This is a genomic window from Mycobacterium avium subsp. avium, from assembly GCF_009741445.1.
Lineage (GTDB): Bacteria > Actinomycetota > Actinomycetes > Mycobacteriales > Mycobacteriaceae > Mycobacterium > Mycobacterium avium.
In genome coordinates this window covers 1-112,919 of record NZ_CP046507.1, presented here as the reverse complement: position 1 = coordinate 112,919, position 112,919 = coordinate 1, and the positions used below count along the sequence as shown (strand labels likewise).

Sequence of the window (112,919 nt, the reverse complement as noted above, 5' to 3'; positions counted from 1 at the left end):
GGACCGGAGATGTCGATCGGGATGTCCTCGCCGCGGGCGGTGAAGATCGAGTCGTTGAGCGCGGCATAGCGCGTCGATTCGCTCATCCAGTCGTGGTCCAGGTGTTCGGGCATCAGGGTGGGCAGGATGCCGATCATGACGATGTGCGCACCGCCGGCCGCGCCGGCCTTGGTCTCGGCCTCGTTCAGGCTGGCCCGCACCTCGGCCTCGAGATCCAGGCCGGTGTGCCCGGGCAGCGCGTGCGGCGGAACGTTGAACTCGATGTTGTAGGCGCCCAATTCGACCTGATATGCCGGATCGCCGATGGCGTCCAGCACGTGCCGGTTGGACATGGCCGGCTGGTAGTCGGCGTCGACCAGGTTGCACTCGATCTCCATGCCGGTCAGCGGCTGCTCGGACTCGAAGCACGACCGGGCGAGCATCGTCGCGAAGACGTCCAGACACAGCGCCACCTTGCGCCGGAATTCCCGCCGGTGTGCGCTGTCGTACGTGGTGCGCTTGACCTGTTCGCCCACACCGCAGATGCAACAGGGTTACCGACGGTAACGCAAGCTTGGTCGGTGGTGAGCGGGTAGACCATGATGGACTTCTGCCGCCGACGTGTCACCGAACAGGAGAGCTGTGGCCGAATTCGCCGAATTCATCGCCGCCATCGACCAGGGCACCACCAGCACGCGCTGCATGATCTTCGATCACCAGGGTGCCGAGGTGGCCCGCCATCAGCTCGAGCACGAGCAGATCCTGCCCCGGGCGGGCTGGGTCGAGCACGACCCGATCGAGATCTGGGAGCGCACCTCCTCGGTGTTGACGTCGGTGCTCAACCGCGCCAACCTGTCCGCGGAAAACCTTGCCGCGCTGGGCATCACGAATCAGCGCGAGACCACCCTGGTGTGGAACCGCAAGACCGGCCGGCCCTATTACAACGCGATCGTCTGGCAGGACACCCGGACCGACCGGATCGCGTCGGCGCTCGACCGCGACGGGCGCGGCCAGGTGATCCGCCGCAAGGCGGGACTGCCCCCGGCGACCTACTTCTCCGGGGCGAAGTTGCAATGGATCCTGGACAACGTCGACGGGGTGCGCGAGGCGGCCGAGCGCGGCGACGCGTTGTTCGGCACCGCCGACAGCTGGGTGTTGTGGCAGCTCACCGGGGGGCCGCGGGGCGGGGTGCACGCCACCGACGTGACCAACGCCAGCCGGACCATGCTGATGGACTTGGAGACGCTGGACTGGGACGACGAGCTGCTGTCGTTCTTCACCATCCCGCGCGCCATGCTGCCCGAGATCGGGCCGTCGTCGTCGCCGCGACCGTTCGGGGTGACCTCGGACACCGGGCCGGCCGGCGGCCGGATACCGATCACCGCCGTGCTGGGGGATCAGCACGCGGCGATGGTGGGCCAGGTCTGCCTGGCCGAGGGCGAAGCCAAAAACACCTACGGCACCGGGAATTTCCTGCTGCTCAACACCGGTGAGAGCATCGTGCGGTCCGAGCACGGATTGCTCACCACCGTGTGCTACCAGTTCGGCGACGCCAAACCCGTTTACGCACTTGAGGGTTCGATCGCGGTCACCGGCGCCGCCGTGCAGTGGCTGCGCGACCAGTTGGGCATCATCAGCGGCGCCGCGCAGAGCGAATCGCTGGCGCGGCAGGTCGACGACAACGGCGGCGTCTATTTCGTCCCCGCCTTTTCCGGGCTGTTCGCGCCCTACTGGCGTTCGGATGCGCGCGGCGCGATCGTCGGGCTGTCGCGGTTCGACACCAATGCCCACCTGGCGCGGGCGACGCTGGAGGCGATCTGCTATCAGAGTCGTGACGTGGTGGACGCGATGGCAGCGGATTCCGGTGTGCGCCTTGAAGTTTTGAAGGTCGACGGCGGCATCACCGGAAACGACCTGTGCATGCAGATCCAGGCCGATGTGTTGGGCGTGGACGTGGTGCGGCCGGTGGTGGCCGAGACCACCGCGCTGGGCGCGGCGTACGCGGCGGGCCTGGCGGTGGGGTTCTGGGCTGACCCGGGCGAGCTGCGGGCCAACTGGCGCGAAGACAAGCGCTGGACGCCGGCCTGGAGCGACGAGCAGCGCGCCGCGGGTTACGCGGGCTGGCGCAAGGCGGTGCAGCGGACCCTGGATTGGGCCGACGTCACGTGACGTGACCCGATCCAGGGCCCGCTCAAGGCAACTCAGTCCTCGCCGAGAATGCCGTAGATCTCGCGCCGCGCATTGTTGAGGATGTCGACGATGCGCTGCTGTTGCTCGGGGCTCGCGGTGTGGGCGGACTGCCCGACCGCGCCGAACAACTGACCGATGGCCGCCCGCAGGTTCATGTGACCGGGGTCGGCGCCCTCGGCGATCTCGTCCCACGGCGGGGTCTCGATTTTCTCCGCGGCCGCGCGCCCGTCGTCGGTCAGCTCGAAAAGCTTTTTGCTGCCGTCGGTTTCGGTCGCGGTGATCAGGCCCTCGTCGGCGAGCAGCTGCAGCGTCGGGTACACCGAGCCGGGGCTGGGCTTCCACAGCCCGTTGCTGCGCTCGGCGATCAGCTGGATCATCTCGTAGCCGTGCATCGGGCGCTCGGCCAGCAGTGCCAACACGGCGGCGCGCACGTCACCGCGCTTGCCGCGACCCGGGCCGCCACGGCGCCATGCGCCGCGCGGGCCGCCCGGACCGAAGCCGAAGCCCGGTCCGAACGCGGGGCCGAAGCCAGGCCCGAATCCGGGACCGAAGCCCAGCGGTCCGTCGTGGCCGCCGGCGTGCTCGCGCAGATGTTCGCGGAAATCCCGCCGGGCCTGGCGGCGCGCCTCGTGCAGGGCGCGGCGGTCAACCCGGCCGGGCCCGAAGCCGAAGCCGAAGCCGGGGCGGGCGCCGAAGGGTCCGTCGGGGGGAGTGAAGGGGTTGCTCATGGTTTTCGTCCTTACGTTCGTGGGTTTGCGCACCGGACGTGCGCTTCGAAACATCACGATATATCGCAAACTAACGCGATGCAACGGGATATGTTGGTCGAGTTTGGCTGCAGCCCTCTGACCTGCATAAACGGTCCACAATCCGGGATCTCCTCGGCCGCCCGACGCGGTTTGCACCCGGCAGACGGCGCGTAGGAACTAACAGATGGACGCAAACGACAAGCTCACGGTCGACGGCGGAACTGCGGGTGCGGTCGCGTCCGGGCGGCCCGGCCGCCCCGGGGGCCGCAACGTGTGGCCGTGGGTCAACTGGGGACTGGCGCTGGCGACGGTGCCCGCCGCCGCGATCGTGATGCTGTTCGCGCTCGGCGCGGTGATGAGCACCGACGGGTGCAGCGACCGCAGTTGCCCCAACCTGGGCCACGGCGGGATCGATTTCGGCGTCGCGTTCTACGGCGCACCGGCGGTGGCCGTCGTCGTCATCATCGTCTCGTTCTTGACCGCCAAACGCCGCGGCGGCATTGCCGTTCCGCTGTGCGGGTGGGCGTTGCTGATCGCAGACGTCGCCCTGATGGCCGCCAGCGTGTCCAGCTAGCGCGGCGGCGTGAAGCCTGCCGAAAACCCTTCCGGCGGACCGGGATTCGCTGGCCCCGGGGCCGGCCACTGCGGTGCGGGCCCGGAGCCGGGCCAGGCCGGCGGATAGCCGGGTGCGGGCCAGGGTGCGGGCGGGCGCAGCCGGGCCAGCTCGCGGCGGTGCCGTTCGGCGAGCACGGCGGCCAGCACCAATTCCGGTGGAGCGCCGGGCGGCGGCGGCGGAGCGATGCGGGCCACCACGTCGCCGGCGATCCGGTAGGCCATTTGCAGCCGCAGCCCGGGATCGAGTTGTGCTGCCCTGGAAAGGAATTGGCGGGCGACCTCGGCCTGGCCGCTGGACAGTCCGGACAGCTGCAGCGACGACGCCCACCAGGCCAGCGACGGCGGCATCGCCGGCGGGGGCCCCAGCCGGGGTCCGCGTTCGTTGACCACCACGGTGCCGGCGAAGATGTCGCCGATCCGTTTCGCCTTGGGCGACAGGATGCTGCAGATGACGGCCGGGCTGCCGAACAGCATCCAGATCTCCACCAGCGAGGCCAGCGCCCGAAACAGCGCTTGGCGGAAGCGTTCCGGGCCGCCGTCGTCGGACACCACGCGCAGCCCCAGCGCGATCTTGCCCACCGAGCGTCCGCGCGTTGCGGTTTCGAGGATCAGCGGGTAGCCGACGATCACCAGCACCGTGAAGATCAGCAGGATGGCGTTGCTCAGCGCGGTGTCGAATTGGGTCAGGGTGGCGGCCCACAGCATCAGCCCCAGCAGGTAGCCGACGACGATCACGGCGATGTCGATCAGCGCGCTGAGCGCCCGCACCGGCAGCTGGGCGATCTGCACGTCGAGCACCACGGCGTCCCCGGTCACCACCTCCGACATAACTGGAACGGTACAGGCTGGGCGGTGAGCCGGGGCCGGGCGGACTTTGCCCGGACCGCGCGACGATTAGGCTGCCCAGGGTGGACGTCGATGCCTTCGTGCTGGCCCATCGCCCGACCTGGGACCGCCTGGACCGCTTGGTCGGGCGGCGCCGGTCGCTGTCCGGCGCCGAGATCGATGAGCTGGTCGAGCTTTACCAGCGGGTGTCCACCCACCTGTCGATGCTGCGCTCGGCGTCCTCGGATTCGATGCTGGTCGGCCGGTTGTCCAGTCTGGTGGCGCGGGCCCGCTCGGCGGTGACCGCCGCCCACGCCCCGCTGAGCAGCACCTTCGTCCGGTTCTGGACGGTGTCGTTCCCCGTCGTCGCCTACCGGTCCTGGCGGTGGTGGGTGGCCACCGGGGCGGCGTTCTTCGCGGTGGTGGTGATCGTCGCGCTGTGGGTGGCCGGCAACCCCGAGGTGCAGTCGGCGCTCGGAACCCCAAGCGACATCGACCAATTGGTCAATCACGACGTCGAGTCGTATTACAGCGAGCATCCCGCCGCCGCGTTCGCGCTGCAGATCTGGGTGAACAACTCCTGGGTTTCGGCCCAGTGCATCGCGCTGTCGGTGGTGCTGGGATTGCCGATTCCTTTGGTGCTGTTCGAGAACGCCGCCAACCTGGGGGTGATCGCCGGGCTGATGTTCCCGGCCGGCAAGGGCGGGCTGCTGCTGGGTCTGCTTGCCCCGCACGGGTTGCTGGAGCTCACTGCGGTATTCCTTGCCGGGGCAACGGGAATGCGGCTGGGTTGGTCGGTGATCTCGCCGGGCGACCGTCCCCGCGGGCAGGTGCTCGCCGAACAGGGCCGCGCCGTGGTGTCGGTGGCGGTGGGCCTGGTGGCGGTGCTGCTGGTGTCCGGGTTGATCGAAGCGCTGGTGACGCCGTCGCCGCTGCCGACGTTCGTGCGGGTCGGCATCGGCGTCGTCGCCGAGGCGGCGTTCCTGTGCTACATCGGCTACTTCGGCCGCCGCGGCGTCAAAGCCGGGGAAAGCGGTGACATCGAGGAAGCGCCCGACGTCGTCCCGACCGGCTGACCGGGGCGGGCGCTACAGCCGGCCGGTCGCCTTCATCGCCAGGTAGTGATCGGCGAGCGCGGGCGCCAGTTCGGCCGGTGCGGCGTCAACCACCTCCACCCCGCCGTGGCGCAGCCGGGCGGCGATCGCGGCGCGCTCGTTGCGGGACCGCTCGGCGGCGGCCGCGTCGTACACCGCCGCCGCATCCGAGCGACCGGCGGCCATCTGGTCCACCCGCGGGTCGGCGACCGCGGCCACCAGCAGGTGATGTTTCGCCGACAGTTGCGGCAGTACCGGCAGCAGGCCCTCGTCCAGGGCCGCCGCGTTGAGGTCGGTCAGCAACACCACCAGCGCCCGCCGGCGGGCCCGCAGTGCGATCGCGGAAACCATTGCCCGCCAGTCTGTTTCGACCAGGGTAGGCTGCAGCGGGGCCATCGCGTCGACCAGCTGGGCGAGCAGCTCGGTGCGCGAGGCGCCGAAGACGCCGGCCCGGCCGACCCGGTCGTGCGCCAGGAAGTCGACGTGGTCGCCGGCTCGCGACGCCAGCGCGGCCAGCAGCAGCGCGGCGTCCATCGACCAATCCAGCCGCGGCCAGCCGGCGGGATCGGCGGCGGTCGGGTCGACACCGACCCGGCCCGCCGCGGTGCGCCCGGTGTCGAGCACGATCACCACCCGCCGGTCGCGCTCGGGTCGCCAGGTGCGCACCACCACGTCGGCGCGCCGCGCGGTGGCGCGCCAGTCGATGGAGCGCACGTCGTCGCCGACGACATACTCACGCAGCGAATCGAATTCGGTGCCCCGCCCGCGCACCAGGGTGGGCAGCAGCCCGTCGATCTCGCGCAGCCGGGCCAGCCGCGACGGCAGGTGCTTGCGGGACAGGAACGGCGGCAGCACCCGCAACTGGCCGGGCACCGATTGCGACCCCTGCCGTCCGGCCAGGCCCAGCGGCCCGATGGAGCGGGCGGTGACCACCGTGGCCCGCTGGTCGCCGCGGCGCACCGGTTCCAGCCGGGTCGCGATGTGCTGGTGTTGACCGGCGGGGATGTCCACCGGGTGCAGGCGCGGCCGGGCCCGCGCGCTGGGCGGCCAGGCGTCGCGGATCTGGCCGCGGAACCGGCGCGGGCCGTCGTTGTGGATCAACAGCGCCGCGTCGGCGTGCTGGCCGAGCCGGGCCGAGCGGTCGGGGGAGCGGATGTAGCGCAGCCGCGCGGGGCTGGCCGCCAGCGCGGCGTCGACGGCCACCGCGACCGCCAGGGCCGCCAGCAGTGTCGTGAAAACCGTTGCGGGCCAAGGGGACAGGGCGATCGGCGGGACGCAGATCAGCGCGACCAGCCCGGTGCGTCCGGTCAGGATCACCGGGGCACCGGGACCGACGCCAGAATCCCGTCGAGCACACCGTCACAGGTTGCGCCCTCGAGTTCGGCCTCCGGGCGCAGCATCACCCGGTGCCGCAGCGTCGGGCGGGCCATGGCCTTGACGTCGTCGGGCGTGACGTAATTGCGGCCCGACAGCCACGACCAGGACCGGGCGGTGGCCAGCAGTGCGGTCGCCCCGCGCGGTGACACCCCCAGCTGCAGCGCCGGCGAGGAGCGGGTGGCGCCGACGATGTCGACGATGTAGCCCAGGACCTCGTCGGCGACCCGGACCTGCTGCACCGCGTCGCGGCCGGCCGCCAGGTCCGCGGGCCCGGCCACCGGGTGGACGACGGACAGGTCGCGCGGATCGAAGCCGTGTGCGTGCCGGTGCAGGATGGCGATCTCGGCCTCCCGCGGCGGCAGCGTCACATTCAGCTTGAGCAGAAAGCGGTCCAGCTGGGCCTCGGGCAGCTGGTAGGTGCCTTCGTATTCCACCGGGTTCTGGGTCGCGGCGACGATGAACGGTTCGGGCAGCGGCTGGGCCTCGCCCTCGACGCTGACCTGACGCTCTTCCATCGCCTCCAGCAGCGCGGCCTGCGTCTTGGGTGGGGTGCGGTTGATCTCGTCGGCCAGCAGCAGGTTGGTGAACACCGGCCCGGGCCGGAACACGAACGCGGCGGTGCGCGCGTCGTACACCAACGAGCCCGTGACGTCGCCGGGCATCAGGTCCGGGGTGAACTGCACCCGCTTGAACTCCAGCTGCAGGGCCGCGGCCAGCGCCCGCACCAGCAGCGTCTTCGCCACTCCCGGAACGCCTTCCAGCAGCACGTGGCCGCGGCACAGCAGCGCGATGACCAGGCCGCTGACCACGCCCTCCTGTCCGACGACCGCCTTGGCGAGCTCGGCGCGCAACGCCAGCAGCGCCTCTCGTGCCGATTCAGCGGTGGGGCTGGCGGTGACCGGTTGCGTCGGTTGCGTCACGGGTGTGCGACCTGCCTTTCGATGTCGTCGAGCGCACGGGCAAGTTGTAACAGGTCGTGGTCGGTCGTCGGCGGCGGGCCGAACAGGTGGTAGGAGACCCAGCCCGGATCGGAGCCGGTGCGCTGGGCGGCGGTGGACACCACCGCCTCCGGGGTGGCGCCGCCGGCCAGGCCGAGCTTGGGGGTCAGCCGCTGCAGCGCGGCGGTGCGCAAGGCCGCGGCGGCGCGATCGCGCGCCCGCCGGGACCGATACAGCCGGCCGCGGCCCTCGACGGTCTCCGAGGCGCGCACCACCACCGGCAACTCCTCGGCCACCAGCGGTCCGGGCCGGCGGCCCCGCCACACCGCGACCAGCAGCACCACCACCGCCAGCTGGCCGACGACCCAGTACACGTTGGCCGGGATCAAATCCAAAATCGTTGCCTTCGAAGATGATTCACCTTCGACGAAGTGGGGCGCGTACCAGACCAGCCGGGGCCGGCCCCCGGCCAGGTTCATGGCCAGCGCGGCGTTGCCGGCCTGCAGCAGGCTGCCGTTGGTCATGAAGTCGGTGCTGCCCACCGCCGTGATGGCGCGTCCGCCGTCGCGGAACCGGATCAGCGCGCCGTCGTAGCAGCGGGTCATCGCCCGGCCGTCTTCGGATTCAAAGGTGGTGGCACGCCCGAACCGCACCGACCCGGCCCGAACCGCTTCGCGCAGAGTGCAATTCGGGTCGCTGTCGAAGCCGTTGGTCCCCGAGATCCGCACGCCGGGCAGCAGCGCCTTGCGGGCCTCGGTGGTCGGTTCCACCAGCAGCAGATCGGACCGGATCCGGGCCAGCCGGTCCAGCACCGAGTCGGCCAGGTACTGGCTCTGGGCCACCAGGATCAGGGCGTCCGGGCGCGCCGCGGATTCGACGTCGGCGATGTGGTCGGCGACCACGACGTCGACTCCGCCGTCGCGCAGCAGCGCCACCAGCGCGTGGGCGCCGTCGGGATCGGTTGACGCCGCGTCCATCCGGGTGCCGGGCCGCGGCGCGCTCAGGTAGGCGTCCACACCGGCGATGACGGCCAGCACCAGCAGCGTGGCCAGCACCCAGCGCCAGGAGCGCCGGCGCCGCGGCGCGGTGGCGGTGGCGGTGGTCGTCGCCATCAGCGCACCTGGGCCCAGGACTCGGCGACGACGGGTTGGCCGGGCGGCGGTGTGACACCCTGCCAGCGGGAACGCAGGTGCTCGTCCAGGTCGGCGATCAGCTGGTAGGCGGCCTGGGTTCCGGGCTGCTCGCCGTAGGTGACGTCGTTGAAAGCCGTTGCGGCTTGCGCTAATTCGCCGGCCAGATGCGGCAAGGCGGCGCCGGCGTCGCGGGCCAGCTCGTTGGCGGTCCGGCCCGGGGCGGCGGTGAGCACGCCGGTCTCCTCGAGCTGGCGGGCCACGGCGCGCAGCCGGTGCCGGATCGCGGCGGCCCAATCACGTTCGGCGGCGCAGCTTTCGGCCGTCGCGCGGTGCTGGGCGGCGGTCAGCGGGGCGGCTTCGAACAACAGGTGGTCACCGCCGCGGCGGGTGCGCATGGTGCGGCGCAGGATGTGCACGGCGACCACCGCCGCGATCGCGAGCAGGAGGAAAAGCACGGTGGCGGTGAGCCATCCGCCCGGAACGGTGGAGATCTTCTGCAGCATCCGGTAGATCGCGTCGTTGAGCCAGGCGACGAGCTGGCTGGGCGTGGAGCCCTTGGAGTAGATCGGCTTGTGCAGTTCGTCCGCGGCGGCGCGGTGCGCGGCATCGCGGTCGATGTCGATGGAAGGCATCCTGCGCTAGTCCTCGCTCCGCCGTTACCGGGGCCGCGTCAGCCAGAGGTTGTCGGTGGACGCGGCCGCATAGCTTCCCTGGGCGGCGCCGCTCTGCAGCAGGTCGAACGCCTCGGCGCGCATCCGGCGGTCGGTGTAGAGCAGCACGATCACCCCGGCGTTGAACGGTGCGGTGATGATCTCGCCGATCGCCGCCCCGACCGACAGGATCGCCGTGCTGATCAGGAAGGCCGTGCCGGACGAGCTGATCTGGAAGACCTGGCCGACGATGCTGAACGGCACCGCGACGGCGTTGGCGACCACCGCCGTCACCAGGAAGGCGAGCGCCCGGATGCCCAGCACCCGCCAGAAGCCGCGCCGCACCAGCCGGAACGAGCGGGTGATCGCGTCGAGGACGGGCAGCCGCTCCAGCACGATGAGCACCGGGGCGAACAGCACCACGGTGTAGAGGTACACCAGCACCGCGATGACGGTGAGCACCAGCGGAATGCCCAGCACCACGGCGGCCGCGGCGTTGCCGATCGTGGCCAGGATCGCGATGACCACCACCACCAGTCCGGCGATGGCGGCCACCCCGACGGCCTCCAGCAGCGCCAGGCCGAGCAGGGCGGGCAGCCGGCCCCGGATCTTGGTCCAGGTTTCCCCGATGGTGATCGACGACCCGAACACCGCCCGCCCGACGATGACGGTCAGCATGCCGGACAGCAGCATGCCGCCCAGCCAGCCGACCAGGACGCCGGCGCCCACCGACACCGACCAGGCGCCCAGCACGCCCGCGGTCAACTCGTCGGATCGGTCGCCGGTGAATCTGCCGTAGGCGGCCAGCGGGCCCAGCACGGCGGCCTTGGTGATGATCTGCATGGCGATGACGACGATCGCGGTCAGCCCCAGCGTCGCCTTCGGATTGGCCCGGATGTAGCCGACGGCCCCGTTGAAGATGTCGCCGAGGGTCAACGGCCGCAGCGGGATGATGCCGGGTTTGAGCACCCCGTAGCCCGGCGGCGGGCCGAACGCCGGTGCGGGGGGATAGCCGGGCGGCGGATACGTCGGGGGCGGCCCGTAGTGGGCGCCGTACTGGCCGGGGAAGTGGGCGCCGTATTGGGTGCCGTAGTGGGATTGTGGGCCGTATGCCGGTGGCGGACCAACCGGATAACCGGGCGGCGGCGCGCTCACCGAGCCCCGCGGCTCGTGCACCGGTGGTTCGTCATGGGCTCCATCCTGTCGGCGGCCGGACCATTTCACAATGTTGACCCGGGCTCCGGCGCGTAGCGTCGCACACATGGCGGAACTCAAATCCCGGCTGCGGGCCGACCTGACCGCGGCGATGAAAGCCCAGGACAAGCTGCGCACGGCCACCCTGCGCATGCTGCTGGCGGCGATCCAGACCGAGGAAGTCTCCGGTAAGCAGGCCAAGGAGCTCACCGACGAGGAAACCATCAAGGTGCTGGCCAAGGAATCCCGTAAACGCGCCGAATCGGCCGAGATCTACACCCAGAACGGGCGCGGGGACCTGGCCGCCAACGAGCACGCCGAGGCGCGGATCATCGACGAGTATCTGCCCACCCCGCTCACCGAGGCGGAGGTGGCCGACGTCGTCGACACCGCGATCGCCCAGGTCGCCGAGGAGATCGGCGAGCGGCCGTCCATGAAGCAGATGGGCATGGTGATGAAGGCCGCCACCGCGATCGCGGCCGGCAAGGCCGACGGCGCCCGGTTGTCGGCCGCCGTCAAGGAGCGGCTCTAGTCCGCGGCCTCAATCCGCGATCAGCACCCGGGTGCCGTCGCTGGCGCGGCGCGTCACCCGCCGGGCGTCGAGCTGCTCCAGCAGCGGCACCGCGACCCGTCGGGTGGTGCCCAGCGCGCGGCGCGCCTCGCTGACGGTGAACGGCTGTGGCAGCCCGGCCAGCACGCCGGCGGCGCGGGCCAGCGCGTCGGGCCCCAGCACCACCCCGTCGGCGATCCGGGTCAGCCGTCCGGCCCGCACCGCCGCGGCCAGCTCGCGCGGGCCCAGGCCCAGCCCGGCGAGTTCGTCGGCCTCCGGGGCGCGAAAGGGCTCGGCGGCCAGCCACGCCTCGACCTCGCGCACCGCCTTGTCGACGCGGGCCGGCAGCCCCGCGCCGGGGGCGCGGACCAGCCCATCGGCCACCTCGAAACCGGTGCCCTGCAACAACTTCGGCACCAGCTCGGCGGCGGGCAGGCCGACCTGCCGGCGCAGCGTCTCCAGCGGCATGCCGGCCGCGATGTCGTGCTCACCCGCCCAGCGCCGCACCTGTGCGGCGGCCTCGTCGCGCCGCTCCGCCCACCACTGCGGGTCCACCACCCAGTCGCCCACCCGCTGCCCGCGCGCCGGCACACCCATGGCGCGCAGGTCGTCGGCCCGGACGATGTGCGGCGCGGGCGCCGAGCCGGTGGCCAGCTCGGCGGCGCGCAACCGGGCGGCGCCGCGCCGGCGCAACTCCGGCGGGCGCACGTCGAGCACCTCGACCCCGGCGGCGATCCGGTGCTGCCCGGGGTCGCGCAGCAGCCCGACGTCGGCCACCCGCAGCGGCAGCGGCCGGGCCAGCCGCAGCCGCGCCGCCGCCGGGCCCAGCCGGCGCACCCGCACCGGCACCGCCGCCGACCCGACGTGCAGCACGAGTTGGCTGTGCAGCGTGTCCTCGGCCGTGCCCGGGCCGCGCAGGGCGACGTCGATCTCCGCGGTGTCGCGCCACGCGCCCGGGGTGCGAACGGTGTCGCCGCGGCCGATGTCGCGCCGGTCGACACCGCGCAGGTTCAGCGCCACCCGGGCCACCGCGCCGACCCGAATCTCGTTGCGGCCCAAGGACTGTAGCCCGCGCACCGTGACGCGTCGCCCGGCGTGTTCGAGTTCGTCGCCCACCCGCACGGTGCCGGCCGCCAGCGTGCCGGTGACCACGGTGCCCGCGCCGCGCACGGTGAAGCTGCGGTCCACCCACAGCCGGACGTCGGCGTGCGGATCGGGCGGCGGCAGCCGGTCGGTCAGCGCGACCAGTTCGGCGCGCACCCGCTCGAGGTCGGTGCCGATCGCGACGGGAGCCCCGGCCAGCGAGGTGGCGGCGAACCGTTCCGTCGCCTGCGCGACGGCCGGGCCCGGGTCGGCGAGATCGGCCTTGCTGATCACCAGCAGCCCGTGCCGCACCCGCAGCGCGTCCAACGCCGCCAGGTGCTCCTCGGATTGCGGCATCCAGCCTTCGGTGGCCGCCACGACGAACACCACGGCGGGTACCGGCCCTACGCCGGCCAGCATGTTGGCCACGAAACGCTCGTGGCCCGGGACGTCGACGAAGGCGAGCCGACGGCCGGCGAGCTCGGTCCACACGAAGCCCAAATCGATGGTCAGGCCGCGGCGCTGCTCTTCGGCCAGCCGGTCCGGCCACATGCCGGTAAGCCGGTGCAGCAGAGTCGATTTGCCGTGATCGACGTGCCCGGCGGTGGCTAGGACGAACACGCCCGTACCGCCGCGGCCAGCAGCTCGTCGTCCTCGGGGGAGACCGTGCGCAGGTCGAGCAGGCACCGGCCGCCCTCCAACCGGCCGACGACGGGCGGCCGGCCGGCGCGCAGCGCGGCGGCGTAGCGCTCGGGCAGACTCACTGCGGCGCTGGGCAATTCGACGCCGGGCGCGCCGCCGCCGCCGACCGCCGCGACGCAATCCAGCGCCACCGCGTCGGCGTCCGCAGGCAGCGCGGCGGCCAGGGACTGCGCCCGGGCCCGCAGCCGCCCGACGTCGGCGTCCAACGCGGCGGCTACCGGCGGCGGCGGACCCGTCAGGGTCGCCTCCAGCGCCGCCAGGGTCAGTTTGTCCACCCGCAGCGCGCGGGCCGCGGGATGGCGGCGCAGCCGCTCGACGAGATCGCCGCGGCCGAACAGCAGCCCGGCCTGCGGGCCGCCGAGCAGCTTGTCCCCGCTCGCGGTGACCAGGTCGGCGCCGTCGGCCAGCGTCGAGGTGGCGTCCGGCTCGTCGGGCAGCACCGGATGCGGCGCCAGCAGGCCCGAGCCGATGTCGACCACCAGCGGGATGTCGCGGGTGCGCAACTCGGCGGCCAATGCCGCCACGCCGACCGCCGAGGTGAACCCGGTGACGTGGAAATTGGACGGGTGCACCTTGAGCACGAAGCCGGTCTGCGGCCCCAGCGCCTCGGTGTAGTCGCGCAGGCCGGTGCGGTTGGTGGTGCCGACCTCGCGCAGCCGCGCACCGGTGGACTCCAGCAGCTCCGGGATGCGGAAGCCGTCGCCGATCTCGACGAGTTCGCCTCGGCTGAGCACGATTTCACGGCCCGGCGCCAGGGTCAGGGCGACCAGCAGCAGCGCGGCCGCGTTGTTGTTGACGACGTGCACGCCGCCGGCCGCGGGTACCGCGCGGGCCAGCGCGGCCAGCGCGCCCCGGCCGCGGCGGGCCCGGCGCCCGGTGGCCAGGTCGAACTCCACGTCGGTGGCCCCGCCCGCGGCGACGACCGCGTCCAGCGCCGCCCGCGACAGCGGCGCCCGGCCCAGATTGGTGTGCACCACCACGCCGGTGGCGTTGATGACCGGCCGCAGGCTCGACGCGGTGGCGGGCAGCGCGGCGAGCGCGTGCTCGGCGACCTGCTCGGGGGAGATCTCTCCGGCCCGGGCCCGCTGCTGGGCCTGCGTGATCACCGACTTCACCAGCGCGCGGCCCAGCACCCGCTGCGCGGCGGCCAGCCGCGGGTCGGCCAGCAGCGTGTCGGTGCCCGGCACCCGCCGGCGGGGATCACTCATGGCAGGCCCGACGGAGTATGGCGGAGGCGGACGGGAATCGAACCCGCCAGCGGCAGCGTCTGCCGTTCCACGGTTTTGAAGACCGCGCCGGTCACCAGACCGGACACGCCTCCCTGGACCATGGGGTCAATTATGGACGGGTGACCTACCGACTGACGCAATACGCTCACGGCGGCGGCTGCGCCTGCAAGATCCCGCCCGGTGAGCTCGAGGACGTGGTGCGCGGGCTGGGCGCGGCCAGTCCGCGCGACCCGCTGGGGGAGCTGCTGGTGGGCCTCGACAGCGGTGACGACGCGGCGGTGGTGCGCATCCAGCAGGGCACCGCGCTGATCGCGACGACGGACTTCTTCACCCCGGTGGTGGACGACGCCTACGACTGGGGCCGGATCGCGGCCACCAACGCGCTGTCCGACGTGTACGCGATGGGCGGGCGCCCGGTGGTCGCGGTGAACCTGCTGGGCTGGCCGCGCGAGGTGCTGCCGTTCGAGTTGGCCGCCGAGACGCTGCGCGGCGGGCTGGACGTGTGCGGCCTGGCCGGCTGCCATTTGGCCGGCGGGCACAGCGTCGATGACCCGGAACCCAAGTACGGGCTGGCGGTGACCGGGATCGCGGACCCGAATCGATTGCTGCGCAACGACTCCGGCAAGCCGGGCCTGCCGCTGTCGCTGACCAAGCCGCTCGGCATCGGCGTGCTCAACAACCGGCACAAGGCGACCGGGGAGCGGTTCGAGGAGGCCATCGCCGTGATGACCACGCTCAACGCCGAGGCGGCCGGCGCGGCGCTGGCCGCCGGCGTCGAATGCGCCACCGACGTCACCGGTTTCGGGTTGCTCGGCCACCTGCACAAGCTGGCCCGGGCCAGCGGGGTGACGGCGGTGCTCGACGCGGCGGCGGTGCCGTACCTGGACGGCGCCCGCGAGGCGCTGGCGGCCGGCTACCTGTCCGGGGGCACCCGGCGCAACCTCGACTGGGTGGCCCCGCACGTCGACCTGTCGGGTGTCGGCGAGGACGAGGCGCTGTTGCTGGCCGACGCGCAGACATCCGGCGGGCTGCTGATCGCCGGCGAGATCCCGGGGGCGCCCGTCATCGGTGAGCTGGTGCCGCGCGGCGAGCACACCATCGTGGTGCGCTGAGCGGGCCGATAATAGATGGCGACCCGCTGCGCCCGGCTTCGCCGCGCTTGCGATCGCCATTAGGGTGAGGGGATGGCCCCGAAAAAAGCCCTGAGCAAGGTGTTTCTGGAATGGCCCGTGCTGCGCCAGGTGCGCTCGACGGACAAACTCGGCCGCGGCTCGGCGGTGACCTCCAAACACACCCGCTCGTTGGTGCCGCGCACCGCCACGGCCGACCGGGTGGTGCAGAGCGTGTGCCCGTACTGCGCCGTCGGCTGCGGCCAGCGGGTGTACGTCAAGGATGAGCGGGTCGTGGCGATCGAGGGCGACCCCGATTCGCCGATCTCGCGAGGACGCTTGTGCCCCAAGGGATCTGCGAGCGAGCAGTTGGTGAACTCGCCGGGGCGGCAGCTGCAGGTGCTCTACCGCGCGCCGCGCGCCACCGAATGGCAGCCGCTGCAGCTGGACACCGCGATCGACATGATCGCCGACCGCTTCGTGGAATCGCGCCGCAACAGCTGGCAGGACATCGACAAGAAGGGCAACCTGCTGCGCCGCACCATGGGCATCGCCGCGCTGGGCGGCGCGACCCTGGACAACGAAGAGAACTACCTCATCAAGAAGCTCTTCACCGCCGCGGGCGCCATTCAGATCGAGAACCAAGCCCGTATTTGACACAGTGCCACGGTTCCCGGTCTGGGAGCCTCCTTCGGGCGCGGCGGCGCCACCCAATCACTGCAAGACATGGCCAATGCCGACTGCATCGTCATCCAGGGCTCCAACATGGCCGAGTGTCACCCGGTCGGCTTCCAATGGGTGGAAGAGGCCCGGGCCCGCGGCGCGCGGGTGATCCACGTCGACCCGCGATTCACCCGCACCTCGGCGGTCTCCGACCGACACATCCCGATCCGGGCCGGTTCGGATGTGGTGCTGCTCGGCGCGCTGATCAACCACGTGCTCACCAACGACCTGTGGTTCTCCGAATACGTCGTCGCGTACACCAACGCCGCCACCATCATCAACGAAAACTTCCGCGACACCGAGGATCTCGGCGGCCTGTTCTCCGGGTTCGATCCCGAGACCGGGCAGTACGACACGTCGAGTTGGGCCTACGAAGAGGAGGACGACGGCCGGTCCGGAGGCGAAATCGAGTCCCCCGGCGGCGGTCACACCCACGGCGCCACCGCCACCCACAGCGCCGCCGGTGACGAGCACGGCAGCGGCGGCCCGCCGCTGGCGCACGCCAGGGTGCGCCGCGACGAGACCCTGCAGCACCCGCGGACCGTCTTCCAGATCCTCAAGCGGCACTACGCCCGCTACACGCCGGAGATGGTCAAAGACGTGTGCGGGATCAGCCGGGAGGACTTCGACTACCTGGCCCGCTCCATCGTGGAGAACTCCGGGCGCGAGCGCACCACCTGCTTCGCCTACGCCGTCGGCTGGACGCAGCACACCCTGGGCGCCCAATTCATCCGCACCGCAACGATTTTGCAGCTGCTGATGGGAAACGTCGGGCGCCCGGGCAGCGGCATCATGGCGCTGCGCGGCCACGCCACCATCCAGGGCTCCACCGACATCCCCACGCTGTTCAACCTGCTGCCCGGCTATCTGCCGATGCCCAAGGCGGGCGTGCACGACACCCTGGCCGACTACCTGGACGCGGTGGGATCCAAGAAACAGAAGGGCTTCTGGGCCAACGCCGACGCCTACACCGTCAGCCTGCTCAAGGCGTGGTGGGGCGAGGCGGCCACCGCGGACAACGACTGGGCCTACGACTACCTGCCCCGACTGACCGGCCCGCACGGCACCTACCAGACCGTGATGGGCATGCTGGCCGACGAGGTCGAGGGCTACTTCCTGCTCGGCCAGAACCCCGCGGTCGGTTCGGCGCACGGCCGGATGCAACGGCTGGGCATGTCGCATCTCAAGTGGCTGGTGGTGCGCGACTTCAACCTGATCGAATCGGCCACCTGGTGGAAGGACGGGCCCGAAATCGCCTCCGGGGAACTGAAAACCGAGGAGATCGAGACCGAGGTGTTCTTCCTGCCCGCCGCCACGCACGTGGAGAAGGCCGGATCCTTCACGCAGACACAACGATTGGTGCAGTGGCGGCACCAGGCCGTCGAGCCGCCGGGACAGTGCCAGAGCGAACTGCAGTTCTTCTACGAACTCGGCAAGCGGATCCGGCAACGGCTGGCCGGCTCGACCGACGAGCGGGACCGGCCGCTGCTGGATCTGACCTGGGACTACCCCACCGACGAGCACGGCGACCCGGACGGGGAGACGGTGCTGGCCGAGATCAACGGATACCGGGTCGGCGAGCCCGCGGACCCGTTGGCGTCCTACACCGAGCTGCGCGCCGACGGGTCGACCGCCGCCGGCTGCTGGATCTACACCGGGGTGTACGCCAACGCCGTCAACCAGGCCGCGCGCCGGGTGCCCAACGGCGGTGCATCGCCCAGCCAATCGCAGTGGGGCTGGGCGTGGCCCGCCGACCGGCGGGTGCTCTACAACCGCGCGTCGGCCGACCCGGACGGCAAACCGTGGAGCGAACGCAAGCGCTACATCTGGTGGGATCCCGACCAGCGACGCTGGGTCGGCTACGACGTGCCGGACTTCGTGGTCGACCGGGCCCCGGGCGCCCGGCCCGACCCCGAGCTGGGCGGCCCCGACGCGCTGGCCGGCGACGACCCGTTCATCATGCAGGCCGACGGCAAGGGCTGGCTGTTCGCGCCCAAGGGTGTGGTCGACGGGCCGCTGCCCACGCACTACGAGCCGCAGGAATCGCCGGTGGCCAACGCGCTGTATCCCCAGCAGCGCAACCCGGCGCGAATCACCTTCGCGCGCAAGGACAATCTCAGCGCACCCAGCGCCGGCGAGCCCGGCTCCGACGTCTACCCGTACGTGTTCACCACCTACCGGCTCACCGAGCATCACACCGCCGGCGGCATGAGCCGGTGGCTGCCCTACCTCTCGGAGCTGCAACCGGAGATGTTCTGCGAGGTCTCACCCGAGCTGGCCGCCGAACGCGGCCTGCAGCCGTACGGGTGGGCCACCATCATCTCGCCGCGCGCCGCCATCGAGGCGCGGGTGCTGGTCACCAAACGTGTTGCGCCGCTGGTCATCAACGGCCACACCGTGCACCAGATCGGGCTGCCCTACCACTGGGGTGTGGGCGGCGACGCGGTGGTCAGCGGGGACGCGGCCAACGACCTGCTCGGTGTCACACTGGATCCCAACGTGCAGATCCAGGAATCCAAGGCCGGGTCGTGCGACATCCGCCCGGGCCGCCGCCCGCGCGGCGAGGAGCTGCTCCGGCTGATCGCCGACTACCAGTCGCGCTCGGGCGTCACCACCGAGACCGGCAACGTGCGGGTGGACGATGCCGTGTGGGAAAGGGGGAGCTGATGGGCCAGCTGACCGGACCGACCGACCCGGCCGCCGACGCCGGCTGGGCGGATCGCAAGCCGCGCAAGGGTTTTTTCACCGACACCTCGATCTGCATCGGGTGCAAGGCCTGCGAGGTCGCCTGCAAGGAATGGAACCGCAACCCGCAGGACGGCGACCTCGAGCTGCTGGGCTCGTCCTACGACAACACCGGCGCGCTGGGCGCCAGCACCTGGCGGCACGTGGCCTTCGTCGAACAGGGTCGCGAACGCATCGAGCAGGCACGCGAATCCGGCAGGGCGCTCATCGATTTGGGCATGCCGACCCTCCCCGCCGCGGCCTCCGAGCCGACCGAGCCGGCGGTGCCGCACACCCCGGAGTTCCGCTGGCTGATGTCCTCGGACGTCTGCAAGCACTGCACGCACGCCGGCTGCCTGGACGTCTGCCCGACCGGCGCGCTGTTTCGCACCGAATTCGGCACGGTGGTGGTGCAGCACGACGTCTGCAACGGCTGCGGCACCTGCGTGGCGGGCTGCCCGTTCGGGGTCGTCGAGCGGCGCAACGACGGGACCTACGCGACACCGGCGCAACGGCCGGACCGCCCCAGCGAGGAGATCGTCACCGGCGTCGCGCAGAAGTGCACGCTGTGTTACGACCGGCTGCTCGAGGACGAGATCCCGGCCTGCGCCAAGACCTGCCCCACCACCTCGATCAAGTTCGGCGACCACGACGACCTGGTGGCCATGGCGCGCCGGCGGGTGGCCGCCCTGCACGCCCAGGGGCTCACCGAGGCCCGGCTGTACGGGGCCAACGAGCACGACGGCGTCGGCGGCACCGGCTCCATCTTCTTGCTGCTCGACGAACCCGAGGTCTACGGTCTGCCGCCCGACCCGCGGGTGTGCACCGCCGACCTGATGACCATGTTCAAGCGGGCCGGGCTGGCCGCGGCCGGCATGGTCGGGGCGGCCGTGCTGGCGTTTTGGAGGAGCCGGTGAGCACCTCGGAATTCGACAGTTTCCGGCCGCCTGAACCGGCGGGCGGCAAGCGCCGCAAAGGCAAGCGCGGCGGCCGGCGCGGGGCGGGCGACGGCTCCCGCGAGATGCCGATGGTGCCCGAGGCCGAGTTCAGCTCGTACTACGGGCGCCCGGTGGTCAAGCCGGCGCCGTGGGGCCACGAGGTGGGGGCGTATCTGTTCCTGGGCGGCGTCGCCGGCGGCTCCGGGCTGCTGGCGGCCGGCGCCCAGCTGACCGGCCGGGACACGCTGCGCCGCAACACCCGGCTGACCGCCCTGGCCGCGGTGCTGCTCAGCCTGGTCGCGCTGGTGAAGGACCTGGGCCGGCCCGAGCGGTTCCTGAACATGTTGCGCACCGTCAAGCTGACCTCGCCGATGAACCTGGGCTCGTGGATTCTCAGCGCGTTCAGCGCCGGGATCTCGGTGGCCGCCGCCGCCGAGGTGGACCGGATGACGGGGCAGCGGCTCCCGCTGGGCCCGCTGCGCCCGGTGCTGCGCGCCGCCGAGGGGCCGGCCGGCCTTCAGGCGGCGGTGCTGGCGCCGCCGCTGGCCGTCTACACCGCCGTGCTGCTGGCCGACACCGCCACCCCGACCTGGAACGCGGCCCACGAGGACCTGCCGTTCGTGTTCGTCAGCTCGGCGAGCCTGGCCGCATCGGGACTGGCGATGGTGACCGCGCCCGTGCACCAGGCCGGCCCGGCCCGCACGCTGGCCGTGCTCGGTGCGCTCGGCGACCTGGCGGCCAGCAAGGTCATGGAGCGCCGGATGGACCCGGTCGCCGCCGAACCCCTGCACACCGGCGGGCCCGGCCGGATGCTGCGGGCCAGCGAACGCCTGGTGATCGCCGGCGGGCTGGGCACCCTGCTGGCCGGGCGGCACCGGGCGGTCGCGGTGGTCAGCGGCCTGGCGTTGGCGACGGCCTCGGCGCTGACCCGGTTCGGGGTGTTCGAGGCCGGGCTGGAGTCCGCCCGCCACCCCCGCTACACCATCGAGCCGCAGCAGCGCCGGCTGGCCGCCCGCCGCGCGGCCGGGATCACGTCGGACTCCATCACCACCGCGGGCTGAGCACGCCCGCGTCGTTTGCCCTCGGTGCAGCCGGGTATCCCGGTGCGCATGACGAATTTTGGCTACACTTTGATGACCGAGCAGAGTGGACCCAAAGAGCTTGTCCGGTACGCGATTTCGGCCGAAGAGCGCGGTTTCGACTTCCACGTGTGCAGTGACCACTTCTCACCGTGGCTCACCTCGCAGGGACACGCGCCCAACGCCTGGGCGGTGCTGGGCGCGGTGGCGCAGGCCACCGAGCGGGTCGACCTGTACACCTACGTGACGTGCCCGACGATGCGCTATCACCCGGCCATCGTCGCCCAGCAGGCGGCCACCGTGCAGATCCTGTCCGACGGCCGGTTCACCCTGGGCCTGGGCAGCGGCGAAAACCTCAACGAGCATGTCGTCGGCAAGGGCTGGCCGACCATCACCCGCCGGCAGGACATGCTGCGCGAGGCCATCAAGATCATCCGGGAGCTGTTCGGCGGGCAGCTGGTGGACTTCACCGGCGACTATTTCCGGGTCGACTCCGCGCGGCTGTGGGACGTGCCCGACGTGCCGGTCGGCATCGGGGTGGCCATCGGCGGCACCCGGGCGGTCGACAAGTTCGCCAAGCTGGCCGACCACCTGATCGCCACCGAACCCAACGCCGACCTGGTCGACGCCTGGCACGGCGCCCGTCAGGCCGCCAACCTCGCCGGTGGCGGACGGGTGGTCGGGCAGATCCCGGTGTCGTGGGATCCCGACCCCGACACCGCCGTCAAACGCGCGCACGACCAGTTCCGCTGGTTCGCCGGCGGATGGAAGGTGAACGCGGACCTGCCCACCCCGGCCGGGTTTGCCGGCGCCACCCAGTTCGTGCGCCCCGAGGACGTCGCCGACGCCATTCCCTGCGGTCCCGACCTGGACGCGATCGTCGAGGGGGTCCGGCCGTACTGGGAGGCCGGGTTCACCGACATCGCGCTGGTCCAGATCGGCGGGGACACCCAGGAGAGATTCCTCAAGGAAGCCGCCGAACCGCTGCTGGCGGCGCTGCGCGATGCGGCGAAGTAGCGGCGAACGAGAAAGGGGAACCGAGATGTCAAATGAGTTGCAAGGCAAGAAGATAGCGATCCTGGCGGCCGACGGGGTGGAAAAGGTGGAGCTGGAGCAGCCGGCGGCGGCGCTGCGCGAGGCCGGCGCCGGCGTCGAGGTGGTCTCGCTGCAGGACGGCGAGATCCAGGCGCGCAACCACGACCTGGAGCCGGCCGGCACCTTCACCGTCGACCGCAAGGTGGCCGACGCGTCGGTCGACGACTTCGACGGCCTGGTGCTGCCGGGCGGCACCGTCAACCCCGACAAGCTGCGCCTGGACGACACCGCGGTCTCCTTCGTGCGGGACTTCGTCGGATCCGGCAAGCCGGTGGCCGCCATCTGCCACGGACCCTGGACGCTGGTGGAAGCCGGTGTGGCAGCGGGCCGGACGCTGACCTCCTATCCCAGCATCCGCACCGATCTGCGCAACGCGGGCGCCCACGTGGTGGACGAGGAGGTGGTGGTGGACGGCAACCTGATCACCAGCCGCTCGCCGAAGGACCTGCCGGCGTTCTGCTCGACCATCCTGGCGCAATTCGCGGGCGCCACCACCGGTTAGCCGTCAACACTTTTCGGCTGGTCCGTTTGAATGCGGTGGTTTGCGGGCATTATCCACGCCAAGCCGTGAGATCAGCGGCGCTCCTTGTAAGGGTTCTCGAAAGGCCAACAGTGACAACCACCTACCCCGAGCCCGCTGTGTTGCCCGCCCACAATGTCTATCAGCCGCAAGAGGATTCCCGGTTGCTGGTGGACGTGATGCACGGCACCGGTCTGATCCCGGGACGGCGCGTGCTGGACCTGTGCACCGGCAGCGGGTTCGTCGCGATCGCCGCGGCGGAGATGGGCTGCGCCAGCGTCACGGCGTTCGACAAATGCCCGCACGCCGTGCAGTGCGCCCGGGAGAACGCCGCGCTGGCCGGGGTGGACGTCGACGTCCGGGAGGGGTCGTGGCTCGCCGCGGTGGATTGCGCGCCGTTCGACGTCGTGGTGTCCAATCCGCCCTACGTGCCCACCCCGCCCGGCGCCGTGCTGGACGAGCTCGGCCCGGTGACCGGGCCGTCGTGGGCGTGGAACGCCGGCCGGGACGGCCGGCTGGTCCTGGATCCGTTGTGCGAGTCGGCGCCGAAGCTGTTGCGCGACGGCGGATCGCTGCTGCTGGTGCACTCGGCGCTGGCCGGTGTGCAGCAGTCGCTGGATTCCCTGAAGTGGGCCGGAATGGATGCGAAAGTCATTGCCTCCAAATGGATCCCGTTCGGTCCGGTGATGTTGTCTCGGGCGCACTGGCTGGAGGACGTCGGCCTGATCCCGCGCGGGCGCCGCGAAGAGGAGCTGATCGTGATCCGGGCGGAAAAGCGATGAGCCCCACCAGGGTTCAGGTGGTGCCCAACGGACCGGTGCTGGTCTCGGGGCCGGTGCGCATCGAGATGCCCGGCGGCGAGGTGGTCGAGTCGGACCGTTTCATGGTGGCGATCTGCACCTGCCGGCGCAGCCGCCGATATCCGTTGTGCGACACCAGCCATCGCCGATGCCGCCAGCTCAAGGACTCGGCCGGTCCAGCGGCCGCCGCAACGACGACCGACCCTGCTGCCACGACGCCATGATCGTGTCCGCCAGGCGGTCCTCGACCGCCGCGTGCGCGCGGATCCCGAAGACGACGTCGCGCTGCAGCTCCGGTTCGCGCGCCACCAGATCGCCGACCACATCGAGGCGCACCACCTGCTCGTGCACCGCATCCGCTTCCACGTGCTCGCTGTAGAACGTGATGCAGGCCGGCGGCGCCTGCATGCGCTGCAGGGCGCGCACCATGCGCGCCGATCCCGGCGGGGAGGTGATCTCGGTGGCGGCGAAGTGCCCGATCGCGGCGCCGCGCAGCGCGCGGTGCAACCCGAACAGCGACATGAGGTTGACCACCGCCAGCGACTCGGCGGGCACCGCGTCGATGTAACCCCAGTAGGTGGTGTCCAGGCCGGCGGCCGCCAGCAGATCGGCGAACAGCTGCTGGTGCAGGCGCGGGCCCTGGCCGGCGCCGTACTCGTCGAACTCGACCGCCACGAACGCCGCCTTGGCGGTGCCCGTCAGCCGGGGGATGGCCCAGGCGTGCGGGTCGCCCTCCTTGAGGTGATACAGCGAGCGGTGCACGAAGTACTCGCACATCTGCTGCCAGCTGCCGCGGTCGCGCAGGTGATACGACGGGCCGGTGCCCTCGACGGGCTCGGCCGCGATCGCGTCCATCTCGTCGGCCGCCGTCCGGTCGGGGTCGATGGGTCCGACGTCGCGACGCACACCGGCCAAAAACACCCGTTCCAGCTCGGCGCGCAGCGCCAGCAGCGCCGGATTCCACTCCCATGCGGGGTCGACGCCGGTGAAGCCGCGGTAGTGCAGCTCGTAGCACATGGCCAGGGCCAGCTGCAGATCCAGCCCGTACGGGTCGGAGTCACGCACCGACGCCCCGATGCGCGCCAGGTGGTCGACGGACGGGGGCCCGGTCAGCGCGCAGCGGACGGCCGTCGACAGCGGCCCGTGCGCGGACGGCAGGACGGGTTGCGTCGGGATCGATGTGCGGGTCACGCCGGTGACTACCCGTTTCGGAAGCCGGTTAATCGAAGCCGGTCATTCGGCGGGCCGCCGGAACGTGATGTCGGCGACGGTGCCGGTGGCGCTGGTCCGCAGTTCCATGGCCTGGCTGAGCGCCTTCATCAGCGGCAACCCCCGCCCGCTGTTGACCGGATTGGCCGCCGGCGTCTTCCACGAACCGTAATCGGTGATGCGGGTGTGCACTTCGCCCTCGCCTAGGCGGGCGTCGAGCACCATGGTGCCGGCGACGAAACCCCGGTAGGCGTGCTCGACGCAGTTGGTGCAGGCCTCGTTGACCACCAGCACGATGTCGGCGGCCAACTCGCCGGTGATGCCGGCGGCGCCCAGCCAGTCCGCCAGCCGGTGCCGGATGCGGACCAATTGGTCTGCGGTGGCGGCGGTTTCGATGCGCAACGGTGACTGCTGATGCCGGTAGATCACCATCGCCACGTCGTCGTCGTAGCCAGCGGCCGGGGCCAGCTCGCGCAGCACCTCGTCGGCGACGGTGTCCAGGGGCAGCGTCATCGTCTGCGCCAAAACCTCTGCCGCACGGCCGATTCCGTCGTCGATCGGCTCGTGCTTGCGTTCCACCAGCCCGTCGGTGAACAGCATCAGGGTCGACCCGGGCGGCAGCAACCGGGTGGCCTGGGGGCGGGGGTCCTCGCGGCGCACGGCCAGCGGCACCGAGGCGGCGTCGGTCAACAGGGTCGTCGTCCCGGGCTCCGGTCCGGCCAGCACGGCCGGCATGTGCCCGGCGTTGCTGTACTGCAGCACGCCCGTCTCGGTGTCCAGGATCGCGAGAAAAACGGTGGTGCAGTAGGCATTCGGGATCAGCGACGCCGCCGAGTCGAGTTGATCGAGCAGCACCGCGGGCTCGGCGCCGTTGATCAGCAGCGCCCGCGCGGAACTGCGCAGCTGTCCCATGATCGCCGCGGCCGGCAGGCCGCGGCCCACGCAGTCGCCGACGACGATGCCGATCCGGTGGTCGCCGATCGGCAGCACGTCATACCAGTCGCCGCCGATCTCGAGCGGCGGCACCGCGGGCTCGTAGCGCACCGCGAATCCGGGTGGGGGCTGCACCGGCGGCAGCATGGCGCGCTGCAACGTCAGCGACGTCTCGCGGGCGTTCTCGAACTGGCGGACGTGCTGCAGGGCCAGGCTGAGGTGCCCGATCAGCACGGTGACCAGCAGCCGGTCCTCCCCGCTGACCCAGCGCGGGGTGCGCAACTCCAGCCACAACGCCAGGTCCCCGGCCCCGGAGAGCACCGCGACCAATCCCCGTGATTTGCCCGGATTATCCGGGTGATCAACGGTTTTCGCCGTCAACGGCAGCTGATGGCGCGCCTCGGCGAAGGTGTCGCGCAGCCACGGATCCAGCTCGCGCCACGACGACGCCGCCGGCCGGCCGGCCACCTGGACCGCCGGGTCGCCGTCGCCGCTGGGCCAGGACACCGCGACCACCCGCTGCACGTCGATGGCCGTGCTGCACTCGTCGAGGGTGATGGACAGCAGCTCGTCCACGCTCTTGGCCACCGCCACCGCGGTGGCCAGCCGCAGCACCGCGCTCTCCCGGGCGGCGAAGGCGCGCTCGGCCGTGACGTCGCGGATGGTGCCGACGTAGGCGTCGCGGTCGCTGCCGGAATCCTTGACCGCGTTGATGCTCACCTTCACCCAGGCCAGATGCCCGTCGGCATGGCGAATCGGTGTCTCGTACTCGGCGCTGCCGGTGCGCAGCACGACGCCGATCTGTTCGCTCGCGGTCTTGGGGTCGACCAGCCACGGGTGCGGCCACCGGTAGGGCAGGCCCTCGGCGGGGAACCCGAGGATCTCGATGAAGGCGTTGTTCACCTCGATCACCGAACCCTCGTGGTCGGCGACGAAGAACCCTTCCTGCAACGAATTCACCAGTGCGTTGCGGAATTTGTCGCGGTCGGCCAGCCCCTCGGCGCGGGCCCGCTGCTCGGCATAGCGCCGGTTGCCATCGATGAATCCCCGGGTCGCGACGTCCAGCGGGACCAGCAGCTGCAGCAGGAACTCCAGCGCGATCGGCGCGTCGATGCGCACGTCCTGCGAGATCTCGAAGACCAGCCGGACGTGCTGCTCGATGATCTCGAGCAGGCTGATCTGCTCCTGCAGGGCGCGGCGGCCCAGCTCGTGCCCCACCGCCAGGCTGGCCTCGTCGCGGCTCGCCAGATAGGCACGCAGCGCACGGGCGTACTGATCGTGAAAGTCGTTGTCATCACTCATGTCGAGGCTCCCCGGTGCCGGGCGGCCAGCACCATGGCGTCGTCGGTCTCCTTGGCGTCCTTGCCCAGCAGGCCTTCGGCGATGGCGAGGGCGGGGGCGGCGAAGTCGATGTGGTCAAGGTAGTCGTCGATGATCCCGTCGGTGCGCATCACCAGCAGGTCGCCGGGCCGTATCGAAACAACTTGCGCTGGGCGGATTTCCGGTATCCGGTAGCCGACGATGCCCCCGGCCAGGCGTGCGCTGGACCGGACTTCGGTGCCGGTGGGCGCCTTGGCCACCAGATGCGCGGTGACGTTGCCGACCCCGGCCCAGGTCAGCGTGTTGGCCGCAAAGTCGATCCGCGCCAACGTCATTGCCACGCCCCGGGTGCCTTCCAACGCGCGATGGCAGAGCTGGATCAAGACTTCGATGGGTTCGGCGCCCGCGGCGGTCACCGTGTCGACGGCGCGCAGCGCGGCTTCCGCCGCGGGCGGCCCGTGACCGAGACCGTCCACCAGTGCGAACAGCGCCGCCTCGCCGTCGATGTCGACGGCGATACCGCGGTCGCCCGAGGTGTATTCGCTGGGCAAAGGCCTTCCGGCCCTTGCCCATTCGATGGGTCCGAACCGGCCGCTGTCACGCACGAGGGGGGACCCATTTCCACATTTCGATGACCGTTCCCTGGCCCAGGGTGGACTCGACCACCAGCCGGTCCATCAGGCGGCGGGCGCCCGGCAGGCCCATGCCCAGCCCGCGGCCCGTCGAGTAGCCGTCCTCCATCGCGCGTTCGATGTCGGCGATGCCGGGACCCTCGTCCTCGGCGCGCACCACCAGCGCCTTGCGGCCTTCCCGGTCGGCGACGGCGACCCGGACGGCGCCGCGGCCGGCGTAACTGGTGATGTTGCGGGCGATTTCGGAGATCGCCGTGGCGATCATCGTGACGTCGGTCAGGGAGAATCCTAAGTCAAGTGCGAGCTGGTGTCCGGCTTTGCGGGCTTCGACGATGTCGTCCGGGTTGTCGATGGCGACGACGATATCAGCCGCCACCGTCGCGCCCGATCGTCGGTTTCCGTTGCGCCAGTTGGCGATTCAGTAGCGCGATGCCCTCTTCCAGGTCCAGCGCGGTGTTCATGTCGTCGAAGGCCAGGCCCAGCTGGACCATCGCGAAGGCGACCTCGGGCTGCAGCCCGACGATCACCGTGTCCGCGCCGCGCAGCCGGGTCATGTGCGCGATGGTGCGCAGCGACCGGGCCGCGAACGAATCCATCACGTCGATGGCGGTGACGTCGACGATGATGCCCTGCGCGCGGAACCGGCTGACCCGCTCCATCAGGTCATAGCGCAGCCGTTCGGCGTCGGAGTCGGACAGCGCCGCCTGCACCGAGGCGATGAGGATCGCACCCTGTTTCAGGATCGGTACGGGCATGGGGCGCTCGGGTTCCTAACCGTCACCCGGTTTGCTCGCCGGTACGAGTCACCTCGTAGCCCAGGAGCCGCTCGGCCTCCTCGATGCCGCCCTGCAGGTCACCGACGGCGTTCATCTTGGACAGATCCAGACCGATCGTCACCAGCGTCAGCGCGATCTCCGAGGACAGGCCGGTGATGATCACGCTGGCGCCCATCAGCCCCGATGCGTCCACCGTCTGCACCAGGTGGTTGGCCACCGTGGAGTCGATCGTCGGCACACCGGTGATGTCGATGACCACCACCTTGGCCCGGTTGGCGCGGATGGCCCGCAACAGCTGTTCGGTGACCTGGCGGGCGCGCTGCGAATCCAGCACGCCGATGATCGGCAGAATCAGCAGCTGCTCGCGCACCTGCAGCACCGGCGTGGACAGCTCGCGGATCGCCTCCTGCTGCTGGCGGATGATGCGCTCGCGTTCCTGCACGAACGACACGGCCACGGTGTTGGCGATCCGGTTGGCCGCCGGCTCGTAGGCGTCGAGCACCCGGTTCAGCATCTCGAACTCGGTCTGGTACTTCTCGAACAGCGAGCGGGCCAGCACGTCGCGCAGCAGCAGCACGATCCCGACCACCTCGTCGGTCTCCACGCCCCGCGGGATGATGCGTTCGGACAGGTCGCGCGCATAAGCCTGCAGCGCCTCGACGCTACCGGTCTCGAGCACCTCGACGTAGTTGTCGTAGACGGCCGTCGCCTCGGAGAAGAGCTCCTCGGGCGTCATCGCGGTGAGCAACTCGGCCTCGGTGATGCGGCGGGCCCACTCCTCGCGCAGGATGGTCCGATTCTGCCGCAGGTGTTGAACCAGCTGCGGGAGCAGCCCCTCGCTGGAGATACCGACGGTCTGCGCTGCGGTGCCGGTACTGTTGAAATCCGACGGCGAATCTGACATATGGCCGCCCAAGGCCTTCCGAGCCGAGTCGCGCCCCACGGTGCGCAGTTGCCTTTTGCGAGACTAGCCTGGCTTGTCGCGGGGCACGTGTAGAGGGCATATTCTTCTCGCAGTTCGCCAATCCAGGCTAGGGTTGAACCACGCCACGGTCCCGGGACAAAGGATTGCCATTGTCAGCTCCTGATTCGATTACCACGTTGGTTGAGGACCACGACGGGGTTTCCGTGGTCAGCGTCAGCGGAGAAATCGATTTGGTCACGGCTCCGGCCCTGGAACAGGCCATCGGCGCGGTCGTCGCGGACAGCCCCCCGGCGCTGGTCATCGACCTGTCCGCGGTGGAGTTCCTGGGCTCGGTCGGGCTGAAGATCCTGGCCGCCACCTACGAGAAGCTGGGCAAGGAAACCGGGTTCGGCGTGGTCGCCCGCGGCCCGGCCACCCGCAGGCCGATCCACTTGACCGGCCTGGACAAGACCTTCCCGCTGTATCCGACGCTCGACGACGCGTTGACCGCGGTGCGGGACGGCAAACTCAACGGCTGACCCCCCGGCGTCGGTTGGCTGCTATGGATTCGGTTGGCTGACAACGTGTCTGGCGGAGATGTCGACGATCCGCAGGAAGACCAGCGGTGGGACCGCCGCGAACGCGGCGAGACCGAAGTGCAACGGCTGGACCGCAATTGGAACAGCCTGCTGCAGGAGCTGCGGGTGGTCCAGACCGGGGTGCAGCTGCTGACCGGCTTTTTGCTGACGCTGCCGTTCCAGCAGCGTTTCGACGTGCTGGGCCCGCCGATGCGGGTCGCCTACCTGGCCACCGTGGTGTTCTCGGTGTGCGCGACCGTGTTGCTGATCGCGCCGGTGGCCATGCACCGGATCCTGTTCCGCCGCCACCGGCTGCAGGTGCTGGTCTCGGCGGCGCACCGATGCGCCTACGCCGGGCTGGGCGCGCTCGGCCTGGCGCTGATCGGCGTGACCACCATCATCTTCGCCGCGGTGGCCGGGCGGAACGTGGGCCTGGTCGCCGGGGCGTGTGCGCTGCCGCTGTTCGTGCTGTTCTGGTTCGTGCTGCCGCTGCTGCTGCGCACCCGCGGCATGTGACGGCGGGGGCTCAGCCGCAGCGCGCCAGCGCGGCGATCCGGGTGGACTTGAGGTGATCGAGCAGGTCCTGCGGGTCGGCGAAGACCGGGTCGGCGCCGGCCGCCCGCAGCTCGTCGCGGGCGATGCCGCCGCTGCACAGCCCGATGCACGCCAGCCCGGCGCCCCGCGCGGCGTGCGCGTCCCAGACGGCGTCGCCGACGAAGACGGCCTCCTCGGCGCGCGCCCCGGCGCGGTCCAGGGCGACCCGCACGATGCCCGGCTCGGGTTTGGCGGTGTCGACATCGCGGGACGACGTGGTCGCGGCGATGACGTCGTCGCAGTCGAGCACCTTGCGCAGGATCTCCAGTTCGTCCTCGGGCGCCGAGCTGGCCAGCACCACCTGCAGTCCCAGGTCGGCGACCCGGCGCAGCAGGGCCCGCGCCCCCGGTAGCGGCTTGAGCAGCGGCGTCAGCTCCCGGTAGTAGCGGCTGTGCCTGTCGCGCAGCCGCTCCCCGACGTCGTCGGGCGCGTCGCCGGACAGCGTCCGCACCAGGGTGCTGCCGTCCATGCCGATGCAGCGGTGGATTTGCCAGGACGCGACGGCGATGTCCTCGTCGTCGAACGCGCGCTGCCAGCTGTGCACGTGCAGGTAGTTGGAGTCCACCAGGCTTCCGTCCACGTCGAACAGGACGGCACCCGCCCCGGCGCTCAGCGCAGGCTCCGCGGTGTCATGCATCCGGCATACCCGGCACGGGCCCGGCTGACACGCCGGCGTTTAGCTCCCCGGACGGCGGGTACGCACTGCGGAGATCCGCCCTGATGCCCCGAGTGCCGCTGTGCCACGCGAATACCGCTGGCACACAATGATTCTCGACGAGGAATGACGTTGGACCACCGCAACAGCGACCCAGTCGATCACGCGCGCACCTTCCGCCAGCACGCCGGCGAAACCTTCACCTACGGCGCCAATGTGCCCGGATTGGCCGGTTCGGCGGTGGCGGTCGTCGCCATGACCGTCGGCGTGTTCGCCGTGGCGGCCGGACACCTGACCGGCGGCGCCATCGCCCTGATCGTGGCCGCGGTGGTGGGCGCGGTGAGCGCGGGCTGGCTGCTGCGCACCCACCGCAAGGTGCGCGACGCCGAACTGCGCTGGCACGCCGCGCATTCCGACCGGCCGCCACCGCCGCCCAGCAGCTGAGCGGCGCCGGGTGAAATTTCTGCGCCGAATCGGTGTAAGGCGTGCGCGGACGGGGTACTGCCTGCGCCACGGGTGAGGACAGCGAAAGTGCGTCAACCCGTTCCGAGCAGGAAGGAACTCCGATGGCGACCACCACTGACTACGACGCACGCCGCGTATCCGACAACGACACCCCGGACAAGTCCTCGCTGCGCGAGCTGGCACCCGCCCTGCACGGGGCCGGCACCACCGTCGTCGACGACGACCCCGACGACGTCCACTTCTTCGAACTCCCCGGCGCCGACCTGTCCGGCGAAGAGCTGTCGGTGACCGTGATCCCGCAGCGCGCCGACGAGTTCACCTGCTCGAGTTGCTTTTTGGTGCAGCACCGCAGCCGGTTGCGGCGCTCCGCCGCAGGGCTGCCGGTCTGCGCCGACTGCGCGTAACGCGCGGCGGCCCGCCGTGCCCGCCCCGGGCGGCTGCGCCGATTTGTCACACGGTTGCGCTACGTTTTCGGGCAAAGCCGGCCGCGTAGACGTTGAGGGGTCATGGACAAGGCACTCGGGGCGCTGCTCCTGTTGGGGCTGGGCGTGCCTTGGTATTTCACCCAACACACCACCGGCAGCCTGCCCGCGGGTTGTGCGGCCGGGCTGGCCGGCCTGGCCGCGGCGGTCGGCGCGCTGTGGTGGCTTTCCCTGCAGCGGGACCGGTTGCGGGCCGACGCCCACCGCCGCCGTGACGTCAAACACGCCCGCGCGGGGTTGCGTGCCATCGACCGGATGTCCGGCGCGGAGTTCGAGGACTTCGTCGCGGCCCAGCTGCGCGTCGCCGGCTACGTCGTCACCCCGACGGCGGGCACGGGCGACTTCGGGGTGGACCTCATCGCCAAGAAGGACGGCGTCCGCATGGCGGTCCAATGCAAAAGGCTGGCGAAGGCCGTCGGGGTGGCCGCCGTGCAACAGGTCGTCGCCGGGGCACGCCAGCACGGCTGCGACCGCACGGTGGTGGTGACCAATCAGACGTTCACCAAGGCGGCCCGCCGGTTGGCGATCACCCACCGCTGCCGGCTGGTGGGGCGGACCCAGCTGCGCAGCTGGACGCGGGTCGCACCCATCCCGGTGCGGGGTCCGCGGGTGTCGTGAACGCCGTTGCGCCACAAAGACTTACGCGATTTCAGGCACCCGGGCCGCCTCATCGTTGGGTGGTGTCGTCGATGACGCGGCGGGCGATGTCGCGCAGCGGGGTGTTCATGCTCTGCGAGAGTTTGATCAGCGTGTTGAACGCGGTTTCGTCGTCGAGCTCGTAGCGTTCCATCAGGATGCCCTTGGCCTGTCCGATCATGTCGCGGGTGCTCAGTGCCTCCTTGAACTGCTGGGTTCGCACCACGTTGCTCCACGCCAGCGAGCCCAGCGTGGCGAACAGGGCGGCCATCCGGCGGGAGTCGTCCGAGAAGGCGTGCGGGCGTTCGGCGTAAAAGTTCAGCGCCCCCATGCTCAGCTCGCCGGCGTACATCGGCAGCGACAGGATGCTGCGGATCGGGGTGCGCGCCAGCGCGTCGGCCTGGTACTTGGGCCAGCGTGAGTCGGTCCGCAGGTCGTCGACCACCACGACCTTGCGGGTCCAGGCGGCATGCAGGCAGGGCCCTTCCAGATACCGTTGCTGGAACTCGTCGAGCAGCCGGGCGCAATCGTCGGTGACCGAGGGCGTGCTCACCTCGTTCTGCCGGCTGGTCACCGTGATCCCGGCCTCCTGGGCGCCCGGCACCCACCGGGCCGACGCGGCGGTCAGGTCGTCGAGCACCTGCGGAAAATCCGCGGTGTCCGCCGAGTAGATGGCGCGCAGAACGTCGTTCAGCAGGGTGAGATCGTCAAAATTGGTCACTGAGTGTCGCCCTCATGAGTTCGAGACCGGTGGCAGGCAATACCCGTGCCGTTTTGAGCAGCCTGCGGTCCCGCGAGGCAATCACGTGCAGTGTTTGACGGCGACGAATGTCAATGCTGTTTGCTCAGCATTACGGTGAGATCCACTATATCGCCAGGGTTTCGGGAGTTTGCGGGGGATACCCGCAGCGCGATTCGCGGCGATGCTGTCGGTGCCGGCGCCTACGCTGCGCCTCATGACCGAACGCATTGATCTGATGGCCGACAAGGCTATCGGGCTGCTCATCGACTCCGTGCGGCAGGTCCCGCCGGCGGGTTGGGAGCGCCCGTCCAACCTCGCGGGGTGGAGCGTGCGTGATCTGGTGGGGCATGCGACCGGGAGCGCGGCCAAGATCGTCGCGCTCGTGGCGGGCGAACAGATCTGGCAGGGCCCGTCCCGGCCGTCGGAGTGGCTGCGTGACGATCCGGTGCGATATCTGCGTGAGCTGGCGGACCGACTGCGCGCCGCCCTGCCGGCGGCGGACCTCGATGCGCCGCGGACGTCCCCGCAGGGTGAGGTCCCGCTGCGCCGGGCGCTGATCTTTCCGGTGTGCGACCTGGCCCTGCACAGCTGGGACATCCACCGCTGCCTCGGCCGACAGGTCGAGCTGCCGCCCGACCTGCTCGCGCTGTGCCAGGGCCTCGTCGAGTCGCTGCCGGAGGAGATGCTGCGCCGGCCGGGGGCTTTCGGGCCGGCCCAACCCGCGCCGGAGAATTCCTCGGCGACCGCCAGGCTGATGGCCTTCCTCGGACGGTCGGTCGAACCGCCCAGCTGACCCTTGAATCACACGAGTCGGGGTGGCGGGATTTGAACCCACGGCCTCTTCGTCCCGAACGAAGCGCGCTACCAAGCTGCGCCACACCCCGCTTGAAGCTCCGACAGCCTATCGCACCGGGCTGGCGGCTGGCCAAACCGCGGTATGCCGGGTCACTGCCACGCGCAGCTGCGCTCGAATTCGGCCAGCGCCGCGGCCGGTCCGGCCGGATCCAGCCCCTGCGCCGCCACCCACTCGTCGTCGAAGTAGGTGTCGGCGTACCGGTCGCCGCTGTCGGCAAGCAGCGTGACCACCGAACCGCCGCGGCCCTGCGACACCAGCTCGGCCAGCAGGCCGAACGCCCCCCACACGTTGGTCCCCGTCGAGGGCCCCACCCGCCGGCCCAGCACGGCGCTGACGTGGCGGGCGGCGGCGACCGAGGCCGCGTCCGGCACGGCGACCATGCGGTCGACCACGCCGGGCAGAAACGACGGCTCGACCCGCGGCCGGCCGATGCCCTCGATCCGCGACGACCGGGACGCCACCACGTCGTCCCGGCCTTCGGCGTAGGCCGCGAAGAACGCCGAGTGCTCCGGGTCGACGACGCACAGCCGGGTGGCGTACCGCCGGTAGCGGATGTAGCGGCCGATGGTCGCGCTCGTCCCGCCGGTGCCCGCGCCGACCACGATCCAGGCCGGCACGGGGTGCTTCTCGTCGCGCATCTGCTCGAAGATCGACTCGGCGATGTTGTTGTTGCCGCGCCAGTCGGTGGCCCGCTCGGCGTTGGTGAACTGGTCCAGGTAGTGCCCGCCGGTCTGCCGGGCCACCCGCTCGGCCTCGGCGTACACCTGGCTGGAATCCGCGACGAAATGGCAACGGCCGCCTTGTGATTCGATCAGCGCCACCTTGGCCGCGCTGGTCGACTCCGGCATCACGGCGACGAACGGCAGCCCCAGCAGGGCCGCGAAGTAGGCCTCGGACACCGCCGTCGACCCCGACGACGCCTCGACCACCGTGGTGCCCTCGCCGATCCAGCCGTTGCACAGCGCGTACAGGAACAGCGAGCGCGCCAGCCGGTGCTTGAGGCTGCCGGTGACGTGCGTCGTCTCGTCCTTGAGGTACAGCGCGACGTCGGCGTCGCCGGCCCAGGCCGACGGCAGCGGGTAGCGCAGCAGATGGGTGTCGGCGCTGCGCCGCGCATCGGCCTGGATCAGCCGGATCGCGTTGTCCGTCCAGTCGCGTGGCAGGTTGCGGACCGCGATCCGGGTCCGCGTCACCGCACCGAAGCTGTTGGCTGCGAACGGCTCAGGTCGCTGACCGCGTCGCGGTCGCCCATCGGGGTGGCGATCAGCGTCAGCAGGGTGGCCTCCGGCCGGCAGCAGAACCGCACCGGCGCGTACGGCGAGGTGCCCATGCCCGCGGAGACGTGCAGCTGCATGTGCGCGCCCCAGCGGGACGGCCCCTTCGCGCGCGAGCGGTCCAGCCCGCAGTTGGTCACCAGCGCCCCGTAGAACGGCAGGCACACCTGGCCGCCGTGGGTGTGCCCGGCCATCACCAGTTGGTAGCCGTCGGCGGCGAACCGGTCCAGCACCCGCGGCTCCGGCGAATGCGTCAGCGCCAGCCGCAGGTTGGCCGCCGGGCTGGCCGGCCCCGCGATGGTGTCGTAGCGGTCCCGGTCGATGTGCGGGTCGCCCACGCCCGCGGCCGCGACGTGCAGGCCCGCCACCTCGAACTCGCGCCGGGTGTGGGTGAGGTCGAGCCAGCCGCGCTCGGTGAACGCGGCCCGCAGGTCCTGCCAGGGCAGCGGCTCGCCGCGGACCCGGTGCGACGGATTGGTCACGTAGTTCATCGGGTTCTTCAGGTGCGGGCCGAAGTAGTCGTTGCTGCCGAACACGAAGACGCCCGGCCGCGACAGCAGATCCCCCAGCGCCTGGATGACGGCCGGCACCGCCTTCGGGTGGGCCAGGTTGTCGCCGGTGTTGACCACCAGATCCGGTTCCCAGCCGGCCAACTCGCGCAGCCACGCCTGCTTGCGGCGCTGGCCGGGCGTCATGTGCAGGTCGCTGATGTGCAGCACCCGCAGCGGTGTCGAGCCCGGACTCAACACGGGCATGGTGATCTCGCGCAGCACGAACGCGTTGCGCTCGATGATCGCGGCGTACCCCAGGCCGGCGACCGTCGAACCGAGCGCCGCCGCGCCGGTACGCAACAGGATGGGCAGGGCTCGGCGCCGGCCGCGAGGCGGCCCGGAGCGGCGCCGGGCAATCGAGACGTGAGCATCAGCCATGAATCGCAGCCTACTGCCGGTCGCCGACTGGCCGCGTAACCCGCGCGTCATGGCCCGTTACGGCGGCGGCTGCCCGGGCGCCGGCGGCGGTGGCGCCAGCAGCGGAATGGTGATCGGCGGCAGCCCCGGAATCTCGACCACCTGCGAACCGACCGGCGGGGGCGCGCCCTCCGGCGGTGGCGGCGGGGCCGGCGGGATGCCGTTGCTGACCTGAATGGTGATGATCGACCCGGGAATCGTCGCGCCGCTCGGTGTCGTGCCGACCACCTCGCCCTGCTTGGCGCTGCTGTTGACGAAGTTGTTCTGGTCGGCGACCTGGAAACCCGCCTCCTTGATGCGCTGCCGCGCCGCGTCGATGTCCAGGCCCGCCACGCTGGGCACCCGCGACCCCGGCGCGCCGTCCACGTAGCGGGGGTCGGTGGGCGGCAACTGCACCGGACCGAAATTGGTGGCGATCGGCTTCATCGCGGTGAACCAGGTGCGGGCCGGCTCGTTACCGCCGTACAGGTCGCCCTCGCCGCAGTGGCGCAGCGGGGCCGAACACAGGTCCGTCGGATTCGGCGAGTCGTCGTAGATGTAGTTGGCCGCCGCGTAGTGGTTGGTGAAGCCGACGAAGCCCGACGACCGGTGGGCTTCGGTGGTGCCCGTCTTGCCGGACATGGGCAGGTCCCAGCCCGCCGCGCCGGCCGAACCGGCCGCCGTGCCGCCGCCCACCGCGTCCTTGCTCATCGCGTTGGCCATGGTGTTGGCCAGGCCCTCGGGCACCACCTGATCGCAGGTCTCGGTGGTCACCGCCACCTCGTTGCCCTTGCGGTCGATCAGCTTGTCGATCGGATTGGGCGGGCACCAGGTGCCGCCGGAGGCCAGCGTGGCCGCGACGTTGGACAGCTCCAGCGCGTTCACCTCGATCGGGCCCAGCGTGAACGAGCCGATGTTCTGGCGTTTGACGAAGTCGGCCAGGCTCTCGTTGCTGTCCGGGTTGTAGTCGCGGGCGGTGCCGGGGTCGGCGTAGGAGCGCAACCCCAGCTTGATCGCCATGTCCACCGTGCGCGTCACCCCGACCTGCTGGATCAGTTTCGCGAACGCGGTGTTGGGCGAGGTGGCCAGCGCCTCGGTGACGTTCATCGAGCCCTTGTAGTTGCCGGCGTTGACCACGCACCAGGTGTCCTTCGGGCAGCCCTTCGCGCCGCCGCTCCCCATGCCCTTGGCCTGGAACCGGCCCGGCACCTCCAGCGTGGCGTTGATGCCCATGCCCATGTCCAGCGCCGCGGCCGTGGTGAAGATCTTGAACACCGATCCCGCGCCGTCGCCGACCAGCGAGAACGGCTGCGGGCGCATGGTCTGCCCGGCGTCGACGTCCAGGCCGTAGGTGCGGTTGCTGGCCATCGCCATCACCTTGTGCGACGTCTTGCCGGGCTGGATCACGCTCATCACGCTCGAGATGCCGGGCAGCGTCGGGCTGGCGAACTTGTCGATGGCCGCCTTGACCGGGATCTGCACGTCGGGGTCCAGCGTCGTCTTGATCAGATAGCCGCCCCGGGCCACCTGCTCCTTGCTGATCCCGGCGCGGGACAGGTACTCCTGCACGTAGTCGCAGAAGTACGCCCGGTCACCGGCCGCGATGCAGCCGCGGGGCAGCTCGTTGGGCTGCGGCAGGATGCCCAGCGGCGCGGCCTTGGCGGCGCGCAGCGCGTCGGCCTCCTGCGGGATGTTCTCGATCATGGTGTCCAGCACCAGGTTTCGGCGGGCCAGCGCGCCTTCGGGGTTGGTGTAGGGGTTGAGCGCGCTGGTCGACTGCACCATGCCCGCCAGCAGCGCCGCCTGCTGCCAGTTCAGGTCGGAGGCGTTGATGCCGAAGTAGGTCTGGGCGGCGTCCTGCACGCCGAACGAGTTGTTGCCGAACGACACCAGGTTCAGGTACCGGGTCAGGATCTCGGGCTTGGTGAAGGTCTTGTCCAGGGTCAGCGCCATCCGGATCTCGCGCAGCTTGCGGGCCGGGGTGGTCTCCACCGCCGCCCGCTTCTCGGCGTCGGTCTTCGCGGTCACCAGCAGCTGGTAGTTCTTGATGTACTGCTGCTCGATGGTGGACCCGCCGCGGGTGTCGACGTCGCCGCGGGCGTAGCCGGCCAACCCGGTCAGGGTGCCTTTCCAGTCCACCCCATTGTGGTCGGCGAACCGCTTGTCCTCGATGGACACGATCGCCAGCTTCATCGTGTTGGCGATCTTGTCGCTGGGCACCTCGAAGCGGCGCTGCGAATACAGCCAGGCGATGGTGTTGCCCTTGGCGTCGACCATCGTCGACACCGCCGGCACCTCGCCCTCGAGCAGCTGCGCCGAGCCGTTGGCGACCACTTCCGAGGCGCGGTTGGACACCAGTCCTATTCCGCCGGCGACGGGAAACAGCAGCGCGGTGGCCACCACACTGGCCAACAAACAGAACCCCGCGAGCTTCAAAACCGTGAGCGCGGCCGGGGGGCGGTCTGACATGGCTACTACAGTAGCGGCCCGCAGTCACGCCGCCACGCTGCAAGTTCACCGATTAATCGGGCCGATCGGGGGGCCGGCGGCGCGGGCGCTGAGCAGCACGAAAATTTGCAGTTGCGTCAGCGATCCGGATCGAACATGGTGTGCAAGATCACTTCTTCGCCTATCCTTCGGAGCGAGACGGGACGCCCGTCCCAAAAAAAGCGTTATCGGACTGTTGCGCAATTGGCAGCTGACCACCTAACTTAGACACACGGTGAGATTCAGGTAACACCGAAGCACACAGTGTGGCGTAGATCGCAAGGGTTGGATCTGCACCCCAGGAGGGCGGTCGCGACGGGCGACCGGTAGGGAAGGGAACAGTTCGTGTCACCAACACGGCCGGCGGCGCGTAGGACAAACATTGCAGCCGCTCAAGGGGTACTTCGCAGTGTCGATGCCGAGGAGCGCATCGCCTGGGTCTCGAAGGCACTGTGCCGGACCACCGATCCGGATGAACTGTTTGTGCGCGGTGCCGCCCAGCGCAAGGCCGCAGTGATCTGCCGGCACTGCCCCGTCATGCAGGAATGCGGGGCGGACGCGCTGGACAACCGGGTCGAGTTCGGGGTCTGGGGCGGCATGACCGAGCGGCAGCGCCGTGCGCTGCTCAAGCAGCACCCCGAGGTGGTGTCCTGGGCGGACTTCTTCGACAAGAGGAGAAACCGCAGCGCCGGGTGACCGGCGCCGCCGACCGCCCGCTGTTCGTGATTACGGTACTGTTACGCCCGATCCCGGGCCGTTCAGCGGGCGGTTGCCCGGTTCGACGTGATCTGGTCGGCCAGCGCGCGCAGCGCTTCCAAGTCCGAAACATCAAACGGCAGTGAGGGAACGCCGATCACCGGCACGTGCGGGTTGGCGCCGGTGAAGCGGGACAGCAATCGGATTTCCCGCTTGGCGGTCTGCGCCCGATCGGCGTGAATCCTCAGCACGGCCGCGGCCAGCGAGGTGGTTTCGGGGTCGCCGTCGTGCTCGAGCATCTCGGTGCCGTCGATAGCCCGCTCTGCGGGCAGCGAGCACAGCGGCGGATGGGTGCGGTTGAGCACCAGCCCGGCCAGCGGCATCCCTTCCTGGGACAGCCGGTCGACGAAGAAGGACGCCTCGCGCAGCGCGTCGGGCTCGGCCGCCGACACCACCACGAACTGGGTGCCCCGCCGTTTCAGCAGCGCGTAGGTGCGGTCGGCCTTTTCCCGGAAGCCACCGAAGGTGGCGTCCAGCGACTGCACGAACGCCGCGGCGTCGGCGAGCATCTGTGAGCCCAGGATCGTCGACATCGCCTTCATCGCCAAACCCATTGCGCCGGTGACCAATCGGCCGATTCCGCGGCCCGGCGCCAGCAGCAGCCGCCACAGCCGGCTGTCCATGAAGCTGCCCAGCCGTTTCGGGGCGTCCAGGAAGTCCAGCGCGTTGCGCGACGGCGGCGTGTCCACCACCACCAGATCCCAGCGATCCTCGGCCAGCAGCTGCCCCAGCTTCTCCATCGCCATGTACTCCTGCGTGCCGGCGAGTGAGCTGGCGACGGTCTGATAGAACTGGTTGTCCAGAATCGCTTGTGCGCGACCGGGTCCGGAGTACTGGACCACCATCTCGTCGAAGGTCCGCCGCATGTCGAGCATCATCGCGTGCAGCTCGCCGGGAACCTCGGCGGCCAGCGGCACTCGTTGCGGCGTGTTGCCGAGGTCGTTCACGCCCAACGCCTGGGCCAGCCGCTTGGCCGGGTCGATCGTCAAAACGCAGACATTGCGCCCGTATTCGGCGGCGCGCAGCGCGATGGCGGCCGCGGTGGTGGTCTTACCCACCCCACCCGCGCCGCAGCACACCACCACCCGGTTGGTGGTGTCGGCCAGGATAGCCGCCATATCAAGCTGTTTGGGTGTGGTACTCATCGAACTCCTTGCTGGGCAAGCGATTCCGATAGCTCGTAGAGGCTGCCCAGGTCGACGCCGTCGGAGATCGCCGGGAGTTCCAGTCGGGCCACGTGCAACGCGTCGAGCTGCTGTGCGATCTCGGCGCGGGTGGCGATCACCGTCGCATGCTCGATGGTCTCCGTCAGCAGGCCGGCGAAGTCTTTGTCGTCCAACGTGATTCCGGCTTTTTGCAGCCCAGCCCGCACCGCGTCGGCGTCGATGTCGCCCTCGGCGGCCTTCGCAAGATCGGCGGGCTGCAGGTAGGCGGGAATGTTGCGGTTGACGATCACGCTGCCGATGGGCAGCTGCATCTCGGCGAGTTCCTCGATGGCTTCCAACGTCTCCTGGACGGGCAGCGCCTCCAGCAGGGTGACCAGGTGGATAGCCGTCTGCTCGGAGTGCAACAGCCTGACCACGCCGTCGGCCTGCGAGTGCACCGGACCGCCCTTGGCCAGATCGGACACCGCCTTGGTGACGTCGAGGAAGCGGGCGATCCGCCCGGTCGGCGGGGCGTCGACGACGATCGCGTCGTACACCGGCAGCCGGTTCTTGTCGACGCGGATCACCGTCTCTTTGATCTTGCCGGTGAGCAGCACGTCGCGCAGGCCGGGCGCGATCGTGGTGGCGAACTCGATGGCGCCGATGCGGCGCATGGCCCGGCCCGCGATGCCCAGGTTGTAGAACATGTCGAGGTATTCCAGGAACGCGGCCTCGATGTCGATGGCCAGCGCGTTGACCTGGCCGCCCCGCTCGGCGGTCGCGATCTTCACCTCTTGATAGGGCAGCGGCGGAACATCGAAGAGCTGCGCAATGCCTTGGCGGCCTTCGACTTCCACGAGCAGCACCTTGCGGCCCCCGGCTGCCAGCGTCAGCGCCAGCGCGGCCGCGATGGTCGATTTGCCGGTACCGCCCTTGCCCGTCACGAAATGCAAGCGGGCCTTGGTCATGCGCGCCGGCCAGCCGACGGCAGCTCCGCCGCTCGATGTGGTTGCCACCATCGCATGCTAGCCCGACCGGGCATTGGCCTGGCCGGAGCGGTTCACCTGCGACCGATAAGCTCGCGGGATGAGCCAACCGACCGCATGGGAATACGCCACCGTCCCACTGCTGACGCACGCCACCAAGCAGATCCTCGACCAGTGGGGTGCCGACGGCTGGGAGCTGGTGTCCGTGCTGCCCGGCCCCACCGGCGAGCAGCACGTCGCCTACCTCAAGCGCCCCAAGTAGATGAGCGCTGCACCGTCCTGGAAGGCCCGGCTCGCCGAGCTCGGTCTGACGCTGCCGGAAGTGGTTGCGCCGCTGGCCTCCTACGTCCCCGCGGTGCGCACCGGCAACCTGGTCTACACCGCCGGCCAGCTGCCGATGCAGGACGGCAAGCTGGCCGCCACCGGCAAGGTGGGCGCCCACATCACCCCGGACGAGGGCCGCGCGCTGGCGCGGATCTGCGCGCTCAACGCGCTGGCCGCGGTCGACGCGCTGGTGGGCATCGACGCGGTGACCCGGGTGGTCAAAGTCGTCGGGTTCGTCGCCTCCGCACCCGGGTTCAACGGCCAGCCCAGCGTCGTCAACGGCGCCTCTGACCTGCTCGCCGAGGTGTTCGGCGAACACGGCGCGCATGCGCGCTCGGCGGTCGGGGTCGGTGAGCTGCCGCTGGATGCGCCGGTGGAAGTGGAGCTGATCGTGGAGGTCGGCGCGCGGCCGTGACCGAGGTTGCCGAGTCGCCGACCCATCCCGCGTACGGCAGGTTGCGGGCGGTCACCGACACGGCCTCCGTGCTGCTGGCCGACAATCCCGGTTTGCTGACGCTGGAGGGCACCAACACCTGGGTGCTGCGCGGGCCGGGCAGCGACGAGCTGGTGATCGTGGACCCCGGGCCGGACGACGACGAGCACATCGCGCGGATCGCCGCGCTGGGCCGCATCGCGCTGGTGCTGATCAGCCACCGGCACGGCGACCACACCGACGGCATCGACAAGCTGGTCGAGCGCACCGGCGCCACCGTGCGCTCGGCGGGCAGCGGCTTTCTGCGCGGCCTGGGCGGTGAGCTCACCGACGGCGAGGTGATCGACGCGGCCGGGCTGAGGATCAAGGTGATGGCCACGCCCGGGCACACCGCCGATTCGCTGTGCTTCCTGCTCGACGACGCCGTGCTGACCGCCGACACCGTGCTGGGCCGCGGCACCACCGTCCTCGACAAGGAGGACGGCAGCCTGACGGACTACCTGGAATCGCTGCGGCGGCTGCGCGGCCTGGGCCGGCGGGCGGTGCTGCCCGGCCACGGCCCGGACCTGATCGACCTGGAAAGCGTCGCGCAGGGCTACCTGGAACACCGGCGGGAGCGGCTGGACCAGGTGCGATCGGCGGTGCGGGAGCTGGGCGAGGACGTCAGTGCCCGCCGGATCGTCGAACATGTCTACGTCGATGTCGATGAGAAGCTGTGGGACGCCGCCGAGTGGTCGGTGCAGGTGCAGTTGAATTACCTGCGCTCGGAGCCATCGGCGTAACCGCCTTGGCGTGAGTCACTCCGGCCCCATGGGTCCCGGCCCCGAAGGGACGGAGTGCGTCAGAGTTCCGCTAGCGCCGCCGCTAGCGGATGTCGAAGTCACCTGATGGGTGACGCGGCGGTGCAGCTGAGGCTGATGTGGCGAAGCTAAACGGTCCGGTCGCTCGGTTGCGCCCGGGCTTCGCCCGCGCTTACCTCGCTCGCCGCGCCAGCCGCTCGGAGTCCGAGATCAGCACGCTCTTGCCCTCCAGCCGGATCCAGCCGCGGTGGGCGAAATCGGCCAGCGCCTTGTTCACCGTCTCCCGCGACGCCCCGACCAGCTGCGCGATCTCTTCCTGGGTCAGGTCGTGGGTGACCCGCATGGCGCCGCCCTCCTGGGTGCCGAAGCGCTGCGCGAGCTGCAGCAGCTGCTTGGCCACCCGGCCGGGCACGTCGGTGAAGATGAGGTCGGCCAGGTTGTTGTTGGTGCGGCGCAACCGGCGGGCCAGCACCCGCAACAGCTGTTCGGCGATCTCGGGGCGGTCGGCGATCCACGCACGCAGCGCGTCGCGGTCCATCGACACCGCGCGCACCTCGGTGATGGTGGTGGCGCTGGACGTCCGCGGGCCCGGGTCGAAGATCGACAGCTCACCGAACATGTCCGAGGGGCCCATGATCGTCAGCAGGTTTTCCCGCCCGTCGGGCGAGCGGCGACCGATCTTCACCTTGCCCGAGACGATGATGTACAGCCGATCCCCCGGTTCCCCTTCGGCGAAGACGGTGTGTCCGCGGGGGAAGTCGACGGGTTGGAGCTGCTTGGTCAGTGCGGTGACTGCGCTGGGCTCAACCCCTTGGAAGATTCCTGCCCTTGCCAGGATCTCGTCCACGTTGCCTCTTCAACTTTCGCAAGAAATTAATGTGATACGGGCAGGCTAACCCCTTGCTCGCGTGACGAGTCTAGAGGACCGCCATTGTGTCTAACGTGCCAACGCTACACACGATTGGCGTGTCGAGGTGCCCTAAACTGCGGATTGACGTGCGAATGGCCGCCGATCCTGGTCGGCAGCGTCATCTCGTCGGGGTCGACGAAGCCGGCGGCGAAGGACGGCGCGGCGTGCCGCGGACCGCCGCTGCGCCCGCCCGGCGCCGGACCGGCGGATTGCTGGGCCTCGCGCCGGTGCAGGTATTCCAGGGCCTCGGGCATGCCCTCGGCGGCCAGCGTGTGCATGTCCACGCCGCCGGTGCGCTCGAGGAACTCGTCGACATCGGCCACCGCGGCCGGATCCCGGACGAGCTCCTTTTCCAGCCGCCCCAGGCCCAGCGCCGCCAGCATCAGCAGCACCGGTACACCGGCCACCAGCAACCACGACACACGAAGAGTAAACATGGCCTTGCATGAACACGAGGTCTCGGCCGGATCACGAAATAAGTACTCTGTCGTAGGTGACAACGGCTAAGTCGTCGGGGCGTGCGAAGTCGACCCCGGCCCCGCCCGGCGACGCCGCCGCCCGGCGCTGGTCGACCGAATCCCGAGTTGCCTTGGTGCGACGGGCGCGGCGGATGAATCGCATTCTGGCACAAGCGTTTCCGGAAGCGCACTGCGAGCTGGACTTCACCACGCCGCTGGAGCTGACGGTCGCCACCATCCTGTCGGCGCAGAGCACCGACAAACGGGTGAACCTGACGACGCGGGCCTTGTTCAAGCGCTACACCTGCGCGCTGGATTACGCCCAGGCCGACCGCGACGAGCTGGAGAACCTGATCCGCCCGACCGGCTTCTTCCGCAACAAGGCCTCCGCGCTGATCCGTCTCGGCCAGGCCCTGGTGGAACGGTTCGACGGCGAGGTGCCCGCCACCATGGCCGAGCTGGTCACCCTGCCCGGTGTGGGCCGCAAGACCGCGAACGTCATCCTGGGCAACGCCTTCGGCGTCCCCGGTATCACCGTCGACACCCATTTCGCCCGGCTGGTGCACCGCTGGCGCTGGACCGCCGAGAAGGATCCGGTCAAAATCGAGCACGCCGTAGGCGAGCTGATCGAACGCAGCGAGTGGACCATGCTCAGCCACCGGGTCATCTTCCACGGCCGCCGGGTGTGTCACTCGCGCAAACCGGCCTGCGGGGTATGCCTGCTCGCCAAGGACTGCCCCTCGTTCGGGCTGGGTCCCACCGAACCGCCGCTGGCCGCGCAGTTGGTGCGCGGGCCGGAAACCGAGCATCTGCTCGCCCTGGCCGGGCTGTAACCGCGCCGACAGCACGGGGACCGCATGCCCATCCCGAGGCCGACGCTGACCCGGAAGGTTCGCTGGCACATCGCGATTCTCGCGGTGGTGGTGGCGCTGATCGTCGCGCTGCTGGCCCAGCTGCGTGACGACGCCGCGACGCCCGGCCCGCCGGCCACCGGCCGGGCGGTGGCCGACCGCGAACACCGCGACGCCGACACCCCGGCCGCGCTGGCCGGTCCCCGACAGCGCGCCGACCTGCCGCCGTGTCCGGCCGCGGGAACCGGTCCCGGCCCGGCGGCGCTGCGCGGCGTGACGGCCGAGTGCGCCGCCGACGGTTCGGTGGTCGACGCCGGCCGCGCGGTGGCCGGGCGCCGGGTCGTGCTCAACTTCTGGGCCTATTGGTGCGCGCCGTGTGCGGCCGAACTGCCCGCGATGGCCGAGTATCAACGACGGGCCGGGGCGGAGGTGACGGTGCTGACGGTGCATCAGGACGAGAACGAGACCGCGGCCCTGCTGCGACTGGCCGAGCTCGGCGTTCGGCTGCCGACCCTGCAGGACGGTCGGCGCCGGGTCGCGGCCGCGCTGCGGGTGGTAAATGTGATGCCCGCGACGGTGGTGCTGCGGCCGGACGGTAGCGTTGCCCAGACGCTGCCGCGTGCTTTCAGCACGGCCGACGAGATCGCGGCCGCGATCGGGAACGACAGGGGATAAGCGGAAAAATTGAACCGACTGGAGGGGCCGTGAGTGCTGGGGGTTCGCCCCTGCGGAATGGGGACCCCGCCCCGGCGCGTGGGACCGTTCCGCTGACGCCTGACGCCTGCCCGTCCTGGCTGCGTCCGCTGGTCGACAACGTCGACGACGTCCCCGACGCGGCCCGGCGCCGGTTGCCGGCCGACGTGCTGGCGATGATCACCACCAAGGCCGCTTCGGCGCTGACGAGCGTGCGCGGCGCCGCGCGGGAAGCCGCGGTGCTGGTGCTGTTCTCCGGCCCCGAATCCGGGCCGCCCGGCGGGGGCCCGCCCACCGACGCCGACCTGCTGGTCACCGTGCGGGCGTCCACGCTACGCCACCACGCCGGGCAGGCGGCGTTTCCCGGCGGCGCCGCCGATCCCACCGACGACGGCCCGGTGGCCACCGCCCTGCGTGAGGCCCGCGAGGAGACCGGGATCGACGTCAGCCGGCTGCATCCGCTGGCCACGATGGAAAAGATGTTCATCGCGCCCTCGCAGTTCCACGTCGTGCCCGTGCTGGCGTATTCGCCCGACCCCGGGCCGGTGGCCGTGGTCAACGAGGCCGAGACCGCGCTGGTGGCGCGAGTTCCGTTGCGCGCCTTCATCAATCCCGCCAACCGGCTGATGGTGTACCGCGGCGACTTGGGCCGCCGGTGGGCCGGGCCGGCGTTTCTGCTCAACGAGATGCTGGTGTGGGGCTTCACCGGCCAGGTGATCTCCGCGCTGCTCGACGTCGCGGGCTGGGCCCAGCCCTGGGACACCTCCGATCAGCGGGAGTTGGACGCGGCGATGGCGCTGGTCGGCGAGCGGGGTGACGCACTCGAATGAACCTGAATTCGATGACCCCGTCGCAGTGGCTGGACGTCGCGGTGCTGGCGGTGGCCTTCATCGCGGCGATCTCGGGCTGGCGGTCCGGCGCGTTGGGGTCGCTGCTGTCGTTCGTGGGCGTGCTGCTCGGCGCGATCGCCGGGGTGCTGCTGGCGCCCCACCTCGTCAGCCACATCGCCGCGCCGCGCGCGAAACTGTTTGCGGCACTGTTCTTGATCCTGGCGCTGGTGGTCATCGGCGAGGTCGCCGGCGTGGTGTTGGGGCGCGCCGTGCGGGGCGCGATCCGCAGCCGGTCCATCCGCACCGTCGACTCGGTGATCGGTGTCGGCGTGCAGCTGGTCGTGGTGTTGACCGCGGCGTGGCTGCTGGCGACGCCGCTGACCCAGTCCAAGGATCAGCCCGAGCTGGCCGCCGCGGTGCGCGGTTCCCGAGTGTTGGCCAAGGTCAACGAGGTTGCCCCGCCGTGGCTCAAGACGGTGCCCAAGCGGCTCTCGGCGCTGCTGAACACCTCCGGGCTGCCCGCGGTGCTCGAGCCGTTCAGCCGCACCCCGGTGATCCCGGTCGCCTCACCCGATCCCGAGTTGGCCAGCAACCCGGTGGTGCAGGCCACCGCGCCCAGCGTCGTCAAGGTGCGCAGCCTGGCGCCCAGTTGCCAAAAGGTGTTGGAGGGCAGCGGATTCGTGATCGCGCCCGACCGGGTGATGACCAACGCGCACGTGGTGGCCGGTTCCAACAGCGTGCAGATCTACGCCAGCGGCAACCCGCTGGACGCCACCGTGGTGTCCTACGACCCGTCCGTCGACATCGCGATCCTCGCCGTCCCCAACCTGCCGCCGCCGCCGTTGCCGTTCGCCCAGACCGAGGCGAAAACCGGGGCCAGCGTGGTGGTGCTGGGTTATCCCGGCGGCGGCAACTTCACCGCGACGCCGGCCCGGATCCGCGAGCTGATCAAGTTGAGCGGACCCGACATCTACCGCGACCCGGCGCCGGTCACCCGCGACGTGTACACCATCAGAGCCAGTGTGGAGCAAGGTAATTCGGGTGGACCGCTGATCGACCTGAACGGCCAGGTGCTCGGCGTGGTGTTCGGCGCGGCCGTCGACGACCCCGACACCGGCTTCGTGTTGACCGCCGACGAGGTGGCCGGTCAGCTCGCCAAGATCGGCGAGACCAAGACGGTGGGCACCCGTCCTGCGTCAGTTGACGGCCGGGCCGTACACGTCCTCGAGGAAGCTCGTCAGGTGCCGGTTGACCTCCTCCGGCGCCTCTTCGTGGCTGAAATGCCCTGCGCCCGCGACGGTTACGTAGCGGCCCTGCGGCGCGTAACACCGGGTCCGGTCGACGGGGTCGGCCAGCACGTAGGGGTCTTCCTCGCCGCGCAGGTGCAGCAGCGGCACGCCGAGCTGCCGGCGCATCGACCGGAGGAACCGCCGTCCCTCGTCGCGCAGCTGGCTGCGCACCGCCCAGCGCTGGTACTCCAGGGCGCAGTGCGCTGCCGCCGGGATCTGAATGGCCGTGCGCAGATGGCCGATGGTCTCGGAAAAGTCTTCGGACGCAAGCCATTTCGCGCAGCTGCGGCTGCGGACCAGGCGCTCGATCTCCGCCCCGCCGTCGCGGGTCAACAGCCGCTCGGGCCACAGCGGCACCTGGTACTGCAGCAGTGTCGGCAGCAGCGCCCGGGCCTGGTCGCGGCGCGTCAACGTGGACTGCCGCAACGCCGCCGGGTGCGGTGAGCTGATCAGCGCGACGGCCGACACCAGCCGCGCGTGCAGCAGCGCGGTGGCCCAGCAGGCCAGGCCGCCGTCGGCGTGGCCGACCAGCGTCGCCGAGGAGTGCCCGAGCGCGCGGATCAGCCCGGCCGCGTCGCCGGACAGGGTCCAGCCGTCATAGCCGCGGGGCGGCTTGTCGCTGCCGCCGTAGCCGCGCAGGTCGACCGCGACCACCCGGGCGCCGGTCAGCCCGCGCAGCTGGTGACGCCAGGACCACCAGAACGATCCGAAGCCGTGCAGCAGCATCACCAACGGCCGCGCCGTGGCAGGCAGGCCGCGGGCGTCGCCGACGGGCAGGGCCTCGACGACGTGAAAGCGGATGCCGTTGGCGTGCACATCCAGATGGCGCCACGGCCCGTCGATGCGGGTTACCGACGGATCCGGCGGCGCCATCTACCAACCCGACGGGTCCGCGGCGGCGCCGTCGCCGGGCTTGGCGTGCTTGCCGTGGCTTTCGGTGAGCGCCCGGGCGCCGGCGGCCTTGTCGTGCCCGGGCGTGAGCGCGGTGCGGGTCTCCTTGACCGACTCGATGGTCTGGCGCGGCCCCCGGATCCGGCGCACCTTGAGGAAGCCCAGCAAAGCCAGCACCGCCCCGACCACGACCTGGACCCCGAACACGATCAGGAACGCCACCCAGCGCCACAGCCAGGTGTCGAGCAGCTCGGCGACGAAGAAGAAGAAAAAGAAGGTGGAGTAGAACAGCACCACCAGCGCGGCGATGAAGAAGACGCTGCCGGTGAGCCCCTTCTTGACGTCCCGGGTGATTTCGGCGCGAGCCAGTTCGACCTCGGCGCGCACCAGGGTGGAAACCTGGGTGGTCGCGTCCTTGATCAGGTCACCGATCGTCGGCTCGGCAGGCTTGGCATGCGGGTCGGTCAACGGGATCGTGGTCAGGGTGCTGGGCACCCCGTTCTTGCCCTCGACTTTGCTCACAGACGGTCCTCTTTCGTCGTTGCCCGGCTCGCTGTCGTCGCGGTTTATGTTGCCACGTGGCGGCCGGACAGAAGAAGCCAGACGATTCCGGCCGATCTCGTGGCACCGGGCTCGGTGCCACGAACAAGACGTCCGGGCCGATTACACTCGGCCAAGCCGGTCGCGGGATCCGGCCGACCGATAGGAGTGGGTTGTGCGGAGGGCACACCGATGCTGCCTGGTGGCGATGGTTGCCCTGCTCGTGGCGGTGACGGGTTCGCACCCCCGCGCCGCCGCGGCGGACGTCAGGATCCCGCTGGGCGGTGGGGCCGGCATCGTGGTCAACGGCGACACCATGTGCACGCTGACCACCATCGGCGGCGACGCCGCCGGCGACCTGATCGGCTTCACCTCGGCGCACTGCGGCGGCCCGGGCGCGCAGGTGGCCGCCGAGGGCGCGGAGAACGCGGGCATCCTGGGCACCATGGTCGCCGGTAACGACAACCTCGACTACGCGGTGATCAAGTTCGATCCGGCCAAGGTGACCCCGGTGGCCAACTTCAACGGGTTTTTGATCAGCGGCATCGGTCCCGACCCGGCCTTCGGCGAGATCGCCTGCAAACAGGGCCGCACCACCGGCAATTCGTGCGGCGTCACCTGGGGCATGGGTCAGACCCCGGGCACCATCGTGATGCAGGTGTGCGGCCAGCCGGGTGACTCGGGCGCGCCGGTCACCGTCAACAACCAGCTGGTCGGGATGATCCACGGGGCGTTCAGCGACAACCTGCCGACGTGCGTCATCAAGTACATCCCGCTGCACACCCCGGCGGTGGTGATGTCGTTCAACGCGATCCTGGCCGACATCAACGCCAAGCACCGGCCGGGCGCCGGGTTCGCCCCGCTGCCGGGCTGAGGAATTGGCCGAACGTCACGCCAGAGTGACGCCGGCCGTCGAGCGTCACGCCAGAGTGACGCCGGCCGTCGAGCGTCACGCCAGAGTGACGCCCGGCGAGGGGCTGGGGCGCGCGCGCCGACTACTTCGCCGCCCGGATCGCGTCGAACACCCCGGGGTCGAGCAGCGTTGAGGTGTCGCCCAATTCGCGGTTCTCGGCGATGTCGCGCAGCAGCCGGCGCATGATCTTGCCGCTGCGGGTCTTCGGCAGCTCGGGCACCACGTGCACCTCCCGCGGCTTGGCGATCGGCGAGATCTCCCGGGCCACCTCGGCGCGCAGCTCGTCGACGATCCCGTCGTGCACCTGGTAATCGGCGCACAGCACGACGAACGCGCAGATGGCCTGGCCGGTCGTGGCGTCGGTGGCGCCGACCACCGCCGCCTCGGCGACGCCGTGGTGTCCGACCAGCGCCGACTCCACCTCGGCGGTGGACAGCCGATGCCCCGACACGTTCATCACGTCGTCGATGCGGCCGACCACCCAGATGGCGCCGTCGCGGTCGTAATAGGCGCTGTCCCCGGCGAAATACCAGCCCTGCTCGGCGAACCGCGACCAGTAGGTCTCGACGTAGCGGTCGGGGTCGCCCCAGATGCCGCGCAGCATCGACGGCCACGGTTGGTCCAGCACCAGGTAGCCGGTGACGTGCTCGCCGTGGTGGATGCCCGGCACCAGCTGGTCGCCGTGGTCGTCGACGATCCTGGCCGAGATGCCCGGCAGCGGCCGCATCGCCGAACCCGGTTTGGCCGCAGCGACTCCGGGCAGCGGGGAGATCATCGTGGCGCCGGTCTCGGTCTGCCACCAGGTGTCGACGATGGGCAGCCGGTCGGCGCCGATCACACTGCGATACCAGCGCCACGCCTCGGGATTGATCGGTTCGCCGACCGAACCCAGCAGCCGCAGGCTGGACAGGTCGTGCGCGTCGGGGATTTCCCGGCCCCACTTCATGAACGTGCGGATCAGCGTGGGCGCGGTGTAATAGATTGTCACGCCGTACTTTTCGATGATCTCGAAATGCCGGTGCTGGGTCGGTGTGTCCGGGGTTCCCTCGTAGAGCACCTCGGTGACCCCGTTGGCCAGCGGGCCGTAGACGCCGTAGGTGTGTCCGGTGACCCAGCCGATGTCGGCGGTGCACCAGAACACGTCGGTGTCGGCCTTGATGTCGAAGACGTAGTAGTGCGTGTAGGCGGCCTGGGTCAAATAGCCGCCGCTGGTGTGCACGATGCCCTTGGGCTTGCCGGTGGTGCCCGAGGTGTACAGCAGAAACAACGGCTGCTCAGCGGGGAACGGCTCGGGGGTGTGTTCGGGCGCCGCGGCGTCGACGACGTCGTGCCACCACAGGTCGCGGCCGTCGGTCCAGGACACGTCAATTCCGGTGCGCCGCACCACCACAACGTGCTCGACCGGGCTGTCGGGGTCGGCGACCGCCTCGTCGGCGGCGTCCTTGAGCGGCGCGGGCTTGCCGCGGCGGAACTGCCCGTCGCTGGTGATCAGCAGCTTGGCTGCCGCGTCGGCGATGCGGGCCTGCAGCGCCTTGGCGGTGAAGCCGGCGAACACCACGCTGTGCATGACGCCCAGCCGCGCGCAGGCCAGCATCGCGATCACCGCCTCGGGGATCAGCGGCAGATAGATGGCGACGCGGTCGCCGGCGACCAGACCGAGATCGGTCAGCGCGTTGGCGGCCTTGCACACCTGCGTGTACAGCTCGGAATAGGTCAGACTGCGCTGATCGCCGGGAGATTCGCCCTCCCAGTGGATGGCGACCCGGTCGCCGTGGCCGGCCTGCACGTGGCGGTCCACGCAGTTGTAGGCGACGTTGAGCGTGCCGTCGGCGAACCACTCGGCGAACGGCGCCCGGGACCAGTCCAGCACCCTGGTGAACGGTGTGGCCCAGGACAACCGGTTGGCCTGCTCGGCCCAGAACGCCAGCCGGTCCCGCTCGGCCTCGCGGTACAACTGCTCATCCGCATTGGCCTGCTCGACGAACTGCGGCGGCGGCGGATACGACGCGGGGCTTGCGGTGTTGCTGGCGGTCACGGGCTTCACTCCTGGGTCGAGGCGTCAACCGTCAGAGAGCCTAGCCTCACAAGGTGAAAAGCAAAGCCTTCGAATCGACGTCGAAGGGCGCCGGCGTGCCGGATAATCACCGCTGTGCCGGGTCACTCGCGGGGCCTTCGCCGATCGGTCGCCAGCTTTGCCGCGCTGGCAACGAGTTACGCCGCCGCCACCGCGGCGGGGTGGCCCGCCGCGGCCGTGCCGGCCGACACCACGGACACGCCGACGCCGTGCTGGTCGGATCAGATCGCGGTGACGGCCGCACCGGCGCAGGGCGCGGTCGGCCACCGCGCGGTGACGCTGGTGTTCACCCTCGCCGGCGGCGCCGAACCGTGCACGCTGACCGGATACGCCGCGGTGGACTCGGGTGCCGGCGGCGCGCTCGTCCACGCGCAGCCCACCCCGCGCGGATACCTGGGCGGGCTGCCGGCGGGCGTCGATGCGCCGCCCACCGTCATCCTGTCGATCTCCACGCAGGGCCAGGCGATCGTCGAGGGCGTCGCCGTCGACGCCGACGGGCAGCCGTGCCCCACCTACACCGATCTGCTCGTCAACCCGCCCGACACCACCGCGGTGGTGACGGTTCCGGCCACCATCGAGGCCTGCGAGCTGCAGGTGCATCCGATCACCGCGGTCTGAACGACGTCCCCTCGCCTCTGGTCGGGCAGTAGACCCGCGCGGGCACTTCACCGCCGCGCCGCTTCACGCCCTAGGGTCGGGTGTCATGCGTGGGATGCGGACCCCGGTGGCCGTGCTGGCCACGGCCGCCGCCGCGCTGCTCGTGGTCGCCTCGCTGGCCGGTTGCGGCGGCGGGGTGCTGAGCCCGGACCTGGTGGTGGTCAACGGCGGCGAACCACCGAACCCCCTCGTTCCCACCGGCACCAACGACAGCCAGGGCGGCCGCATCCTGGATCGACTCTTCGCCGGGCTGATGTCCTACGACGCCGCCGGCAACCCCGCACCCGAGGTGGCCCAGTCGATCGAGAGCGGCGACAACGTCAACTATCGCATCGTCTTGAAACCCGGCTGGAGGTTCACCGACGGCTCGCCGGTGACGGCCCATTCCTTCGTCGACGCCTGGAACTACGGGGCGCTGAGCACCAATGCCCAACTGCAGCAAAGCTTTTTCAGCCCGATCGACGGGTACGACGCGCTGGCCGCCGGGCAGCCGCAGCAGACCACCATGACCGGGCTGCGGGTGGTCAACGACCTGGAGTTCACCGTCCGGCTCAAGGCCCCGACCGTGGACTTCAAACTGCGGCTTGGCCACAGCGCGTTTTATCCCCTGCCGCAGGCCGCCTTTCGCGACATGGCCGCATTCGGGCGGCACCCGATCGGCAACGGCCCGTACCAGCTCGCCGGCGGCCCCGACGGCCCGGCGTGGGAGCACAACGTGCGAATCGACCTGCGGCCCAACCCCGATTACCACGGCAACCGCAAGCCCCGCAACAAGGGGCTGAGGTTCGAGTTCTACGCCAACCTGGACACCGCCTACGCCGATCTGCTCTCCGGAAACCTCGATGTGCTCGACACCATCCCGCCCAGCGCCCTGCCGGTCTACCGGCGCGACCTGGGGGAAAGGGTCACCGCCGGGCCGGCCGCGATCAACCAGAGCCTCGACACCCCGCTGCGGCTGCCGCACTTCGGCGGCGAGGAGGGCCGGCTGCGCCGCCTGGCGCTGTCGGCGGCCATCAACCGGGCGCAGATCTGTCGGCAGATCTTTGCCGACACCCGCAGTCCGGCACGCGATTTCACCGCCCGGTCGCTGCCCGGCTTCGACCCGAACATCGCCGGAAGCGACGCATTGGACTTCGACCCCGAGCGGGCCCGCCGGCTCTGGGCGCAGGCCGACGCGATCTCGGCGTGGAGCGGCAGCTACCCGATCGCCTACAACGCCGATGCGGGACACCAGGATTGGGTGGACGCCGTCGCCAACGGCATCAAGAACGTGCTGGGCATCGATGCGCTCGGCGCGCCGCAGCCCACCTTCGCGGGTTTTCGAACCCAGATCACCAACCGCAGCATCGGCTCCGCGTTCCGCTCCGGCTGGCAGGGCGACTACCCGTCCATGATCGAATTTTTGGCCCCGCTGTTCGCCACCGGCGCCGGGTCCAACGACGTCGGCTATTCCAGCCCGCGGTTCGACGCCGCGCTGGCAACCGCGGAGGCCGCGCCCGACCTGCCGCAGGCAGCAGCGCTGGCCAACGACGCGCAGCGAATTCTCTTCCACGACATGCCCGTTGTTCCGCTGTGGAACTACATCAGTGTGGTCGGATGGTCGGGGGAGGTCAGCCACGTGACGGTCACCTGGAACGGGCTGCCCGACTACGAGAACATCGTCAAGGCTTGACATGGGTTGGTACATCGCACGCCGGATCGCCGTCATGGTGCCCGTATTTCTGGGCGCCACCCTGCTGATCTACGCCATGGTTTTCCTGCTGCCCGGCGACCCGGTGGCCGCGATCGCCGGGGACCGCCCGTTGACGCCCGCGGTGGCCGCGGCGCTGCGGGCCCGCTACCACCTCGACGATCCGTTCCTGGTCCAGTACCTGCGCTACCTCGGCGGGGTGCTGCGCGGCGACCTGGGCCGGGCCTATTCCGGGCTGCCCGTCAGTGATGTTCTGGCACATGCCTTTCCGGTCACCCTGCGGCTGTCGTTGATCGCGCTGGCCGTCGAGGCGGTGCTGGGCATCGGGTTCGGGGTCATCGCGGGGCTGCGCCAGGGCGGCCTGTTCGATTCCGCGGTGCTGATCACCGGCCTGGTCATCATCGCGGTCCCCATCTTCGTGCTGGGGTTCTTGGCGCAGTTCGTGTTCGGGGTGCGGTTGGGCATCGCGCCGGTGACGGTGGGCAACGCCGCGACCTTCACGCGGTTGCTGTTGCCCGGAATCGTGCTGGGCTCGGTGTCTTTCGCCTACGTGGTGCGGTTGACCCGGTCGACGGTGGCGGTCAATGCGCATGCCGATTACGTGCGCACCGCCACCGCCAAGGGATTGTCACGGCCCCGGGTGGTGACGGTGCACATCCTGCGCAATTCGCTGATCCCGGTGGTGACGTTCCTGGGGGCGGATCTGGGCGCGCTGATGGGCGGGGCCATCGTCACCGAAGGCATCTTCAACATCCACGGCGTGGGTGGGGTGCTCTACCAGGCCGTCACCCGGCAGGAGGCCCCCACCGTGGTGTCCATCGTGACGGTGCTGGTGCTGATCTACCTGGTCACCAACCTGGTGGTGGACCTGTTGTACGCCGTGCTGGACCCCCGGATCCGTTATGGCTGAACGGATCAGGGCGCGGGGCGGATTCTGGCGCGAGACGTGGCGCCGGCTGCGGCGACGTCCGAAGTTCATCGGCGCGGGATTGCTGATCCTGGTGATCCTTGCCGTGGCGCTGTTCCCCGCGCTGTTCACCGCCGCCGATCCCACCTACGCCGATCCCGCCCAGAGCCTGTTGCCGCCGTCGCGCACGCACTGGTTCGGCACCGATCTGCAGGGCCACGACGTGTACGCCCGCACCGTGTACGGGGCGCGCGCCTCGGTCACCGTCGGGTTGGGCGCCGCGGCGATCGTCTTCGTGGTCGGCGGCGCACTGGGCGCGCTGGCCGGCTTCTACGGCGGCTGGATCGACGCGGTGGTCTCCCGGGTCACCGACGTGTTCTTCGGGCTGCCGCTGCTGCTGGCCGCGATCGTGCTGATGCAGGTGCTGCACCACCGCACGGTGTGGACGGTGATCGCGATCCTGGCATTGTTCGGCTGGCCCCAGGTGGCCCGGATCGCGCGTGGGGCGGTCCTGGCGGTGCGCGCCAGCGACTACGTGCTTGCGGCTAAAGCGTTGGGCATGAGCAGGTTTCAGATCCTGATCCGGCACGCGCTGCCGAACGCGCTGGGGCCGGTGATCGCGGTAGCCACCATCGCGCTGGGTCTTTTCATCGTCACCGAGGCAACGTTGTCCTACCTCGGCGTGGGGCTGCCGCCGTCGGTGGTGTCGTGGGGCGGCGACATCAACCTCGCCCAGACACGGCTGCGGGCCGGTTCGCCGATCCTGTTCTATCCGGCCGGCGCGCTGGCGGCGACCGTGCTGGCCTTCATGATGATGGGCGACGCGCTGCGCGACGCCCTCGACCCGGCGTCGCGGGCGTGGCGGGCATGACCACCCCGCTGCTGTCGGTCGAGGGCCTGCATGTCGGGTTCGGCGAGCACGCCGCGGTGCGCGGCCTGGATTTGCGGGTACTGCCCGGCCAGACCGTCGCGGTGGTGGGCGAGTCCGGGTCCGGGAAATCCAGCACCGCCGCCGCGATCCTGGGACTGTTGCCGCCCGGCGGTCGAATCACGGCCGGGCGCATCATGTTCGATGGTGTGGACATCTCGGCCGCCGACCGCCGCGCACTGCGCTCGATGCGCGGCCGGCAAATCGGCTACATTCCGCAGGACCCGATGACCAACCTGAACCCGGTTTGGAAGGTCGGCTTCCAGATCCGGGAAGCGTTGCGGGCCAACACCTCCGACCGCGACACCCGGCGTCGCGCGGTGCAGCTGCTGGAAGCGGCGGGAATGCCGGACCCGGCGAAACAAGCGGCCCGCTACCCGCACCAGCTGTCCGGCGGCATGTGCCAACGCGCGCTGATCGCCATCGGGCTGGCCGGGCGGCCGCGGCTGCTGATCGCCGACGAGCCGACCTCCGCGCTGGACGTCACGGTGCAGCGCCAGGTGCTCGACCACCTGCAGCGGCTCACCGCCGACCTCGGCACGGCCGTGCTGCTGATCACCCACGACCTGGCGCTGGCGGCAGAGCGCGCCGAGTCGGTGGTCGTCGTGCACGACGGTGTCGCGGTGGAATCCGGTGCGGCGCAGTCGATACTGCAGGATCCGCGGCACGAGTACACCCGCCGGCTGGTGGCCGCCGCACCGGCGCTGACGGTCAGCGGCGGCGCGCGGACCGGCCCGCGGCAGCCGGACCGCACGCAACCGGAGCCCGCCGACATCCTCGTCGCCTCCGACTTGACCAAGCTGTACCGGGAGCCGCGCGCAACATTGTGGCGGCGCACCGAATTTCGTGCCGTCGACGCGGTGTCGTTCCGGCTGCACCGGGCCCGCACGCTGGCGATTGCCGGAGAGTCGGGGTCGGGGAAGTCCACCCTGGCGTTGATGGTGCTCGGGCTGTTGCCGCCCACCTCGGGCACCGTGGTTTTCGACGGCACCCGCATCGACGACACGTTGTCGGGCGACCAACACCTGGCCTTCCGCCGCCGGGTGCAGCCGGTGTTCCAAAACCCTTACAGCAGTTTGGATCCCATGTACTCGGTGTTTCGCGCCATCGAGGAACCGTTGCGGATCCACCGCGTCGGTGACCGCAGGCAGCGCGCCAAGGCGGTGCACGACCTCGTCGACCAGGTGGCGCTGCCGTCGTCGGTGCTGAACCGGCTGCCCCGCGAATTGTCGGGCGGGCAGCGGCAACGGGTGGCGATCGCCCGCGCGCTGGCGTTGCGGCCGCAGGTGCTGGTCTGCGACGAGGCGGTGTCCGCGCTCGACGTGCTGGTGCAGGCGCAGATCCTGGAGCTGTTGGCCAGGCTGCAGGCCGAGCTGGGGCTGGCGTATCTGTTCATCAGTCATGACCTGGCGGTGATCCGCCAGATCGCCGACGACGTCCTGGTGATGCGCGCCGGGCGGGTGGTGGAGCAGGCGCCCACCGAAAAGCTGTTCACCGCCCCGGCCCAGGACTACACCCGGCAGCTGCTGGATGCCATCCCGCGACCGCGGCGCGGCGGAGATAGGTTGTCAAGCTGTGACGGCTGATCCACTGGCGCCCCTGATGGAGCTGCCCGGCGTCGCCGAGGCCAGCGACCGCGCCCGCGACGCGCTGGGCCGCGCGCACCGGCACCGGGCCAACCTGCGCGGCTGGCCGGTGACCGCCGCCGAGGCGGCCCTGCGGGCGGCCCGCGCGTCGTCGGTGCTGGACGGTGGGCCGGTTCGGCTGGAGGATCTCGCCGAGGCCGGGCAGATCAGCGATCCGGTGTTCGCCGGGGCGCTTCGGGTGGCCCAGGCGCTCGAGGGCGGGGAAGGTCCGGTGGTCGGCATCTGGCGGCGGGCGCCGCTGCAGGCGCTGGCCCGGCTGCACATGCTGGCCGCGGCCGACCAGGTCGATGACGAACGGCTGGGTCGCCCGCGGGCCGATGCCGGCGTGGGGCCACGGTTGGAGTTGTTGGCGGACTTGGTGAATGGCCGCACCCGGGTGCCGGCACCGGTGCTCGCCGCCGTCGCGCACGGCGAGCTGCTGACGCTGCGGCCGTTCGGCAGCTGCGACGGCGTGGTGGCCCGCGCGGTGTCGAGGTTGGTCACCATCGCCAGCGGGTTGGACCCGCACGGGTTGGGGGTGCCCGAGGTCAGTTGGATGCGTCAACCCGCGGCGTACCGGGATGCCGCGCGCGGCTTCGCCGACGGCACGCCGGAGGGGGTCGGTGCCTGGCTGGTGCTGTGCTGCCGGGCGATGCGAGCCGGCGCGCAAGAGGCGTTGTCGATCGCCGACTCGATGTCGAATCGATAGCTGCCGGGGTAGCTGACGGGCCGTTGGATCGGCGCCGGAATGCGGCCCGAAAAATGTAGAGCGGGCGACGTTCCGAATATTCGGTCCGCCGCCCGCTAGCACGGGACTCGGTTACCAAGCGTGCATCTCGGGGCTGCGTGGGTTGGCCTCGGCGATCTCACGACGCTTCCGGTTGCAGCCCCACCCAAAGGGCCGTCGACACCTTCCGCAATTCGCAATTACGCAGGCCCGCAACACTTCTGCCATTTTCGCGGCTATGACTCCGCGTGGGTGCCGAGCACCGTGCTGGGCGCCCGGATCGGGAGATCGAACCTTCTCTTCCGGATCGACCTTGGCCTCACCGGGCTTCCGTGGTTCCTTTGTACTACTAGACCCTGCGCACAGCAAGGCCCAAATGTCCCCAATGCCGCGAAACGAAATGACCCGTGCGGCCAGTGCGTTTGCTGTGCGGGCGCGGCCGGTCGGCTAGAACGAGTAGCGGCGCAGCAGCGAGTAGGTGACCGCGCCGGCGGCCAGCGCGCTGATGCCCACCGCGGCGGTGGTGGCGATGGCGGCGCCGGACGGCGCGGGGATACGGTCCCGCAACGACACGGGCCGGGAGAACGACATCACCGGCCAGCCGCGTTCCAGCGCTTCGCGGCGCAGCCCGCGGTCGGGATTGACCACGCTGGGGTGGCCGACCGCCTCGAGCATCGGCAGGTCGGTGATCGAGTCGGAGTAGGCGTAGCAGTGCTCCAGCGGGTACCCCTCGCGGGCGGCCAGCTCGCGGATCGCCTGGACCTTGCCCTCGCCGTAGCAGTAGAAGGCGATCTCGCCGGTGTACCGCCCGTCCTCGACGACCATGCGGGTGGCCATCGCGTGGGTGGCGCCCAGCGCCCGCGCGATCGGCGCGACGATCTCCTCCCCGGAGGCCGATACCACCACGACGTCGCGCCCGCACAGCTTGTGCGCGGCGATCAGGTCGGCGGCCTCGGCGAACACCAGCGGGGTGACGATGTCGTGCAGCGTCTCGTTGACGATCGACTTGACCTGTTCGACGTCCCAGCCGGTGCACATGTTGGTCATGTGCGCCCGCATCCGATCCATCTGGTCATGATCGGCACCGGAGAGCAGATAGATGAACTGCGCGTAGCTGGACTTGAGCACCGCGCGCCGGTTGAGCAGGCCCTGAGCGAAAAACGGTTTGCTGAACGCCAGCGTGCTGGACTTGGCGATGATCGTCTTGTCCAGGTCGAAGAAGGCCGCCGTGCGGGCGTGCGGGACGCCACTCGGCGCTGACTGCTCGGGGGCTGACTGCTCCGCGCCCGGGTCGAAGACGGTCACCGCCCCAGCATAGGTCGACGGTCCCGCCCGGCCGCGATCCCGCACCGGAAATGGCCGCTCAGGGCCGTACCGGGGGCCGATGAGGCAGTGTTTTCGCGGCTCAACGTGTTTTTTCGGAAAATGATCTATTGCGTTACTGCCGACTGTCATGTGTATAGTAAGCATTACTCGGCCTGAGCCGAGGGTGTATCAGCCCGACCCCCCGGGGCTGATGCACGACGACCCTCGCCTCCTCCCCCCCTGGCGGGGGTCGTCCCTTTTCTCGGGTCTTTCCGGGCTGTTTCCCCCGGGTTTGGCGCGCTCCGACCGGTCCTGGGCGCGTTGCGGAGAATCGGCCCGCCGTCGCTGGCGGTGCGCGCCCGCGCCGGGTTTGTGCACAGTGGCGTCTCTATCCCCAAATCCGCATCTGGCACTGGTGTGCCAACGTCACGGCCCCGCACAGTGGACGGATGACTGGCGGCTCCGGGGCGCAGTGCCCCGATTACCCGGCGGGTTCGGCGGGTGTGTTGGCGATGCTGGCCGAGCCCGAGCTGCGCGCCGAGCTGGATCGGGTGGCGGCCGCCGCCGGGGTGCGGGTGGTGCACGCCGGCGACGCGGCCGCGGTGAGTCGTAAGACCTGGGCGGCGGCCGCGGCCGTCGTGCTGGACGCTGCGGCGGCGGCGCGCTGCGGGCGCTGGGCGCTGCCCCGCCGCGATCACGTCACGGTGCTGACGGCGGCCGAACCCGCGACGACGACGTGGGCGGCGGCCGTGCGCATCGGCGCCGCGCGGGTGCTGCGGCTGCCCGAACACGAAGCCGCCCTGGTCGGTGAGCTCGCCGAGGCGGCCGAATCGTCGCGCGACGACGGGCAACGCGGGCACGCGGTCGCCGTCATCGGAGGCTGCGGCGGCGCCGGGGCCTCCCTGCTCGCGGTCGCCCTGGCCCAGGCCGCCGGCGACGCGCTGCTGGTGGACCTCGACCCGTGGGGCGGCGGGATCGAGCTGTTGCTCGGCGGCGAGAACACCCCGGGGCTGCGCTGGCCGGACCTGGCGCTGCAGGGCGGCCGGCTCAATTGGGCGGCGGTGCGCGATGCGTTGCCGCGGCACCGCGGCGTCAGCGTGCTGTCGGGAACCCGGCGCGGTCACGAGGTGGACGCCGGGCCGGTGCACGCCGTCGTCGACGCCGGCCGCCGCGGGGCGGTCAGCGTGATCTGCGACCTGCCCCGCCGATTCACCGACGCCGCGCAGGCCGCCTTGGGCGCCGCCGATTTGGTGGTGGTGGTGAGCCGCTGCGACGTGCGCGCGTGCGCGGCGACCGGGGCGCTGGCCCCGGTCCTGGCCGCGGTCAACCCCAACGTGGGCCTGGTGGTGCGCGGGCCATCTCCGGGCGGACTGCGGGCCGCCGAGATCGCCGGCATCACCGGGCTGCCGCTGCTGGCGGCCATCAAGGCGCAGCCGCAACTCGGCGCGCAGGTGGAGCGCGTCGGCCTGCGGTTGGGGCGGCGGTCCGCGCTCGCGGTGGCGGCCCGCCAGGTGCTGGGCGTGCTGCCGCCGGCCGGTGCGCGGCGAAAGGGCAAGGCGGCGTGAGCAGTTCGCTGATCGACCGGGTCCGCGAGCGGCTGGCCGGCGAAACCGTGCCGCTGGGCGCCCCGCTGCCCGCGTCGGTGGTGGCCGCCGCGATCCGGGCCGAGTCCGGCGGGATGCTCGGTGACACCGAGGTGCTGGCCAACCTGCGCACCCTGCAGACCGAGCTCACCGGCGCCGGCATCCTGGAACCGCTGCTGTGCGCGGACGGCACCACCGACGTGCTGGTCACCGCGCCGGACGCGGTCTGGGTGGATGACGGTAACGGCTTGCGGCGCAGCGAGATTCGCTTTCCCGACGAGGCCGCGGTGCGCCGGTTGGCGCAGCGGCTGGCGCTGGCGGCCGGCCGGCGTCTGGACGACGCGCAACCGTGGGCGGACGGCGAGCTGACCGGCATCGGCGCCGGCGGGTTCGCGGTGCGGTTGCACGCGGTGCTGCCGCCGGTGGCGGCCGCCGGTACCTGCCTGTCGCTGCGGGTGCTGCGGCCGGCCAGTCAGGACCTGGCGGCGCTGAGCGCCGCGGGCGCGATCGAGCCGGCCGCCGCGGCGCTGGTCGCCGACATCATCGCCGCGCGGTTGGCGTTTTTGGTGAGCGGGGGAACCGGCGCCGGCAAGACAACGCTGCTGGCCGCCATGCTGGGCGCGGTACCGCCGGACGAACGGATCGTCTGCGTCGAGGACGCCGCCGAATTGGCGCCGCCGCACCCGCATCTGGTGAAGCTGGTCGCACGGTGCGCCAACGTCGAAGGCGTCGGCGAGGTCCCGGTGCGCCAGCTGGTCCGCCAGGCGTTACGGATGCGGCCCGACCGCATCGTGGTCGGCGAGGTCCGCGGCGCCGAGGTGGTGGACCTGCTGGCCGCGCTGAACACCGGGCACGACGGCGGCGCGGGCACCGTGCACGCCAACAACCCCGGCGAGGTGCCGGCCCGGCTGGAGGCCCTCGGTGCGCTCGGCGGGCTCGACCGTGCCGCGCTGCACAGTCAACTCGCCGCCGCCGTGCAGGTGCTGCTGCACGTCGAGCGCAACCGCGCCGGCCGGCGGCGACTCAGCGAAATCGCCGTGCTGCAACGGGTTCAGGAACGGGTGCGCTCGGTCACGGTGTGGCACGCCGACCGGGGGATGACCGAGGCCGCCCCGCTGCTGCGGCGGGTGCTGGAAGACCGGATGCCGTCATGACCGGGCCGGTGGTGGGTGCGTTGCTGCTAGCGGTTGCCCTCGTCGTCGGGCCGCCCTCGCCGCGGCGCCGGCTGGGCGTGGCGGTGACGGGCAGCCGGCGGCCATCGGCGCGCCGGCTCGCGGGGCTGGGCTGGGTGGCCGCCGGCGCCGGCTGCGCGGCCCTGGCCGTGCTGCCGTTGCCGAGCGTGCTGGCCGGCGCGGTGGTGGCCGCGACGGCGGGTCTGCGGCATCGCCGCCGCGGCCGGATCCGCCGCGCCGCCGGCGAGGGCCGGGCACTGGAAACGGCGCTCGACGTGCTCGTCGGCGAGCTACGGGCCGGCTCGCATCCGGTGCGCGCGTTCGACGTCGCCGCCGGCGAGACCGCCGGCCCGGTCGCGGTGGCGCTGCGCTCGGTGGCGGCCCGGGCCCGGCTGGGCGCCGACGTCGCGGCCGGCCTGGCCGCCGCGTCGCGCGGCTCGGCGCGGCCCGAGCACTGGCAGCGGCTCGCGCTGTGCTGGCGGCTGGCCGGCGACCACGGGTTGGGCATAGCCACCCTGATGCGCGCCGCGCAGCGGGATATCGCTGAGCGGCAACGGTTCTCGGCCCGGGTGTCATCGAGCCTGGCCGGCGCGCGGGCCACCGCGGCGATCCTGGCCGCCCTGCCGGTGCTCGGCGTGCTGCTCGGCCAACTGATCGGCGCCCGGCCGCTGGATTTCCTGCTGGGCGGGCAGGTGGGTGGGTGGCTGCTGCTCGTCGGCGCGACGCTGGCCTGCGCCGGGCTGCTGTGGGCCGACCGCATCGTCGATCGGGTGATGGCATGACGCGCAGATGGATCTAGCGGCGGTGTTGCTGGCCGCGGCCGTGCTGATGGGCCCCGGCCCCTCGCTGACGCGCCGGCGTGCCGGCACGCCGGCGCGGGCCGAGGGGCCAAGGCGTGAGCCGGGCCCGGGGCGGGGGCGCGGCCCCGATCCGCTGGCGATCGCCTCCTGTCTCGACGTGCTGGCGGTATGCCTGGGCGCGGGGATGGCGGTGTCAGCCGCCGCGGCGGCCGCGGTCCCGTCCGCCCCGGCGCAGTTGGGGCGGGTGCTGCGCCGCGCCGCCGACCTGCTGGCGCTCGGCGCCGATCCCGCCGTCGCATGGTCGATGCCGCCGGACCCGCCGGGCGGCCCGGCCGACCCGCAGATCGACGCGCTGCTGCGGTTGGCCCGGCGTTCGGCGGCCTCGGGCGCGGCGCTGGCCGGCGGCGTCGCCGAGTTGGCCGACCAGTCCCGCAGCGACGCCGCCCATACGGCTGCCGCCGCGGCCGAGCGGGCCGGGGTGCTGATCGCCGGGCCGCTGGGTCTGTGCTTCCTGCCGGCGTTCGTCTGCCTGGGCATCGTCCCGGTGGTGGCCGGGCTGGCCGGCGACGTGTTGCGGTCCGGGCTGTTGTGAAAGGAAAGGAAGTCATTGATGCGCAAGGTGTTTCGCAAATTCTCGGCTCGTGTGGCGGTGCTGGTGGCCGACGAGTCGGGCATGTCGACCGTCGAGTACGCCATCGGCACCATCGCGGCGGCCGCCTTCGGGGCGGTGCTCTACACCGTGGTCACCGGCGATTCCATCGTGTCCGCGCTGACCAACATCATCGGTCGCGCGCTCAACACCAAGGTATAGCCGGCTGTGCCGGCGCCAGCACCGTCGAGGCGGCACTGGGCATCGCCTCGCTCGTCGTGGTGCTGGTGGCCTGCCTGGCCGGGATCACCGCGGTTTCGATGCAGGTGCGCTGTGTCGACGCCGCCCGCGAGGCCGCCCGGCTGGCCGCCCGCGGCGACGAACGCTCCGCCACGGCGGCCGCGGCCCGCCTCGCGCCCGCGGGGGCGCGGGTCGACCTGCGCCGCGACGGCGACCTGCTGGTGGCCACCGTTGTCGCGCATTCGAAACTGTTGCCCGCCCTCGATATTCGGGCCCAGGCGGTCTCGGCGGCCGAGCCGGCGCGGTGAGCGCGGGTCGGCCACCCTGGTCGCGGCCTGGATGGTGGTGGTGCTGCTGTCGGCGACCGGTGCCGCGGTCTACCTCGGTGCCGCGGTGGTGGCGCGGCACCGGGCCCAGGCGGCGGCCGATCTGGCGGCCCTGGCCGCCGCGGCCCGGTTGCCGTCGGGAGCCGATGCGGCCTGCGCCCGGGCCGCGGCCGTGGCCCACTCCATGCGGGTCGACGACATCGGTTGTGTCGCAGACGGTCTCGACGTCGTCGTCACGGCGCGGGTGGCGGTCGGCGCCGTCGGCACCGCCGTCGCCGCCGCGCGGGCGGGCCCGGCGACCGGCTAAGGCGTTCCGCCGGTGGCTTGCGGCAGGCCCGCGGCGGCCAGCTCTTCCTCGGTGGGCAACCGCAGCGAGACCAGCCCGGCGTAGGCGTCCGGCTCGAGTTCCACGCGGTTCACCGTGATGTGCACCGGCACCCAATCGCCGTCGTGCCCGGCCAGCCGCAGCACCCTGCTGGTGGCGCCCCCGCTGAATTCCTCTGTCATGGCCGACATCACGGCGTGGTCGTCGGGGTGGACCCGGGGCTTGCCGGTCTCGCTGCTGCGCCAGTCGTAAAAGGTGCACGGCTCATCCAGCCATTTCAACAGCGTCCAATTGTTGAGATCGATCAGCGCGCGGTGCACCCCGGCCTGGGCCAGCCCGGACAGGATCCGCTGCGCCAGATCGTCGGTCGACACCGCGGGCCCCTTCTGCTCGGCCTGCCAGTTGATCGCCCGCGCCACCAGGTGTTCCCGGCCGTCGGGCCCCGGCTCCAAGATGGTGCGCGCCACGAAACCGATCCGAATGGCCTCGCCCCGCCAGTCGGTGAGATCCCAAGTGCTGCACAGTGTTTGATCGGGTTTGGCCTTGACCGCCATCGCCAGCACCTTGGTTTCGTTCGGGTTGAGCTCACGCGACGGGAGATCCTCGGCGAACGCCCGGCCGAACGTGACCTCGACCTCGGGGTTCTTGCCGCTGTTGATCAGCGATTCGCGGGTGTCGGTGGCTACCCCCAGCGTCAGGTCCCATTTCAGCGGCCCGGGAATCGGCCGCTCCGGCGGCTCGATGTCCGACGGCCCGGTCCACACGTGCACGCCGTGGATGAATCCGTCGGACATCACCACCGGTTCGGTGCGGATGACGCGGTCGCGCTTGGGGGTGATGCTGGTCAATGCCTGGCCGGTCTGCACCGACTCGGCGATCGCCGTCCGAACCGCGGAGAGGTAGGGGCTGCGGCGCAGGAACGTGGTGATCGGCACGAGATTCTTGAGCTGACGGCCCTGCGCCACAACGGTGGGATCACCCCCGAGCGTCTCCACGAGCAACCAGTCGTGGGCCATGCGGACGATTTTACGGTGACCGGGCGGGTCCGGGGCAGGCCCGGGTGAACCGGCCCGCGGATTTCGTCGCCCGCCCCTGCGCTCAGCGCGGCCCTCCGTCCAACTCCGCGAGGACCAATCGCAACACCCGCGCCGCGCCCGCCTTGTCGAGCGGGTCATTGCCGTTGCCGCACTTGGGCGACTGCACGCACGACGGGCAGCCCCGGGGGCACTCGCACGCCTCGATGGCGGCGGCCGTCGCCCCCAGCCAGGTGCTGGCCCGGCGAAAGCCCCGCTCGGCGAATCCGGCCCCACCGGGGTGACCGTCGTAGACGAAGACGCTGGGCAGGCCGGCGGGTTCGGGTCCCACCGCGGTGGACAAGCCGCCGATGTCGCCGCGGTCGCAGCTGGCCACCAGCGGCAGCAACCCGATCGCCGCGTGCTCGGCCGCGTGCAACGACCCGGGGATGCGCGGGCCGTCAATGCCGTTGTCCCGCAACGCTTCCTCGGTGATGGTGTACATCGCCGCGGTGGTGGCCAGCGTGTGCTCCGGCATGTCCAGTTCGATGAAGTCGATCACCTCCCCGGACAGGCGGCGGCGCAGGTAGCCCACCACCCGGTGGGTGACCCGCACCGGCACCAGGCCCAGGGTGACCGGCCCGAAGACCAGCCGCTCCCCGGCGCCGGTGACGGCGATGTCGGTGATTTCCCGCGCGAACGTCGCATACCCGGGATCCTCGGCGTGCACGAACGCGATGCCCTCCTGCAGATCCAGCGAGTCGACGACGTAGCTCTCGCCCTGATGCAGGTAGACCGCGCCCGGATGGACCGACGCCGGTGCCTGCCCGGCGCCGGCGCTGCCCAGCAACCGGCCCGTGTCGGCCTCGAGGATGACGACCTGGCCGCCCGCTCCCCGGATGTCCACCGCGGCGTGCGGCTGCAGGCCGGGCGCCGGGAAGTACTTCCCGTTCCGCCGCCGCAGCAGCCCGTCGTCCACCAGGCCCTCGGCCACCTCGGTGGCGTCCAGCTCGCGCACCTCCGCCTCCTGCAGCGGCAATTCCGTTGCCGCACACAGCAATTGCGGACCCAGAATGTAGGGGTTGCGCGGGTCGATCACCACCCGCTCGACCGGCTTGCCCAGCAGCGCGGCCGGGTTGTGCACCAGGTAGGTGTCCAGCGGATCGTCCCGGGCGATCAGCACCACCAGCGCCCCCTGGCCGCGCCGCCCGGACCGCCCGGCCTGCTGCCAGAACGAGGCGACCGTGCCCGGGAAACCGGCCAGCACCACCGCGTCCAGCCCGGCGATGTCGACCCCCAACTCCAGCGCGTTGGTGGTGGCCAGGCCCCGCAGCCGGCCCTCGGCCAGCGCCCGCTCGAGGGCGGTGCGGTCCTCGGCGAGATAGCCGGCGCGATAGGACGCCACCTGCGCCGACAACTCCGGGGCGATCTCGTCCAACCGGGCCTGCGCGCCGAGCGCGGTCAACTCGGCCGCCCGGCGCGACCGGACGAATGTCAGCGTCTGCGCACCCTCGGCGATCAGGTCGGCCATCACCCGCGCCGCCTCCCCACCGGCGGAACGGCGCACCGGCGCACCGTTCTCGCCCACCAGATCGGCCCGCAGCGCCGGCTCCCACAACGCCACCGTCCGCGCCCCCTGCGGGGAACCGTCTTCGGTGACCTCCCGCACCGGCAGCCCGATCAACTCGGCGGCCGTCGCGCCGGGCGAATCCGTTGTCGCGCTGGCGAAGATCACCGCCGGCGCGCTGGCGTACCGGGCGCACAACCGCAACAGCCGGCGTAGCACCATCGCCACATGGGAACCGAAAACCCCACGGTAGTAATGACATTCGTCGACGATCACGAAGCGCAGGCCGCGCAACAGCACCGCCCAGCGGGCGTGGTTGCGCAGCGTGGACAGATGGATCATGTCCGGGTTGGAGAATACCCAGCGGGACCGCTCCCGCGCGAAGCGGCGCACCTCGGTGGGGCTGTCGCCGTCGTAGGCGGTGGGGGCGACCGCGAAACCGGGTTCCCGCAGCCGCGGAATCGCCGCGGTCAACGCGTGCGCGGCGCGTAACTGGTCGTGGCCGAGCGCCTTGGTCGGCGACAGGTAGAGCACCCGGGCCCGCGGGTCGGTGGCCAACGCGTTGAGCGCGGGAAGCTGATAGGCCAGCGACTTGCCCGACGCGGTGCCGGTGCTGACCACCACGTGACGGCCCGACCAGGCCAGGTCGGCGGCCGTGAACTGATGCGACCAGGGTGATTTGATCCCGCGCGCGGCGAACGCGCCGACCACCTCCGGCTCGGCCCACGCCGGCCAGTCGTGCGGCCGGCCACTGCGCGGCGGCAACTCGGCCACATGACGCAGCGGCTGCTCGTCGGCGGTGGTCCCGGCGAGCGCGGCGGCCAGCAGCTCACTGCCGAAACTCGCCATCTCGCCCCTCGTGGAACCGCCCGGCGACGCAAGTCTGTCGCCGACGCGATGAACATGGTTGACTATTTGCGGTCGCAGCTTCTGTGTTCGTGTCAAACTTTCGCAGGATCGACGTTGCGGCCGCGGTTCCTGCGAGGTTAATCGGTCGGGTGAAGTTCCGGCGACTGAGCGAGGTATGGCGGTCGTACCAGGACCCGGGGCATCGAAAGGCGATGCCCCGCACCCAGAAGAAAAGGAAAGATCGAGAGATGCCACAGGGAACTGTGAAGTGGTTCAACGCGGAGAAGGGCTTCGGGTTCATCGCTCCCGAAGACGGTTCCGCTGACGTGTTTGTCCACTACACGGAGATCCAGGGAACGGGCTTCCGCACCCTTGAAGAGAACCAGAAGGTCGAGTTCGAAATCGGCCACAGCCCTAAGGGCCCCCAGGCCACCGGAGTCCGCTCCCTGTAGGCGAGCAGACCTGAAACGGATACCCCCCGTGCAGTCCCGCCCAGCGGGCCCGGCCGGGGGGTTTCCTCTTTTCTCTAGTTTTCTCCAGGGGTTTCATCCCTGGTGATCTCCCGCGGCCCGAGTCGGCGCGCCCGCAACGCCGATTGCCTCAAGACGCGAACGGCAGACCTGGCCTACTGTCGGATGGCGTGAGCCAGCTTTCCTTCTTCACGGCGGAGTCGGTGCCCCCCGCGGTCGCCGATCTCTCCGGGGTGCTGGCGGCGTCCGGGCAGATCGTCATGGTGGGGACCCCGGAACCCCACGGCGCCCGGCTGTCGGTGGTGGTCGACCACACCTGGCGCGCCGAGGCGCTGGCGGACATGATCTCCGAGGCCGGCCTGGTGGCCGAGATCGGCCGGACCGACGAGGACACCCCGCTGGTGCGCACCGCGGTGGATCCCGCGCTGAGCCCGCTGGCCGTCGAATGGACGCGCGGCGCCGTGAAGACCGTCCCGCCGCGCTGGCTGCCCGGGCCGCGCGAGTTGCGGGCCTGGACGCTGGCCGCCGGCAACCCCGAGGGCGAGCACTATGTGCTGGCGCTGGATCCGCACGCACCCGACACCCACTCGCCGCTGGCGTCGGCGTTGATGCGGGTCGGCATCGCGCCCACGCTGATCGGCACCCGCGGCGGGCGGCCGGCGCTGCGGATCAGCGGCCGCCGCCGGCTGTCACGCCTGGTAGAGAACGTGGGAGAGCCGCCCAACAGCCCGGAGGCGTCGGCGCACTGGCCGCGCGTGTAGCGGGCGGACGGACCCCGGATCCGGCCCGCCGCCGGGCCCGCCGGTTTGCGCAGGCGAGCCTCCGGGTGCGAAATTGTCAGGTGCCGCAGGGCGAAGGAACGGTCGCGTACTGTGAATTTCACCGGAATTTTCGTAGCCGACCTGTCATTCTTCCTGCAGGTGGTCTCGCAGGGGGGACCAATCAGGGATGGAGCGTAAGGGCAGTTGGCTGACCCGAAACTGAAGGAAAACACCAGCGGCGGGAACGGCAGCCGCCGGCGACTCGTGATCGTCGAGTCGCCCACCAAGGCGCGCAAACTGGCCAGCTACCTGGGCTCGCGGTACATCGTCGAGTCGTCGCGCGGGCACATCCGCGACCTGCCCCGGGCCGCGGCCGACGTGCCGGCGAAATACAAGTCGGAGCCGTGGGCGCGGCTCGGCGTGAACGTCGACGCCGACTTCGAGCCGCTGTACATCATCAGCCCGGAGAAGAAGCACACCGTCAGCGAGCTCAAGGGCCTGCTCAAGGACGTCGACGAGCTCTACCTGGCCACGGACGGCGACCGCGAGGGCGAGGCCATCGCCTGGCACCTGCTGGAAACCCTCAAACCCAACATTCCGGTCAAGCGGATGGTGTTCCACGAGATCACCGAGCCGGCCATCCTGGAGGCCGCCGAGAACCCGCGCGACCTGGACATCGACCTGGTCGACGCGCAGGAGACCCGGCGCATCCTGGACCGGCTCTACGGCTACGAGGTCAGCCCGGTGCTGTGGAAGAAGGTCGCGCCCAAGCTGTCGGCGGGCCGGGTCCAGTCGGTGGCCACCCGCATCATCGTGCAGCGCGAGCGCGACCGGATGGCGTTCCGCAGCGCGTCCTACTGGGACATCGTGGCCCAGCTGGACGCCAGCGTGTCCGACCCCCAGGCCTCCCCGCCCACCTTCGCGGCCCGGCTGACCAGCGTAGACGGCCTGCGGGTGGCGACCGGGCGGGACTTCGACTCGCAGGGCCAGCTGCGCAAGGCCGACGAGGTGATCGTGCTCGACGAGCCCCAGGCGACCGAGCTGGCCGCCGGGCTGCAGGGCGCCCAGCTGTCGGTGGCCTCGGTGGAGGAAAAGCCCTACACCCGCCGGCCGTACGCGCCGTTCATGACGTCGACGCTGCAGCAGGAGGCGGGCCGCAAGCTGCGGTTCTCCGCCGAGCGCACCATGAGCATCGCCCAGCGGCTCTACGAGAACGGCTACATCACCTATATGCGTACCGACTCGACCACGCTGTCGGGTTCGGCGATCAACGCCGCGCGCACCCAGGCGCGTCAGCTCTACGGCGAGGAGTACGTCTCGCCGTCGCCGCGCCAGTACACCCGCAAGGTGAAGAACGCGCAGGAGGCGCACGAGGCGATCCGTCCGGCCGGCGAGACGTTCGCCACCCCGGACGCGGTGCGCCGCGAGCTCGACGGCGACGAGTTCCGGCTCTACGAGCTGATCTGGCAGCGCACGGTGGCCTCCCAGATGGCCGACGCGCGCGGTACCACGCTGAGCCTGCGGATCGGCGGTCAGGCCGGGGACCGGCAGGTGGTGTTCTCCGCGAGCGGGCGCACCATCACCTTCCCGGGCTTTTTGAAGGCCTACGTGGAAACCGTCGACGAGCTGGCCGGCGGCGAGGCCGACGACGCCGAGAGCCGGCTGCCGCAGCTGACCCAGGGCCAGCGGCTGGACGCCATCGAGCTCACCCCCGACGGCCACGCCACCAACCCGCCGCCGCGCTACACCGAGGCGTCGTTGGTCAAGGCGCTCGAGGAGCTGGGCATCGGCCGCCCGTCGACCTACTCGTCGATCATCAAGACCATCCAGGACCGCGGCTATGTGCACAAGAAGGGCAGCGCCCTGGTGCCGTCCTGGGTCGCGTTCGCCGTCACCGGTTTGCTGGAGCAACATTTCGGCCGGCTGGTGGACTACGACTTCACCGCCGCGATGGAAGACGAGCTGGACGCGATCGCCTCGGGCCAGGAGCGGCGCACCGACTGGCTGAACAACTTCTACTTCGGCGGCGAGCACGGCGTGGCCGACTCGATCGCCCGCTCCGGCGGCCTGAAGAAACTCGTCGGCGTCAACCTGGAGGGCATCGACGCCCGAGAAGTCAACTCCATCAAGCTCTTTGACGACGAGCAGGGCCGCCCCGTCTACGTCCGGGTGGGCAAGAACGGGCCCTACCTGGAGCGGATGGTGACCGGCGACGACGGCGAGCCCACCCCGCAGCGGGCCAACCTCAACGACTCGCTGACCCCCGACGAGCTCACCCTCGAGGTGGCCGAGCAGCTGTTCGCCACGCCGCAGGAGGGCCGGGTGCTGGGGGTGGATCCGGCGACCGGCCACGAGATCGTCGCCAAGGACGGCCGTTACGGGCCGTATGTGGCCGAGGTGCTGCCCGAGCCGCCGCCCGACGATGACGACGGCAGCGGCGCGCCCGCCAAGAAGGGCAAGAAGCCCACCGGGCCCAAGCCGCGCACCGCGTCGCTGCTGCGCACCATGGACCTGCAGACGGTCACCCTCGAGGACGCGCTGCGCCTACTCTCGCTGCCCCGGGTGGTGGGGGTCGACCCCGAGACCGGTGAGGAGATCACCGCGCAGAACGGCCGCTACGGCCCATACCTGAAGCGCGGCAACGACTCTCGCTCGCTGGCCACCGAGGAGCAGCTGTTCGACATCACCCTCGAGGAAGCGCTGAAGATCTACGCCGAGCCCAAACGCCGCGGCCGGCAGGGCGCCGCCGCGCCGCCGCTGCGGGAGCTGGGCGCCGATCCGGCGACCGGCAAGCCGATGGTGATCAAGGACGGCCGGTTCGGGCCGTACGTCACCGACGGCGAGACGAACGCGAGCCTGCGCAAGGGCGACGACGTCATGTCGCTCACCGACCAGCGCGCCGCCGAGCTGTTGGCCGACCGCAGGGCGCGCGGCCCGGCGAAGCGGACCGCCAAGAAAACCAGCCGCAAGGCCCCGGCCAAGAAGGCGGCCAAGCGCGGTTAGCCGCTCACCTCGCTGGAAACCTCTTGCGGCGCCACCTCTTCGGGGGTGGCCAGCTTCACCGGTCGGGCCAGCTGGGTGGGTGCGGTGCGGCCGCGCAGCTCGACGACCTCGCCGACGTCCCAGCACAACGCCTCCGAATCCAGCGCGCCGCTGACTGCGATCGCCGACGCCAGCACGTGGCCGGGCTCGAGTTTGGCCAGCTCGGTCAGCCGGGCGGCCTCGTTGACCGGGTCGCCGATCACGGTGTACTCAAACCGGGCCTGCGCGCCGATGTGGCCGGCGATGGCGCGGCCGGCCGACACCCCGATGCCGAACTCCGCCGAACCGATCACCGGCAGCAGCGCGTCGTGCAACTCCCGCGCCGCGGCCAGCGCCCCGCCGGGGGAGTCGGGGTGCTCGATCGGCGCGCCGAAGATGGCCAGCGCGGCGTCACCCTGGAACTTGTTGACGAAACCGCCATGCTTGCCAACGGTTTCCACCACCACCCGGAAGAACTCGTTGAGCAGGTGCACCACCTCGGCGGGCGGGCGGGTGGCGGCCAGCTGGGTGGAGCCGACCAGGTCCACGAACAGCACCGCGACATCGCGTTCCTGACCGCCCAGCTCGGTGCCGCGCTCCAGGGCGCGGCGGGCCACGTCCTCACCGACGTAGCGGCCGAACAGGTCGCGCAGCCGCTGCCGCTCGGACAGGTCGCGGACCATGTCGTTGAAGCCGGCCTGCAGCAGGCCCAGCTCGCTGGCGTCGTAGATCTGCATGTGCGCGTTGTAGTTTCCGCGCTGCACCTCCGAGAGCGCCCAGCGCAGCTGGCGCAGCGGGTCGGCGATCGACATGGCCACCAGCAGCGTGCTGACCAGCCCGATGCCCAGCGCCGCGACCGCCAGCAGCAGGATGGGGGTGAACAGCTTCTCCGGCGTGGCATGCAGCAGCGAGGTCTTGTCGGCCACCACCGCCAGCACGATGGCCAGCACCGGCACCGCGGTGGACAGCATCCAGGTCAGGATCTGGCGCAGAATGACGCCGGGCGCCTTGACGTTCTCGGGCACCCCGCTGCGCAGCGCGGCCACGGCCACCGGGCGCAGCACCCGCTCGCACTGCAGGTAGCCGATGATCGCGGTGGCCGCGGCGCCCAGCCCGGTGGCCACCGCCACCACCGGCGCGGCGAACCGGGCCACCGACCAGCTGGCGATGATGAACACCACGCCGCCGATGCACCAGATCACCATGCTGGTGACGGTGCGGTAGAACGGCATGCGCAGCGCGCGGATGCGGGCGAGTTCGGTGGCGGCCGGGTCGGATTCGGCCAGCAGGTTGTCCCGGCGCTGCCACCGGAACACCGGCATCAGCAGCGTCAGGTTCACCACCGAGGCGGCGAGAAACAGCACCACCAACGACGTCGCGAACACCGCCAGGTTCACCACCGGCAGGTCCTGAAGCTGGATGCGGTCTTCGGGCGGCAGGGCGTAGCGCAGGAAGCCGAGCACGAACAGCGCGCCGATGATGTCGGCCTGCATCATGCTCAGCCAGAACAACGGCCACGGTGTGCGCACCACCCAGCGGGCGAATGCGCTGATCCGCCCCGGTAGTGCCGCCGCTGTTGTCACGATCCCACCGTATCGGGCGGCGGCGACGTCCCGGAAACTAAATTGCGTTCTCGGCAGGTCATTTCGGCGGCCGCGACGGCGGCGAAGATAACGGAATGGTCGCGGTATGGTGGCCGATCGGTATCTGTCGGGCGGTCGCAGTAGGTTAGGCGCTGATGTCCGGGGTGTTTACGCGGCTGGTAGGCCAGGACGCGGTGAAGGCCGAGCTGCTCGGCGCGGCCCGGGCCGCCCGCGGTGACGCGGGCCACAGCGACGCGGGCGCCGGGACTATGACACACGCCTGGCTGATCACGGGCCCGCCGGGGTCCGGACGCTCGGTGGCGGCGCTGTGCTTCGCGGCCGCGCTGCAATGCACCGCGGACGGCGAACCGGGTTGTGGCCGCTGCCATGCCTGCACGACGACCCTGGCCGGCACCCACGCCGACGTGCGCCGGGTGGTTCCCGAGGGCCTGTCGATCGGCGTCGACGACATGCGCGCGATCGTGCAGATCGCCGCGCGGCGCCCGGCCACCGGGAACTGGCAGATCGTGGTGATCGAGGACGCCGACCGGTTGACCGAGGGGGCTGCCAACGCGCTGCTGAAGGTGGTCGAGGAGCCGCCGCCGTCGACGGTGTTTCTGCTGTGCGCGCCGTCGGTGGACCCCGAGGACGTGGCGATTACGCTGCGGTCCCGGTGCCGGCACGTCGCGCTGGTGACGCCGTCGAGCGAGGCGATCGCCCGGGTGCTGGTCGACAGCGACGGCCTCACCCCCGAGACGGCGGACTGGGCCGCGTCGGTCAGCGGCGGCCATGTGGGCCGGGCGCGGCGGCTGGCCACCGACCCCGAGGCGCGGCAGCGCCGGGAGCGGGCGCTGGGCCTGGTGCGCGACGCGGCCACGCCGTCGCGGGCCTACGCCGCGGCCGAAGAGTTGGTGGCCGCGGCCGAGGCGGAGGCGGTGGTGCTGACCGCCGAGCGCGCCGAGGCCGAGACCGAGGAGCTGCGCACGGCGCTGGGCGCCGGCGGCACCGGCAAGGGCACCGCGGGCGCCATGCGCGGGGCGGCCGGGGCCATCAAAGACCTTGAGCGGCGCCAGAAGTCGCGTCAGACCCGGGCGTCGCGGGATGCGCTGGACCGGGCGCTGATCGACCTGGCGACCTATTTCCGGGACGCGCTGATGGCCTCCTCCGGCGCCGGGGCGGTGCGGGCCAACCACCCGGACATGGCCGAGCGGGTCGCGGCGCTGGCCGCGCACGCGCCGCCCGAGCGGCTGCTGCGCTGCATCGAGGCGGTGCTGGAGTGCCGCGAAGCGCTGGCCGTCAACGTCAAGCCCAAGTTCGCCGTCGACGCCATGGTCGCCACCATCGGCCAGCAACTTGGGTGACGCGACCCCTCTGCCGTAGACTCGTGCCGCCCATCGGGCACGCCACCTTAGCTCAGTCGGTAGAGCGGCTCACTCGTAATGAGCAGGTCAGGAGTTCGATTCTCCTAGGTGGCTCCGTTTGTCTGTATGACCTCGGTTGATGCTTGACGTTTCGGCTTCGGGTGATGCCTGACAGTGTTTCGGCTGATGCTTGACAGTTACTTCGGCTGATCCTTGACACTCCTTCGATGAAGGAGTTAACCGTGGCCGAGCAGAGGTATCAGGCCGTGTTGGCTGTGATCAGCGATGGGTTGTCGATTTCGCTGGTTGCCGAGAAGGTAGGCGTGTCGCGCCAGACGCTGCACGCGTGGTTGGCCCGCTATGAGGCGTCGGGCCTTGAGGGGCTGGTGGATCGGTCGCATCGGCCGGTGTCGTGTCCGCACCAGATGCCGGCCGTGGTGGAGGCCGCCCTGTTGGAGCTGCGCCGGTCGCGGCCGTACTGGGGACCACGGCGGCTGGTGTTCGAGCTGGCTAAGCGTCGGGTGGGTCCGGTGCCGTCGGAGTCGGCGGTGTATCGGGCCTTGGTGCGGGCGGGCATGATCGATCCGGCTTTGCGGGATCGGCGTTCGCGCAAGTGGAAACGTTGGGAACGCGGCGCCCCGATGGAGCTGTGGCAGATGGATGTGGTGGGGGGTTTCCCGCTGTCCGATGGCACCAGCGCCAAAGCGTTGACCGGCATCGACGACCATTCCCGGATGTGTGTCTGCGCGCGGTTGATGGCGCGTGAGCGTACCCGCGGGTCACGTCCCGTGGAGTGGTGTAAGAGCGGTCGCGTGTCCGCGTGTGGCTCTGTGGTAGCCACTATGCCGTGAGAGCGGCTGTGGGGGCAATGGTTTCGGCACTTTGGTCACTGACGTCGAGCAGAGCGAGGCTGGTCTCGGAGAGGTAGCGCTTGTCGGCGACCTGCCATTCGTCGTGGGCCTCAACGAGTACCGAGCCGGCCAGCCGTAACAGCGCGGCGGGGTTGGGGAACACGCCGACGACGTCGGTGCGGCGTTTGATTTCCTTGTTCAATCGCTCCAGTGTTATCTGGAGTCCTGCAGGCGGTGTCCTTGATGTCCGACACGAGGCGTTGAGGTCCCAGGTTCTGCGTGGTGGACGTGTTTATCTGCAGTCGTCCAGGAGGCAAGAGCCTGCGGAGGGGCGATGCAGATTGCACGAGTTATCTCGCCGGTCTCGTTGCGTGAGTCGTGGACCGTTCTCGGCGACGACGACGCTCCGGTAGCAGCGGTTGACCGGTATCTGGCGTATCTGACCGATATCGAGCGATCACCGAACACGGTCAAGGCGTACGCGCACGATCTCAAGGACTGGTTCGGTTTTCTCGCCGAGCGTGGGCTGGACTGGCGGGCGGTGCGGCTTGATGACGTAGGTGAGTTCGTGGCCTGGCTGCGGCTGCCGCTGCGGGCCCGGCATGGGCAGGTTGCGGTGTTGCCGTCGGTGCCGCATCACTGCACGGAATCTACTGTGAACCGCAAGCTTTCGGCGGTCGGGGCGTTTTACACCCACGCCGCACGAGATGGGCTGGATGTCAGCGCTCTGCTGACCTCGTGGCAGGTCGGCGGCGCGCGCGGTGGTTGGAAGCCGTTTTTGCACCACATCAGCAAGGGCGCGCCGAGGTCGCGGCGGGTGATCGCGTTGAAGGCGCCGAAGAAGCTGCCGCGGGTGCTCTCACCGGACGAGGTGCAGGCGATCCTGGATGGTTGCGGTCGGCTGCGGGACCGATTGCTGTTCGCCGTGCTCTACGACACCGGGATGCGGATCGGTGAGGCACTTGGTTTGCGGCACAACGACATCGCCGCTGCCGAGCATGAGGTGACGGTGCGGCGACGCGATAACGCCAATGGCGCGCGCGCCAAGTCACAGACCGTCCGCACGATCCCAGTCAGCAGCGCGTTGATCCGATTGTTCGCCGACTACCTTCACAGCGAGTACGGCGATCTGGACAGCGACTACGTGTTCGTCAACCTGTGGGGCCGCCCGCAGGGGCATCCGCTGACCTACGCTGCGGTCTACGACCTGGTGCGGAGGCTGCGCCGGCGGACCGGGATCGACTTCGACCCGCACTGGCTGCGACACACGGCCGCAACCCGGCTGCTGCGCGACGGAGTCAGCATCGAGGTGGTCGCGCACCTGCTCGGACATGCGCACGTGGCGACGACGACCACGACGTATGGGCACCTCACCGTGGAGGACGCTCGGCGGGTCATGGAACAGGCAGGCTGGTTCACCGATGGGCAGGTGCGGCTATGAGCGCGCCGTCGCTGAAGCCCGCCGGCCCGTCGGGGCTAATCGGCAAGCTGATGGCCGAGGTCCGCAGCGAATTCCGCAGCGATGTACTGGAATTCGGTGCCGATGATCCGGTGTTTGGTGGAGCCGAGTGCCGGGTTGAGGGGTGCGGGCGAACCGCCCGCGGACGCGGCCTGTGTGAAGGACATCGGCAACGGTGGGACGACGAAGGACGCCCGTCGGTGGAGCAGTTTGTCGTGTCGACCGATCCGCGGTGGCGGCGGCGACAACCCAACCAGCGCTGCCGGGTGCCCGGTTGCGGTTACGGCTCTGCCCGTGGCGGCATGTGCGGGCTGCACGCGCAACGATGGGAACGCGCCGGGCGCCCCAGCCTGGCCGGATGGCTGGCCGAACCGCAGCCGTTCAAGCAACCAGCGGCCGGGGTGACCTGCCGGATTCCGCACTGCGAGCTCTGGCCGCAGGGCACGTCTGCGTTCTGCCAAACCCACACCAACACCTGGAAGGTCAACGGCAGACCCGACATCGACGTGTTCGCCGACCGCTTCGCCGCCGAAGCCCCGTTGGCCAGTGAGCAGATACGGCTCGACCGGCTGATCGGTCAGCTGAAGCTGGAACTGCAGTACGTGCTGCAACGCCGCCACGACGATCGGCAGGGCAAGCTCACCCCGGACGTGGTCATGCGCGTGGTGAAGGCACTGGCCGCCGCAGGCGTGGGCTCCCTGCTCCACCACGACGAGGACACCTGGCATGACTGGGCTCGGTCGACGATCAACGACACTCGCTCCCGTGGATTCCTCAGCTACGCATCCCGGGTGATCGCCGACCTGGCCGAGGCCGGCGGCTGGGACGCCGAATACCCGCGCGAAGTCTGGCGCATGCGCCGGCTCGGCTACGACGGAGACCGCACGCTGCGCTTCGACGGTATTCCGCAGCCGTGGCTGCGGGATCTGGCCAAGCGGTGGGTCCGGTGGCGGCTATCGACCGGATTGGGTCTGGAAGCCGGCGGCGGCAGGCCGGTCGTTGCGCTCACCCGCTTCGCCGGGTACCTCGCCGACATCGGCGTCGAGAGCATCGACCGGATCAACCGGCCGGTGCTGGAGCGCTATTTGGCCAACCTGCGCAGCGACTCCATCGGTGCCCAACGCCGCGGGACCCATATCGGGCTGCTCAACCGATTCTTCGCTACCGTCCGCCAACACCGTTGGGACACAGACCTTCCCGCAGACGCGATGTTCTTCGCCGAGGACTACCCCAAACGCGATGAACGGTTGCCTCGGGCACTGGCCGAACAGGTCATGACCCAGCTCGAGGATCCCGACAACCTTGCCCGATACGCCGACCCCGCTCACCGGTTGATCACGATCATCTTGATGCGTTGCGGGCTACGGATCACTGATGCGCTGCGGCTGCGCAGCGATTGTGTGGTCGCCGATGCCGAAGGCGCACCGTATCTGCGCTACCTCAACCACAAGATGAAACGCGACGCGTTGGTGCCCATCGACGAGCAGTTGCGCGAACTCATCGCCGAACATCGCAACCACACCTCCCAGCGTTGGCCGGCAGGCACGCCGGTGTTGTTCCCACGGCCGACGAAGAACATTGACGGCACCCACCCGATCGCGAGTCCCACCTACCGGATGGCGCTGTTGCGCTGGCTGTCCGTCTGCGACATCCGCGACGAGCACGGCCAGCCGGTGCACCTCACCCCGCACCAGTGGCGCCATACCCTGGGCACCCGGCTGATCAACCGCGACGTCCCGCAAGAGGTCGTGCGACGCATCCTCGACCATGACTCCGCGCAGATGACCGGGCACTACGCCCGCCTGCACGACACCACCGTGCGCCGTCAGTGGGAGGCAGCTCGAAAGGTCGACATCCACGGCGCCACAATCATTTTCGACCCGTCCGGGCCGATCGCGGAGGCCGCCTGGGCCAAACAGCGCCTCGGCCGAGCCACCCAGGCCCTACCCAACGGCTACTGCGGACTGCCGGTGCAGCAGAGCTGCCCGCACGCCAACGCCTGCCTGACCTGCCCGATGTTCCTCACCACCGCCGAGTTCCTGCCCCAGCACCACCAGCAGCGGCAACAGACTCTGCAGCTGATCACCGCCGCCGAAGCCCGCGGCCAACAACGTCTGGCCGAGATGAACCGTCAAGTCCTGCACAACCTGGACACCATCATCACCGCCCTCAACGATTCAGAACCAGGGAAGGCCAAACATGCGGGCTGACAACAGCATCAACCTCATCCGGGCGGCCCAGCAGCGGCACGAACACACCCGCGCCAAGGCGATCGCGGCGATGCACGAACTCGACCGGACCGGCGCCGTGCTCACCTTCGAATCCGTCGCCCGCCATGCCGGTGTCTCCCGCTCGTGGATCTACACCCAAATCGACCTCAAAGACGAGATCTGCCGGCTCCGCGCCCAGCACCGGCCCGAGCCAAGCACACCGTTACCTGCCCGACAACGCGCCAGCGACGACTCCCTGCGGCAGCGCCTCGAAATCGCCAACCGCCGCAACCACGAACTCGCCGATGAGAACCGGCGGCTACGCCGCCAACTCGCGTGCGCCCTTGGCCAACTCCGCGACGACACCGGAAGACACCATGAACGGACGCATCGCGATTCGGTAACGATCGGGCCATGCTGACCGCCAACCGATATCGATCTCCAGCCGCGTCATGGACACCCTCCACGACACAAACCTGCAGGTCACAACAGCTATCGCACACAGTGCTCCAGATAACCCTCGAACGACTCAACAAAGAGATCCGCCGCCGCACCGACGCCGTCGGCGTCTTCCCCAACCCCGCCGCGCTGCTACGGCTGGCCGGCTCCGTTCTCGTCGAAGCCCACGACGAATGGCAAGTCGCCGAAAAGCGCTATCTCTCCGAGACCACCCTGGCCCTATTACATCCCCGCTCCGATTCAGCCGACCAATCCGTTGCCGTCCCCGCCGCCATCACGGCATAGTGGAAACTCGCAGAGCCTCAGGCGAAACGCCGATCGGCTTTACACCACTTCACGGGGCACAACCTCGAGAACATGCTGATTGGCTGCGAGTCGCTCAACCGGGGTTGACGCGTTCCATGCATCCCCTATATCGAAATAGCTTGCACCTCGCTGCTGAGCGAGCTCGATATACGACGGTCCCCCTGACGGATTTTTGAATGGGCCGAGGACGGTTTCGCCGCTGCCGGTCAAATGTTGTTCGGACAGCGCTCGCAACTCGGGCGGCATGTAGTTCAGCGGGTTGTACAGATTGAATTCCGGATGGGGCGCATTACTCAGTGTGACAACATGTTTCGCGATCTGTTTCTCGCGCGGACCATCGGTCCGACCAGGCCCGTGCGGACGTTTCAACGGCCCCGGGGATGGTTCGACACTGCAGTTGAGTGGGCGTTCGGCTGCCCAGTTTCGACCGATTATGCGATGCCTTCTCTGACCATCTGCTCGGCGCAACGCCACGTGTGCTCGAGACGCATCGGACCTCGACCACGTCACAGATCCGGTCACGCCGGAAGTCCCGCAGTGGGTGGCATTGGTAGCCCCCTCGCGCGGCGGGCCGCGGAATCGCGCGTTTACCACACGATCAGCTGGGCTCACCCGTAATCAGCCGCTCGATCTGATCCACCGATTTATCGATCAGATGGCTGAAGATGGTGGCGTTCACCTCAGACAAGATGGCGCAATCGTTACCTGAGCAGATTTTGTATTTCGTGTCGATTTTGGATACTTCGATTTTCGGGGCGAATCCTTGCTTGGCAAGGTCGGCGCCCAGACGGCCAGATGCGAGGTCCGAACGCGCCGTCGTGGCCCAGTCCCAAATGAGATACTTTTCGGCCAACTCGAAATTCGACAGTTTGGCAGCCGCGTTGCGGCGCTGCCCACGGTCATTAACCGTATCGACTACCCACCAAGTTTGTTCTTCACGGACGTGGACAGAATAGTCGGTACTTGTGAAGCGAATTGCACAGTCTTTGCAGTCTGTGGTGACGCCGATATTACCGCCACCTATTGCGGGCCCCCAACGATGCCAATTGACTGACAAGCGCGAGAAATCGACCATTAGTTAATCCTTCTCAAGTAGCCCCACCTGACCAATTCCGCGACATCGCCCGTCGCTCCCTCTTCGTTAATAATGCGGTACTGCTGACCGCCGCCGGGCTGATGAAACCACGGCGCCACCTCCGACTGCTCAATGTGCCACCCGGGCGGAAGGCGGGTCGGGTCGTCGACCACATATTGAAAGTACGGCTTGCCGGCGCTTCCTGGTGGGAGGGCCAGTTCGGCGAACGGTGTTCCTTCGGGGGCCAGGTATCCGCCACCGGGAAACCCGAATCGGCTCAGAACTGTCCCAGCCGACAACTGAGCATCCGGGACGACCGTCCCGGGTACCGCGTACGGCTTGGTCGGCAATGTGTCGTCCGGATATCGCAGGCTGCCGTCGGCGTTGGTGAATTCCGGGCCGGGATCGATCGGATGGTATCCCTCGAAGAGCGGATGGTCCGAGGCAAGCGGGGGCGGCGGCGGCTGTTCCGGCGGTAAAGGCGGCGGGCTGTCGGGCACGGCGACATGCGGCCCACCGGGCGCATGTTCGACGGGTGCATCGGCCGACGGGGGAGTGTGCTCCACGGGAGGAGGCTCAAGCGGATGGGTGCCGGGAACGGGCTCGCCGCCGATGCCGCGCGGGTACTCGGCCTCAGCGAGCGCCGCACGCACCTCAGCCCCGGTCATCGCCCGGGAGATAACGTTCTCGCTCGTCAATCCGTCCAACATCTCCCGGCTGAATAGCGTTTTCAGGCCTTGCCAAGCGGCAGTACCGCCCACCTTGAGTCCGTATCCGCCTACCGCGGTCGTGATGGCGGTCCACAATGGCTCGGAGGTGGCTTCCACCTTCCCCGGATCGGGCGTGCGCATTCCGGTCAACTTGCCGCCGTTGAAGGTGTAGTACGTGCCGGTGGCCTGGTCGAAGAATTCGCCCGTCCCGTTCTTGAGCTGGCAGACAACCTGTACGGGCTGCCCGTTGACGTTGTAGGTGAACATGAAGTGGCCATCGGGCGTGACATTCACCGACGCGGGGTCGACGCCGGTGTAGTCGGGAATCTTGCCCAGGCCGTCGAGCGCATGGGCGAGATCGGCCTTGAGCTTGGGTAGCTGGGCGCTGGCGGCCTCGCCTTCCGGCGAGCCGGGCCCGTGGGCATAGACGTCGGCCATCGCCTTGTCCAGAGCCCGCTGCGCGGCACGCACCTTGGCCATCTGGTCCAGGACGGCCTGATTGGTGGCCCGGCGAATGTCATCCAAGGCGGCCTGTTGAGCCGGAGAGGCCGGGGCGACGCCGTCGGCGTCGACACCATGGAGGGGCGCGCCGTCATACCCTTCGGCGTGCAGGCTGTTCAACGACTTTTGCAGCCCATCGGCGTAGCCGTTGCGGATCGCTTGCAGATCAGCCAGGGCCGCCTTGGTGTCGCGCAGGGCGTCGTTCTCGCATGTGTTGATGAGGGCATGCAGCGCATCCCGGTCAGGCGGACTGAGGCTCTTGTCGTTCAATAGGGCGACCGCCTCGACCACCAGGTCGGAAATGTTCTTCAACTGGGCATCCAGGGTGGCGATCCGCGCCGCACCCGCTTTCTGCGCCTCGGCCAGCGCGGCGGCAATGCCTTCCAGGTCGGCGCCGATCTTGGGCAGCTGCAAGGACTGGGCCCCAAGGGCTTTCGTGACGCGTTGCACTTCCTCGGAGTCGTTGATGGGATGATCGCCGTCCTGGTGATTCCAGGCCGCGTCGAATCGTGACCGCGCCTGCTGGAACGCGTTGTCGGCTTCCTGCGTGCAGCGGCCCGCGCGGTGGAAGGCCCCGGCCAGGTTGGAGATCTGTGACGGGCTGCCCGCCTGCAGGCTCGCATTGATCGCCCACGGGTCACCGCCGGCTTCGGCGATCAGCGCCTGCTTATCTATGTACGGGAGTCCCATGGCACCTTCGGTTGATAGGTGGCCCTTTCCGTTTCGAGGGGATCGTGCTGCGTCGGGTTCGCGCCGAACCCGCACCGCCCACGCGGAAAATCATCGCCACCCTCCTGAGCACTCATAACGGTACTGCCGCAAACGTCTCCGTCAATTCAGTCCGGCTGACCGCGGACCGGTCTGAGAAGATGATCGAGTGACCGATCCGTGTGCGGGATGCGGCTTCGCCTACGACCTGAGTCGAGCCGGGACCGCTGGCGATGACATCCGCGCACGCGCGGCCGAAGTGGGGGAGATCCTGCGCGACAACGCTATTGACGTTCGGCGCCGCTCGCGGCCGGACCTGTGGTCGCCGTTGGAGTATGCATGTCATCTGCGTGACGTGCTGCTGGTACAGCGCGAGCGGGTGCTGGCGGCGCGGCGGACAGGCGGGGCCGACTGCGCGAGCATGGGCCGCGACGAGCGAGCCGAGCACGACGGCTACAACGAGCAGGATCCGCGCGAGGTTGCGCGCCAACTTGCCGACGCTGCAACGCTATTCGGCAACGTGCTGGCTCGGCTGTCCAACGAGGACTGGGACCGCACGCTGGTGTATCACTACCCCGAGACCCGCGAGCGCTCGCTGCGCTGGGTCGCGGTGCACACCGCACACGAGCTGCACCACCACCTGCTCGACATCCGCGGTCAACTGTGAGGACCTGCCCGCGAATGCGCGTGCGCTACGGTGCCGACCATGGACGTCGACGTGGTCGCCTTCTCCGAACGATGGGTGCGGAACTGGAATGCCCACGACGTCGATGCCGTCCTGGATGAGTTTCACGACGACGTCGTGTTCACCTCTCCCGTCGCCGCCCAGCTGCTGCCCGAAACACAGGGCATCATCCGCGGTAAGGCCGCGCTGCGGCAGTATTGGACCGCCGCGCTCGCGAGCATTCCGGATCTGAGGTTCTCGGTCGAGGGCGTGTATCAGGGCATCGACACTGTCGTCATCGCCTATCGCAATCAGAACGGAAACCTGGTCAACGAGGTGCTGACTTTCCGGGACGGCGCGATCATCGAAGGCCACGGAACATATCTCACGGAGGGCGCAGATTGACGCAGTCCAACGATCTCGGGTCAACCGTCCCGTTCCGGGATGTCCGGCAACAGCTCGACAGCCTCGTGTAGGCCCCAACCTCGTAGCTGGTCCGCCCTCTCGCGTACACAGCGTTTCGCCCAGCCCGGGTTCAGTTGGTTCAGCAGTTCATATTGCTTGGCCCACAACAGGATCCGGCGGTCCTGATCTGGCGGACTGAATCTGGCCGAGTATGAATAGCCGATATCGAAAGCCGCGTCCGTCGCGAACCCGTAGAGGGCCTCGTCGATATCGCCGACTCGGTCGAACCCCTGCCGGCCGCGCTCCCAGTAGTCGTAGTGGTACCTACCATCGTCGTCGATGTAGATGTTGTGGTCGTCATTCTTAAGTACGACGCCAACCTTGATTGGTGGAACATTCAGTCTTGCCGCGATGCGATCAACCTCGGCCTGCAGATGTGCCGTCTTTCCGTCGACCATGGCGTCGGACTCTAGCGAGTCTCGGCGGACGCCATATTCGCCTGGGGATGTCCAGTCGGTTGCGCACCCGGCCGCGGCTGGCGAGCTGTCCCCACCGGACGGATCTGTCCCCAGAACGGAAAGGTCACGACCTCTTTCGAGGCCGTGACCTTTCGTCGAACCGCTCAGTGTGGGCGAAGGGGGACTTGAACCCCCACGTCCCGAAGGACACTGGCACCTGAAGCCAGCGCGTCTGCCATTCCGCCACTCGCCCGGAAAAACAACCGATGGACCATACCACTGTAATGGCCCGATTCCCGAACCGCCGCAGTGGGGCCGTGGCCCGCCGTCCATTATGCCCAACCCCGCGGGCGCGCCCCTGAACTGCGTGGATGCGGTTCTCACGATTTCGGAAGTGCCGCGGCGTCGTGCGGTCCCGATACCATGCGGGAGTGAACCAGCACCCGGGTGATTCGTTTGCCGCGCACCGGCAATACCTGAGGGCAAGTGCGGGCGAACGGTAGAACATGAGTAGCCAACGGGGGCTGGTTGCGCGGATCGAGCGCAAACTCGAGGCGACGGTCGATAACGCGTTCGCCCGCGTGTTCGGCGGGCCCATCGTCCCGCAAGAGGTCGAGGCCCTGTTGTGCCGCGAGGCCCGCGACGGCGTCCAGAAGCTGCACGGAAATCGCCTTTTGGCCCCCAACGAATACATCATTACCCTCGGTATGCACGACTTCGAGAAGGTCAGCGCCGATCCGGATCTCACGTCGAGCGCTTTCGCGAGGTACTTGGCTGACTACATCCACGAACAGGGGTGGCAAACGTATGGTGAGGTGGTCGTTCGGTTCGAGCAGTCGTCGAGCCTGCGCACCGGCCAGTACCGCGCCTGTGGTGCTGTCAACCCTGATGTCCAGCCCCGCCCGACGGTCGACGACCCCGTCCGGCCACAATCAAATAATGCGTTCGGCGAAGAACGAGGAGTAGCACCAATGACTGACAATTCGAGCTACCGCGGGGCTCAGGGGCCGGGACGGCCCGGCGACGAGTACTACGACGAGCGCTACGGGCGTCCCCAGGACGACGCGCGCGGTGGCTCGGAGCCGCAGGGTGCGCCGGACCAGCGCGGCGGCTACCCGCCTGAACAGGGCGGCTACCCACCCCAGCAGGGCTACCCGCCGCCCCGCCACCCCGAGCAGGGCGGCTACCCCGAGCAAGGCGGCTACCCGCCGCCGCAGAGCTACCAGGAGCACGGCGGATACCCCGACCAGCGCGGCGGATACCCCGAGCCGGGCCAGGCGGGCTACCCGCCCCAGCAGCACGGCTATCCCGACCAGCGCGGCTACCCCGAGCCGGCGCAGGGCGGCTACCCGCAGTCCTACGAACAGCGTCCGCCCGCCCCGCCGGGATACGGCGGCCAGGGCTATGACCAGGGCTACCGCCCACCCGGCGGCGGCTACCCCCCGCCCGGCGGCCAGCCCGCCGGCGGCCCGCAGGGCTACGGCGGTTACGGCGACTACGGTCGCGGCCCGGCCCGCCCGGACGAGGGCGGCTACGCCCCGCCCGAGCAGCGGCCCGCCTACCCGGAGCAGGGCGGCGGCTACGACCAGGGCTACCCGCAGGGCGGGGGATACGGCCGCCAGGACTACGGGTCCGCCGAGTACACGCAGTACGCCGAGCACGCCCAGGGCGCTACCTACGCCCCCCCGGGCGGCGGCTACCCCGAGGCGCCCGGCTCCGAGTACGAGTACGGTCAACCCGCCGACTACGGCCAGGGCGGCTACGGGTCCACTGGCACCACGGTCACCCTGCAGCTCGACGACGGCAGCGGCCGCACCTACCAGCTGCGCGAGGGCTCCAACATCATCGGCCGTGGCCAAGACGCGCAGTTCCGGTTGCCCGACACCGGCGTCTCACGGCGGCACCTGGAGATCCGCTGGGATGGACAGGTGGCGCTGCTGTCGGACCTGAACTCCACCAACGGCACCACGGTGAACAACGCACCCGTCCAGGAGTGGCAGTTGGCCGACGGGGACGTCATCCGGTTGGGCCACTCGGAGATCATCGTCCGGATCCACTAGGCCACTGGGCTCACCGCTGCCGTGCTTCGCCCCGTGTCGACCACCGTCCAAGTATCGTGACGTAGCCGATGTGCTCGGAGTCACGGGCGCCGGAGACACGACGCTAGGACGGAAAGGACGCCAGATGCAGGGACTGGTACTGCAGCTGACGCGCGCCGGATTTTTAATGTTGCTATGGGTATTCATCTGGTCCGTGCTGCGAATCCTGCGGACCGACATCTATGCGCCCACCGGTGCCGTCATGGTGCGTCGCGGCCTGGCGCTGCGCAGCACCCTGCTGCCGTCCCGTCAGCGCCGCCACGCCGCCCGCTATCTGGTGGTGACCGAGGGCGCGCTGGCCGGCGGGCGCATCACCCTCAGCGGGCAGCCGGTGTTGATCGGGCGTGCTGACGACTCGACCCTGGTGCTCACCGACGACTACGCCTCGGCGCGGCACGCCCGGCTGACTCAGCGCGGCTCGGAGTGGTACGTCGAGGATCTAGGATCGACCAACGGCACTTACCTCGACAGGGCAAAGGTGACCACTGCGGTACGAGTTCCGATCGGAACGCCGATTCGAATCGGCAAAACGGCGATCGAGTTGCGCCCATGACCCGCGCCTACGGCGATGACACCGGCTCGGCGGGTTCGCCCGCCGGGATCAAGGAGCAACGCCCGTGACCCTGGTCCTGCGGTATGCCGCGCGCAGTGATCGCGGCCTGGTGCGCTCCAACAACGAAGACTCCGTCTATGCCGGCGCCCGGCTGCTCGCGCTGGCCGACGGCATGGGCGGCCACGCCGCCGGCGAGGTGGCATCCCAGCTGGTGATCGCCGCCCTGGCGCACCTCGACGACGACGAGCCCGGCGGCGACCTGCTGGCCAAGCTCGACGAGGCGGTGCGCGCCGGCAACGCCGCCATCGCCGCGCAGGTGGAAGCGGAGCCCGAGCTGGAGGGGATGGGCACCACCCTCACCGCGATCCTGTTCGCCGGCGACCGCATCGGGCTGGTGCACATCGGCGACTCCCGCGGCTACCTGCTGCGCGACGGCGAGCTCACCCAGATCACCAAGGACGACACGTTCGTCCAGACCCTGGTCGACGAGGGCCGCATCACCCGGGAGGAGGCGCACAGCCACCCGCAGCGCTCGTTGATCATGCGCGCGCTCACCGGTCACGAGGTCGAGCCGACGCTGACCATGCGCGAAGCCCGCGCCGGCGACCGCTACCTGCTGTGTTCGGACGGGTTGTCCGACCCGGTCAGCGACGACACCATCCTCGAGGCCCTGCAGATCCCGGACGTGGCCGAGGCCGCCTACCGCCTCATCGAGTTGGCGTTGCGCGGCGGCGGCCCGGACAACGTCACCGTCGTGGTCGCCGACGTGGTCGACTACGACTACGGCCAAACCCAGCCGATCCTGGCCGGCGCGGTGTCCGGCGACGAGGACCAGCTGACCCTGCCCAACACCTCCGCGGGACGCGCCTCGGCGATCCGGCCGCGCGACGAGTCCGCGAAACGCGTTGCGCCGCAACCGGAAACACCCAGCCGGCCGCGGTGGTCGCGGCGACGGCTGTTCGTCGTCATCGCCCTGGCGGTGATGCTGGTGTTGGCCGGCCTCACCGTGGGGTGGTGGGTCATCCAGCGCAACTACTACGTCGCCGAATACAACGGCCGGATCTCCATCGTCCGCGGGATTCAGGGCAGCCTGCTGGGGGTGCCCCTGCAGCAGCCCTATCTGGTGGGCTGCCTCAACGCGCGTAACGAACTGTCGCTGATCAGCTACGGGCAGTCCGGCGGCTCCAACTGCCAGCTGATGACGCTGCAAGACCTGCGCCGCCCCGGGCAGGTCCAGGTGCAAACCGGGCTGCCCGGCGGCAGCCTTGACCAGGCCGAATCGCAGCTGCGTCAACTGCTGGCCGAATACCTGCTGCCGCTCTGTCCGCCGCCGCGCGCCACCTCACCGCCCGGGGCGCAGGCCACCCGCAGCCCTGTACCCGAAACCGGCGGCCCCGCGTCGCCCGCACCACCGACCACCAGCGCCAGCCCCACTCCCAGCACCAACGCCACCCCCGGCCCGGCGAGCTCTTCGCCGGCAGGCCCGACCACCACGTCGCAGACGTTGACCGCGCTTCCCGGGCCCCCTCTTCAACCGGGCATCGACTGCCGGACGGTGGCATGACCACACAACTTCAGCCGCCGGTCGCGGTCACGCCCCCGCTGCCCACCCGGCGCAACGCCGAGTTGTTGCTGCTGGGCTTCGCCGCCACCATCACCGTGGCCGCGCTGCTGATCGTTGAAGCCAACCAACAACACGATCTGCGCTGGAACGCGGTCAGCTACGGACTGGTGTTCCTGGTCGTCTTCGGATCCGCGCACATGGCCATCCGGCGATTTGCGCCCTACACCGACCCCCTGCTGTTGCCAATTGTGGCATTGCTCAACGGACTTGGGCTGGTCATGATTCACCGGCTGGATCTGGTGACCAATCAGCTCAGCGGCCGTCACCACCCGAGCGCCACTCAGCAGATGCTGTGGACCCTGATCGGTGTGGTGACCTTCGCACTGGTGGTCACCTTCCTCAAAGACCATCGACAGCTCGCCCGCTACGGCTACATCTGTGGACTGGTCGGCCTGGTATTCCTGGTGATTCCCGCTCTGTTGCCGGCCTCGCTGTCCGAACAGAACGGCGCCAAGATCTGGATTCGCTTCCCGGGGTTCTCGATTCAGCCCGCCGAGTTCTCCAAGATCTTGCTGCTGATCTTCTTCTCCGCGGTGCTGATCGCCAAGCGGGGCCTTTTTACCAGCGTCGGCAAGCATTTCATGGGTTTGACCCTGCCGCGTCCGCGCGACCTCGCCCCGCTGCTGGCGGCCTGGGTGATCTCGGTCGGCGTGATGGCCTTCGAAAAAGACCTTGGCACTTCGCTTTTGCTCTACACCTCGTTTCTGGTGGTGGTGTATCTGGCGACTCAGCGGTTCAGCTGGGTGGCCATCGGCCTGGTGCTCTTCGTCGCGGGAAGCGTTGTCGCGTATTACATTTTCGCGCACGTCCGGGTGCGGGTGCAGATGTGGTGGGACCCGTTCTCCGACCCCGACGGCAGCGGCTACCAGATCGTGCAGTCGCTGTTCAGCTTTGCCACCGGCGGGATCTTCGGCACCGGGCTGGGCAACGGTCAGCCCGACACCGTGCCCGCCGCGTCGACCGACTTCATCATCGCCGCCTTCGGTGAAGAGCTGGGGCTGGTGGGGCTGGCGGCCATCTTGATGCTCTACACCATCGTCATCGTGCGTGGTCTGCGCACCGCGATCGCCACCCGGGACAGCTTCGGCAAGCTGCTGGCCGCCGGCCTGGCGTCCACGCTGGCCATCCAGCTGTTCATCGTCGTCGGCGGGGTCACGCAGCTCATCCCGCTGACCGGGCTGACCACCCCGTGGATGTCGTACGGGGGTTCGTCGTTGCTGGCGAACTACGTGCTGCTGGCCATCCTGGCGCGGATCTCGCACAGCGCCCGCCGTCCGTTGCGCACCCGCGCCCGCACCGAGCCGTCGATCGCGGCGGCCAGCACCGAGGTGATCGAGAAAGTATGAACGCCTCCCTGCGCCGGATCTCGGTGACCGTGATGGCGTTGATCGTGCTGCTGCTGCTCAACGCCACGATGACGCAGGTCTTCGCGGCCGACTCGCTGCGCGCCGACCCGCGCAACCAGCGGGTGCTGCTCGACGAGTACTCCCGCCAGCGCGGCCAGATCGTGGCCGGCGGCCAGCTGCTGGCCTACTCGGTCGCCACCGACAACCGGTTCCGCTTCCTGCGGGTCTACCCCAACCCCGCCCAGTACGCGCCGGTGACCGGGTTCTACTCGCTGCGCTACTCGAGCACCGGGTTGGAACGCGCCGAGGACCCGCTGCTGAACGGCTCCGACGAGCGGCTGTTCGGGCGCCGGCTGGCCGACTTCTTCACCGGCCGCGACCCGCGCGGCGCCAACGTCGACACCACCATCAGGCCGCGGGTCCAGCAGGCGGCGTGGGACGGCATGCAGCAGGGCTGCGGCGGCCCGCCGTGCAAGGGCGCGGTGGTCGCCCTCGAGCCGTCCACCGGCAAGATCCTGGCCATGGTGTCGTCGCCGTCCTACGACCCCAACCTGCTGTCCTCGCACGATCCCGAGGTGCAGGCGCAGGCCTGGCAGCGGCTGCGCGACGATCCCGACAACCCGATGACCAACCGGGCCATCTCCGAGACCTACCCGCCCGGCTCGACGTTCAAGGTGATCACCACGGCGGCCGCGCTGCAGGCCGGCGCCAGCGACACCGAGCAGCTGACCGCCGCGCCGTCGATGCCGCTGCCCAACAGCACCGCGACGCTGGAGAACTACGGTGGGCAGGCGTGCGGCAACGACCCGACCGTGTCGTTGCAGCAGGCCTTCGCCCTGTCCTGCAACACCGCGTTCGTCCAGCTCGGCATCCTCACCGGCGCGGACGCGTTGCGCAGCATGGCGCGCTCGTTCGGCCTGGACAGCACGCCCAGCGTCATCCCGCTGCAGGTGGCCGAATCGACCATCGGCATCATCCCGGACGCCGCGGCGCTGGGCATGTCGAGCATCGGTCAGAAGGATGTCGCGCTGACCCCGTTGCAGAACGCCGAGATCGCAGCGACCATCGCCAACGGCGGGGTGACCATGCAGCCCTATCTGGTCGACAGCCTCAAGGGCCCCGACCTGACCACGATCAGCACCACCACCCCTTATGAGCAGCGGCGCGCGGTGTCGCCGCAGGTCGCCGCTAAGCTAACAGAGCTGATGGTCGGCGCCGAGAAGGTCGCACAGCAGAAAGGGGCCATTCCCGGCGTGCAGATCGCATCCAAGACGGGTACCGCAGAGCATGGCAGCGATCCGCGGCACACACCGCCGCATGCGTGGTACATCGCTTTCGCGCCCGCACAGACCCCCAAGGTCGCCGTGGCGGTGTTGGTGGAGAATGGCGCCGACCGCCTGTCCGCGACGGGGGGTGCACTCGCCGCGCCGATCGGACGGGCTGTGATCGAGGCCGCGCTACAGGGAGGACCATGAGCCCGCGAGTTGGTGTGACGCTGTCTGGCAGGTACCGCCTGCAGCGCCTGATCGCCACCGGCGGCATGGGTCAGGTCTGGGAGGCGGTCGACAACCGGCTGGGCCGGCGCGTCGCGGTCAAGGTGCTCAAACAGGAGTTCTCCCAGGACCCCGAGTTCATCGAGCGGTTCCGCGCCGAGGCGCGCACCACGGCGATGCTCAACCACCCGGGCATCGCGGCCGTGCACGACTACGGCGAGAGCCAGCTGGACGGCGAGGGCCGCACCGCCTATCTGGTGATGGAACTGGTCAACGGTGAGCCGCTGAACTCGGTGCTCAAACGGACCGGCCGGCTGTCGCTGCGGCACGCGCTGGACATGCTCGAGCAGACCGGCCGCGCCCTGCAGGTCGCGCACGCCGCCGGCCTGGTGCACCGCGACGTCAAACCGGGCAACATCCTGATCACCCCGACGGGGCAGGTGAAGATCACCGACTTCGGTATCGCCAAGGCCGTCGACGCCGCGCCGGTGACCCAGACCGGAATGGTGATGGGCACCGCCCAATACATCGCACCCGAGCAGGCGCTGGGTCACGACGCCACCCCCGCCAGCGACGTGTACTCGCTGGGAGTTGTTGGCTACGAGGTGGTTTCGGGCAAGCGGCCGTTCAGCGGGGATGGCGCGCTGACGGTGGCGATGAAACACATCAAGGAGCCTCCGCCGCCGCTGCCCGCGGAGCTGCCGCCCAACGTGCGCGAGCTCATCGAGATCACCCTGGTGAAGAACCCGGCGATGCGCTACCGCAGCGGGGGGCCGTTCGCCGACGCCGTCGCCGCGGTGCGCGCCGGTCGCCGGCCGCCGCGGCCGAGCCAGTCCCCGCCGCCCGGGCGGGCGTCACCGGCGGCCATTCCGTCCAGCCCCACCACCCGGGCAGCAGCCGTGTCCTCCGGGCGCACCGCCGCGCCGCGGCGGACCCGGCCGGCCACCGGCGGCCACCGCCCGCCCCCGGCCCGGCGCACCTTCTCGTCCGGCCAGCGCGCGCTGCTGTGGGCCGCCGGGGTGCTGGGCGCGCTGGCGATCATCATCGCGGTGCTCATCGTCATCAACTCCCGCGCCGACCAGCAGCAACAGCCCCCTACGGTCACCGACACCGGAACCCCACCCGCCTCGGCGCCGCCGCCGACCAAGACGCCGAGCGGCTCCGGGGCCCACCCGGGCCTGCGGCTGGACTGGCCGGATGACGGCACAATTGGGGCGTCTGGATTCCGCGACGGACCCGCCCGACACTGGACATCGCAATGACCACCCCGCAACACCTGTCCGACCGCTACGAACTCGGCGAGATCCTCGGCTTCGGCGGCATGTCCGAGGTTCACCTGGCCCGTGACGTCCGGCTGCACCGCGACGTCGCGGTCAAGGTGCTGCGCGCGGACCTGGCCCGCGATCCCAGTTTCTACCTGCGCTTCCGGCGCGAGGCGCAAAACGCCGCCGCGCTCAACCACCCGTCCATCGTCGCCGTCTACGACACCGGCGAGGCGGAGACGCCCTCAGGGCCGCTGCCCTACATCGTCATGGAGTACGTCGACGGCGTGACGCTGCGCGACATCGTGCACACCGACGGGCCGCTGCCGCCGCGGCGGGCCATCGAGATCATCGCCGACGCCTGCCAGGCGCTGAACTTCAGCCACCAGAACGGCATCATCCACCGCGACGTCAAGCCGGCGAACATCATGATCAGCACCACCAATGCCGTCAAGGTGATGGACTTCGGCATCGCCCGCGCAATCGCCGACAGCGGCAACAGCGTCACCCAGACCGCGGCGGTGATCGGAACCGCGCAGTACCTCTCGCCCGAGCAGGCCCGCGGTGACGCCGTCGACGCGCGCTCGGACGTCTACTCGCTGGGCTGTGTGCTGTACGAAATCCTCACCGGCGAGCCGCCTTTCACCGGCGACTCGCCGGTGGCGGTGGCCTACCAGCATGTCCGCGAAGACCCGGTGCCGCCGTCGCAGCGGCACGAAGGCATCTCCGCCGACCTCGACGCCGTCGTGCTCAAGGCGCTGGCCAAAAACCCGGACAACCGCTATCAGACCGCGGCCGAAATGCGCGCCGATCTGGTCCGGGTGCACAACGGCGAAAAGCCGGAAGCGCCAAAGGTTCTCACCGACGCCGAGCGCAGCTCGCTGTTGTCGTCCGGTGCCGGGGCCGCGGGTCCGTCGCGCACCGATCCGCTGCCTCGCCAGGTGCTCGCGGACAGCGGCGAGGACCGCACGGTGGGTTCGGTGGGCCGTTGGATCGTGGCGGTGGCCGCGCTGGCGGTCCTGACCATCATCGTCGTCATCGCGTTCAACACCTTCGGCGGCGGCGCCCGCGACGTCCAGGTGCCCGACGTGCGCGGGCAGGTGTCCGCCGATGCCATTGCGGCGCTGCAGAACCGCGGCTTCAAGACCCGCACGCTGCAGAAGCCGGACTCGGCCATCCCGCCCGACCACGTCATCGGCACCGACCCCGGCGCCAACGCGTCGGTCAGCGCGGGCGACGAGATCACCATCAACGTCTCCACCGGGCCGGAGCAGCGCGAGGTGCCCGACGTCTCGTCGCTGAGCTACTCCGACGCGGTCACCAAGCTCAAGGCCGCCGGGTTCAGCAAGTTCAAGCAGGCGAACTCGCCGTCCACACCCGAGTTGTTGGGCAAGGTGATCGGGACCAACCCGCCGGCCAACCAGACGTCGGCGATCACCAACGTCATCACCCTCATCGTCGGCTCGGGGCCGGAGACCAAGCAGGTGCCCGACATCGCCGGGCAAACCGTCGACATCGCGCAGAAGAACCTGACCGTCTACGGCTTCACCAAGATCACCCAGGTGCAGGTGGACAGCCCCCGCCCGGTCGGCGAGGTGATCGGCACCAATCCACCCAAGGGACAAACGGTTCCGGTGGATTCGGTGATCGAACTGCAGGTGTCCAAGGGCAATCAGTTCATCATGCCCGACCTGTCCGGGATGTTTTGGACCGACGCCGAACCGCGGCTACGGGCGCTGGGCTGGACGGGGATCCTGGACAAGGGTCCCGACGTCGACGCCGGCGGCGCCCAGTCCCACCGGGTGGTGTATCAGAACCCGCCGGCCGGGGCCGGGGTCAACCGGGACGGGATCATCACGCTGAAGTTCGGTCAGTAGCGGCCGGATCGGCCGGGAGATACGGTCGCACCGCGGCGTGGACGTCGTTTTCCAGCCGGCGCACCAGGGTGTCGTCGCGCACCCAGCCGCATTCGGTGAGCCAGTTCGCCAGCATGCGATGACCACCCTCGGTCAGGATCGACTCCGGGTGGAACTGGACGCCGTGGATCGGTAACTGCGTGTGGCGCACGCCCATGATCACACCGCTGTCGGTGTGAGCGGTGACCTCGAGCACCGGCGGCAGCGACTCGGGCAGGATGGTCAGCGAGTGGTACCGGGTGGCCGTGAAGGGGTCCGGAAGCCCTTGCAGCACACCGGCATTCGTGTGGTGCACGCTGCTGGTCTTGCCGTGCAGCAGTTCCGGAGCGCGGTCCACGGTGGCGCCGAATGCCACGCCGATGGCCTGGTGGCCCAGGCAGACCCCCAGCAGCGGGGTGTGCTCGGCGGCGCAGGCGCGCACCATCGCGATGGAAGCGCCCGCGCGCTCGGGGGTGCCCGGCCCGGGACTGAGCAGCACCCCGTCGAACCGGCGGGCCACGGCGTTGTGGTCGGCGAGCCGGCTGTCGTCGTTGCGCCAGACGTCGGCGTCCACACCCAGTTGCCCGAGGTACTGCACCAGGTTGAACACGAAGCTGTCGTAGTTGTCGACAACCAGGATCCGCATCGTGCCAGGTTACCGCCCGCGGACGCTCGCGCCGCAGGTCAGTCGGCGTCAGTAGCCGATCGGGCCGTTGGGCTGGGCGAAATGCAGCCGGTCGGGCTCGAAGTGGCCGACCACCTGCACATCGGAGCGGACCTCTTCCTGATAGCCCAGGCCGAACCGGACCGCGTACTGCTTGTACAGCGTCACCAGGGGAGCCGCGGCCAGGGCGGCCTGCATGGCGGCGGCGTTGCCGATCGCGGTGATCGTGTAGGGCGGGCTGTAGGTGCGCCCGTTGAGCAGCAGCGTGTTGCCGACGCAGCGGGGCACCGACGTGGCGATGATCCGCTGGTCCTGCATCTGGATCGCCTCGGCGCCGGCGCTCCACAGCGCGTTGAGCACGGCCTGGATGTCCTGCTGGTGCACCACCAGGTCGTCGGGCGACGCGTCGCGGGGGAAGCGGCCGTTGGCGTCGCGCTGCGCATCCTGCAGGGTGACCACCAGGCCCGGCCCGTGCACCGGGCTCATCCCGGCCTCGCCGGCGAGCTGCGCGGAGCGGCGCAGCATCGCGGCCAGCGCGGCATCCGACGAGCGGCCGTGCGCGGCGTCGATCTTGGCGGCGAGCTGTTCGCGCTGGGCACTGAGCCGGTTCACCGACGCCTGCGTCTCGCGCACCAGGTCCACCAGCCGGGGTGCGTCGCTGCGGCGTATCTCGGCGCCGCCGGACACGCCGTGCGTGGCGGCGAGCAGCAGTCCGGCCAGCAGGCACACCAGCGGGACGCCGAAGCGCCATGGCGACTGGCGCGTCTGGACCATCGACTCTCCGTTTTCCTGGCCACCGCGGCCGGTGCGTTAGTCTCGTAGCCAAGCTCTGGGTGCGGCTGCGATGTCCATCGTCGCACTCCGTCCTGCTCACCGTGTTGTTGAGGTAATCCGCGAGGTAATCATGCCCAAGTCCAAGGTCCGCAAAAAGAACGACTTCACCGTCAGCGCGGTCAGCCGCACGCCGGTGAAGGTCAAGGTGGGACCGTCCAGCGTGTGGTTCGTCGCGCTGTTCATCGGGCTGATGCTGATCGGATTGGTGTGGCTGATGGTCTTCCAACTGGCCGCGGTCGGCAGCCAGGCGCCGACCGCCCTCAATTGGATGGCGCAATTGGGGCCGTGGAACTACGCAATCGCGTTCGCTTTCATGATCACCGGTTTGTTGCTCACGATGCGCTGGCACTGAGCCGGCCCGCGTACGAAATGAATTCATTTTCGGGATGATTCGCACCCGCGCCAGCAACTTCCCGACCACCCAATCACACGCGTGTGATTTATCCCCACTGTTGATAGAGATTGTGGATAACTGCATCGGCCGTGGTGGGAGGGGCTAAGCAGCGCATGCAGCAAACACGCTGGGAGCCGCATCCGGCGGGAATCGCTGGTTGTGGAGTTGCGGGCGTCCTGATGGCTATCGCGGCTGTGACCGTGGTCACAGACCCGCCGGGGCGCGTTCTGGCCGGCGTTGCCGCGGCGGGTCTGCTCGTGTTTGCGGGGATGTCGTGGCGCGCGCGCCCGAAGCTGGCAATCACACCCGGCGGGCTGGCCGTCCGCGGCTGGTATCGGACGCAGGTATTACCACGCCCCGACATCAAGATCATCCGGATCATCGAGTTCCGCCGCTACGGGCGCACGGTGCGGTTGCTCGAGGTGGAAAGCGCCGACGGAGACCCGGTGGTGCTGTCCCGCTGGGATCTCGGGGCGGACCCGCTCCAGGTGCTCGACGCGCTCACCGCCGCCGGTTACGCGGGCCTGCGACAGCGCTGAGAGGCCGCGTGCTACGAGATGGTGATCGACTCGATCACCACCGGCTCGGACGGACGGTCGTTGCCGTCGGTGCTGGTCGTCGAGATCGCGTCGACGACCTTCTGCGACTCCGGGTCGACAACCTCGCCGAAGATGGTGTGCCGCCGGTTCAGGTGCGGGGTCTTGTCCACGGTGATGAAGAACTGCGAGCCGTTGGTGCCCGGCCCCGCGTTGGCCATCGCCAGCAGGTAGGGCCGGTCGAACTGCAGCTCGGGGTGGAACTCGTCGGCGAACTTGTACCCCGGACCGCCGCGGCCGGTGCCGGTCGGGTCGCCGCCCTGGATCATGAAGCCCCGGATCACCCGGTGGAACACCGCACCGTCGTAGAACGGGCCCGAGGAGCCGCCCGACGCGTTCTGGGTCGAGTACTCCTTGGTGCCCTGGGCCAGGCCGACGAAGTTGGCCACGGTCTTGGGCGCGTGGTTTCCGAACAGGGCGACCTTGATGTCACCGCGGTTGGTGTGCAGCGTGGCGGTAGCAGTCTGAAAGGGGCTGTTAGTCACGGCATCAGAGTCTGCCACTACGCCACGGCGTGCCCGCACGCGGCTCCGCCGATGTCCCTATGCTGGCAGTCTGTTCGGTGAACTGCGGGCTCGACAGAAAGGCGACCGATGCGCGCTAAGGCGGAAGACCGGCTGACCCCGCGAGAGCGACTGGCCCGCGGCCTGACCTACTCGACGCTGGGACCGCTGGACCTCACCCGGGGAGTCGCCGGTCTGAGCGGGCAGTCCGCGCGGTCGACGGCCGAGCAGCTGCGGCGCCGGTATCGGGAGGGGCGCCTGGCCCGAGACCTCGCCGCGGCCCAGGAGACCCTCGCCCAGGAACTGGCCGCCGCTCAGGAGGTGGTCACCGGCCTGCCCCGGCGCTGCAGGACGCGCGGCGCCCGCAGCGACGGGGCAAGCGCCCGTGGATCATCGCCGGAGTCGCCGTCGCCGTTCTCGCCGGGGGCGCCGCCGCGTTCAGCATCGTGCGGCGCTCGGTGCGCGAGAAGCCGCAGGAGCCGCAGTCGCGGCCGCCGAGCGTCGACGTGCAACCGCGGCCGTAGCTCACCGCACGGCCAACCCCAGCCGTTCCCGGCGCCGGACCAGGATGCTGGGCAGCCAATCCCCGACGTCGGTCGCGTCGATCCAGCTGGTGCGCTCGAGCAGCCGGCGCAACACGATGTGGGCTTCCAGCCGGGCCAGCGCGGCGCCGACGCAGAAGTGGACGCCCTTGCCGAAGCTCAGGTGGCTCTTGGCGGCCGCGCGGTCGAGCCGAAACTCGTTGGGATCCTTGAAATGCGTCGGGTCGCGGTTGGCCGCTCCCCACATCAGCAGCAGGTGTGCGCCCTCGGGCAGCTCGATCCCGCCCAGCGTGGTGTCGCGCCACACGTGGCGGTAGTGACCCCGAAACGGCGCCTCGAAGCGCAGCGTCTCTTCGATGAAAGTGCTTAGCAACTCCGGGTTTTCGCGAAGCTGCCGTTGGATCGCCGGCCGGTCGGCCAGGATCCAGGCCGCGCTGCCCAGCAGCGACGCGGTCGATTCGCCGGCCGCGCTGAACGGCGTGAGCATGATTCCCAGCGCCGGCAGCTGCTCGAGTTCGCCGGCGGCGCAGCGCGCCGCAAGATCGGCCATCAGGCTGGATTCCGGCTTCTCGCTTGCCTTTTCGAAATGCTCCAGCACGTAGCCGGACAGTTCGATGGCGGCCATGCCGGCCTGCTCGAGCTGTTCGGGGGCGACGATCCCATCCAGCAGTGTGGTGGTGGCGTAGCCGAGCCGGATGAGTTTGTCGACATCGTCATCGGGTAGACCCAGCAGCCGGCAGACCACCATCATGGGCAACCGGTTGGCGATGGCGCTCATCCACTCGATCCGGCCGTCGGACAGGTTCTCGTCCCACAGCCGGTCGGCGGTCTGGGTGGCGAACTCCTCGATGATCCGGATTCGCTTCGCCGACAGGTGCGGCAGCAGGATCTTGCGGTGCACCGCGTGCACCGGGTCGTCGGCGGTGGCCAGCGCGTGCATCGGGGCGCCCGGCGCGCCCATGTCGAACGGGGTGACGGTGCCGTCCTCGTGGAAGACCATCGTCGCGGTGAGGTTGGACGAGAAGTCCTCGACCCGCTCGATGGCCTCGTGCACCGCGTCCCACCCGCACACGCCGTAGAAGACGGAGTCGCCGATCCGGTGCACCGGCGCCTCGGCGTGCATGCGCTCATACAGCGGGTAGGGATCCTGTATCGCCTCGCTGCCGAAGAACCGGGTCGCGCTGTCCAACACCGCCATGCGTTTCAGGCTCGACGCGCCGTCTCGCGGCGTCAACGGGCCGCGGCGAAGTTGAGGAGCGACGACGGCCGGGGACGGCGCCTGCGGATGCGGGTGACCCGCCGCAAGCAGGCGATTCCGGTGAGAGATATCGTCACAAAATTCTCACGCTGCGAAAGCGCTTTGCGCGTCGTGCAGCGTGGTGGAGCATGGGTTGATGGCGCGGGACGACTGGTTGGTGGGCCGGGATCGGCGCAGCGCGGCCGCCGAGCGGATCTACGCCGCGGCCGCCGACCTCATCGCGCGCCGCGGCTACGACGGGTTCACGATCGAGGCGCTGGCGGCCCGGGTGCACTGTTCACCGGCGACCATCTATCGGCACGCCGGCGGCAAGGCGACGATCCGTGATGCCGTCGTCGGTATTCAGGCGGCCCGCATCGTCGACACCACGCGGGAGGCCATCAAAGACCTGCGCGGCCCCGAGCGGGTGGTGACCGCCACGATCATGGCGCTGGAACGGCTGCGCTCCGATCCGCTGGCTCAGCTGATGCGGTCGATCCACGCGGCCCCGGTCAGCGACTGGGTGATCAACTCGCCCACGGTGACGGCCCTGGCCGCCGAGATGCTCGGGCCCGGCCACGACAACCCGCTGGCGGCGCAGTGGCTGATCCGCGTCTTCCTGGCGTTGTGGGGCTGGCCGCTCAAGGACCCGGCCGCCGAGCGCGCCCTGGTGCACCGCTTCCTCGGCGCGTCGTACCGCCCGGGCGGGGAGAGGGATTCGATTTGTGGAGCCTAGGGGAATCGAACCCCTGACACCCGCCTTGCAAAGGCGGTGCTCTACCAACTGAGCTAAGGCCCCGCTACCGTGACCCCTCATTGTGGCCCAGGGGCTGACCGGAATCCTGCACGGCCACGTGCCAGACCTCCACCCCGCGCCGTGACCACGCCACCGCCGCCAACACGGCGAACAATCCCAGTGGCAGCGCGAGTCGTACGCAGCGTCGTGACGGGCACATGGTGGTGGGCCTAGGAGGCCTCGAACCTCCGACCTCTTCGTTATCAGCGAAGCGCTCTAACCGCCTGAGCTATAGGCCCGTACTGGCGTACGGCCGAGCGACGAGATTACCGCACCGGCCGCCCGACTCCCAAAAGCACAGCATCCACGCTAGTCGCGATCGGCCAGGGTGACCTCGATGCCGCCGATCAGATCGGTGGCCAGGTTGTAGATGAACGCCGCGATGGTCGCCATCGCGGTCAACAGCACGATGTTGACCACGCCGATCAGCACGGCGCCGCCGAAAATGGTGCCGCTGGACACCAATTCGCCGCTGCTGCCGCTGGTGTTGTTCAGCAGGTCCCCGACGTTGCTGTTCAACTTCGACCACACGCCCATGCCACCGAGCACCAGGTAGAGGAACGCGACGGCGATCATCCAGACGAAGAACAGCGCCACCGAGAGCAGCAGCGACACCTTCAGGGTGCTCCACGGGTCGATCCGGCGGATCTGCATGCTGGCGCGAACCGGCCCGCGGGTGCGCCGCGACACCTGCACCCGGTCCCGGTTGTCCCGGCCCTCGCGGCTCTCGCCGCTCACCGGACGACCACCGCCTTGCCCGCCGGTCGTCTCGGCACCGCGCTCGGCGGCCGGCTTGCGGTGCGGGCCGCGCGGCACCGGCCCCGACAGGTCGGGCAGTTCGCTGGCGTAGGCCTCGGCGGGGGGTCCCTCACCGCGCTCCGGCTCCTTGGCGTGCGACGCCGTGCCCGGTGCCGCGGTGCCCGAGATGAAGCGGTTCAGCCGGGCCTCGGCCCCGCCGCCGGGCCGCTTCTCGGTGGGCGGCTCGTTCTGGCGCGGCGGGGGCTGCTGGGGCCGGGTGCTGCCGCGCTGCCACGGCGGTCCGTCGCCTGCCTCGGGGGCGCGGCCACCCGGCGCCGGCGGCGTCGCCCGCCGCACCCCGGCCCGCTCTGCCGAACCGTCCCCGTTGGGGGTCTCCCCCTTCTTGGGTGCGCCCGGCTCGTTCGGTGAACTCACCCCGACTCCTTAAGTCTCCTAGCCGGCCGCCCAGGGCAGTGGCAGTCGCGTTATGTGTGGTCCGGCTGAGTCTATTGCCCGGACCCGGTGGCCCGGTACCGGCTAGCCGTCCGACCCCGCGGCACCGTCGCTCTCCTCGACGGCCTCGTCCGCGGCTTCCTCGGCGTTGCGGGCGATGGCCAGCAGCGTGTCGCCCTCACCCAGATTCATCAGCCGGACGCCCTTGGTCTGCCGTCCCGCCTTACGGACCTGGCCCGCCGCGGTGCGGATGACACCGCCGCCGGAGGTGATCGCGTACAGCTCGCTGTCCTCGTCCACAATCAGCGCACCCACCAGCCTGCCACGGCGGCGGTCATACATCACGGTCAGCACGCCCTTGCCGCCGCGGCCCTGCACCGGATACTCCTCGATCGCGGTGCGCTTGGCGTACCCGCCGGACGTCGCCACCAGCAGGTAGGTGCCCTCGCGGACCACGTTGAGCGACAGCAGGTAGTCGTCGGCGTTGAAGCGCATGCCCTGCACACCGGAGGTGGCGCGGCCCATCGGGCGCAGCGCCTCGTCGGTCGCCGAGAACCGGATGGACTGGCCGTTGGCCGACACCAGCAGCAGATCGTCCTCGGCCGAGCACAACACCGCGCCCACGAGTTCGTCGTTGTCGCGCAGGTTGATCGCCACGATGCCGCCCGAACGGTTCGAGTCGAAGTCGGTCAGCTTGGTCTTCTTCACCAGGCCGTTGCGGGTGGCCAGCACCAGGTAGGGGGCGTCCTCATAGCTGCGGATCTGGATCACCTGGGCGATCCGCTCCTCGGGCTGGAACGCCAGCAGGTTGGCCACGTGCTGACCGCGGGCGGTGCGAGACGCCTCGGGCAGTTCGTAGGCCTTGGCGCGGTAGACCCGGCCCTGGGTGGTGAAGAACAGGATCCAGTCGTGCGTCGAGCACACGAAGAAGTGCCGCACGATGTCGTCCTGTTTGAGGCCGGCGCCCTGCACGCCCTTGCCGCCCCGCTTCTGGCTGCGGTACAGGTCGGTCTTGGTGCGCTTGGCGTAGCCGGTCTCGGTGATGGTGACGACGACGTCCTCGCGGGCGATCAGATCCTCGTCGCTGACGTCGCCGTCGGCGGCCACGATCCGGGTGCGCCGCGCGTCGCCGTGCTTTTCGACGATCTCGGCGAGCTCGTCGCGCACAATGCCGCGTTGCCGTTCCGGCTTGGCCAGGATGTCCTCCAGGTCGGCGATCTCGGCCTCGATCTTGGCCAGGTCGTCGATGATGCGCTGCCGCTCCAGGGCGGCCAGCCGGCGCAGCTGCATGTCCAGGATCGCCTGGGCCTGGATCTCGTCGATGTCGAGCAGCTCGATCAAGCCCTGCCGCGCGATGTCGACGGTTTCCGACGCCCGGATCAGGGCGATGACCTCGTCGAGCGCATCGAGCGCCTTGACCAGACCGCGCAGGATGTGGGCCCGCTCGTTGGCCTTGCGCAACCGGTAGGTGGTGCGCCGGACGATGACGTCGAGTTGGTGGTCGACGTAGTGGCGGATCAGCTGGTCGAGCCGCAGGGTGCGCGGCACCCCATCGACGATGGCCAGCATGTTGGCGCCGAAGCTGGTCTGCAGCTGGGTGTGCTTGTAGAGGTTGTTCAGCACCACCTTGGCGACGGCGTCGCGCTTGAGCTCGATGACGATGCGCAGCCCGACCCGGTCGCTGGACTGGTCCTCGATGTTGGAGATGCCGGCCAGCTTGCCGTCGCGCACCTGCTCGGCGATCGAGGTGATGAAGTTGTCGTGGTTGACCTGATACGGCAACTCGGTGATGACCAGCGAGGTGCGACCGCGCGAATCCTCTTCCACCTCAACGACTCCGCGCATCCGGATGGAGCCGCGGCCGGTCTTGTAGGCGTCGGCGATGCCCTGCGTGCCGACGATCAGGCCCGAAGTCGGGAAGTCGGGTCCTTTCACCCGTTCCATCACGGCGGCCAGGGTGGCCTCTTCGTCGGCCTCGTAATTGTCCAGCGCCCAGAACACCGCCTCGGCGAGCTCGCCGAGGTTGTGCGGCGGGATGTTGGTGGCCATGCCGACCGCGATGCCCCCCGACCCGTTGGCCAGCAGGTTGGGGAACCGGCTGGGCAGCACCGTCGGCTCTTGCACCCGGCCGTCGTAGTTGGGAATGAAATCGACTGTCTCCTCGTCGATTTGGCGCAGCATCTCCATGGCCAGCGGGGTCAGCCGCGCCTCGGTGTACCGCATCGCGGCCGGCGGGTCGTTGCCCGGCGAACCAAAATTGCCCTGCCCGTCGACCAACGGATAGCGCAGCGACCACGGCTGGGCCATCCGCACCAGGGTGTCGTAGATCGAGGCGTCGCCGTGCGGGTGGTAGTTGCCCATCGTTTCGGCGACCGACCGCGCCGATTTGGCGTGGCTGCGGTCCGGGCGGAAACCCGAGTCGTACATGGCGTAGAGCACCCGGCGGTGCACCGGCTTGAGGCCGTCGCGCACCTCGGGCAGCGCGCGGCCGACGATCACGCTCATCGCGTAATCGATGTAGCTGCGCTGCATCTCCTGCTGGATGTCGACCGGTTCGACGCGGTCGGCGGCGTCACCGCCGGGTGGCAGCGTGGTGTCAGTCATCTATTCCTCGTTTAAACGTCTAGGAAGCGAACGTCTTTGGCATTGCGGGTGATGAAGCTGCGGCGCGCGTCGACGTCCTCGCCCATCAGGATGGAGAACAGCTCGTCGGCGGCCGCGGCGTCGTCCAGCGTGACCTGGCGCAGCACCCGCACGGTGGGATCCATTGTGGTTTCCCACAATTCCTTGGCGTCCATCTCGCCCAGCCCCTTGTAGCGCTGGATGCCGTCGTCCTTGTTGATCTTCTTGCCGGCCTTCAGGCCGGCCTCGAGCAGCCCGTCCCGCTCGCGGTCGGAGTAGGCGAACTCGGGATCGCTGCGCTGCCATTTCAGCTTGTACAGCGGTGGCTGGGCCAAGAACACGTGCCCGTGTTCGATCAGCGGCCGCATGAACCGGAACAGCAGCGTCAACAACAGCGTCGAGATGTGCTGGCCGTCCACGTCGGCGTCGGCCATCAACACGATCTTGTGGTAGCGCAGCTTGGTGATGTCGAACTCGTCGTGAATCCCGGTGCCCAGCGCGGTGATGATCGCCTGCACCTCGGTGTTCTTCAGCACCCGGTCGATGCGGGCCTTTTCGACGTTGATGATCTTGCCGCGCAGCGGAAGGATGGCCTGGAACATCGAGTCCCGGCCGCTTTTCGCCGAGCCGCCGGCCGAGTCACCCTCGACCACATACAATTCCGACTTGCGCGGGTCGGTCGACCGGCAGTCGGCGAGCTTGCCGGGCAGCCCGCCCAGGTCGGTTGCGCTCTTGCGGCGCACCAACTCTCGCGCCTTGCGCGCGGCGATGCGCGCCTGCGCTGATGAAACCGCCTTGTTGACAATGACTTTGGCGTCTGCGGGGTTGGCTTCGAACCAGTGGGTGAGCTGTTCGTTGCACACCTTCTGCACGAACGACTTCACCTCGGTGTTGCCCAGTTTGGTCTTGGTCTGGCCCTCGAACTGCGGTTCGCTCACCTTGACCGAGATCACCGCGGCCAAACCCTCGCGGATGTCGTCGCCGGTCAGGTTGGGGTCCTTGTCCTTGAGCAGCTTCTTGTCCTTGGCGTACTTGTTGACCACGGAGGTCAGCGCGCTGCGGAAGCCCTCCTCGTGGGTGCCGCCCTCGTGCGTGTTGATGGTGTTGGCGAAGGTGTGCACCGATTCGGAGTAGCCGCCGTTCCACTGCATCGCGATCTCGACCTCGTGGCCGGGGCCCTTCCCACCGAAATCGATGATGCTCTGGTGGATGGGGTTTTTGGTGCGATTGATGTGTTTGACGAAGTCGACCAGGCCGCCGGGGTAGTGGAAGGTGCGGTGCTTGACCTTATGCGGCGCAGCCGATTCCGCCGCCTTCTCCTGCGCCGACTTGGGTGCGTCGGCGGTGTCGCTGACCACCTCGTCGACGACCTCTTCGTTGGTCACCCGCTCGTCGGTGAGGTTGATGGTCAGGCCCTTGTTGAGGAACGCCATTTCCTGCAGCCGCCGGGCCACCGTTTCGAAGTCGTACTCGGTGGTCTCGAAGATGTCGGGGTCGGCCCAGAACCGGATGGTGGTGCCGGTGCGCTTGGTGGCCTCGCCCTGCTTGAGGGTGCCGGGCACGGCGTGGTCGTAGTACTGCGACCACTCGTAGCCGTCGCGGGCGATGTTGACCTCGAGCCGAGTGGACAGCGCGTTGACCACCGAGACGCCGACGCCGTGCAGACCGCCGCTGACGTTGTAGCCGCTGTTCTCGCCGCCGAACTTGCCGCCGGCGTGCAGCTGCGTCATCACCACGTCGACGGTGGGGGCGCCGGTCGCGTGCATCGCGACGGGGATGCCGCGGCCATTGTCGGCGACCTCGACGCTGCCGTCGTCCAGGATCCGTACGTCGACGCGGTCGGCGTAGCCGGCCATCGCTTCGTCGACCGAGTTGTCGACCACCTCCCAGATGAGGTGGTGCAGACCTCGCTCGCCGGTGGAGCCGATGTACATGCCGGGGCGTTTGCGGACCGCCTCCAGCCCTTCCAGGACGGTGATCGCTGAAGCACCGTATTCGTCTTGCGCCTTCTTCTTCTGGGCAGCCACGGTCGGGAAGCTCTCCTTGGGGTTTCATGCGGGCGGTTCCTGATCACCGCAACAATCGCATCCTGCCAGTCTACCGTGACGACCGGTCCGCACCGATTTTCTGGGCGCGTTTCTACCCAGCTAACCGCGCCGTGCGCTTATTTTCTTCGTTTGTGCCGCGTCCCGACGTGCGTCAAGGAGATACGCGTCGTCCTGGCGGCTTTCAGCGCCCTGTTGAGGAAGGCCCCGGTGGGGATGGGGCCGGGCTAACGACCGGGCCTAACCATAGGTGTCGCGCGGCCCGCGCCCGGCGATGTGCCGCGGGCCTTTGCGCCAGGACGGCGCAGCCGGACCGGTGATCTTCAGCGAGGTCACTACGCCGTTGCCGACCGCGGCGGCAATCTTGGCCAACAGTTGCGCCTGCATCATCCGCAACTGGGTGGCCCAGGCCGTCGACTCGGCGGACACGCTCAGCACACCGTCGCGCAGACTGGTGGGGACCGCGTGGTCGGCGATCTGGTGACCGACCACCGCCGTCCAGTTCCCCAACACGGTGCCCTCGGCGACCTGGGCGGACCATCCCCGCTTCCTGGCCAGGTCCCGCGCCAGCCGGCCCAGCGGTTGCGGGTCGCGAGCGTCGGGTCCCGGTCCCGACCAGCTGCGCCGCTGGCCCGCCACCCGGCGCGGCGTGGGTGCTGCGGCGCGCCCGCGGCCGGCGTCTTTTCCCTGTGCCCGGGCCGCGGCCCGGGCCTCCTCGAGGGTCCGCCGCACCAGGTCCATCGCGGTCGGTTCTCCCGAGGGGGAGGGGGACTGGTCGTCGCTCATGGGCGCAGCTCCGATACCCCGCCCGCGTCGGTGTCGCGCAACTCGACGAAGAGCCGCCGAGCCTGCCAGCCCGTCGGGATGTCTTCGAGCACCGCCGCGGTGACCAACACCTGCTCGGCGGATTCGGCCACCGCGGCCAGTGCCCGGCGCCGGGCGGCGTCGAGCTCGGCGAACACGTCGTCGAGCAGCAACACCGGATCGCTTTCGTCGGCCCGCAACAACTCGTAGGCGGCGAGCCGAAGGGACAGCGCCAGCGACCACGATTCCCCATGGCTGGCAAAGCCTTTCGGCACCCGCTCACCGAGCCACAGCTCCAGGTCGTCGCGGTGCGGGCCGACCAGGCACATGCCCCGTTCCATTTCGGCGTCCCGGCGGGCCGCTAACCCGGCCAGCAGCGCGGCCTCCAGATAGTCGCGGTCGCCGGCGTTCACCTCGGCCGAGGCCGCCGCGCCCAGGCTGGACCGGTAGCCGATCGATGCCGCCCGCGATCCCGGGGCCAGCAGCTGATAGGCCTTCTCCACCTCCGGCGCCAGCTGGTTCACCAAATCGATTCGGGCAGCCATCAATTGGGCCCCGTATTCGGCCAGTCGGCTGTCCCACACATCGAGGGTGTCCAGCGCGCCGCGGTCGCCCCGGTGGCGGGCACCGGACAGCGATTTGAGCAACGCGGTGCGCTGCCGCAACACCTTGTCGTAGTCGGCGCGCACCGCGGCGATCGCCGGGCGCCGCAGCGTCGCCAGGTCGTCGAGGTAACGGCGCCGCTCGGAGGGATCCCCGCGCACCAGGGCCAGGTCCTCGGGGGCGAACAGCACCGCGCGCAGCACGCCGAGCACCTCGCGGGTGCTGCGCACGGGTGACCGGTTCAGCCGCGCCTTGTTCGCCCGGCCGGCGGCGATCTCCAGATCGACCGCGCATTCCCGGCCGTCGTTGACCACGATGGTCGACACCACCGCCCGGTCGGCGCCGGCGCGGATCAACGGCGCGTCCGTGCCCACCCGGTGTGACCCCAGCGTGCTCGAATACCACAGCGCCTCAAGCAGATTCGTCTTCCCGAAGCCGTTGGACCCGATGAAGACCGTCCGACCCGGCTGCAGTTCGAGGTCGGCGTGTGCCCAGGACCGGAAGTCGCGCAGTCCTAAATGCCGGACGTACACCTAGCCTGGCAACCGCACGGGCATCAGCAGGTAGACGTAATCGGTGGGCAGCGCGCTGAACGGCCCGCTGCCGCTCGGCGGGCTGTCGTCGTCGGACGCTGGGCGCAGCAGTGCGGGCTTGCCCGGGGTGGTGAAGCCGAACGACACCCGTTCGGAGCGCACCGATCCCAGTCCGTCGGTCAGATACGTGGGGTTGAACGCGATCGTCAGCGGTTCGCCGGCGAAATCCACGGCCAGATCCTCCTCGGCCCGGCCGACATCGTCGGCGCCGGCGGACAGCCGCAGCGACCCCTCGGTGAATTCCATCCGCACCTGCGCGCCCCGGTCGGCCACCAGCGCCACCAGCTTGATGGCCTCGGTCAGCTCGGCGACGTTGATGGTGGCCACCGCCGTGTGCTCGGCCGGCAACAGCTGGCGGAACTTCGGGAATTCCGCGTCCAGCAGGCGGGTGGTGCTGCGCTTGCCGTTGCCGCTGATGCCCAGCAGGCCGTCCTTGCCGACACCTGCGCCCGCCCCCAGCGACAGCCGCACGTCGGAGCCGTCGATGCCGGTCCGCGCCGCCTCGGCCAGCGTCTTGGCCGGCACCAGGACCGCCGCTTCGATGTCGGGGGAGGCCGCCGACCAGGTCAGCTCGCGAACCGCCAACCGGAACCGGTCGGTGGCGGCCAAAACCACCGTATCCCCGGAAATCTCAACCCGGATTCCGGTCAACATGGGCAAGGTGTCGTCGCGGCCGGCCGCGATCGCGACCTGCCCGATCGCCTCGGCGAACAGATCGGCCGGCAGCGTCCCGGTCTCCTCGGGCAGCGTGGGCAGCGTCGGGTAATCCTCGACGGCCATCGTCGGCAGCGAGAACCGGGCGCTTCCGCAGTTCAACGCCACCCGATTGCCGTCGACGTAGAAGTCGATCGGCTTGTTGGGCAGCGCCCGAACGATGTCAGACAATAACCGCCCGGATACCAAAACGCTTCCCGGAGAAGCGATTTCGGCCGCCACCTGTGCTTCGGCGGAAACCTCGTAGTCGAATCCGGAGATGGTGAGCCCCTCATCGGTGCCGGACAGCAGCACCCCGGAGAGCACCGGCACCGCGGGTCGCGACGGCAGGCTCTTGGCCACCCACGACACCGCGTCGGCGAAAGACTCCCGCACTAAACGAAACTTCAAGTCGCTGAGGCCAGCCGTTGTCGTCGCCGCGTCCATAGCGTCCCTTCACCTACTCAGCGTTGTCGGATCCATTGGCTAGCCTCCCCCCGCTAGCACGGGGCCCGTCATGGCGCCGGCGACACGCGAGGCGTCGACGACGACCGCAACGGCAGTCGAAGAACAACCGTAGATCCTCTGGGGCCATCTTGAAAGCTAATCGCAAAGGCCGACAAACCGGGCTGACGACGGCCGCGACGCAGGGTGTGCACCGAACGTCCCCAGGGCTGTATTTCAAAGAAGAACCGATGAAGAGATTTCAGTAACAGTAATAAGGCCTGTGCATTTTGGGGACAGCGGTCTCCCGCCGCAGCTAGCGCGGTGCGCCGGGGTGTGGATCACGGTGGGGGCGGCTGTGGGTGACATGTTGAGCCGATGGGGACGAACGCGGGCTGTGCACGCACGCGGTGGTACTACACCGCTGCCTCCCGGTGTTGTGCACAGCTCTGCGCACATGCCCTGGGTGTGACCGGTGTGACAAACGGGTGAGAAGTTTCTCGGAAAAAATTCCGGGCCGGGATTGAAAAATTGCGGGCTGGGGGCCGGAAAGGCCGGGGCCGCGGCGTGATTCAGCGCTTGGAGCGCTGACGAATGCGAGTGGTGAGCTCCTTGACGTGATCGAACACCTCGCGTCGCTCGGCCATCTCGGACAGGATCTTGCGCTGGGCGTACATCACCGTGGTGTGGTCGCGGCCGAAGGCCTGCCCGATCTTGGGCAGCGACAGATCCGTGAGCTCGCGGCACAGGTACATCGCGATTTGACGGGACTGGGCCAGCGCCCGGGTCTTGCCCGGCCCGCGCAGTTCCTCGACGGTGGTGTCGAAGTATTCGGCGGTGGCGGCCATGATGGTGGCCGCGCTGATCTGCATGGTGCTGGCGTCGGCGATCAAATCGCGCAGCACGATCTCGGCCAGCGACTTGTCGATCGGAGTCTTGTTCAGCGAGGCGAACGCGGTGACCCGGATCAGGGCGCCCTCGAGTTCGCGGATGTTGCGCTCGATGCTGCTGGCGATGAGTTCCAGCACGTCGTCGGGCACCGCCAGGCGCTCCATCTGTGCCTTCTTGCGCAGGATCGCGATGCGGGTTTCGAGTTCGGGGGGCTGCACGTCGGTGATCAGGCCCCACTCGAACCGGGTTCGCAGCCGGTCTTCCAGGGTGGCCAGCTGTTTGGGCGGCCGGTCGGAGGAGATGACGATCTGCTTGTTGGCGTTGTGCAGCGTGTTGAAGGTGTGGAAGAACTCCTCCTGGATGCCTTCCTTGCCCTCGATGAACTGGATGTCATCGACCAGCAGCACGTCGACGTCGCGATAGCTGCGCTTGAAGGCGACCTTGCGGTCGTCGCGCAGCGAGTTGATGAAGTCGTTGGTGAATTCCTCGGTGGAGACGTACTTGACCCGCATGCCGGGGAAGAGCCGCTGCGCGTAATTGCCGGCGGCGTGCAGCAGGTGCGTCTTGCCCAGACCGGACTCGCCCCAGATGAACAACGGGTTGTAGGCGCGGGCCGGTGCTTCGGCGATGGCCAGGGCGGCGGCGTGCGCGAACCGGTTGGACGCCCCGATCACGAACGTGTCGAAGGTGTAGCGGCGGTTGAGGCTCGTTCCGGCGGCGACGGCGGGATCGATGGCGTGCGGCCGCTCGGTGAAGTAGTTGGGCCAGCCGGGCTGGGTGTCGGTGACCGGCTCCCCGTTCTCCACCGGCTCGCCGTCGGCGCCGTCGTCGGCGGACAGGGCGGCGTCGGTGTCGGGGAACGGCTCGGCCGGCGGGATGAGCGCGTCCTCGACGTCGTCGGGTGGGGGAGCGATGCGGACCCCCAGCTGGATCTGCTGACCCAGGCGGCGGCTGAGCGCGTCGGTGATCGGGGCGCGCAGGTGCCGTTCGATCTCGTTCTGCACGAAACTGCTCGGCACTGACAGCAGAGCAAACCCCTCGACGATGGTCAGCGGGCGGACCAGATTGAGCCACGCTCTTTGCTGAGGGGTGAGGGGAGTGACCAGAGTCGTGCGGTTGGCGGCTCCGCCGTCGGCGACGGGCTCGCCGTTGAGCTCCGAAACGACCGCATTCCACACCGTGGTGAAGCTTGAACCGGGGTCATCGGCCAA

The 112,919-nt window shown here is 69.9% G+C and carries 105 protein-coding genes, 6 tRNA genes and 5 pseudogenes (1 of these 116 running past the window's edge); 63 read left to right on the top strand and 53 right to left on the bottom strand.

The window, feature by feature from the left end; all coding sequences use genetic code 11:
• Positions 1-515, bottom strand: partial view of a glutamate-cysteine ligase family protein gene (locus MAA44156_RS00585; RefSeq protein ID WP_009974636.1) — the 5' end (the start) only. 958 nt of this gene lie to the left of the window's left edge; only the first 515 of its 1,473 coding nucleotides appear in the window; it begins with the start codon at positions 513-515; its stop codon lies beyond the left edge, outside the window.
• Between the two features lie 166 nt (positions 516-681).
• Here MAA44156_RS00585 and glpK point away from each other — a divergent pair, with 166 nt between their 5' ends.
• Positions 682-2,148, top strand: a complete 1,467-nt coding sequence (gene glpK, locus MAA44156_RS00580) for a glycerol kinase GlpK (RefSeq protein ID WP_230587355.1) — start codon at positions 682-684, stop codon at positions 2,146-2,148.
• Positions 2,149-2,180: 32 nt separating this feature from the next.
• Here glpK and MAA44156_RS00575 read toward each other — a convergent pair whose 3' ends face one another.
• Positions 2,181-2,897 (bottom strand): PadR family transcriptional regulator, encoded by a 717-nt coding sequence (locus MAA44156_RS00575; protein ID WP_031355330.1) that lies wholly within the window; start codon positions 2,895-2,897, stop codon positions 2,181-2,183.
• Positions 2,898-3,102: 205 nt separating this feature from the next.
• Here MAA44156_RS00575 and MAA44156_RS00570 point away from each other — a divergent pair, with 205 nt between their 5' ends.
• Entirely contained in the window at positions 3,103-3,492 is a 390-nt protein-coding gene (locus MAA44156_RS00570; protein ID WP_009974640.1) for a hypothetical protein, read from the top strand.
• Here the strand turns inward: MAA44156_RS00570 and MAA44156_RS00565 are convergent.
• Positions 3,489-4,301: an RDD family protein gene (locus tag MAA44156_RS00565; RefSeq protein WP_306460693.1), complete on the bottom strand. Its 813-nt coding sequence runs from the start codon at positions 4,299-4,301 to the stop codon at positions 3,489-3,491. The genes MAA44156_RS00570 and MAA44156_RS00565 overlap by 4 nt on opposite strands.
• A 140-nt stretch (positions 4,302-4,441) precedes the next feature.
• Between MAA44156_RS00565 and MAA44156_RS00560 the strand changes: the two genes are divergently transcribed.
• Entirely contained in the window at positions 4,442-5,434 is a 993-nt protein-coding gene (locus MAA44156_RS00560) for a stage II sporulation protein M (RefSeq protein WP_003873342.1), read from the top strand.
• Between the two features lie 12 nt (positions 5,435-5,446).
• Here MAA44156_RS00560 and MAA44156_RS00555 read toward each other — a convergent pair whose 3' ends face one another.
• The 5 genes from MAA44156_RS00555 to MAA44156_RS00535 are packed head-to-tail and all read right to left on the bottom strand — an operon-like array spanning position 5,447 to position 10,813.
• Positions 5,447-6,769 (bottom strand): DUF58 domain-containing protein, encoded by a 1,323-nt coding sequence (locus MAA44156_RS00555; RefSeq protein ID WP_009974645.1) that lies wholly within the window; start codon positions 6,767-6,769, stop codon positions 5,447-5,449.
• On the bottom strand, positions 6,766-7,749 hold the full coding sequence (locus MAA44156_RS00550; protein WP_009974647.1) for an AAA family ATPase: 984 nt from the start codon (positions 7,747-7,749) through the stop codon (positions 6,766-6,768). The genes MAA44156_RS00555 and MAA44156_RS00550 overlap by 4 nt, the downstream gene beginning before the upstream one ends.
• A complete protein-coding gene (locus MAA44156_RS00545; protein WP_009974649.1) occupies positions 7,746-8,879 on the bottom strand; it encodes a DUF4350 domain-containing protein in 1,134 nt (377 codons plus the stop codon). Before MAA44156_RS00545 ends, MAA44156_RS00550 begins: the two co-directional genes overlap by 4 nt.
• Positions 8,879-9,532 (bottom strand): DUF4129 domain-containing protein, encoded by a 654-nt coding sequence (locus tag MAA44156_RS00540; RefSeq protein WP_009974650.1) that lies wholly within the window; start codon positions 9,530-9,532, stop codon positions 8,879-8,881. Before MAA44156_RS00540 ends, MAA44156_RS00545 begins: the two co-directional genes overlap by 1 nt.
• Positions 9,533-9,556: 24 nt before the next feature.
• The gene (locus MAA44156_RS00535; protein ID WP_023880418.1) at positions 9,557-10,813 is read right to left on the bottom strand and encodes a DUF7847 domain-containing protein; all 1,257 of its coding nucleotides are present in this window, start codon (positions 10,811-10,813) and stop codon (positions 9,557-9,559) included.
• Here MAA44156_RS00535 and MAA44156_RS00530 point away from each other — a divergent pair.
• Positions 10,812-11,276, top strand: a complete 465-nt coding sequence (locus MAA44156_RS00530; protein WP_009974652.1) for a GatB/YqeY domain-containing protein — start codon at positions 10,812-10,814, stop codon at positions 11,274-11,276. The two genes, MAA44156_RS00535 and MAA44156_RS00530, sit on opposite strands and share 2 nt — an antisense overlap.
• Before the next feature lie 9 nt (positions 11,277-11,285).
• Here the strand turns inward: MAA44156_RS00530 and MAA44156_RS00525 are convergent, their stop codons facing one another.
• The 3 genes from MAA44156_RS00525 to MAA44156_RS00515 form a co-directional block, all read right to left on the bottom strand.
• On the bottom strand, positions 11,286-12,998 hold the full coding sequence (locus MAA44156_RS00525; RefSeq protein WP_011723546.1) for a selenocysteine-specific translation elongation factor: 1,713 nt from the start codon (positions 12,996-12,998) through the stop codon (positions 11,286-11,288).
• Positions 12,986-14,287, bottom strand: coding sequence for an L-seryl-tRNA(Sec) selenium transferase (gene selA, locus MAA44156_RS00520; protein WP_033719162.1), 1,302 nt, complete (start codon positions 14,285-14,287; stop codon positions 12,986-12,988). Before selA ends, MAA44156_RS00525 begins: the two co-directional genes overlap by 13 nt.
• An 18-nt stretch (positions 14,288-14,305) precedes the next feature.
• Positions 14,306-14,400: transfer RNA gene (locus MAA44156_RS00515), tRNA-Sec, on the bottom strand.
• 27 nt (positions 14,401-14,427) lie between these two features.
• On the opposite strand from MAA44156_RS00515, the gene selD reads away from it, so the two are divergent.
• The 8 genes from selD (at position 14,428) to MAA44156_RS00475 (ending at position 23,520) form a co-directional block, all read left to right on the top strand.
• Positions 14,428-15,420, top strand: coding sequence for a selenide, water dikinase SelD (gene selD / locus MAA44156_RS00510; protein WP_009974668.1), 993 nt, complete (start codon positions 14,428-14,430; stop codon positions 15,418-15,420).
• A 72-nt stretch (positions 15,421-15,492) separates the two neighbouring features.
• Entirely contained in the window at positions 15,493-18,807 is a 3,315-nt protein-coding gene (gene fdh, locus MAA44156_RS00505) for a formate dehydrogenase (protein WP_196758347.1), read from the top strand.
• Positions 18,789-19,781, top strand: coding sequence for a 4Fe-4S dicluster domain-containing protein (locus MAA44156_RS00500; RefSeq protein ID WP_009974672.1), 993 nt, complete (start codon positions 18,789-18,791; stop codon positions 19,779-19,781). Before fdh ends, MAA44156_RS00500 begins: the two co-directional genes overlap by 19 nt.
• Positions 19,778-20,863, top strand: a complete 1,086-nt coding sequence (nrfD, locus tag MAA44156_RS00495; protein WP_029248356.1) for an NrfD/PsrC family molybdoenzyme membrane anchor subunit — start codon at positions 19,778-19,780, stop codon at positions 20,861-20,863. Before MAA44156_RS00500 ends, nrfD begins: the two co-directional genes overlap by 4 nt.
• 48 nt (positions 20,864-20,911) lie before the next feature.
• On the top strand, positions 20,912-21,898 hold the full coding sequence (locus tag MAA44156_RS00490) for an LLM class F420-dependent oxidoreductase (protein ID WP_003877040.1): 987 nt from the start codon (positions 20,912-20,914) through the stop codon (positions 21,896-21,898).
• A 25-nt stretch (positions 21,899-21,923) separates the two neighbouring features.
• Positions 21,924-22,478 carry a type 1 glutamine amidotransferase domain-containing protein gene (locus tag MAA44156_RS00485; RefSeq protein WP_019733206.1) on the top strand — a complete coding sequence of 185 codons (555 nt, stop codon included), beginning with the start codon at positions 21,924-21,926 and terminating at the stop codon, positions 22,476-22,478.
• A gap of 110 nt (positions 22,479-22,588) precedes the next feature.
• The gene (locus MAA44156_RS00480) at positions 22,589-23,278 is read left to right on the top strand and encodes a HemK2/MTQ2 family protein methyltransferase (protein WP_023880415.1); all 690 of its coding nucleotides are present in this window, start codon (positions 22,589-22,591) and stop codon (positions 23,276-23,278) included.
• Complete coding sequence (locus MAA44156_RS00475) at positions 23,275-23,520, top strand: CDGSH iron-sulfur domain-containing protein (protein WP_003873325.1); 246 nt, start codon at positions 23,275-23,277, stop codon at positions 23,518-23,520. The genes MAA44156_RS00480 and MAA44156_RS00475 overlap by 4 nt, the downstream gene beginning before the upstream one ends.
• Here MAA44156_RS00475 and MAA44156_RS00470 read toward each other — a convergent pair.
• Genes MAA44156_RS00470 through MAA44156_RS00445 form a run of 6 tightly spaced genes read right to left on the bottom strand, consistent with a single transcriptional unit; the run spans position 23,456 to position 29,070 of the window.
• Positions 23,456-24,487, bottom strand: a complete 1,032-nt coding sequence (locus tag MAA44156_RS00470) for an iron-containing redox enzyme family protein (protein ID WP_011723554.1) — start codon at positions 24,485-24,487, stop codon at positions 23,456-23,458. The genes MAA44156_RS00475 and MAA44156_RS00470 overlap by 65 nt on opposite strands.
• 42 nt (positions 24,488-24,529) lie before the next feature.
• Positions 24,530-26,740 carry a SpoIIE family protein phosphatase gene (locus MAA44156_RS00465; RefSeq protein WP_003873323.1) on the bottom strand — a complete coding sequence of 737 codons (2,211 nt, stop codon included), beginning with the start codon at positions 26,738-26,740 and terminating at the stop codon, positions 24,530-24,532.
• A complete protein-coding gene (locus tag MAA44156_RS00460) occupies positions 26,737-27,309 on the bottom strand; it encodes a SpoIIE family protein phosphatase (RefSeq protein ID WP_009974681.1) in 573 nt (190 codons plus the stop codon). Before MAA44156_RS00460 ends, MAA44156_RS00465 begins: the two co-directional genes overlap by 4 nt.
• 46 nt (positions 27,310-27,355) lie before the next feature.
• Entirely contained in the window at positions 27,356-27,766 is a 411-nt protein-coding gene (locus MAA44156_RS00455) for an anti-sigma regulatory factor (protein WP_003877046.1), read from the bottom strand.
• Complete coding sequence (locus MAA44156_RS00450; protein ID WP_003873320.1) at positions 27,756-28,145, bottom strand: STAS domain-containing protein; 390 nt, start codon at positions 28,143-28,145, stop codon at positions 27,756-27,758. The genes MAA44156_RS00455 and MAA44156_RS00450 overlap by 11 nt, the downstream gene beginning before the upstream one ends.
• A gap of 22 nt (positions 28,146-28,167) precedes the next feature.
• Positions 28,168-29,070, bottom strand: a complete 903-nt coding sequence (locus MAA44156_RS00445) for an STAS domain-containing protein (RefSeq protein ID WP_003873319.1) — start codon at positions 29,068-29,070, stop codon at positions 28,168-28,170.
• A 197-nt stretch (positions 29,071-29,267) separates the two neighbouring features.
• Here MAA44156_RS00445 and MAA44156_RS00440 point away from each other — a divergent pair, with 197 nt between their 5' ends.
• Positions 29,268-29,609, top strand: a complete 342-nt coding sequence (locus MAA44156_RS00440; RefSeq protein ID WP_003877048.1) for an STAS domain-containing protein — start codon at positions 29,268-29,270, stop codon at positions 29,607-29,609.
• 33 nt (positions 29,610-29,642) lie between these two features.
• Positions 29,643-30,164 carry a DUF6328 family protein gene (locus tag MAA44156_RS00435; protein WP_003877049.1) on the top strand — a complete coding sequence of 174 codons (522 nt, stop codon included), beginning with the start codon at positions 29,643-29,645 and terminating at the stop codon, positions 30,162-30,164.
• Between the two features lie 10 nt (positions 30,165-30,174).
• Here the strand turns inward: MAA44156_RS00435 and MAA44156_RS00430 are convergent, their stop codons facing one another.
• Entirely contained in the window at positions 30,175-30,879 is a 705-nt protein-coding gene (locus tag MAA44156_RS00430; protein ID WP_009974682.1) for an HAD family hydrolase, read from the bottom strand.
• Between the two features lie 144 nt (positions 30,880-31,023).
• Here MAA44156_RS00430 and MAA44156_RS00425 point away from each other — a divergent pair, with 144 nt between their 5' ends.
• From MAA44156_RS00425 to MAA44156_RS00415, 3 genes are all read left to right on the top strand, one after another.
• The gene (locus MAA44156_RS00425; protein WP_009974683.1) at positions 31,024-31,341 is read left to right on the top strand and encodes a hypothetical protein; all 318 of its coding nucleotides are present in this window, start codon (positions 31,024-31,026) and stop codon (positions 31,339-31,341) included.
• 122 nt (positions 31,342-31,463) lie between these two features.
• Complete coding sequence (locus MAA44156_RS00420) at positions 31,464-31,766, top strand: DUF4193 domain-containing protein (protein WP_003873314.1); 303 nt, start codon at positions 31,464-31,466, stop codon at positions 31,764-31,766.
• 102 nt (positions 31,767-31,868) lie between these two features.
• Positions 31,869-32,462 (top strand): restriction endonuclease, encoded by a 594-nt coding sequence (locus MAA44156_RS00415; protein WP_009974684.1) that lies wholly within the window; start codon positions 31,869-31,871, stop codon positions 32,460-32,462.
• A 49-nt stretch (positions 32,463-32,511) separates the two neighbouring features.
• Here MAA44156_RS00415 and MAA44156_RS00410 read toward each other — a convergent pair whose 3' ends face one another.
• Entirely contained in the window at positions 32,512-33,201 is a 690-nt protein-coding gene (locus MAA44156_RS00410; RefSeq protein WP_009974685.1) for a GAF and ANTAR domain-containing protein, read from the bottom strand.
• Positions 33,202-33,436: 235 nt separating this feature from the next.
• Here MAA44156_RS00410 and MAA44156_RS00405 point away from each other — a divergent pair, with 235 nt between their 5' ends.
• Positions 33,437-34,015, top strand: coding sequence for a TIGR03086 family metal-binding protein (locus MAA44156_RS00405; RefSeq protein WP_224110930.1), 579 nt, complete (start codon positions 33,437-33,439; stop codon positions 34,013-34,015).
• Between the two features lie 17 nt (positions 34,016-34,032).
• On the opposite strand, the gene MAA44156_RS00400 is transcribed toward MAA44156_RS00405, so the two are convergent.
• The 4 genes from MAA44156_RS00400 to ponA2 form a co-directional block, all read right to left on the bottom strand.
• Positions 34,033-34,106: transfer RNA gene (locus MAA44156_RS00400), tRNA-Pro, on the bottom strand.
• A gap of 61 nt (positions 34,107-34,167) precedes the next feature.
• Complete coding sequence (cds1, locus tag MAA44156_RS00395; RefSeq protein ID WP_009974687.1) at positions 34,168-35,271, bottom strand: L-cysteine desulfhydrase Cds1; 1,104 nt, start codon at positions 35,269-35,271, stop codon at positions 34,168-34,170.
• Positions 35,268-36,281, bottom strand: coding sequence for a metallophosphoesterase (locus MAA44156_RS00390; protein WP_023880413.1), 1,014 nt, complete (start codon positions 36,279-36,281; stop codon positions 35,268-35,270). Before MAA44156_RS00390 ends, cds1 begins: the two co-directional genes overlap by 4 nt.
• A gap of 57 nt (positions 36,282-36,338) precedes the next feature.
• Positions 36,339-38,768, bottom strand: coding sequence for a transglycosylase/D,D-transpeptidase PonA2 (ponA2, locus tag MAA44156_RS00385; protein WP_010948847.1), 2,430 nt, complete (start codon positions 38,766-38,768; stop codon positions 36,339-36,341).
• A gap of 363 nt (positions 38,769-39,131) precedes the next feature.
• Here ponA2 and MAA44156_RS00380 point away from each other — a divergent pair, with 363 nt between their 5' ends.
• Complete coding sequence (locus MAA44156_RS00380; protein WP_009974690.1) at positions 39,132-39,482, top strand: WhiB family transcriptional regulator; 351 nt, start codon at positions 39,132-39,134, stop codon at positions 39,480-39,482.
• A gap of 62 nt (positions 39,483-39,544) precedes the next feature.
• On the opposite strand, the gene bagB is transcribed toward MAA44156_RS00380, so the two are convergent.
• The gene (gene bagB, locus MAA44156_RS00375) at positions 39,545-40,687 is read right to left on the bottom strand and encodes an ATPase BagB (RefSeq protein WP_009974691.1); all 1,143 of its coding nucleotides are present in this window, start codon (positions 40,685-40,687) and stop codon (positions 39,545-39,547) included.
• A complete protein-coding gene (bagA, locus tag MAA44156_RS00370) occupies positions 40,684-41,706 on the bottom strand; it encodes an ATPase BagA (RefSeq protein ID WP_009974692.1) in 1,023 nt (340 codons plus the stop codon). The genes bagB and bagA overlap by 4 nt, the downstream gene beginning before the upstream one ends.
• Positions 41,707-41,773: 67 nt before the next feature.
• On the opposite strand from bagA, the gene sp36 reads away from it, so the two are divergent.
• From sp36 to MAA44156_RS00355, 3 genes are read left to right on the top strand one after another with little or no spacing between them, the layout of a single operon-like run.
• Entirely contained in the window at positions 41,774-41,935 is a 162-nt protein-coding gene (gene sp36, locus MAA44156_RS00365; protein WP_003873302.1) for a Sp36 family protein, read from the top strand.
• The gene (locus tag MAA44156_RS00360) at positions 41,936-42,412 is read left to right on the top strand and encodes a RidA family protein (protein ID WP_009974693.1); all 477 of its coding nucleotides are present in this window, start codon (positions 41,936-41,938) and stop codon (positions 42,410-42,412) included.
• Positions 42,409-43,212 (top strand): MBL fold metallo-hydrolase, encoded by an 804-nt coding sequence (locus MAA44156_RS00355; protein ID WP_009974694.1) that lies wholly within the window; start codon positions 42,409-42,411, stop codon positions 43,210-43,212. The genes MAA44156_RS00360 and MAA44156_RS00355 overlap by 4 nt, the downstream gene beginning before the upstream one ends.
• Positions 43,213-43,402: 190 nt before the next feature.
• Here the strand turns inward: MAA44156_RS00355 and crp are convergent, their stop codons facing one another.
• Both crp and MAA44156_RS00345 read right to left on the bottom strand, forming a co-directional pair.
• A complete protein-coding gene (gene crp / locus MAA44156_RS00350; RefSeq protein WP_003877056.1) occupies positions 43,403-44,077 on the bottom strand; it encodes a cAMP-activated global transcriptional regulator CRP in 675 nt (224 codons plus the stop codon).
• Positions 44,078-44,181: 104 nt separating this feature from the next.
• Positions 44,182-44,577: a hypothetical protein gene (locus MAA44156_RS00345; RefSeq protein ID WP_003873298.1), complete on the bottom strand. Its 396-nt coding sequence runs from the start codon at positions 44,575-44,577 to the stop codon at positions 44,182-44,184.
• Between the two features lie 173 nt (positions 44,578-44,750).
• Between MAA44156_RS00345 and nth the strand changes: the two genes are divergently transcribed.
• The 4 genes and pseudogenes from nth to marP all read left to right on the top strand — a co-directional run bounded on the left by nth (position 44,751) and on the right by marP (position 48,176).
• A complete protein-coding gene (gene nth, locus MAA44156_RS00340; RefSeq protein WP_009974695.1) occupies positions 44,751-45,431 on the top strand; it encodes an endonuclease III in 681 nt (226 codons plus the stop codon).
• A gap of 24 nt (positions 45,432-45,455) precedes the next feature.
• Positions 45,456-46,124 (top strand): redoxin domain-containing protein, encoded by a 669-nt coding sequence (locus MAA44156_RS00335; RefSeq protein WP_033729171.1) that lies wholly within the window; start codon positions 45,456-45,458, stop codon positions 46,122-46,124.
• A 29-nt stretch (positions 46,125-46,153) separates the two neighbouring features.
• Positions 46,154-46,972, top strand: coding sequence for an NUDIX hydrolase (locus tag MAA44156_RS00330; protein ID WP_009974698.1), 819 nt, complete (start codon positions 46,154-46,156; stop codon positions 46,970-46,972).
• Positions 46,973-46,983: 11 nt separating this feature from the next.
• Positions 46,984-48,176 (top strand): annotated as a pseudogene (marP, locus tag MAA44156_RS00325) (acid resistance serine protease MarP).
• Here the strand turns inward: marP and MAA44156_RS00320 are convergent.
• Positions 48,169-49,134: an alpha/beta fold hydrolase gene (locus MAA44156_RS00320; protein ID WP_003873293.1), complete on the bottom strand. Its 966-nt coding sequence runs from the start codon at positions 49,132-49,134 to the stop codon at positions 48,169-48,171. The pseudogene marP and the gene MAA44156_RS00320 overlap by 8 nt on opposite strands.
• Positions 49,135-49,674 carry a phage holin family protein gene (locus MAA44156_RS00315; RefSeq protein WP_009974700.1) on the bottom strand — a complete coding sequence of 180 codons (540 nt, stop codon included), beginning with the start codon at positions 49,672-49,674 and terminating at the stop codon, positions 49,135-49,137.
• A 193-nt stretch (positions 49,675-49,867) separates the two neighbouring features.
• Here MAA44156_RS00315 and MAA44156_RS00310 point away from each other — a divergent pair, with 193 nt between their 5' ends.
• A complete protein-coding gene (locus MAA44156_RS00310; RefSeq protein ID WP_003873291.1) occupies positions 49,868-50,566 on the top strand; it encodes a S1 family peptidase in 699 nt (232 codons plus the stop codon).
• A gap of 121 nt (positions 50,567-50,687) precedes the next feature.
• Here MAA44156_RS00310 and acs read toward each other — a convergent pair whose 3' ends face one another.
• Entirely contained in the window at positions 50,688-52,640 is a 1,953-nt protein-coding gene (gene acs, locus MAA44156_RS00305) for an acetate--CoA ligase (protein WP_009974701.1), read from the bottom strand.
• A gap of 114 nt (positions 52,641-52,754) precedes the next feature.
• Between acs and MAA44156_RS00300 the strand changes: the two genes are divergently transcribed.
• The 6 genes from MAA44156_RS00300 (at position 52,755) to MAA44156_RS00275 (ending at position 59,195) form a co-directional block, all read left to right on the top strand.
• Positions 52,755-53,297: a DUF4232 domain-containing protein gene (locus MAA44156_RS00300; RefSeq protein ID WP_009974702.1), complete on the top strand. Its 543-nt coding sequence runs from the start codon at positions 52,755-52,757 to the stop codon at positions 53,295-53,297.
• 94 nt (positions 53,298-53,391) lie between these two features.
• Positions 53,392-55,008 carry a peptide ABC transporter substrate-binding protein gene (locus MAA44156_RS00295; RefSeq protein ID WP_009974703.1) on the top strand — a complete coding sequence of 539 codons (1,617 nt, stop codon included), beginning with the start codon at positions 53,392-53,394 and terminating at the stop codon, positions 55,006-55,008.
• A 1-nt stretch (position 55,009) separates the two neighbouring features.
• On the top strand, positions 55,010-55,936 hold the full coding sequence (locus MAA44156_RS00290) for an ABC transporter permease (RefSeq protein WP_009974704.1): 927 nt from the start codon (positions 55,010-55,012) through the stop codon (positions 55,934-55,936).
• Positions 55,929-56,804: an ABC transporter permease gene (locus MAA44156_RS00285; RefSeq protein ID WP_009974705.1), complete on the top strand. Its 876-nt coding sequence runs from the start codon at positions 55,929-55,931 to the stop codon at positions 56,802-56,804. Before MAA44156_RS00290 ends, MAA44156_RS00285 begins: the two co-directional genes overlap by 8 nt.
• Positions 56,801-58,447: a dipeptide ABC transporter ATP-binding protein gene (locus tag MAA44156_RS00280; RefSeq protein WP_031348150.1), complete on the top strand. Its 1,647-nt coding sequence runs from the start codon at positions 56,801-56,803 to the stop codon at positions 58,445-58,447. Before MAA44156_RS00285 ends, MAA44156_RS00280 begins: the two co-directional genes overlap by 4 nt.
• Complete coding sequence (locus MAA44156_RS00275; protein ID WP_003877070.1) at positions 58,437-59,195, top strand: Fic family protein; 759 nt, start codon at positions 58,437-58,439, stop codon at positions 59,193-59,195. Before MAA44156_RS00280 ends, MAA44156_RS00275 begins: the two co-directional genes overlap by 11 nt.
• Before the next feature lie 465 nt (positions 59,196-59,660).
• Here MAA44156_RS00275 and MAA44156_RS00270 read toward each other — a convergent pair whose 3' ends face one another.
• On the bottom strand, positions 59,661-60,518 hold the full coding sequence (locus MAA44156_RS00270) for an HAD-IB family hydrolase (RefSeq protein ID WP_009974707.1): 858 nt from the start codon (positions 60,516-60,518) through the stop codon (positions 59,661-59,663).
• A 512-nt stretch (positions 60,519-61,030) separates the two neighbouring features.
• Here MAA44156_RS00270 and ssd point away from each other — a divergent pair.
• Genes ssd through MAA44156_RS00235 form a run of 7 tightly spaced genes read left to right on the top strand, consistent with a single transcriptional unit; the run spans position 61,031 to position 65,535 of the window.
• A complete protein-coding gene (gene ssd, locus MAA44156_RS00265; protein ID WP_121035768.1) occupies positions 61,031-62,083 on the top strand; it encodes a septum site-determining protein Ssd in 1,053 nt (350 codons plus the stop codon).
• Positions 62,080-63,255 (top strand): TadA family conjugal transfer-associated ATPase, encoded by a 1,176-nt coding sequence (locus MAA44156_RS00260; protein WP_121035576.1) that lies wholly within the window; start codon positions 62,080-62,082, stop codon positions 63,253-63,255. Before ssd ends, MAA44156_RS00260 begins: the two co-directional genes overlap by 4 nt.
• Positions 63,252-64,055, top strand: coding sequence for a type II secretion system F family protein (locus MAA44156_RS00255; RefSeq protein WP_011723610.1), 804 nt, complete (start codon positions 63,252-63,254; stop codon positions 64,053-64,055). Before MAA44156_RS00260 ends, MAA44156_RS00255 begins: the two co-directional genes overlap by 4 nt.
• A 7-nt stretch (positions 64,056-64,062) precedes the next feature.
• A complete protein-coding gene (locus tag MAA44156_RS00250) occupies positions 64,063-64,665 on the top strand; it encodes a type II secretion system F family protein (RefSeq protein WP_179143963.1) in 603 nt (200 codons plus the stop codon).
• Between the two features lie 18 nt (positions 64,666-64,683).
• Positions 64,684-64,884 (top strand): DUF4244 domain-containing protein, encoded by a 201-nt coding sequence (locus MAA44156_RS00245; RefSeq protein ID WP_009974713.1) that lies wholly within the window; start codon positions 64,684-64,686, stop codon positions 64,882-64,884.
• Positions 64,881-65,210, top strand: coding sequence for a TadE family type IV pilus minor pilin (locus MAA44156_RS00240; RefSeq protein WP_179143964.1), 330 nt, complete (start codon positions 64,881-64,883; stop codon positions 65,208-65,210). The genes MAA44156_RS00245 and MAA44156_RS00240 overlap by 4 nt, the downstream gene beginning before the upstream one ends.
• 31 nt (positions 65,211-65,241) lie before the next feature.
• Entirely contained in the window at positions 65,242-65,535 is a 294-nt protein-coding gene (locus MAA44156_RS00235) for an Rv3654c family TadE-like protein (protein WP_009974714.1), read from the top strand.
• Here the strand turns inward: MAA44156_RS00235 and MAA44156_RS00230 are convergent.
• Both MAA44156_RS00230 and MAA44156_RS00225 read right to left on the bottom strand, forming a co-directional pair.
• Positions 65,532-66,569, bottom strand: coding sequence for a PAS domain-containing protein (locus MAA44156_RS00230; protein WP_003873275.1), 1,038 nt, complete (start codon positions 66,567-66,569; stop codon positions 65,532-65,534). The two genes, MAA44156_RS00235 and MAA44156_RS00230, sit on opposite strands and share 4 nt — an antisense overlap.
• Positions 66,570-66,651: 82 nt before the next feature.
• Positions 66,652-68,982: a DEAD/DEAH box helicase gene (locus tag MAA44156_RS00225; RefSeq protein ID WP_009974715.1), complete on the bottom strand. Its 2,331-nt coding sequence runs from the start codon at positions 68,980-68,982 to the stop codon at positions 66,652-66,654.
• Positions 68,983-69,230: 248 nt separating this feature from the next.
• Here MAA44156_RS00225 and cspA point away from each other — a divergent pair, with 248 nt between their 5' ends.
• From cspA to topA, 3 genes are all read left to right on the top strand, one after another.
• A complete protein-coding gene (gene cspA, locus MAA44156_RS00220) occupies positions 69,231-69,434 on the top strand; it encodes a cold shock protein CspA (RefSeq protein ID WP_003419650.1) in 204 nt (67 codons plus the stop codon).
• Between the two features lie 188 nt (positions 69,435-69,622).
• Positions 69,623-70,213, top strand: coding sequence for a hypothetical protein (locus MAA44156_RS00215; RefSeq protein WP_009974716.1), 591 nt, complete (start codon positions 69,623-69,625; stop codon positions 70,211-70,213).
• A 204-nt stretch (positions 70,214-70,417) separates the two neighbouring features.
• Positions 70,418-73,216 carry a type I DNA topoisomerase gene (gene topA / locus MAA44156_RS00210; RefSeq protein WP_009974717.1) on the top strand — a complete coding sequence of 933 codons (2,799 nt, stop codon included), beginning with the start codon at positions 70,418-70,420 and terminating at the stop codon, positions 73,214-73,216.
• Here the strand turns inward: topA and MAA44156_RS00205 are convergent.
• Positions 73,213-74,874 carry an adenylate/guanylate cyclase domain-containing protein gene (locus MAA44156_RS00205; RefSeq protein WP_010948854.1) on the bottom strand — a complete coding sequence of 554 codons (1,662 nt, stop codon included), beginning with the start codon at positions 74,872-74,874 and terminating at the stop codon, positions 73,213-73,215. The genes topA and MAA44156_RS00205 overlap by 4 nt on opposite strands.
• Before the next feature lie 98 nt (positions 74,875-74,972).
• Here MAA44156_RS00205 and MAA44156_RS00200 point away from each other — a divergent pair, with 98 nt between their 5' ends.
• The 3 genes and pseudogenes from MAA44156_RS00200 to MAA44156_RS00190 all read left to right on the top strand — a co-directional run.
• A complete protein-coding gene (locus tag MAA44156_RS00200) occupies positions 74,973-76,178 on the top strand; it encodes a DNA polymerase III subunit delta' (protein WP_065370931.1) in 1,206 nt (401 codons plus the stop codon).
• 41 nt (positions 76,179-76,219) lie between these two features.
• Positions 76,220-76,292 (top strand) — tRNA-Thr (locus tag MAA44156_RS00195).
• Positions 76,293-76,405: 113 nt separating this feature from the next.
• A pseudogene (locus MAA44156_RS00190) lies at positions 76,406-76,954 on the top strand (IS481-like element ISMav5 family transposase); the annotation flags it as partial.
• Between the two features lie 64 nt (positions 76,955-77,018).
• On the opposite strand, the pseudogene MAA44156_RS00185 reads toward MAA44156_RS00190, so the two are convergent.
• Positions 77,019-77,240, bottom strand: a pseudogene (locus MAA44156_RS00185) (transposase); the annotation flags it as partial.
• Between the two features lie 123 nt (positions 77,241-77,363).
• On the opposite strand from MAA44156_RS00185, the gene MAA44156_RS00175 reads away from it, so the two are divergent.
• The 4 genes and pseudogenes from MAA44156_RS00175 to MAA44156_RS00160 all read left to right on the top strand — a co-directional run.
• The gene (locus tag MAA44156_RS00175; protein WP_029248429.1) at positions 77,364-78,470 is read left to right on the top strand and encodes a site-specific integrase; all 1,107 of its coding nucleotides are present in this window, start codon (positions 77,364-77,366) and stop codon (positions 78,468-78,470) included.
• The gene (locus tag MAA44156_RS00170; protein WP_024637620.1) at positions 78,467-80,698 is read left to right on the top strand and encodes a tyrosine-type recombinase/integrase; all 2,232 of its coding nucleotides are present in this window, start codon (positions 78,467-78,469) and stop codon (positions 80,696-80,698) included. The genes MAA44156_RS00175 and MAA44156_RS00170 overlap by 4 nt, the downstream gene beginning before the upstream one ends.
• Positions 80,688-81,119, top strand: coding sequence for a DUF6262 family protein (locus tag MAA44156_RS00165; protein ID WP_009980034.1), 432 nt, complete (start codon positions 80,688-80,690; stop codon positions 81,117-81,119). Before MAA44156_RS00170 ends, MAA44156_RS00165 begins: the two co-directional genes overlap by 11 nt.
• A gap of 98 nt (positions 81,120-81,217) precedes the next feature.
• Positions 81,218-81,442, top strand: a pseudogene (locus MAA44156_RS00160) (transposase); the annotation flags it as partial.
• 39 nt (positions 81,443-81,481) lie between these two features.
• On the opposite strand, the gene MAA44156_RS00155 reads toward MAA44156_RS00160, so the two are convergent.
• From MAA44156_RS00155 to MAA44156_RS00145, 3 genes are all read right to left on the bottom strand, one after another.
• Positions 81,482-81,832, bottom strand: coding sequence for a hypothetical protein (locus MAA44156_RS00155; RefSeq protein ID WP_227974624.1), 351 nt, complete (start codon positions 81,830-81,832; stop codon positions 81,482-81,484).
• A gap of 229 nt (positions 81,833-82,061) precedes the next feature.
• On the bottom strand, positions 82,062-82,316 hold the full coding sequence (locus MAA44156_RS23710) for a hypothetical protein (protein ID WP_016705393.1): 255 nt from the start codon (positions 82,314-82,316) through the stop codon (positions 82,062-82,064).
• A gap of 221 nt (positions 82,317-82,537) precedes the next feature.
• Entirely contained in the window at positions 82,538-84,439 is a 1,902-nt protein-coding gene (locus MAA44156_RS00145) for a TNT domain-containing protein (protein WP_009974192.1), read from the bottom strand.
• A 187-nt stretch (positions 84,440-84,626) separates the two neighbouring features.
• Here MAA44156_RS00145 and MAA44156_RS00140 point away from each other — a divergent pair, with 187 nt between their 5' ends.
• Positions 84,627-85,124 (top strand): DinB family protein, encoded by a 498-nt coding sequence (locus MAA44156_RS00140; RefSeq protein WP_009974190.1) that lies wholly within the window; start codon positions 84,627-84,629, stop codon positions 85,122-85,124.
• A 39-nt stretch (positions 85,125-85,163) separates the two neighbouring features.
• Positions 85,164-85,526 carry a nuclear transport factor 2 family protein gene (locus MAA44156_RS00135; RefSeq protein ID WP_009974189.1) on the top strand — a complete coding sequence of 121 codons (363 nt, stop codon included), beginning with the start codon at positions 85,164-85,166 and terminating at the stop codon, positions 85,524-85,526.
• A gap of 20 nt (positions 85,527-85,546) precedes the next feature.
• Here MAA44156_RS00135 and MAA44156_RS00130 read toward each other — a convergent pair whose 3' ends face one another.
• Together MAA44156_RS00130 and MAA44156_RS00125 are read right to left on the bottom strand one after the other, a co-directional pair.
• Positions 85,547-85,984 (bottom strand): Imm63 family immunity protein, encoded by a 438-nt coding sequence (locus MAA44156_RS00130; RefSeq protein ID WP_009974187.1) that lies wholly within the window; start codon positions 85,982-85,984, stop codon positions 85,547-85,549.
• A 170-nt stretch (positions 85,985-86,154) separates the two neighbouring features.
• Positions 86,155-86,237: transfer RNA gene (locus tag MAA44156_RS00125), tRNA-Leu, on the bottom strand.
• Between the two features lie 253 nt (positions 86,238-86,490).
• Between MAA44156_RS00125 and MAA44156_RS00120 the strand changes: the two genes are divergently transcribed.
• The 7 genes from MAA44156_RS00120 to pknB all read left to right on the top strand — a co-directional run bounded on the left by MAA44156_RS00120 (position 86,491) and on the right by pknB (position 96,238).
• On the top strand, positions 86,491-88,044 hold the full coding sequence (locus MAA44156_RS00120; RefSeq protein WP_156649238.1) for an FHA domain-containing protein: 1,554 nt from the start codon (positions 86,491-86,493) through the stop codon (positions 88,042-88,044).
• 124 nt (positions 88,045-88,168) lie between these two features.
• A complete protein-coding gene (locus tag MAA44156_RS00115; RefSeq protein WP_003872106.1) occupies positions 88,169-88,636 on the top strand; it encodes an FHA domain-containing protein FhaB/FipA in 468 nt (155 codons plus the stop codon).
• Between the two features lie 64 nt (positions 88,637-88,700).
• A complete protein-coding gene (locus tag MAA44156_RS00110) occupies positions 88,701-90,200 on the top strand; it encodes a protein phosphatase 2C domain-containing protein (protein WP_009974182.1) in 1,500 nt (499 codons plus the stop codon).
• On the top strand, positions 90,197-91,606 hold the full coding sequence (locus MAA44156_RS00105; RefSeq protein ID WP_003872104.1) for an FtsW/RodA/SpoVE family cell cycle protein: 1,410 nt from the start codon (positions 90,197-90,199) through the stop codon (positions 91,604-91,606). Before MAA44156_RS00110 ends, MAA44156_RS00105 begins: the two co-directional genes overlap by 4 nt.
• A complete protein-coding gene (gene pbpA / locus MAA44156_RS00100) occupies positions 91,603-93,081 on the top strand; it encodes a D,D-transpeptidase PbpA (RefSeq protein ID WP_009974181.1) in 1,479 nt (492 codons plus the stop codon). The genes MAA44156_RS00105 and pbpA overlap by 4 nt, the downstream gene beginning before the upstream one ends.
• Entirely contained in the window at positions 93,078-94,361 is a 1,284-nt protein-coding gene (locus MAA44156_RS00095) for a serine/threonine-protein kinase (protein WP_003872102.1), read from the top strand. Before pbpA ends, MAA44156_RS00095 begins: the two co-directional genes overlap by 4 nt.
• On the top strand, positions 94,358-96,238 hold the full coding sequence (gene pknB, locus MAA44156_RS00090; protein ID WP_009974173.1) for a Stk1 family PASTA domain-containing Ser/Thr kinase: 1,881 nt from the start codon (positions 94,358-94,360) through the stop codon (positions 96,236-96,238). Before MAA44156_RS00095 ends, pknB begins: the two co-directional genes overlap by 4 nt.
• Here pknB and MAA44156_RS00085 read toward each other — a convergent pair.
• A complete protein-coding gene (locus MAA44156_RS00085) occupies positions 96,216-96,902 on the bottom strand; it encodes an aminodeoxychorismate/anthranilate synthase component II (protein ID WP_009974170.1) in 687 nt (228 codons plus the stop codon). The two genes, pknB and MAA44156_RS00085, sit on opposite strands and share 23 nt — an antisense overlap.
• Before the next feature lie 48 nt (positions 96,903-96,950).
• Positions 96,951-97,694, bottom strand: a complete 744-nt coding sequence (locus tag MAA44156_RS00080) for a DUF881 domain-containing protein (protein ID WP_003876787.1) — start codon at positions 97,692-97,694, stop codon at positions 96,951-96,953.
• A 130-nt stretch (positions 97,695-97,824) separates the two neighbouring features.
• Between MAA44156_RS00080 and crgA the strand changes: the two genes are divergently transcribed.
• Both crgA and MAA44156_RS00070 read left to right on the top strand, forming a co-directional pair.
• Positions 97,825-98,106 carry a cell division protein CrgA gene (gene crgA, locus MAA44156_RS00075; protein ID WP_003872098.1) on the top strand — a complete coding sequence of 94 codons (282 nt, stop codon included), beginning with the start codon at positions 97,825-97,827 and terminating at the stop codon, positions 98,104-98,106.
• 155 nt (positions 98,107-98,261) lie between these two features.
• On the top strand, positions 98,262-98,687 hold the full coding sequence (locus MAA44156_RS00070) for a PH domain-containing protein (protein ID WP_029248333.1): 426 nt from the start codon (positions 98,262-98,264) through the stop codon (positions 98,685-98,687).
• Positions 98,688-98,698: 11 nt separating this feature from the next.
• Here the strand turns inward: MAA44156_RS00070 and MAA44156_RS00065 are convergent, their stop codons facing one another.
• Positions 98,699-99,247 carry a peptidylprolyl isomerase gene (locus MAA44156_RS00065; RefSeq protein ID WP_009974159.1) on the bottom strand — a complete coding sequence of 183 codons (549 nt, stop codon included), beginning with the start codon at positions 99,245-99,247 and terminating at the stop codon, positions 98,699-98,701.
• A gap of 90 nt (positions 99,248-99,337) precedes the next feature.
• On the opposite strand from MAA44156_RS00065, the pseudogene cwsA reads away from it, so the two are divergent.
• A pseudogene (gene cwsA, locus MAA44156_RS00060) lies at positions 99,338-99,771 on the top strand (cell wall synthesis protein CwsA).
• Position 99,772: 1 nt separating this feature from the next.
• Here the strand turns inward: cwsA and MAA44156_RS00055 are convergent.
• Positions 99,773-100,987, bottom strand: coding sequence for a cytochrome P450 (locus tag MAA44156_RS00055; RefSeq protein ID WP_009974158.1), 1,215 nt, complete (start codon positions 100,985-100,987; stop codon positions 99,773-99,775).
• Between the two features lie 196 nt (positions 100,988-101,183).
• Here MAA44156_RS00055 and MAA44156_RS00050 point away from each other — a divergent pair, with 196 nt between their 5' ends.
• A complete protein-coding gene (locus MAA44156_RS00050; RefSeq protein WP_009974157.1) occupies positions 101,184-101,762 on the top strand; it encodes a TetR/AcrR family transcriptional regulator in 579 nt (192 codons plus the stop codon).
• Here the strand turns inward: MAA44156_RS00050 and MAA44156_RS00045 are convergent.
• The 9 genes from MAA44156_RS00045 to dnaA all read right to left on the bottom strand — a co-directional run bounded on the left by MAA44156_RS00045 (position 101,753) and on the right by dnaA (position 112,919).
• A tRNA-Ala gene (locus MAA44156_RS00045) sits at positions 101,753-101,825 on the bottom strand. The two genes, MAA44156_RS00050 and MAA44156_RS00045, sit on opposite strands and share 10 nt — an antisense overlap.
• Positions 101,826-101,984: 159 nt before the next feature.
• Positions 101,985-102,061, bottom strand: a tRNA-Ile gene (locus MAA44156_RS00040).
• 70 nt (positions 102,062-102,131) lie between these two features.
• A complete protein-coding gene (locus tag MAA44156_RS00035; RefSeq protein WP_029248332.1) occupies positions 102,132-102,995 on the bottom strand; it encodes a DUF3566 domain-containing protein in 864 nt (287 codons plus the stop codon).
• A gap of 102 nt (positions 102,996-103,097) precedes the next feature.
• Positions 103,098-105,617 (bottom strand): DNA gyrase subunit A, encoded by a 2,520-nt coding sequence (gene gyrA, locus MAA44156_RS00030; protein WP_009974153.1) that lies wholly within the window; start codon positions 105,615-105,617, stop codon positions 103,098-103,100.
• Between the two features lie 11 nt (positions 105,618-105,628).
• Positions 105,629-107,662, bottom strand: coding sequence for a DNA topoisomerase (ATP-hydrolyzing) subunit B (gyrB, locus tag MAA44156_RS00025; protein ID WP_009974152.1), 2,034 nt, complete (start codon positions 107,660-107,662; stop codon positions 105,629-105,631).
• 258 nt (positions 107,663-107,920) lie between these two features.
• Complete coding sequence (locus MAA44156_RS00020) at positions 107,921-108,466, bottom strand: DUF721 family protein (protein ID WP_029248331.1); 546 nt, start codon at positions 108,464-108,466, stop codon at positions 107,921-107,923.
• The gene (gene recF / locus MAA44156_RS00015; RefSeq protein WP_009974149.1) at positions 108,463-109,620 is read right to left on the bottom strand and encodes a DNA replication/repair protein RecF; all 1,158 of its coding nucleotides are present in this window, start codon (positions 109,618-109,620) and stop codon (positions 108,463-108,465) included. The genes MAA44156_RS00020 and recF overlap by 4 nt, the downstream gene beginning before the upstream one ends.
• Positions 109,621-110,820: a DNA polymerase III subunit beta gene (gene dnaN, locus MAA44156_RS00010; protein ID WP_009974147.1), complete on the bottom strand. Its 1,200-nt coding sequence runs from the start codon at positions 110,818-110,820 to the stop codon at positions 109,621-109,623.
• A gap of 569 nt (positions 110,821-111,389) precedes the next feature.
• On the bottom strand, positions 111,390-112,919 hold the full coding sequence (gene dnaA / locus MAA44156_RS00005; protein ID WP_003874370.1) for a chromosomal replication initiator protein DnaA: 1,530 nt from the start codon (positions 112,917-112,919) through the stop codon (positions 111,390-111,392).

Coding starts and splice junctions, on each gene's coding strand:
- MAA44156_RS00245 (WP_009974713.1), top strand. CDS start 64,684: ATGCGCAAGGTGTTTCGCAAATTCTCGGCTCGTGTGGCGGTGCTGGTG.
- MAA44156_RS00250 (WP_179143963.1), top strand. CDS start 64,063: ATGGATCTAGCGGCGGTGTTGCTGGCCGCGGCCGTGCTGATGGGCCCC.
- MAA44156_RS00445 (WP_003873319.1), bottom strand. CDS start 29,070: ATGTCAGATTCGCCGTCGGATTTCAACAGTACCGGCACCGCAGCGCAG.
- MAA44156_RS00165 (WP_009980034.1), top strand. CDS start 80,688: ATGCGGGCTGACAACAGCATCAACCTCATCCGGGCGGCCCAGCAGCGG.
- nth (WP_009974695.1), top strand. CDS start 44,751: ATGAATCGCATTCTGGCACAAGCGTTTCCGGAAGCGCACTGCGAGCTG.
- MAA44156_RS00170 (WP_024637620.1), top strand. CDS start 78,467: ATGAGCGCGCCGTCGCTGAAGCCCGCCGGCCCGTCGGGGCTAATCGGC.
- glpK (WP_230587355.1), top strand. CDS start 682: ATGATCTTCGATCACCAGGGTGCCGAGGTGGCCCGCCATCAGCTCGAG.
- bagB (WP_009974691.1), bottom strand. CDS start 40,687: ATGAGTACCACACCCAAACAGCTTGATATGGCGGCTATCCTGGCCGAC.
- MAA44156_RS00050 (WP_009974157.1), top strand. CDS start 101,184: ATGGCGCGGGACGACTGGTTGGTGGGCCGGGATCGGCGCAGCGCGGCC.
- MAA44156_RS00335 (WP_033729171.1), top strand. CDS start 45,456: ATGCCCATCCCGAGGCCGACGCTGACCCGGAAGGTTCGCTGGCACATC.
- MAA44156_RS00285 (WP_009974705.1), top strand. CDS start 55,929: ATGGCTGAACGGATCAGGGCGCGGGGCGGATTCTGGCGCGAGACGTGG.
- MAA44156_RS00070 (WP_029248333.1), top strand. CDS start 98,262: ATGCAGCAAACACGCTGGGAGCCGCATCCGGCGGGAATCGCTGGTTGT.
- MAA44156_RS00280 (WP_031348150.1), top strand. CDS start 56,801: ATGACCACCCCGCTGCTGTCGGTCGAGGGCCTGCATGTCGGGTTCGGC.
- MAA44156_RS00530 (WP_009974652.1), top strand. CDS start 10,812: ATGGCGGAACTCAAATCCCGGCTGCGGGCCGACCTGACCGCGGCGATG.
- MAA44156_RS00535 (WP_023880418.1), bottom strand. CDS start 10,813: ATGTGTGCGACGCTACGCGCCGGAGCCCGGGTCAACATTGTGAAATGG.
- MAA44156_RS00450 (WP_003873320.1), bottom strand. CDS start 28,145: ATGCCCGTACCGATCCTGAAACAGGGTGCGATCCTCATCGCCTCGGTG.
- MAA44156_RS00345 (WP_003873298.1), bottom strand. CDS start 44,577: ATGTTTACTCTTCGTGTGTCGTGGTTGCTGGTGGCCGGTGTACCGGTG.
- ponA2 (WP_010948847.1), bottom strand. CDS start 38,768: ATGTCAGACCGCCCCCCGGCCGCGCTCACGGTTTTGAAGCTCGCGGGG.
- MAA44156_RS00225 (WP_009974715.1), bottom strand. CDS start 68,982: ATGGCGAGTTTCGGCAGTGAGCTGCTGGCCGCCGCGCTCGCCGGGACC.
- gyrA (WP_009974153.1), bottom strand. CDS start 105,617: ATGACTGACACCACGCTGCCACCCGGCGGTGACGCCGCCGACCGCGTC.
- MAA44156_RS00320 (WP_003873293.1), bottom strand. CDS start 49,134: ATGGCGCCGCCGGATCCGTCGGTAACCCGCATCGACGGGCCGTGGCGC.
- MAA44156_RS00145 (WP_009974192.1), bottom strand. CDS start 84,439: ATGGGACTCCCGTACATAGATAAGCAGGCGCTGATCGCCGAAGCCGGC.
- MAA44156_RS00540 (WP_009974650.1), bottom strand. CDS start 9,532: ATGCCTTCCATCGACATCGACCGCGATGCCGCGCACCGCGCCGCCGCG.
- pbpA (WP_009974181.1), top strand. CDS start 91,603: ATGAACGCCTCCCTGCGCCGGATCTCGGTGACCGTGATGGCGTTGATC.
- cspA (WP_003419650.1), top strand. CDS start 69,231: ATGCCACAGGGAACTGTGAAGTGGTTCAACGCGGAGAAGGGCTTCGGG.
- MAA44156_RS00235 (WP_009974714.1), top strand. CDS start 65,242: ATGGTGGTGGTGCTGCTGTCGGCGACCGGTGCCGCGGTCTACCTCGGT.
- MAA44156_RS00020 (WP_029248331.1), bottom strand. CDS start 108,466: ATGAGCGACGACCAGTCCCCCTCCCCCTCGGGAGAACCGACCGCGATG.
- MAA44156_RS00135 (WP_009974189.1), top strand. CDS start 85,164: ATGGACGTCGACGTGGTCGCCTTCTCCGAACGATGGGTGCGGAACTGG.
- MAA44156_RS00295 (WP_009974703.1), top strand. CDS start 53,392: ATGCGGACCCCGGTGGCCGTGCTGGCCACGGCCGCCGCCGCGCTGCTC.
- MAA44156_RS00390 (WP_023880413.1), bottom strand. CDS start 36,281: ATGGCTGATGCTCACGTCTCGATTGCCCGGCGCCGCTCCGGGCCGCCT.
- MAA44156_RS00430 (WP_009974682.1), bottom strand. CDS start 30,879: ATGCATGACACCGCGGAGCCTGCGCTGAGCGCCGGGGCGGGTGCCGTC.
- MAA44156_RS00465 (WP_003873323.1), bottom strand. CDS start 26,740: ATGAGTGATGACAACGACTTTCACGATCAGTACGCCCGTGCGCTGCGT.
- MAA44156_RS00115 (WP_003872106.1), top strand. CDS start 88,169: ATGCAGGGACTGGTACTGCAGCTGACGCGCGCCGGATTTTTAATGTTG.
- MAA44156_RS00255 (WP_011723610.1), top strand. CDS start 63,252: ATGACCGGGCCGGTGGTGGGTGCGTTGCTGCTAGCGGTTGCCCTCGTC.
- MAA44156_RS00545 (WP_009974649.1), bottom strand. CDS start 8,879: ATGGCGACGACCACCGCCACCGCCACCGCGCCGCGGCGCCGGCGCTCC.
- MAA44156_RS00130 (WP_009974187.1), bottom strand. CDS start 85,984: ATGGTCGACGGAAAGACGGCACATCTGCAGGCCGAGGTTGATCGCATC.
- pknB (WP_009974173.1), top strand. CDS start 94,358: ATGACCACCCCGCAACACCTGTCCGACCGCTACGAACTCGGCGAGATC.
- MAA44156_RS00055 (WP_009974158.1), bottom strand. CDS start 100,987: ATGGCGGTGTTGGACAGCGCGACCCGGTTCTTCGGCAGCGAGGCGATA.
- MAA44156_RS00575 (WP_031355330.1), bottom strand. CDS start 2,897: ATGAGCAACCCCTTCACTCCCCCCGACGGACCCTTCGGCGCCCGCCCC.
- selA (WP_033719162.1), bottom strand. CDS start 14,287: ATGAGTGATCCCCGCCGGCGGGTGCCGGGCACCGACACGCTGCTGGCC.
- MAA44156_RS00230 (WP_003873275.1), bottom strand. CDS start 66,569: ATGGCCCACGACTGGTTGCTCGTGGAGACGCTCGGGGGTGATCCCACC.
- MAA44156_RS00095 (WP_003872102.1), top strand. CDS start 93,078: ATGAGCCCGCGAGTTGGTGTGACGCTGTCTGGCAGGTACCGCCTGCAG.
- MAA44156_RS00490 (WP_003877040.1), top strand. CDS start 20,912: ATGACGAATTTTGGCTACACTTTGATGACCGAGCAGAGTGGACCCAAA.
- MAA44156_RS00485 (WP_019733206.1), top strand. CDS start 21,924: ATGTCAAATGAGTTGCAAGGCAAGAAGATAGCGATCCTGGCGGCCGAC.
- MAA44156_RS00080 (WP_003876787.1), bottom strand. CDS start 97,694: ATGGTCCAGACGCGCCAGTCGCCATGGCGCTTCGGCGTCCCGCTGGTG.
- MAA44156_RS00570 (WP_009974640.1), top strand. CDS start 3,103: ATGGACGCAAACGACAAGCTCACGGTCGACGGCGGAACTGCGGGTGCG.
- crgA (WP_003872098.1), top strand. CDS start 97,825: ATGCCCAAGTCCAAGGTCCGCAAAAAGAACGACTTCACCGTCAGCGCG.
- dnaN (WP_009974147.1), bottom strand. CDS start 110,820: ATGGACGCGGCGACGACAACGGCTGGCCTCAGCGACTTGAAGTTTCGT.
- bagA (WP_009974692.1), bottom strand. CDS start 41,706: ATGGTGGCAACCACATCGAGCGGCGGAGCTGCCGTCGGCTGGCCGGCG.
- MAA44156_RS00360 (WP_009974693.1), top strand. CDS start 41,936: ATGAGCGCTGCACCGTCCTGGAAGGCCCGGCTCGCCGAGCTCGGTCTG.
- MAA44156_RS00415 (WP_009974684.1), top strand. CDS start 31,869: ATGGACAAGGCACTCGGGGCGCTGCTCCTGTTGGGGCTGGGCGTGCCT.
- sp36 (WP_003873302.1), top strand. CDS start 41,774: ATGAGCCAACCGACCGCATGGGAATACGCCACCGTCCCACTGCTGACG.
- MAA44156_RS00105 (WP_003872104.1), top strand. CDS start 90,197: ATGACCACACAACTTCAGCCGCCGGTCGCGGTCACGCCCCCGCTGCCC.
- ssd (WP_121035768.1), top strand. CDS start 61,031: ATGCTGGCCGAGCCCGAGCTGCGCGCCGAGCTGGATCGGGTGGCGGCC.
- MAA44156_RS00175 (WP_029248429.1), top strand. CDS start 77,364: ATGCAGATTGCACGAGTTATCTCGCCGGTCTCGTTGCGTGAGTCGTGG.
- MAA44156_RS00085 (WP_009974170.1), bottom strand. CDS start 96,902: ATGCGGATCCTGGTTGTCGACAACTACGACAGCTTCGTGTTCAACCTG.
- MAA44156_RS00420 (WP_003873314.1), top strand. CDS start 31,464: ATGGCGACCACCACTGACTACGACGCACGCCGCGTATCCGACAACGAC.
- MAA44156_RS00425 (WP_009974683.1), top strand. CDS start 31,024: ATGACGTTGGACCACCGCAACAGCGACCCAGTCGATCACGCGCGCACC.
- MAA44156_RS00290 (WP_009974704.1), top strand. CDS start 55,010: ATGGGTTGGTACATCGCACGCCGGATCGCCGTCATGGTGCCCGTATTT.
- MAA44156_RS00120 (WP_156649238.1), top strand. CDS start 86,491: ATGAGTAGCCAACGGGGGCTGGTTGCGCGGATCGAGCGCAAACTCGAG.
- MAA44156_RS00200 (WP_065370931.1), top strand. CDS start 74,973: ATGTCCGGGGTGTTTACGCGGCTGGTAGGCCAGGACGCGGTGAAGGCC.
- MAA44156_RS00405 (WP_224110930.1), top strand. CDS start 33,437: ATGACCGAACGCATTGATCTGATGGCCGACAAGGCTATCGGGCTGCTC.
- MAA44156_RS00475 (WP_003873325.1), top strand. CDS start 23,275: ATGAGCCCCACCAGGGTTCAGGTGGTGCCCAACGGACCGGTGCTGGTC.